General features: G+C 36.1%; 128 protein-coding genes, 2 riboswitches and 1 other annotated feature (2 of these 131 cut by a window edge). Of the genes, 33 read left to right on the forward strand and 95 right to left on the reverse strand.

Going from position 1 to position 115,343, the window contains the following annotated elements; all coding sequences use genetic code 11:
- Window positions 1–461, reverse strand: partial view of a glucose PTS transporter transcription antiterminator GlcT gene (gene glcT / locus M1D73_RS20870; RefSeq protein WP_000073860.1) — the 5' portion only. 388 nt of this gene lie to the left of the window's left edge; only the first 461 of its 849 coding nucleotides appear in the window; the start codon lies at window positions 459–461; the stop codon falls past the left edge of the window.
- A gap of 165 nt (window positions 462–626) precedes the next feature.
- Here glcT and M1D73_RS20875 point away from each other — a divergent pair, with 165 nt between their 5' ends.
- A complete protein-coding gene (locus tag M1D73_RS20875) occupies window positions 627–1,433 on the forward strand; it encodes a Cof-type HAD-IIB family hydrolase (RefSeq protein WP_000594243.1) in 807 nt (268 codons plus the stop codon).
- A gap of 73 nt (window positions 1,434–1,506) precedes the next feature.
- On the opposite strand, the gene M1D73_RS20880 is transcribed toward M1D73_RS20875, so the two are convergent.
- The 6 genes from M1D73_RS20880 to scpA form a co-directional block, all read right to left on the reverse strand.
- Complete coding sequence (locus tag M1D73_RS20880) at window positions 1,507–2,238, reverse strand: GntR family transcriptional regulator (protein WP_014894892.1); 732 nt, start codon at window positions 2,236–2,238, stop codon at window positions 1,507–1,509.
- A complete protein-coding gene (nagB, locus tag M1D73_RS20885) occupies window positions 2,168–2,956 on the reverse strand; it encodes a glucosamine-6-phosphate deaminase (RefSeq protein WP_001024210.1) in 789 nt (262 codons plus the stop codon). Before nagB ends, M1D73_RS20880 begins: the two co-directional genes overlap by 71 nt.
- Window positions 2,957–2,960: 4 nt before the next feature.
- Complete coding sequence (nagA, locus tag M1D73_RS20890; RefSeq protein WP_002179749.1) at window positions 2,961–4,103, reverse strand: N-acetylglucosamine-6-phosphate deacetylase; 1,143 nt, start codon at window positions 4,101–4,103, stop codon at window positions 2,961–2,963.
- 211 nt (window positions 4,104–4,314) lie between these two features.
- Window positions 4,315–5,217 (reverse strand): ComEC/Rec2 family competence protein, encoded by a 903-nt coding sequence (locus M1D73_RS20895; RefSeq protein ID WP_001214826.1) that lies wholly within the window; start codon window positions 5,215–5,217, stop codon window positions 4,315–4,317.
- A gap of 78 nt (window positions 5,218–5,295) precedes the next feature.
- Entirely contained in the window at window positions 5,296–5,868 is a 573-nt protein-coding gene (gene scpB, locus M1D73_RS20900) for a segregation/condensation protein ScpB (RefSeq protein ID WP_000375168.1), read from the reverse strand.
- A 158-nt stretch (window positions 5,869–6,026) separates the two neighbouring features.
- On the reverse strand, window positions 6,027–6,770 hold the full coding sequence (gene scpA / locus M1D73_RS20905; protein ID WP_001199753.1) for a segregation/condensation protein A: 744 nt from the start codon (window positions 6,768–6,770) through the stop codon (window positions 6,027–6,029).
- Between the two features lie 169 nt (window positions 6,771–6,939).
- Here scpA and M1D73_RS20910 point away from each other — a divergent pair, with 169 nt between their 5' ends.
- Window positions 6,940–7,035 carry a YjcZ family sporulation protein gene (locus tag M1D73_RS20910; protein ID WP_000510194.1) on the forward strand — a complete coding sequence of 32 codons (96 nt, stop codon included), beginning with the start codon at window positions 6,940–6,942 and terminating at the stop codon, window positions 7,033–7,035.
- A 99-nt stretch (window positions 7,036–7,134) separates the two neighbouring features.
- Complete coding sequence (locus tag M1D73_RS20915; RefSeq protein ID WP_000283597.1) at window positions 7,135–7,653, forward strand: DUF309 domain-containing protein; 519 nt, start codon at window positions 7,135–7,137, stop codon at window positions 7,651–7,653.
- A 20-nt stretch (window positions 7,654–7,673) separates the two neighbouring features.
- Here the strand turns inward: M1D73_RS20915 and ribT are convergent, their stop codons facing one another.
- Both ribT and M1D73_RS20925 read right to left on the reverse strand, forming a co-directional pair.
- Window positions 7,674–8,042 carry a GNAT family N-acetyltransferase RibT gene (gene ribT, locus M1D73_RS20920; RefSeq protein WP_000908401.1) on the reverse strand — a complete coding sequence of 123 codons (369 nt, stop codon included), beginning with the start codon at window positions 8,040–8,042 and terminating at the stop codon, window positions 7,674–7,676.
- A gap of 460 nt (window positions 8,043–8,502) precedes the next feature.
- Complete coding sequence (locus M1D73_RS20925; protein WP_000853782.1) at window positions 8,503–8,940, reverse strand: peptidylprolyl isomerase; 438 nt, start codon at window positions 8,938–8,940, stop codon at window positions 8,503–8,505.
- Window positions 8,941–9,127: 187 nt separating this feature from the next.
- Here M1D73_RS20925 and M1D73_RS20930 point away from each other — a divergent pair, with 187 nt between their 5' ends.
- Entirely contained in the window at window positions 9,128–9,994 is an 867-nt protein-coding gene (locus tag M1D73_RS20930; protein ID WP_000850515.1) for a DUF1002 domain-containing protein, read from the forward strand.
- Between the two features lie 31 nt (window positions 9,995–10,025).
- Here the strand turns inward: M1D73_RS20930 and M1D73_RS20935 are convergent, their stop codons facing one another.
- The 14 genes from M1D73_RS20935 to dacF form a co-directional block, all read right to left on the reverse strand.
- The gene (locus tag M1D73_RS20935; protein ID WP_002026273.1) at window positions 10,026–10,829 is read right to left on the reverse strand and encodes a Cof-type HAD-IIB family hydrolase; all 804 of its coding nucleotides are present in this window, start codon (window positions 10,827–10,829) and stop codon (window positions 10,026–10,028) included.
- Window positions 10,830–10,926: 97 nt separating this feature from the next.
- Entirely contained in the window at window positions 10,927–12,399 is a 1,473-nt protein-coding gene (gene spoVAF, locus M1D73_RS20940; protein ID WP_481157962.1) for a spore germination protein SpoVAF, read from the reverse strand.
- Window positions 12,386–12,955 (reverse strand): stage V sporulation protein SpoVABEA, encoded by a 570-nt coding sequence (spoVAEA, locus tag M1D73_RS20945; protein ID WP_001254415.1) that lies wholly within the window; start codon window positions 12,953–12,955, stop codon window positions 12,386–12,388. Before spoVAEA ends, spoVAF begins: the two co-directional genes overlap by 14 nt.
- 5 nt (window positions 12,956–12,960) lie before the next feature.
- Complete coding sequence (spoVAE, locus tag M1D73_RS20950; protein ID WP_000345916.1) at window positions 12,961–13,311, reverse strand: stage V sporulation protein AE; 351 nt, start codon at window positions 13,309–13,311, stop codon at window positions 12,961–12,963.
- 3 nt (window positions 13,312–13,314) lie between these two features.
- Window positions 13,315–14,331, reverse strand: a complete 1,017-nt coding sequence (gene spoVAD / locus M1D73_RS20955; protein WP_001241166.1) for a stage V sporulation protein AD — start codon at window positions 14,329–14,331, stop codon at window positions 13,315–13,317.
- 12 nt (window positions 14,332–14,343) lie between these two features.
- Entirely contained in the window at window positions 14,344–14,802 is a 459-nt protein-coding gene (gene spoVAC, locus M1D73_RS20960; RefSeq protein WP_000203810.1) for a stage V sporulation protein AC, read from the reverse strand.
- A 14-nt stretch (window positions 14,803–14,816) separates the two neighbouring features.
- Window positions 14,817–15,233, reverse strand: a complete 417-nt coding sequence (gene spoVAB / locus M1D73_RS20965; protein WP_000572936.1) for a stage V sporulation protein SpoVAB — start codon at window positions 15,231–15,233, stop codon at window positions 14,817–14,819.
- On the reverse strand, window positions 15,226–15,822 hold the full coding sequence (locus M1D73_RS20970; RefSeq protein WP_002026275.1) for a stage V sporulation protein AA: 597 nt from the start codon (window positions 15,820–15,822) through the stop codon (window positions 15,226–15,228). Before M1D73_RS20970 ends, spoVAB begins: the two co-directional genes overlap by 8 nt.
- 139 nt (window positions 15,823–15,961) lie before the next feature.
- The gene (locus M1D73_RS20975; protein ID WP_000016828.1) at window positions 15,962–16,060 is read right to left on the reverse strand and encodes a methionine/alanine import family NSS transporter small subunit; all 99 of its coding nucleotides are present in this window, start codon (window positions 16,058–16,060) and stop codon (window positions 15,962–15,964) included.
- Window positions 16,060–17,586 (reverse strand): sodium-dependent transporter, encoded by a 1,527-nt coding sequence (locus M1D73_RS20980; protein ID WP_000450081.1) that lies wholly within the window; start codon window positions 17,584–17,586, stop codon window positions 16,060–16,062. The genes M1D73_RS20975 and M1D73_RS20980 overlap by 1 nt, the downstream gene beginning before the upstream one ends.
- 135 nt (window positions 17,587–17,721) lie before the next feature.
- The gene (gene sigF, locus M1D73_RS20985) at window positions 17,722–18,480 is read right to left on the reverse strand and encodes an RNA polymerase sporulation sigma factor SigF (protein ID WP_000350729.1); all 759 of its coding nucleotides are present in this window, start codon (window positions 18,478–18,480) and stop codon (window positions 17,722–17,724) included.
- Between the two features lie 12 nt (window positions 18,481–18,492).
- A complete protein-coding gene (spoIIAB, locus tag M1D73_RS20990; protein ID WP_001243398.1) occupies window positions 18,493–18,933 on the reverse strand; it encodes an anti-sigma F factor in 441 nt (146 codons plus the stop codon).
- Window positions 18,934–19,284, reverse strand: a complete 351-nt coding sequence (spoIIAA, locus tag M1D73_RS20995; protein WP_000059135.1) for an anti-sigma F factor antagonist — start codon at window positions 19,282–19,284, stop codon at window positions 18,934–18,936.
- 169 nt (window positions 19,285–19,453) lie between these two features.
- Window positions 19,454–20,644: a serine-type D-Ala-D-Ala carboxypeptidase DacF gene (gene dacF / locus M1D73_RS21000; RefSeq protein ID WP_000831981.1), complete on the reverse strand. Its 1,191-nt coding sequence runs from the start codon at window positions 20,642–20,644 to the stop codon at window positions 19,454–19,456.
- 166 nt (window positions 20,645–20,810) lie between these two features.
- Here dacF and M1D73_RS21005 point away from each other — a divergent pair, with 166 nt between their 5' ends.
- The 4 genes from M1D73_RS21005 to M1D73_RS21020 are packed head-to-tail and all read left to right on the forward strand — an operon-like array spanning window position 20,811 to window position 24,208.
- Window positions 20,811–21,230 carry a GntR family transcriptional regulator gene (locus M1D73_RS21005; RefSeq protein WP_000548045.1) on the forward strand — a complete coding sequence of 140 codons (420 nt, stop codon included), beginning with the start codon at window positions 20,811–20,813 and terminating at the stop codon, window positions 21,228–21,230.
- Window positions 21,196–22,077: an ABC transporter ATP-binding protein gene (locus M1D73_RS21010; RefSeq protein WP_000922165.1), complete on the forward strand. Its 882-nt coding sequence runs from the start codon at window positions 21,196–21,198 to the stop codon at window positions 22,075–22,077. The genes M1D73_RS21005 and M1D73_RS21010 overlap by 35 nt, the downstream gene beginning before the upstream one ends.
- A complete protein-coding gene (locus M1D73_RS21015) occupies window positions 22,067–23,131 on the forward strand; it encodes an ABC transporter permease (RefSeq protein WP_000468523.1) in 1,065 nt (354 codons plus the stop codon). Before M1D73_RS21010 ends, M1D73_RS21015 begins: the two co-directional genes overlap by 11 nt.
- Before the next feature lie 12 nt (window positions 23,132–23,143).
- Window positions 23,144–24,208 (forward strand): ABC-2 transporter permease, encoded by a 1,065-nt coding sequence (locus M1D73_RS21020; RefSeq protein ID WP_000486538.1) that lies wholly within the window; start codon window positions 23,144–23,146, stop codon window positions 24,206–24,208.
- Between the two features lie 24 nt (window positions 24,209–24,232).
- Here the strand turns inward: M1D73_RS21020 and M1D73_RS21025 are convergent, their stop codons facing one another.
- The gene (locus M1D73_RS21025; RefSeq protein ID WP_000873774.1) at window positions 24,233–24,778 is read right to left on the reverse strand and encodes a hypothetical protein; all 546 of its coding nucleotides are present in this window, start codon (window positions 24,776–24,778) and stop codon (window positions 24,233–24,235) included.
- A 99-nt stretch (window positions 24,779–24,877) separates the two neighbouring features.
- Window positions 24,878–25,297, reverse strand: a complete 420-nt coding sequence (locus M1D73_RS21030; RefSeq protein WP_001003307.1) for a MarR family winged helix-turn-helix transcriptional regulator — start codon at window positions 25,295–25,297, stop codon at window positions 24,878–24,880.
- A 159-nt stretch (window positions 25,298–25,456) separates the two neighbouring features.
- Between M1D73_RS21030 and M1D73_RS21035 the strand changes: the two genes are divergently transcribed.
- On the forward strand, window positions 25,457–26,128 hold the full coding sequence (locus tag M1D73_RS21035; protein ID WP_001161449.1) for an SIMPL domain-containing protein: 672 nt from the start codon (window positions 25,457–25,459) through the stop codon (window positions 26,126–26,128).
- A 134-nt stretch (window positions 26,129–26,262) separates the two neighbouring features.
- Complete coding sequence (locus tag M1D73_RS21040) at window positions 26,263–27,552, forward strand: NCS2 family permease (protein ID WP_000676248.1); 1,290 nt, start codon at window positions 26,263–26,265, stop codon at window positions 27,550–27,552.
- Window positions 27,553–27,584: 32 nt separating this feature from the next.
- Here the strand turns inward: M1D73_RS21040 and corA are convergent, their stop codons facing one another.
- The 9 genes from corA to spoIIM form a co-directional block, all read right to left on the reverse strand.
- A complete protein-coding gene (gene corA, locus M1D73_RS21045) occupies window positions 27,585–28,547 on the reverse strand; it encodes a magnesium/cobalt transporter CorA (RefSeq protein WP_002026281.1) in 963 nt (320 codons plus the stop codon).
- Between the two features lie 60 nt (window positions 28,548–28,607).
- Window positions 28,608–29,912, reverse strand: coding sequence for a pyrimidine-nucleoside phosphorylase (locus M1D73_RS21050; RefSeq protein WP_001243069.1), 1,305 nt, complete (start codon window positions 29,910–29,912; stop codon window positions 28,608–28,610).
- A gap of 7 nt (window positions 29,913–29,919) precedes the next feature.
- Window positions 29,920–30,741, reverse strand: a complete 822-nt coding sequence (locus tag M1D73_RS21055) for a purine-nucleoside phosphorylase (protein WP_001078446.1) — start codon at window positions 30,739–30,741, stop codon at window positions 29,920–29,922.
- Between the two features lie 12 nt (window positions 30,742–30,753).
- Entirely contained in the window at window positions 30,754–31,938 is a 1,185-nt protein-coding gene (deoB, locus tag M1D73_RS21060) for a phosphopentomutase (RefSeq protein ID WP_001046079.1), read from the reverse strand.
- Between the two features lie 354 nt (window positions 31,939–32,292).
- Complete coding sequence (locus M1D73_RS21065) at window positions 32,293–33,033, reverse strand: FixH family protein (RefSeq protein ID WP_000733456.1); 741 nt, start codon at window positions 33,031–33,033, stop codon at window positions 32,293–32,295.
- Window positions 33,034–33,180: 147 nt separating this feature from the next.
- Complete coding sequence (gene xerD, locus M1D73_RS21070) at window positions 33,181–34,071, reverse strand: site-specific tyrosine recombinase XerD (RefSeq protein ID WP_000390088.1); 891 nt, start codon at window positions 34,069–34,071, stop codon at window positions 33,181–33,183.
- Window positions 34,072–34,077: 6 nt separating this feature from the next.
- The gene (locus tag M1D73_RS21075) at window positions 34,078–34,308 is read right to left on the reverse strand and encodes a YqzK family protein (RefSeq protein WP_001250432.1); all 231 of its coding nucleotides are present in this window, start codon (window positions 34,306–34,308) and stop codon (window positions 34,078–34,080) included.
- Between the two features lie 103 nt (window positions 34,309–34,411).
- Window positions 34,412–34,867, reverse strand: coding sequence for a ferric iron uptake transcriptional regulator (fur, locus tag M1D73_RS21080; protein WP_000392657.1), 456 nt, complete (start codon window positions 34,865–34,867; stop codon window positions 34,412–34,414).
- Window positions 34,868–34,974: 107 nt separating this feature from the next.
- Window positions 34,975–35,592, reverse strand: a complete 618-nt coding sequence (spoIIM, locus tag M1D73_RS21085) for a stage II sporulation protein M (protein WP_013142149.1) — start codon at window positions 35,590–35,592, stop codon at window positions 34,975–34,977.
- Window positions 35,593–35,747: 155 nt separating this feature from the next.
- Between spoIIM and M1D73_RS21090 the strand changes: the two genes are divergently transcribed.
- A complete protein-coding gene (locus M1D73_RS21090) occupies window positions 35,748–36,299 on the forward strand; it encodes a GNAT family N-acetyltransferase (protein ID WP_000803479.1) in 552 nt (183 codons plus the stop codon).
- Between the two features lie 24 nt (window positions 36,300–36,323).
- On the opposite strand, the gene M1D73_RS21095 is transcribed toward M1D73_RS21090, so the two are convergent.
- Complete coding sequence (locus M1D73_RS21095; protein WP_000067042.1) at window positions 36,324–36,863, reverse strand: NUDIX hydrolase; 540 nt, start codon at window positions 36,861–36,863, stop codon at window positions 36,324–36,326.
- Window positions 36,864–36,937: 74 nt separating this feature from the next.
- Here M1D73_RS21095 and mciZ point away from each other — a divergent pair, with 74 nt between their 5' ends.
- The gene (gene mciZ / locus M1D73_RS21100) at window positions 36,938–37,072 is read left to right on the forward strand and encodes a Z-ring formation inhibitor MciZ (protein ID WP_000870302.1); all 135 of its coding nucleotides are present in this window, start codon (window positions 36,938–36,940) and stop codon (window positions 37,070–37,072) included.
- 92 nt (window positions 37,073–37,164) lie between these two features.
- Window positions 37,165–38,079: an aldo/keto reductase gene (locus M1D73_RS21105; RefSeq protein WP_000747210.1), complete on the forward strand. Its 915-nt coding sequence runs from the start codon at window positions 37,165–37,167 to the stop codon at window positions 38,077–38,079.
- Window positions 38,080–38,137: 58 nt separating this feature from the next.
- Here the strand turns inward: M1D73_RS21105 and M1D73_RS21110 are convergent, their stop codons facing one another.
- The 3 genes from M1D73_RS21110 to M1D73_RS21120 all read right to left on the reverse strand — a co-directional run bounded on the left by M1D73_RS21110 (window position 38,138) and on the right by M1D73_RS21120 (window position 39,948).
- A complete protein-coding gene (locus M1D73_RS21110) occupies window positions 38,138–38,965 on the reverse strand; it encodes an aldo/keto reductase (protein ID WP_086401305.1) in 828 nt (275 codons plus the stop codon).
- 127 nt (window positions 38,966–39,092) lie between these two features.
- Complete coding sequence (locus tag M1D73_RS21115) at window positions 39,093–39,617, reverse strand: GrpB family protein (RefSeq protein ID WP_001227191.1); 525 nt, start codon at window positions 39,615–39,617, stop codon at window positions 39,093–39,095.
- A 67-nt stretch (window positions 39,618–39,684) separates the two neighbouring features.
- On the reverse strand, window positions 39,685–39,948 hold the full coding sequence (locus tag M1D73_RS21120) for a YqkE family protein (protein WP_000727561.1): 264 nt from the start codon (window positions 39,946–39,948) through the stop codon (window positions 39,685–39,687).
- A 200-nt stretch (window positions 39,949–40,148) separates the two neighbouring features.
- Between M1D73_RS21120 and M1D73_RS21125 the strand changes: the two genes are divergently transcribed.
- Window positions 40,149–41,738 carry a bifunctional metallophosphatase/5'-nucleotidase gene (locus M1D73_RS21125; RefSeq protein ID WP_000265551.1) on the forward strand — a complete coding sequence of 530 codons (1,590 nt, stop codon included), beginning with the start codon at window positions 40,149–40,151 and terminating at the stop codon, window positions 41,736–41,738.
- 124 nt (window positions 41,739–41,862) lie between these two features.
- On the opposite strand, the gene M1D73_RS21130 is transcribed toward M1D73_RS21125, so the two are convergent.
- Window positions 41,863–42,339, reverse strand: a complete 477-nt coding sequence (locus M1D73_RS21130; protein WP_000151931.1) for a ribbon-helix-helix domain-containing protein — start codon at window positions 42,337–42,339, stop codon at window positions 41,863–41,865.
- A 121-nt stretch (window positions 42,340–42,460) separates the two neighbouring features.
- Here M1D73_RS21130 and M1D73_RS21135 point away from each other — a divergent pair, with 121 nt between their 5' ends.
- Window positions 42,461–43,459 (forward strand): alpha/beta fold hydrolase, encoded by a 999-nt coding sequence (locus M1D73_RS21135; RefSeq protein ID WP_000898969.1) that lies wholly within the window; start codon window positions 42,461–42,463, stop codon window positions 43,457–43,459.
- Between the two features lie 131 nt (window positions 43,460–43,590).
- A complete protein-coding gene (locus tag M1D73_RS21140; protein ID WP_000994817.1) occupies window positions 43,591–44,910 on the forward strand; it encodes a Na+/H+ antiporter family protein in 1,320 nt (439 codons plus the stop codon).
- Between the two features lie 24 nt (window positions 44,911–44,934).
- Here M1D73_RS21140 and M1D73_RS21145 read toward each other — a convergent pair whose 3' ends face one another.
- Together M1D73_RS21145 and M1D73_RS21150 are read right to left on the reverse strand one after the other, a co-directional pair.
- Complete coding sequence (locus M1D73_RS21145) at window positions 44,935–45,798, reverse strand: LacI family DNA-binding transcriptional regulator (protein ID WP_000201363.1); 864 nt, start codon at window positions 45,796–45,798, stop codon at window positions 44,935–44,937.
- 99 nt (window positions 45,799–45,897) lie between these two features.
- The gene (locus tag M1D73_RS21150; protein ID WP_000902435.1) at window positions 45,898–46,380 is read right to left on the reverse strand and encodes a GNAT family N-acetyltransferase; all 483 of its coding nucleotides are present in this window, start codon (window positions 46,378–46,380) and stop codon (window positions 45,898–45,900) included.
- Between the two features lie 81 nt (window positions 46,381–46,461).
- Here M1D73_RS21150 and M1D73_RS21155 point away from each other — a divergent pair, with 81 nt between their 5' ends.
- Window positions 46,462–47,388 carry an alpha/beta hydrolase gene (locus M1D73_RS21155; RefSeq protein WP_000819234.1) on the forward strand — a complete coding sequence of 309 codons (927 nt, stop codon included), beginning with the start codon at window positions 46,462–46,464 and terminating at the stop codon, window positions 47,386–47,388.
- A 9-nt stretch (window positions 47,389–47,397) separates the two neighbouring features.
- On the opposite strand, the gene M1D73_RS21160 is transcribed toward M1D73_RS21155, so the two are convergent.
- Window positions 47,398–47,643 (reverse strand): DUF2552 family protein, encoded by a 246-nt coding sequence (locus M1D73_RS21160; protein WP_000360793.1) that lies wholly within the window; start codon window positions 47,641–47,643, stop codon window positions 47,398–47,400.
- 139 nt (window positions 47,644–47,782) lie between these two features.
- Between M1D73_RS21160 and M1D73_RS21165 the strand changes: the two genes are divergently transcribed.
- The 5 genes from M1D73_RS21165 (at window position 47,783) to ribH (ending at window position 52,053) form a co-directional block, all read left to right on the forward strand.
- Window positions 47,783–47,989, forward strand: a complete 207-nt coding sequence (locus M1D73_RS21165) for a CDGSH iron-sulfur domain-containing protein (RefSeq protein WP_001151582.1) — start codon at window positions 47,783–47,785, stop codon at window positions 47,987–47,989.
- Between the two features lie 190 nt (window positions 47,990–48,179).
- Window positions 48,180–48,323, forward strand: a riboswitch (FMN riboswitch).
- A gap of 305 nt (window positions 48,324–48,628) precedes the next feature.
- Entirely contained in the window at window positions 48,629–49,741 is a 1,113-nt protein-coding gene (gene ribD / locus M1D73_RS21170; protein WP_000131986.1) for a bifunctional diaminohydroxyphosphoribosylaminopyrimidine deaminase/5-amino-6-(5-phosphoribosylamino)uracil reductase RibD, read from the forward strand.
- A complete protein-coding gene (ribE, locus tag M1D73_RS21175; RefSeq protein WP_000493908.1) occupies window positions 49,723–50,367 on the forward strand; it encodes a riboflavin synthase subunit alpha in 645 nt (214 codons plus the stop codon). Before ribD ends, ribE begins: the two co-directional genes overlap by 19 nt.
- A gap of 12 nt (window positions 50,368–50,379) precedes the next feature.
- Complete coding sequence (gene ribBA, locus M1D73_RS21180; protein ID WP_000468976.1) at window positions 50,380–51,573, forward strand: bifunctional 3,4-dihydroxy-2-butanone 4-phosphate synthase/GTP cyclohydrolase II; 1,194 nt, start codon at window positions 50,380–50,382, stop codon at window positions 51,571–51,573.
- Between the two features lie 18 nt (window positions 51,574–51,591).
- Window positions 51,592–52,053 (forward strand): 6,7-dimethyl-8-ribityllumazine synthase, encoded by a 462-nt coding sequence (gene ribH / locus M1D73_RS21185; protein ID WP_000230895.1) that lies wholly within the window; start codon window positions 51,592–51,594, stop codon window positions 52,051–52,053.
- A gap of 22 nt (window positions 52,054–52,075) precedes the next feature.
- Here the strand turns inward: ribH and M1D73_RS21190 are convergent, their stop codons facing one another.
- From M1D73_RS21190 to M1D73_RS21225, 8 genes are all read right to left on the reverse strand, one after another.
- Window positions 52,076–52,396, reverse strand: coding sequence for a hypothetical protein (locus tag M1D73_RS21190; RefSeq protein ID WP_000280032.1), 321 nt, complete (start codon window positions 52,394–52,396; stop codon window positions 52,076–52,078).
- 182 nt (window positions 52,397–52,578) lie between these two features.
- Complete coding sequence (bioB, locus tag M1D73_RS21195) at window positions 52,579–53,577, reverse strand: biotin synthase (RefSeq protein ID WP_000815856.1); 999 nt, start codon at window positions 53,575–53,577, stop codon at window positions 52,579–52,581.
- Window position 53,578: 1 nt separating this feature from the next.
- Window positions 53,579–54,388, reverse strand: a complete 810-nt coding sequence (gene bioC, locus M1D73_RS21200) for a malonyl-ACP O-methyltransferase BioC (protein WP_000608911.1) — start codon at window positions 54,386–54,388, stop codon at window positions 53,579–53,581.
- Window positions 54,354–55,094 carry an alpha/beta fold hydrolase gene (locus tag M1D73_RS21205; RefSeq protein WP_001004172.1) on the reverse strand — a complete coding sequence of 247 codons (741 nt, stop codon included), beginning with the start codon at window positions 55,092–55,094 and terminating at the stop codon, window positions 54,354–54,356. Before M1D73_RS21205 ends, bioC begins: the two co-directional genes overlap by 35 nt.
- Entirely contained in the window at window positions 55,091–56,278 is a 1,188-nt protein-coding gene (gene bioF / locus M1D73_RS21210; RefSeq protein ID WP_121868065.1) for an 8-amino-7-oxononanoate synthase, read from the reverse strand. The genes M1D73_RS21205 and bioF overlap by 4 nt, the downstream gene beginning before the upstream one ends.
- Entirely contained in the window at window positions 56,244–56,972 is a 729-nt protein-coding gene (bioD, locus tag M1D73_RS21215) for a dethiobiotin synthase (RefSeq protein WP_086403903.1), read from the reverse strand. The genes bioF and bioD overlap by 35 nt, the downstream gene beginning before the upstream one ends.
- Window positions 56,972–58,405: an adenosylmethionine--8-amino-7-oxononanoate transaminase gene (gene bioA / locus M1D73_RS21220; protein WP_048655595.1), complete on the reverse strand. Its 1,434-nt coding sequence runs from the start codon at window positions 58,403–58,405 to the stop codon at window positions 56,972–56,974. Before bioA ends, bioD begins: the two co-directional genes overlap by 1 nt.
- 77 nt (window positions 58,406–58,482) lie before the next feature.
- On the reverse strand, window positions 58,483–58,839 hold the full coding sequence (locus tag M1D73_RS21225; protein ID WP_000726902.1) for a hypothetical protein: 357 nt from the start codon (window positions 58,837–58,839) through the stop codon (window positions 58,483–58,485).
- A 143-nt stretch (window positions 58,840–58,982) separates the two neighbouring features.
- Window positions 58,983–59,203: a binding site (T-box leader), on the forward strand.
- Window positions 59,204–59,481: 278 nt separating this feature from the next.
- On the opposite strand from M1D73_RS21225, the gene nhaC reads away from it, so the two are divergent.
- Window positions 59,482–60,855, forward strand: coding sequence for a Na+/H+ antiporter NhaC (gene nhaC, locus M1D73_RS21230; protein ID WP_071741163.1), 1,374 nt, complete (start codon window positions 59,482–59,484; stop codon window positions 60,853–60,855).
- A 48-nt stretch (window positions 60,856–60,903) separates the two neighbouring features.
- Here the strand turns inward: nhaC and cpdB are convergent, their stop codons facing one another.
- The gene (gene cpdB, locus M1D73_RS21235) at window positions 60,904–63,228 is read right to left on the reverse strand and encodes a bifunctional 2',3'-cyclic-nucleotide 2'-phosphodiesterase/3'-nucleotidase (protein WP_098583285.1); all 2,325 of its coding nucleotides are present in this window, start codon (window positions 63,226–63,228) and stop codon (window positions 60,904–60,906) included.
- A gap of 365 nt (window positions 63,229–63,593) precedes the next feature.
- On the opposite strand from cpdB, the gene M1D73_RS21240 reads away from it, so the two are divergent.
- Window positions 63,594–64,373, forward strand: a complete 780-nt coding sequence (locus M1D73_RS21240; protein ID WP_000755838.1) for a GDSL-type esterase/lipase family protein — start codon at window positions 63,594–63,596, stop codon at window positions 64,371–64,373.
- A 72-nt stretch (window positions 64,374–64,445) separates the two neighbouring features.
- Entirely contained in the window at window positions 64,446–64,892 is a 447-nt protein-coding gene (locus M1D73_RS21245; protein WP_000445819.1) for a MarR family winged helix-turn-helix transcriptional regulator, read from the forward strand.
- A gap of 24 nt (window positions 64,893–64,916) precedes the next feature.
- Here the strand turns inward: M1D73_RS21245 and M1D73_RS21250 are convergent, their stop codons facing one another.
- From M1D73_RS21250 to argC, 7 genes are all read right to left on the reverse strand, one after another.
- Window positions 64,917–65,123: a hypothetical protein gene (locus M1D73_RS21250; protein WP_481157963.1), complete on the reverse strand. Its 207-nt coding sequence runs from the start codon at window positions 65,121–65,123 to the stop codon at window positions 64,917–64,919.
- Between the two features lie 57 nt (window positions 65,124–65,180).
- Entirely contained in the window at window positions 65,181–65,741 is a 561-nt protein-coding gene (locus M1D73_RS21255; protein WP_002026296.1) for a DUF2062 domain-containing protein, read from the reverse strand.
- A 138-nt stretch (window positions 65,742–65,879) separates the two neighbouring features.
- Window positions 65,880–66,830 (reverse strand): ornithine carbamoyltransferase, encoded by a 951-nt coding sequence (gene argF / locus M1D73_RS21260; RefSeq protein ID WP_071741161.1) that lies wholly within the window; start codon window positions 66,828–66,830, stop codon window positions 65,880–65,882.
- Between the two features lie 12 nt (window positions 66,831–66,842).
- Entirely contained in the window at window positions 66,843–68,003 is a 1,161-nt protein-coding gene (locus tag M1D73_RS21265; protein WP_000200549.1) for an acetylornithine transaminase, read from the reverse strand.
- A complete protein-coding gene (argB, locus tag M1D73_RS21270; RefSeq protein ID WP_086401308.1) occupies window positions 68,000–68,767 on the reverse strand; it encodes an acetylglutamate kinase in 768 nt (255 codons plus the stop codon). Before argB ends, M1D73_RS21265 begins: the two co-directional genes overlap by 4 nt.
- Before the next feature lie 11 nt (window positions 68,768–68,778).
- Window positions 68,779–70,002 carry a bifunctional glutamate N-acetyltransferase/amino-acid acetyltransferase ArgJ gene (gene argJ / locus M1D73_RS21275; protein ID WP_121868066.1) on the reverse strand — a complete coding sequence of 408 codons (1,224 nt, stop codon included), beginning with the start codon at window positions 70,000–70,002 and terminating at the stop codon, window positions 68,779–68,781.
- Window positions 70,003–70,012: 10 nt separating this feature from the next.
- Window positions 70,013–71,050 carry an N-acetyl-gamma-glutamyl-phosphate reductase gene (argC, locus tag M1D73_RS21280; RefSeq protein WP_000861256.1) on the reverse strand — a complete coding sequence of 346 codons (1,038 nt, stop codon included), beginning with the start codon at window positions 71,048–71,050 and terminating at the stop codon, window positions 70,013–70,015.
- Between the two features lie 224 nt (window positions 71,051–71,274).
- Between argC and M1D73_RS21285 the strand changes: the two genes are divergently transcribed.
- On the forward strand, window positions 71,275–71,463 hold the full coding sequence (locus M1D73_RS21285) for a YqzH family protein (protein WP_001003222.1): 189 nt from the start codon (window positions 71,275–71,277) through the stop codon (window positions 71,461–71,463).
- Between the two features lie 29 nt (window positions 71,464–71,492).
- On the opposite strand, the gene M1D73_RS21290 is transcribed toward M1D73_RS21285, so the two are convergent.
- Both M1D73_RS21290 and M1D73_RS21295 read right to left on the reverse strand, forming a co-directional pair.
- Window positions 71,493–72,287 (reverse strand): SDR family NAD(P)-dependent oxidoreductase, encoded by a 795-nt coding sequence (locus M1D73_RS21290; RefSeq protein ID WP_000147797.1) that lies wholly within the window; start codon window positions 72,285–72,287, stop codon window positions 71,493–71,495.
- Between the two features lie 9 nt (window positions 72,288–72,296).
- A complete protein-coding gene (locus tag M1D73_RS21295) occupies window positions 72,297–73,250 on the reverse strand; it encodes an MBL fold metallo-hydrolase (protein WP_000125119.1) in 954 nt (317 codons plus the stop codon).
- A 165-nt stretch (window positions 73,251–73,415) separates the two neighbouring features.
- Between M1D73_RS21295 and proI the strand changes: the two genes are divergently transcribed.
- Window positions 73,416–74,255: a pyrroline-5-carboxylate reductase ProI gene (proI, locus tag M1D73_RS21300; RefSeq protein ID WP_121868067.1), complete on the forward strand. Its 840-nt coding sequence runs from the start codon at window positions 73,416–73,418 to the stop codon at window positions 74,253–74,255.
- Window positions 74,256–74,301: 46 nt separating this feature from the next.
- On the opposite strand, the gene sdaAA is transcribed toward proI, so the two are convergent.
- From sdaAA to rnz, 4 genes are all read right to left on the reverse strand, one after another.
- Window positions 74,302–75,180 carry an L-serine ammonia-lyase, iron-sulfur-dependent, subunit alpha gene (gene sdaAA / locus M1D73_RS21305; protein ID WP_000489461.1) on the reverse strand — a complete coding sequence of 293 codons (879 nt, stop codon included), beginning with the start codon at window positions 75,178–75,180 and terminating at the stop codon, window positions 74,302–74,304.
- Between the two features lie 18 nt (window positions 75,181–75,198).
- Complete coding sequence (sdaAB, locus tag M1D73_RS21310; protein ID WP_000877445.1) at window positions 75,199–75,858, reverse strand: L-serine ammonia-lyase, iron-sulfur-dependent subunit beta; 660 nt, start codon at window positions 75,856–75,858, stop codon at window positions 75,199–75,201.
- A gap of 165 nt (window positions 75,859–76,023) precedes the next feature.
- Window positions 76,024–76,236 (reverse strand): hypothetical protein, encoded by a 213-nt coding sequence (locus M1D73_RS21315; RefSeq protein ID WP_000233385.1) that lies wholly within the window; start codon window positions 76,234–76,236, stop codon window positions 76,024–76,026.
- Window positions 76,237–76,738: 502 nt separating this feature from the next.
- On the reverse strand, window positions 76,739–77,662 hold the full coding sequence (gene rnz, locus M1D73_RS21320; RefSeq protein ID WP_000397455.1) for a ribonuclease Z: 924 nt from the start codon (window positions 77,660–77,662) through the stop codon (window positions 76,739–76,741).
- Between the two features lie 189 nt (window positions 77,663–77,851).
- Between rnz and M1D73_RS21325 the strand changes: the two genes are divergently transcribed.
- Entirely contained in the window at window positions 77,852–78,103 is a 252-nt protein-coding gene (locus M1D73_RS21325; RefSeq protein ID WP_000665709.1) for a DUF3932 family protein, read from the forward strand.
- 34 nt (window positions 78,104–78,137) lie between these two features.
- Here the strand turns inward: M1D73_RS21325 and M1D73_RS21330 are convergent, their stop codons facing one another.
- On the reverse strand, window positions 78,138–78,677 hold the full coding sequence (locus M1D73_RS21330) for a hypothetical protein (protein ID WP_000529166.1): 540 nt from the start codon (window positions 78,675–78,677) through the stop codon (window positions 78,138–78,140).
- Window positions 78,678–78,845: 168 nt separating this feature from the next.
- Window positions 78,846–79,013, forward strand: a riboswitch (M-box (ykoK) riboswitch).
- A gap of 331 nt (window positions 79,014–79,344) precedes the next feature.
- Here M1D73_RS21330 and mgtA point away from each other — a divergent pair.
- Window positions 79,345–82,050 (forward strand): magnesium-translocating P-type ATPase, encoded by a 2,706-nt coding sequence (gene mgtA, locus M1D73_RS21335; RefSeq protein WP_025686743.1) that lies wholly within the window; start codon window positions 79,345–79,347, stop codon window positions 82,048–82,050.
- 72 nt (window positions 82,051–82,122) lie between these two features.
- Window positions 82,123–82,824: an MgtC/SapB family protein gene (locus tag M1D73_RS21340; protein WP_000262342.1), complete on the forward strand. Its 702-nt coding sequence runs from the start codon at window positions 82,123–82,125 to the stop codon at window positions 82,822–82,824.
- 40 nt (window positions 82,825–82,864) lie between these two features.
- Here M1D73_RS21340 and M1D73_RS21345 read toward each other — a convergent pair whose 3' ends face one another.
- From M1D73_RS21345 to M1D73_RS21355, 3 genes are all read right to left on the reverse strand, one after another.
- The gene (locus tag M1D73_RS21345; RefSeq protein ID WP_001208858.1) at window positions 82,865–84,103 is read right to left on the reverse strand and encodes a DNA polymerase IV; all 1,239 of its coding nucleotides are present in this window, start codon (window positions 84,101–84,103) and stop codon (window positions 82,865–82,867) included.
- Window positions 84,104–84,550: 447 nt separating this feature from the next.
- Entirely contained in the window at window positions 84,551–85,669 is a 1,119-nt protein-coding gene (locus M1D73_RS21350; RefSeq protein ID WP_000609803.1) for a tripeptidase T, read from the reverse strand.
- Window positions 85,670–85,796: 127 nt separating this feature from the next.
- Window positions 85,797–86,342, reverse strand: coding sequence for a GNAT family N-acetyltransferase (locus M1D73_RS21355; RefSeq protein ID WP_001987197.1), 546 nt, complete (start codon window positions 86,340–86,342; stop codon window positions 85,797–85,799).
- Window positions 86,343–86,531: 189 nt separating this feature from the next.
- Between M1D73_RS21355 and prli42 the strand changes: the two genes are divergently transcribed.
- A complete protein-coding gene (gene prli42, locus M1D73_RS21360) occupies window positions 86,532–86,624 on the forward strand; it encodes a stressosome-associated protein Prli42 (protein WP_000549040.1) in 93 nt (30 codons plus the stop codon).
- A gap of 72 nt (window positions 86,625–86,696) precedes the next feature.
- Here prli42 and M1D73_RS21365 read toward each other — a convergent pair whose 3' ends face one another.
- The 19 genes from M1D73_RS21365 to M1D73_RS21455 form a co-directional block, all read right to left on the reverse strand.
- The gene (locus M1D73_RS21365; protein WP_000281167.1) at window positions 86,697–86,936 is read right to left on the reverse strand and encodes a DUF3894 domain-containing protein; all 240 of its coding nucleotides are present in this window, start codon (window positions 86,934–86,936) and stop codon (window positions 86,697–86,699) included.
- 66 nt (window positions 86,937–87,002) lie between these two features.
- On the reverse strand, window positions 87,003–87,563 hold the full coding sequence (locus M1D73_RS21370) for a L,D-transpeptidase (protein WP_001146566.1): 561 nt from the start codon (window positions 87,561–87,563) through the stop codon (window positions 87,003–87,005).
- A gap of 16 nt (window positions 87,564–87,579) precedes the next feature.
- Window positions 87,580–88,548 carry an aromatic acid exporter family protein gene (locus M1D73_RS21375; protein ID WP_000472673.1) on the reverse strand — a complete coding sequence of 323 codons (969 nt, stop codon included), beginning with the start codon at window positions 88,546–88,548 and terminating at the stop codon, window positions 87,580–87,582.
- A 100-nt stretch (window positions 88,549–88,648) separates the two neighbouring features.
- Entirely contained in the window at window positions 88,649–89,371 is a 723-nt protein-coding gene (locus M1D73_RS21380) for an amino acid ABC transporter ATP-binding protein (protein ID WP_000590205.1), read from the reverse strand.
- On the reverse strand, window positions 89,364–90,023 hold the full coding sequence (locus M1D73_RS21385; protein ID WP_001046916.1) for an amino acid ABC transporter permease: 660 nt from the start codon (window positions 90,021–90,023) through the stop codon (window positions 89,364–89,366). The genes M1D73_RS21380 and M1D73_RS21385 overlap by 8 nt, the downstream gene beginning before the upstream one ends.
- Before the next feature lie 36 nt (window positions 90,024–90,059).
- Window positions 90,060–90,839: a transporter substrate-binding domain-containing protein gene (locus M1D73_RS21390; protein ID WP_000737672.1), complete on the reverse strand. Its 780-nt coding sequence runs from the start codon at window positions 90,837–90,839 to the stop codon at window positions 90,060–90,062.
- A 252-nt stretch (window positions 90,840–91,091) separates the two neighbouring features.
- Window positions 91,092–91,505 carry a BrxA/BrxB family bacilliredoxin gene (locus M1D73_RS21395; RefSeq protein WP_001979317.1) on the reverse strand — a complete coding sequence of 138 codons (414 nt, stop codon included), beginning with the start codon at window positions 91,503–91,505 and terminating at the stop codon, window positions 91,092–91,094.
- Between the two features lie 144 nt (window positions 91,506–91,649).
- Window positions 91,650–92,057, reverse strand: a complete 408-nt coding sequence (locus M1D73_RS21400; protein WP_000366601.1) for a YjdF family protein — start codon at window positions 92,055–92,057, stop codon at window positions 91,650–91,652.
- A 121-nt stretch (window positions 92,058–92,178) separates the two neighbouring features.
- Window positions 92,179–92,643, reverse strand: a complete 465-nt coding sequence (locus M1D73_RS21405) for an NUDIX hydrolase (RefSeq protein ID WP_000542536.1) — start codon at window positions 92,641–92,643, stop codon at window positions 92,179–92,181.
- Window positions 92,644–92,713: 70 nt separating this feature from the next.
- Complete coding sequence (locus M1D73_RS21410; protein ID WP_000550974.1) at window positions 92,714–93,418, reverse strand: DUF421 domain-containing protein; 705 nt, start codon at window positions 93,416–93,418, stop codon at window positions 92,714–92,716.
- A gap of 107 nt (window positions 93,419–93,525) precedes the next feature.
- A complete protein-coding gene (locus M1D73_RS21415; protein ID WP_000831181.1) occupies window positions 93,526–94,704 on the reverse strand; it encodes an FtsW/RodA/SpoVE family cell cycle protein in 1,179 nt (392 codons plus the stop codon).
- Between the two features lie 343 nt (window positions 94,705–95,047).
- Window positions 95,048–96,367: a dihydrolipoamide acetyltransferase family protein gene (locus tag M1D73_RS21420; RefSeq protein WP_000257660.1), complete on the reverse strand. Its 1,320-nt coding sequence runs from the start codon at window positions 96,365–96,367 to the stop codon at window positions 95,048–95,050.
- Between the two features lie 15 nt (window positions 96,368–96,382).
- Window positions 96,383–97,366, reverse strand: a complete 984-nt coding sequence (gene bfmBAB / locus M1D73_RS21425; protein ID WP_000290071.1) for a 3-methyl-2-oxobutanoate dehydrogenase subunit beta — start codon at window positions 97,364–97,366, stop codon at window positions 96,383–96,385.
- Window positions 97,367–97,379: 13 nt separating this feature from the next.
- Complete coding sequence (bfmBAA, locus tag M1D73_RS21430) at window positions 97,380–98,381, reverse strand: 3-methyl-2-oxobutanoate dehydrogenase subunit alpha (protein ID WP_000852551.1); 1,002 nt, start codon at window positions 98,379–98,381, stop codon at window positions 97,380–97,382.
- A gap of 27 nt (window positions 98,382–98,408) precedes the next feature.
- Window positions 98,409–99,830, reverse strand: coding sequence for a dihydrolipoyl dehydrogenase (gene lpdA, locus M1D73_RS21435; RefSeq protein ID WP_001051289.1), 1,422 nt, complete (start codon window positions 99,828–99,830; stop codon window positions 98,409–98,411).
- A gap of 4 nt (window positions 99,831–99,834) precedes the next feature.
- Window positions 99,835–100,938, reverse strand: a complete 1,104-nt coding sequence (buk, locus tag M1D73_RS21440; protein ID WP_121868069.1) for a butyrate kinase — start codon at window positions 100,936–100,938, stop codon at window positions 99,835–99,837.
- Window positions 100,939–101,025: 87 nt separating this feature from the next.
- Window positions 101,026–102,126: a leucine dehydrogenase gene (locus tag M1D73_RS21445; RefSeq protein WP_000171355.1), complete on the reverse strand. Its 1,101-nt coding sequence runs from the start codon at window positions 102,124–102,126 to the stop codon at window positions 101,026–101,028.
- 34 nt (window positions 102,127–102,160) lie between these two features.
- Complete coding sequence (yqiS, locus tag M1D73_RS21450) at window positions 102,161–103,060, reverse strand: phosphate butyryltransferase (RefSeq protein WP_000764677.1); 900 nt, start codon at window positions 103,058–103,060, stop codon at window positions 102,161–102,163.
- Between the two features lie 195 nt (window positions 103,061–103,255).
- Window positions 103,256–105,328: a sigma-54 interaction domain-containing protein gene (locus M1D73_RS21455; RefSeq protein ID WP_033666632.1), complete on the reverse strand. Its 2,073-nt coding sequence runs from the start codon at window positions 105,326–105,328 to the stop codon at window positions 103,256–103,258.
- A gap of 137 nt (window positions 105,329–105,465) precedes the next feature.
- Here M1D73_RS21455 and M1D73_RS21460 point away from each other — a divergent pair, with 137 nt between their 5' ends.
- Window positions 105,466–105,699 carry a DUF2627 domain-containing protein gene (locus M1D73_RS21460; protein WP_001190211.1) on the forward strand — a complete coding sequence of 78 codons (234 nt, stop codon included), beginning with the start codon at window positions 105,466–105,468 and terminating at the stop codon, window positions 105,697–105,699.
- Between the two features lie 49 nt (window positions 105,700–105,748).
- Here M1D73_RS21460 and M1D73_RS21465 read toward each other — a convergent pair whose 3' ends face one another.
- Entirely contained in the window at window positions 105,749–106,477 is a 729-nt protein-coding gene (locus tag M1D73_RS21465) for a glycerophosphodiester phosphodiesterase (protein ID WP_000172575.1), read from the reverse strand.
- A gap of 50 nt (window positions 106,478–106,527) precedes the next feature.
- Here M1D73_RS21465 and M1D73_RS21470 point away from each other — a divergent pair, with 50 nt between their 5' ends.
- Window positions 106,528–106,674: a YycC family protein gene (locus tag M1D73_RS21470; RefSeq protein WP_001247671.1), complete on the forward strand. Its 147-nt coding sequence runs from the start codon at window positions 106,528–106,530 to the stop codon at window positions 106,672–106,674.
- Between the two features lie 241 nt (window positions 106,675–106,915).
- Here the strand turns inward: M1D73_RS21470 and M1D73_RS21475 are convergent, their stop codons facing one another.
- From M1D73_RS21475 to dxs, 7 genes are all read right to left on the reverse strand, one after another.
- A complete protein-coding gene (locus M1D73_RS21475; protein ID WP_000428229.1) occupies window positions 106,916–107,479 on the reverse strand; it encodes a PRK06770 family protein in 564 nt (187 codons plus the stop codon).
- 252 nt (window positions 107,480–107,731) lie between these two features.
- Entirely contained in the window at window positions 107,732–108,526 is a 795-nt protein-coding gene (gene spo0A / locus M1D73_RS21480; RefSeq protein WP_011110369.1) for a sporulation transcription factor Spo0A, read from the reverse strand.
- 290 nt (window positions 108,527–108,816) lie between these two features.
- On the reverse strand, window positions 108,817–110,115 hold the full coding sequence (spoIVB, locus tag M1D73_RS21485; RefSeq protein WP_002000940.1) for a SpoIVB peptidase: 1,299 nt from the start codon (window positions 110,113–110,115) through the stop codon (window positions 108,817–108,819).
- Window positions 110,116–110,233: 118 nt separating this feature from the next.
- Window positions 110,234–111,973 carry a DNA repair protein RecN gene (gene recN / locus M1D73_RS21490; protein ID WP_000947768.1) on the reverse strand — a complete coding sequence of 580 codons (1,740 nt, stop codon included), beginning with the start codon at window positions 111,971–111,973 and terminating at the stop codon, window positions 110,234–110,236.
- Window positions 111,974–112,237: 264 nt separating this feature from the next.
- Window positions 112,238–112,687: an arginine repressor ArgR gene (gene argR, locus M1D73_RS21495; protein WP_001032580.1), complete on the reverse strand. Its 450-nt coding sequence runs from the start codon at window positions 112,685–112,687 to the stop codon at window positions 112,238–112,240.
- A gap of 142 nt (window positions 112,688–112,829) precedes the next feature.
- Complete coding sequence (locus M1D73_RS21500) at window positions 112,830–113,669, reverse strand: TlyA family rRNA (cytidine-2'-O)-methyltransferase (protein WP_000111875.1); 840 nt, start codon at window positions 113,667–113,669, stop codon at window positions 112,830–112,832.
- 3 nt (window positions 113,670–113,672) lie between these two features.
- Window positions 113,673–115,343 carry the 3' portion of a 1-deoxy-D-xylulose-5-phosphate synthase gene (gene dxs / locus M1D73_RS21505; protein ID WP_000366452.1) on the reverse strand. The gene runs 222 nt beyond the window's last position, so only the last 1,671 of its 1,893 coding nucleotides appear in the window; its start codon lies beyond the right edge, outside the window — the gene reads right to left on this strand; it ends in the stop codon at window positions 113,673–113,675.

Genomic DNA, 115,343 nt, shown 5'->3' on the forward strand with positions numbered 1-115,343 from the left:
TCTGGCAATGTAATTTGCAAACGAGAATTTAAAAGTTCTACAACACCTTCCGCAATTTCATATTCCTTTGGATAGAGCATTTTTGTTTCAACTAAAAAAGGGTTATCAATTGTAAGTCCTTGTTTTAACCTTTTAATCGCAAATGAAATATGATCTGTTAACGCAATATGAATATGTTCATTTAGTGGCGATTTCGCTTTCCCTTGAATGTACAGCATAATATCGTTCATCAATTCAATTAATTTTTCACTAATATGCGGCACTAATAATTTGTATTGTTCACGATCACGTTCATTTTTTAAGACAAACATCTTTTCGATTTGTTCTTGCTCCAATACATCTTTCGCTTTTTTCCCAAATCCAATTCCTTTACCAATCACTACTACTTCCTCGTGTTCCGGATGGCTAGCAATGATGACATTATTATTTAAAACTTTTTTAATTTCTAGATAATTACTCATATAACACCACCCTCGTACTTAAATAGCCTACTTTTATGTTACAGAATATTCTTCTTTGTCGTCAATGTAAAACATCTGCCATTTAATAAAAATTCATTTTTTAGACATGTTTATATATGATGCGTATAATGTAAGAGCAACTGTACATAGAAAGGAGATAACAGCATGATTAAAATGTTTGTAAGTGATATCGATGGTACAATGATGCAACACGGAGGTCTTATTGACGAACAAGATGTTGCGGCACTGCGCAGCCTTGCCGAGCAAAATGTTATTCTTTGCTTCGCTTCCGGAAGACTTGATAATGAAATTGCAGACTTAATGAAAGCTGTAAATACAAATTTTCATCGCATTAGTGTAAATGGTGTTTTTGTATATACACATGAAAATAAACAACTATTATCTGCAACTTTTGATTCCAGCATACTTCCCGATTTGTTAGCTATGACGAATGAAGATCCTTATTTCCGTTATGTAAGTGATGAGCATAATTATTACATTGAAGAGAAAACACCTTTCATTCAAGAACTTGAACAACAAGTAACTATGACTTCTGTTGAAGAACCAAACTTACTACAGAAGATTGATGATACAATTTTCCCAAATAAAATTTCTGTCGGTGGAACAAAGGAGAGCTTACAACTCCTTCAGAAAAAAATTGATGAAAAATTCCACGGGAAAGTTAGTACTTTCATCTCAGCAGAACAATGTTTAGATGTAATGCCACCGAATGTTAGTAAAGGCTCTGCCATTTCTGTTTTATTAAATGAGTTTCAAATAAAACCTGAGGAAATTGCTTGTATAGGGGATTCTTATAATGACATTCCTATGTTTTCTTTAACTCCTCACAGTTTTGCTATGTCGCAAGCAGATGATGCAGTAAAAAAACACGCTCACTATGTAGTAAATCACGTCAAAGATGCTGTTAACCACGTAATTGCTCATAATAAAAATACGACTCATTCCTTATAAGGATGAGTCGTATTTTTATTTCTTTACATGTTAACCATTTTCAATTCCACTGTACTTCACAAACTGAAATATACTATTTGTTACGTGCGATATTCGTAATAAATTTATAACGATCTCCACGATAAATACATTTCACGTACTCTAGCGGTATCTCACCTTCTGAATATGACCATTGACGCATTACAAGTACAGGCGCCTTTTTAGGAATATGCAGATGTTCAGCTTCATTTTCCGTCGCAACGGAAGCTTCAATTGACTGAGTAGCGCTAACAAGTTTAAAGCCCAGTTTTTTCTCTAAATGTTCATATAAAGATTGTTGCAATATCTCTTCGTTAATATCTTTTACAAGAGCTGGCGACAAATATGTCGTCTCAAAAGCAATCGGTTCATCATCAGCTAAGCGAATACGCCTCACTTCATAAACCGATTCCCCCTCCTGTATTCTCAACCGGTCTGCTATTTTAGCAGTAGCTGGAACTAGGCGGAAACTAAGTAATTGACTACTTGGGTTCATCCCACGAGAAATCATGTCTTCTGTGAATCCCGTCATTCCTTGCAATTTTTGTTCCACTTTCGGAAGTTGGACAAATGTTCCAATTCCACGCTTCCGATATAAATAGCCTTGTTCCACTAAATTATTAATCGCCTGTCTGATTGTCATTCGACTCACTTCGAACTTATCACAAAGTTCATTCTCAGATGGGATTTTATCTCCCGGCTTCCATTCGCCGTCCTCAATTAGCTGTTTCACCCACTCTTGAATCTGATAATAGATCGGAAATGGTGAATACTTGTCGATGTTCATCAGCAATCGCCTCACTGCATAAAGATAGAGCTTCTTGATCAGCGATTACGGTTACATTCGGATGACGTTGTAAAACTGTAGCCGGACACTCTTCACTATATTCACCTTGCAATAATTCTTTAACAGCTTCTGCCTTTTTAGAACCCATAGCAACAAGTAGAACTTGTTTCGCTTTCATAATGCTTCCAATTCCCATTGTAATCGCATGAGTTGGCACATCTTCTTCTTTTTCGAAGAATCGAAGGTTTGCTTGGCGTGTAGATTCTGTTAATTCAACAATGTTTGTTGGAGAATTAAACGGTGTTCCTGGCTCATTAAATCCGATGTGACCGTTTTCACCGATTCCAAGAATCTGTAGGTCAACTGGGTTAGCAGCTAGAATGCTCTCGTAACGTTTGCACTCTTCCTCTAAATCACTTGCCATCCCGTTTGGTACATAAGTTTGTTTAAATGGAAGATGATCAAACAACTGTTCTTGCATGAAATAGTGATAGCTGTTTTTATCTTCATGTGGTAAATTTACGTACTCATCTAAGTTTACAGTGGTTACACGGCTTGTATCAAGTTTATTTTTTCGCATTTCTGCATAAATACCTAATGGAGAGCTTCCTGTAGCCATTCCTAATGTTGGATTTTCTTTTGTTTTTACAACTTCTTCAATTAATTTATAACCTGCTTCTGCTAATTCTTCTGGAGTTTTTACAACAAGAATATTCATTTAATTACTTCCCTTCCTTCATATGAATTCCTAAACGAACCGTATCATATACATGTAAATCTTCATTCATCACAACAAAGTCTGCATCTTTTCCTACCGCTAATGCACCTTTATTATTTAATCCAAACTCTTCTGCTTGGTTAACTGATGTCATAAGTACTGCATCTTCGATTGAACAACCTGTAAATTCAATTACATTTCGGAAAGCTTGATCCATTTTTAGAATACTACCAGCTAACGTTCCATCTTCTAATCGAGCACTACCATCTTTTACATGTACTGGCTGTCCGCCAAGCTCATATAATCCATCTTCAAGACCTTTTGCACGCATTGCGTCAGTAATAACACTTACTTTTTTCGGTCCTTTTAACTTATATGCTAATTTCACCATGTCAGGGTGAATATGAATACCATCTGTAATTACTTCAACCATTACATCTGGATTTAATAACACATGACCCACAACTCCTGGTTCACGGTGATGTAATCCACGCATTTGATTGTATAAATGTGTCGCATGTGTAATCTTTCTATTTTTTAGTTGCGCATCAATTGCATCTGTATGTCCCATTGTGCCAACTACACCAGTTTCAGCAAGATATTGTTCAAACTCTAATGCTCCCTCTTCTTCTGGTGCATATGTTACTAATTTAATTAAGTTCCCACTTGCTTCTTGCCATTGTTTAAATTGCTCAATATTTGCAGGAACGATATGTTCAAGTGGCTGTGCACCTGCACGTTTCTTTGAAACATAAGGTCCTTCTAAATGAATATATTCGAAATGCGCTCCTTTTTCTTTTGCTTCTTTCGCAGCAGTTAACGCTGCTTCAATTGCCTCTGGAGCTTGTGTCATTGTTGTTGGGAAGTAAGTTGTAACCCCTTCTTTTAACATTTCTTTACCTAGAGTTACTAACCCATCGCTATTTGCATCCATCGCATCAATATCGTATCCACCATGAATATGAACATCGATCATACCTGGAATTATAATCTTCCCTGTAGCATCAAAAACAGTTTCATTTTCTTGTGGTACATATTGAGCCATCAAACCAATTTCTTTAATGGTTTCTGCGTAACGAATAAATCCGTTTTCCACTATTTCTTGACCTGTGTAAATTTTGGCATTGATGACAATTTGCGTTTTCATTTTCATCGATCCTTTCCCATGAATTACCTACTTGTTATTATTACCTTATTCGCCTAGTTCCATCTTAATATACGCACGAGTAGTTGTCTATACATTCTAATGAAATTTCCTTTTTATTCAACAGAAAAGGAAATTTCTTACGTCTCTTATAATTATAATATATATTATTCATTTTTCCAAAAAGGGACAGTATCGCCCCCTAATATAGAAATCACTTCAACAATGGCATTAATCCGCTAGATTCTAACATAATATGTTCACCATCTGTTTCCATTTCTACTGTACGTTTATTCGTTCTATATACCATTATACCGTGCCTTTTTAAGCGTTTCACTACACTTTGGTGAGGATGTCCATACGGATTATTACTCCCGTACGATAGAATAGCAAACTGCGGTTCCACTTTTTTTATAAACGTTTCACTTGTTGAAGTATATGAGCCATGATGCCCCACTTTTAACACATCTGCATGGACATCAAATTGTTTTAATATTTCATGTTCTGTCCGTACATCCGCGTCACCCATTAATAAAAAATCCGCTTTTCCATATCGCACCTTTAAAACAATTGAGGATTCATTATTTTCATCTTTTGATTTCCCGTTGTTTAATACTTGTATAGAAACATGTGGATCCAGCGGTATATATTGTCCTTCCTTTACTGAAACGAAAGGTATCCCTCTTTTTTTTATATTATTCCGATACGTATGATAAGTAAGAGAACTATATGTTTTTCCGCTATCTAGTATAAGCGATACCGGCATTTGCTCTACAATTGGAATTAACCCCCCTATATGATCCATATCGGGATGCGTACTGACAATTACATCTAAATGATTAATCCCTTTCTCAATTAATTTCTGAATAATAACCTCTCCTGCTTCATAAGGTCCTCCATCAATTAACATTGTTTGTCCATTTGGCATTATAATAAGTGTTGCGTCACCTTGCCCCACTTTTAAAAAGCTCACTTTCATTTTACTAAGATGTTGCCGATGCATATGTAAAGGAGACGTAGTATGAATGGACATCATATACCTTTTAGCTGATGCGCTATTTAAAGAAAAACATAATAAAACAGAAACTAATAATAAAATAATCCGCATACCTCTCATAACTCGTCTCCTTTTTTCATTTAGTATGGCACTGTAAATAATTGATATACAAAAAAAGCTTAGCAAAATGCTAAGCTTTTATTTCGATATCTCTTGTAAGGAACCGAAGAATAAATCTGCTTCATTCATTTGTTCATTCTCTTCAGAAAGCGGTGGTAAATCATCTAATGTTTTCAATCCAAATGTGTCTAAAAATTCTTTTGTTGTTCCGTATAAAATAGGACGCCCTGGTCCTTCTGCTCTTCCCATTTCTTTTATAAGTAAATGTGAAACCAACGTTTGTAACGCCTTATCAGTTTTAACTCCTCTAATCTCTTCCATTTCAGTCCTTGTGATTGGTTGGCGATATGCAACAATCGCTAACGTTTCGAGGGCAGCTTGTGAGAGTGAAGCAGCTGTTGGTGTATCTATTAATTTTTGATAATATGAAGCATGTTCTTTCTTTGTAGCAAAACGATATACTTTTGCATACTGTACAATTTGCAAACCACGGTTTGCACCTTCACATTCTTGTTGCATTTCTTCTAAAATATTAATTGCTTCATTCATTTCAATTTCAAGAACTTTCGCTATTTGTTCTGGATAAATCCCTTCATCACCAGAAACAAATAAAAGGCCTTCAATAATTGACTTTTGTTCTTTCCTATCCATTTCACGAGCTCCTTCCTTCTATTTTCTCATAAAAATACACATCAAAAAACCGAATCACAATTAATGCGTTCGGTTCAATATTTTTTCTCTTGTTCCAAACGATACATTAAAACATAGCATGAGATAAAATGTTGCTATCCCATTTTCACATACTGGCTCTATGCAGATTTATTAGAGCTTGATACGAAAATTTCATCAAAATTATGTTCTTGCTCAATTATGATTTGTTGGTTTTTCATAAGTTCCAGAACTGCTAAAAATGTTACAACCATTATTTCACGTTCATCATCAACAAACAAATCATAAAAACTTTGGCGACCACCCTTTATTTTTAACTGTTTTAAAATATCAGTCATTCGCTGTTCAATTGGTATTTCTTGACGAGTAATACGTGTTGTTACAGGTTTTTTTGCCTTTTTACGGCGCATTAATTTTTGAAATGCTGCTAGCATATCATATAACGTAACATCAAGAGGTAAGCTTGTCTCCTCTTCTTGTTGCAACGATGTAAAGTCAATTGGTGGACGTGTATATAGCTGTGCTCTTTCTTGTTCTCTTTCTTTTAACTCAGTAGCAACTTGCTTATATTTCTTATATTCAATTAACCTCTCCATCAATTCTTGACGAGGATCATCTATAAAATCATCACCGTTATCAAGTACATCTTCTTCATGTTTCGGCAACAACATCTTACTTTTAATTTGTAATAACGTTGCAGCCATTACTAAATACTCACTTGCAACATCTAATTGAAGTTCTTTCATCGTATGCACATAAGATAAATATTGCTCTGTAATATCTGCTACAGGAATATTATATATATCAATTTCATAACGATGTATTAAATGTAACAATAGATCTAACGGCCCTTCAAAAGCCTCTACTTTAAAATTATATTGCACAAAGCATCCCACCACATTTTTTCTATAACAACATAAGTATAGAGCATACTCATGTTCTATCCAACCTTTTTAAGAAATTTAATTAAAAATAGACCGATGCCTATGTCATCATGCCCACCACTTCATATGATAACAGTGTAGTAAGAACAATGTAGGAGGTCAAAAAACTATGGGTCACGTTGATTGTGGTTTTAGCGGTGGGTTCGCATTACTTGTTGTACTGTTTATTTTACTAATTATTGTAGGAGCAGCTTGCTTCTGCTAATATGAACAATAACGGCTAGGGGGAAACCTCCTAGTCGTTTATTGTTCATATTTCTATGATACACTTATATGTATAACCGTTAGATAGGAGCGAGAAAACATGTATCCTACCGAATACATACAATTTTTAATTCATTTCCATGGAGATTATGACTATTTTGAATGCCACGAAATACTAGAAGAGTATTGGAAGACAAAACCAAGAGGTAATCGTGATCATTACTTAGTTGGTCTCATTCAAATTGCAGTTTCTTTATACCACCAAAGACGTGCTAATTGGAATGGTTCTACAAAAATGATGAAAAGCGCAATTACAATTTTAGAAAAAAGCGGTGTGCCTTTACAACGTTTAGGAATTAATCAAGTACAACTTCTTTCCTTGCTCAATGAAAGATTGCAATCTATCCATAAAAAAGAACGTTTTGTACCTTTATTTTTACCCTTATCAGATTCATCGTTAGAGAAGCAGTGCATAGAGTTATGTCAAAAACAAAACCTCTCTTGGAAAGACTTGAATGCTATCCCAGGTGAATATATTATAAACAAGCACACTTTGCGTGATCGCACAGAGGTCATTACTGAACGAAACGAACAATTACAAAAAAGAAAGCAGAGATAATAAACTACTTATCTCTGCTTTCACGAATGTATATTTTGTTCTAGCCCTTTACATTTTTCGCAAAAACTTGCTGTTTGCTCATTTCCGCAAATTGTAAACTCAAGAAATTTACTCTTTAACTCTTGAACCATCTTCGTCCCAATCCCCACATGACGATGAGACGGGTTCACACTCAAATGCTGAATTTCTAATACTTGATTCTCTTTTTTTACAATCCCCATTATTCCAACAAAATCTTCATTTTCTTTCCACAAATACAATTGCCAATCATCTTTTGCTTCATATTCTTTCATTGTCAATTGTAATGTTTTCACATCTTTTTCAGTTGGCATAAACGAAAGAAGCCCCATTGCAATTTTTTCATAACTTTTTTTAAAACGAATTAACATAACCCTTATCCCTTCTTACAAAAGTTACAAACTAGTAATCCCCTCAATCACTCTTTTCATATCACATTCATTTTACAATATTTTCAACAGAGTGAGAAGAGTCTAAAACAACTTGATAATCATACAAAGCGAAAAGAAGAAAGTCAAATCTATGTTTCAGCACTATTCCTTTAATAAATAGAGTTAAAAAAAGAAAATTTTATATGGAATGGAAAGAAACATATCATTCAACAGCACTTCATTTATAGTTACTCTAAAGCAGCACAATTCTAGCAAAATTAATATAACAAAAAATATTTATTGAAACATATAATGTAATGTATTCTATGTAATTGGTTAAAGGTTTGTTCTCACAAACAATATATTTTAGCAACAATACTACTTGTATGATGAGCTGTAGAAGTAGTACTCAATCTCATTAAAAATAAAAAAGAGAGCAAAAGCTCTCTTTTTCCTTACCTTATTCTTCCCAAACTTTAACTTCTTTCATTACATCGCCTTGACGCATTTTTAATACTGTTTCAATACCGCTTGTTGCTTTACCGAATACAGTATGAACACCATCTAAATGCGGCTGTGGCTCATGAACGATAAAGAATTGGCTACCGCCTGTGTTACGGCCAGCGTGAGCCATAGAAAGTGATCCTACAAGGTGTCTATGAGGGTTTCCATCAGTTTCACATGGAATAGAGTAACCTGGGCCACCTGCACCTGTACCTGTTGGGTCTCCACCTTGGCTTACGAAGCCAGGAATAACACGGTGGAATGTAACACCGTCATAAAATCCTTGCTCTGCTAATTTTTTAAAGTTTTCTACTGTTTTCGGTGCTTCTTCTGGGAAAAATTCCAAGTCGATTTTTTCACCGTTTTCCATTAATATGTATCCTAAAGTTTTCATACGTATATGTCTCCTTTCAACTATCTCAGCACTATATTACCACATTCATGACTAGAAACAAAAAGAATCCGACAATCTAGATACTTCTTTTTTGAAATGTGGAAAAAGCTAGGTGACAAATAAGAAATATATACTATAATAACTTTGTTGCCCGAAAATTTTAGAAAGAGAAAGGGAGCGATTTTTCGTGAAAACGAAATTATTAGCTCTGCTATTAGCTGTAACGGTATTTATGATGCCAACAGCTTCATTTGCAGACATCATTGAGGGAGAATCAATTGTTACATTAGGAGAGAACTTATCCGAACAACAAAAACAAGATCTGTTAAAAGAAATGAAAGCACCAAAAGATGCTACAATTATCACTGTATCTAATGCGGAAGAACATAAATTTCTAGAAGGCATTGTTCCAAAAGCACAAATTGGTACGAGAGCAATTTCTTCTTCTATGATTACATACACAAAACCAGGATCTGGTCTTATTGTACGATCAAAGAACATTAACTGGGTAACAGATGCAATGTACACTAACGCTTTGATTACAGCAGGTGTAAAAGATGCAGAAATTCAAATTACTGCACCTTTTAAAGTTTCAGGAACTGCAGCTTTAACTGGATTAATGAAAGCATACGAAACTGCGTCCAATAAACAAATTCCTGAAGAAGTTAAAAAAGTAGCGAATGAAGAAATGGTACAAACAGCCCAGCTTGGTGATAAAATTGGTGAAGAAAAAGCAGTTCAACTTGTTGCAAAAATTAAAGAAGAAATTGCAAAAGAACAGCCAAAAACAACAGAAGATTTACGTTCATTAATTAAAAAAATTGCTGATCAACTCGGCATTACATTGACAGATGAACAGTTAGATAACTTAGTATCGTTATTTGATAAAATGAAAAATCTTAATATCGATTGGAATCAAGTTGGTAGTCAATTAAACAAAGCAAAAGAACACGTTTCTGCCTTCTTAGGTTCTGAAGAAGGACAAAGTTTTCTAGATAAAGTGAAAGATTTCTTCTCAAGTATCATTGATTTTGTTAAATCTTTATTCAAGTAAAAAAGAAGCCCGCCAGTGACGGGCTTCTTTTTTATACAAGTAACGGTAATTTCATAACAGCCTCTTCAACCGAACGCACTATATGATTTGCTTTCTCCTTTACATATGGATGGGCATGATGAAGAGTAAATGAATGCGGGGTTACTTCAAACATAGAAATATCATTGAAAGAATCTCCAATACAAGCAACTTCATTTGCTTCAATTTGCAAATGATCCATTAGTCGCTTTAGAGCACTCCCCTTACTCACGCCTCTTGGCATAATATCAACATAGCGTTTACCTGATATAAAAACTTCCGCTTCGCCTTGAAACGTATCTCGTAGCTCTTGATCTAACGTCACAATTTTCTCTTCTTCTCCAAAAACAAACAATTTTGCAGGGTGTACAGTCTTACCAAACTCTTCTTCTAACGCTTCAATTTCAGCGATATGCACGCCCATATACGCTTCAAAATTATGGTGATGTTCATTCTTCCTTTTTGTATATCGCTGCTCGTTTGCACAAACAATATCCGCTAGTCCTTTTTTATGTATATATCGATATATTTCCTGGGCAACCACATTTTCAAAACTCGATTCATGAAATAAATTTCCATCCGGAAGCAACATTGTCGCTCCATTTAAGCCAGTTGTGTAATATGGGAATGAAAACCTTTTTACAACTTCATCAATTCTGTGTGTAAAGCGGCCAGAGGCAAAACAAATATTTGTCCCTTTCTCAGCTAACCAACACAGCGCACGTTCATCTTCTTTTTGCATATGATTCACATCGTAAACGAGCGTGTCATCTAAATCACTTACAAATAATTTAATCATGTCCTCTTCCCCTTCCATACACAATATCTACTCTAAGTGTACACAAAAAATGTTTGATTTTTGTTAAAAAATAATAAATTTTTGCTAAAAAAAATAAACGGGTGTATAATCCCGTTTATTTTTGTCTTTTTACATTTTGAGGTCTTACAATACTTGGTCGTACTTTTAAACTAGACATCGTTGGACGGAGTAAAATTTTTGTTAATGCGCCCCAATCAAATGGTAAAAACGGCCATAAATAAGGTGTTTGTAAACTTTTTATAGACGTTAAAAATAAAATTAATATCGTCATACCAATTACAAATCCCATCTCATGGAAGAGGCCTGTTAAAATAATAACAAACAATTTCCCAACCTTATTCCCTAATCCTAATTCATAACTCGGTGTTGCATATGCACCAATCATCGAAACTGCTACATACAAAATTACTTCTGGCACAAACAAACCTACATCAATTGCAATTTGACCAATTAATATAGCGGAAATCAACCCTGCTGCAGACGATAACGGCGTTGGAGTATGAATGGCTGCCATCCTTAAAAACTCAAGTCCGACCTCTGCCATTAACACCTGTAATAAAATTGGTAAATGCGTCATCTTAGTCGGTCCAATAAAAGCAAGATTTGCTGGCAAAAGAGTTGGATCAAATACAAACACTAACCAAAATGGTAATAAAAATAACGAGAATATAACACCTAAAAAGCGCACCCAGCGTAAAAATGTACCGACAGCTGGATTTTGTCTAAACTCTTCCGCGTGCTGTAAATGATGAAAATATGTTGTCGGTGTAATCATAGCACTTGGCGATGTGTCAACAAGTACTAACACATGTCCTTCTAGTAGATGATTTGCTGCTACATCTGGCCTTTCTGTATATCGAATAAGTGGAAATGGGTTATAGCTTTGCTTTACAACAAATTCTTCTACTGTTTTATCCGCCATCGTAATTCCATCTACATCGATGTTATTTAATTCTTGTTTTATAATCTTTACTAAATCTGGATTTGCAACATCTTGAACGTATGTAATGCAAATATCCGTTTGTGATCTATCTCCTACTCGAACCATTTCATTTCGAAGACGTGGATCTCGAATTCTTCTACGGATTAATGCTGTATTTACAACGATATTTTCAACAAATCCATCCCTTGCACCGCGTACTACCTTTTCGGTATCTGGTTCTGTCGGCGTTCGCCCTGGATAACTACGAACATCGATTGCGAACGCTTCCGTTTCACCTTCCACAAATATCACGATGAGTCCTGATAATACTTGGAGCATTACCTCATCCATCGTTTTCACTTTAGTTACTTGTTGATGGATTAAGCGATTCTCTAAAAGCTTCACTGTATCTTCTTCTACATCCCTTATCTCATTTGTATCCACCGCTTCTTCTAAAATAGGGATAATATAATTTGTATCACAAAGTCCGTTTACAAATAACACACCAATTTCTTTATTCAAAATTTGAAATTTACGAATGCCAACATCGTATGTAACGCCTAGCCCAACTGTCTGCTTTAAATAATTTTCATTGTCACTTATGAAAGTTGATATAGGGATATCCACTTTTTTAGGCTTCGTCATAAAAACCACTCCTTTCCAAAATTAATTGAATTGCTTTCTTCGTAATAGGTGATCCCCTCTCCCATTCATCATTTCCACACATCTTACCAATGTCACCGACTCCAACGATGACAGGAACATTCAAGTCATCTAAACAATAAATTGTATCTCCGCTAATTCTGCCAATTTCGCCATCTGGAAGTCCAAATTTATCAACACCGTATTCGGTTAAATTCCCATTCCGATCTACACTTACATCTACACGTGCCCATTCCCAATGATGCGTATTAGACGCTACCGCTAAAATACCGAGCACATCAATTTGTTTATGGGTAGCCACATATTTTAAAGCCTTTTCACCAGATCCTTCTCCAATAAATCCACTGTCATCAAACATGACAAATACAGGGTCATATGGCGTTTGCATAATAAGCTCAACAACTTTTTTCCCTGTCAATTTGGTTGGATTACTTTGTGATGCTGAAATACACCTTCCCCCAAATTCCTTCGTTAAAAGCTCAATTGTCCGCTTTGCATATTCATCTCCATCTGTGACCAAAACAACCCTTCGTCTCATTTGATTTATCCTTTCGGTTTACATATAAGTGCTATAAAAAACGAAAACAATATCGCTGCGGAAATGCCCGCAGACGTTAAACTAAACATGCCAATACCAATTCCTAAATATCCATGTTTTTCTGCTGCATGCATTGCTCCGTGCAATAGTGAATGTCCAAAACTTGTAATAGGGACTGTTGCTCCAGCACCTGCAAACTTTATTAGTTTATCGTACAATCCAAATCCATCTAAAATTGCTCCGATGACTACAAAAGTTGCCATTAAATGAGCTGGTGTTAACTTTACGAAATCTAACAATAGTTGCCCAATTAAACAAATAACTCCACCTACAAGAAATGCATATATAAAATCCACAATTCACTCTCCTTTAACTCTCTCAAATACGACACCATGTGCAATTGTTGGAATCGTTTCCTTCTGTTGCATCATCATCGGGCTTAATAATGCACCAGTCGCAACGACAAAAATTCGTTGTAAATTCCCTTTTTGCATCTCGTGTAATAAATGACCATATGTGACAACTGCTGAACAAGCGCAACCACTACCACCTGCAAACACTTCTTCTTGACTTGATTCATAAATCATCAATCCACAATCATTGTATATATGCCCAAGATCATAACCTTCCTCAAGTAAAAGTTGTTTCGCAATCGGCGTCCCAACAGCTGATAAATCACCCGTAACAATCAAATCATAATCATCGGCACTTCTTCTTAAATCTTCAAAATGTTGTTGAATTGTATGAGCTGCTGCTGGAGCCATCGCTGCCCCCATATCCAAAGGATTTGTAATTCCTAAATCTTGCACTTTTCCAATTGTAGCCGACGTAATTTTAATTGCACTTTTTTCATTGCTAATTAATATAGATCCTGCACCAGTCACAGTTGAATTTGCTGTCCCTGGCTTTTGTCCACCGTACTCTGTTGGATAGCGAAATTGTCTTTCAGCCGTTGCATTATGACTACTTACTGTAGCTAAGACACGATTTGCAAATCCACCGTCTATAAAAGCTGAGCCAACTGCTAAAGTCTCCATAGACGTCGCACAAGCGCTAAACATTCCTAAAAAAGGAATGCCCCACTTACGCGCAACATAATTTGCTGTCACTGTTTGATTTAATAAATCTCCCGCTAAAAAGAAATCAATTTGCGATGTTTTTATATTCCCTTTTTGCACTGCTTGTTGAATTGAGTCTGACATTAATCTTCGTTCGGCAAGCTCCCAATTTTCTTCTCCACAATGCAAGTCACCATATGAAATATCAAATTTTTTCCCGAGAGGGCCCTCAGCTTCTTTCGGACCGACAGCAGTACCCGTTGCATTCACATATATATCATTTTGAAATACCCACGTTTGTTTTCCGGTCAACCTCATACTAGCCCTCCTTTAAGACATAAAAATTTTAAAGGTATACCTTATTAACCCAATGATATATGCACCAACAACCCCAAATACAATCACACTTCCTGCCAGTTTAAACATATTTGTAGCAATCCCTAGAACAACCCCTTCGCTCTTATGTTCTAAGGCAGCGCTCGCCATAGAATTTGCAAATCCTGTTACCGGTACCGCTGATCCTGCTCCAGCAAATTGACCGATTTTATCATATACACCACACCCTGTTAAAATCGCGGATAATAAAACAAGGGTTGCAACAGTTGGGTTTCCTGCCTCTTGTTCACTGAAGTGAAAATAATGTATATAAAATTTCATCAATACTTCTCCAACTGTGCAAATGAGTCCACCTACAAGAAATGCTTTGATACAATTTAGTAAATAGTTTGGCTTTGGATGATACTCCTTCACTTTATTTATGTAATCATCCTTCAATTTCTGACTTGTCATTTATATACTGCCTCCTACTTTACGAAATAAATCCAGTGAAACAACGATCCTATTACTTTTCCAAGTACAAGAGCAACGAGTAAAACAATAATCTTCCCCTCTACCCCTACTCGTTTCGCTAAAATAGGCAGAACATTTAACACCTCTGTTAATGCCGCAGCAAGCATTCCGATGAATGTGCCACAAAATATCCCTAATATAACGAGCCAATACTGCGACGTTTGAAATGTAATATTTTTCAAACTGCACCAAGCCCCTGTTAAAGTACCTGCAATGACTGCCCACTCAAAATATTGAATATGCTTTCCACTTCTCGTTAATTGGGCTAAACGGGGGATTATACCAAGTACAGCTAAAAATGCGACATATCCGCTACCTACCGCAATCCCTCCAGCTAAACCAATTAAAATAACAAATCCAGACTCAATCATCGGCAAGTTGTTTCATATTATCCTTGTTTTCATTAACGATTACATACTGATCAAGTGACTGTTGGTATTGAAACATCTCAACTTCTAACGGACTCGGCTCTTCATTAATTCGCTTTTGAAATACATGATTAAAAAATAAAACCATCCCTAAGCCAAGACCTAAAGAATAAGGGATTTGAAATAAAAGTGGTTGCGCATTAAATTCTCCAGTAATCATGTAATATAACCGTTGATGTACTTGTTGCATACTTACATCTTCATGGAAATAAATAATCGCAAGGGCCGCTCCAATGAACAGTAACAGCCATACAAGCCCGAAAAAAATTGGGTGTGTCTTCTTTTTTTCGTATATAATTTCAACAAGAGTTTGTCCAGAACCGAGTAAATTAATTTGTACATGAGATGCTTTCTGTTGAATAATCTCAATTACTTTCATAACATCAATTACAACATGCGTCTTATCATGCGCTGTTATTTTGTAAACTATCTCATTTTGTAACAACTCAACTACGGAAGAATCTCCGGCAAGTTGAGCAACATCGCCCAGCTTTACTTCATAAGTAGGAGAAACTTTTAAACGATTGCGCATTTTAATATAAATCGTTTGTTCCAACTTTCATTCACCCCTTCACTCTTCCTCGTAGTTGTAGTATGGTTATTGAATTTTTTTCTAATACAATTTTTTCATAAAAAAACATCTGCACCATTTCGGTACAGATGTTTTTTACTTATGCCTTTTTCTTAAATAAGTTTACAATACTTAATGCAAGCCCTCCCCAAATGACTACTATTCCAATAACCATCATCATAATCGCTGATCCACTCATTATGAAACACCTCGATCTTTCCATTCTTTTTCAAGCTTGGCAGAATCCGAATGAATTTGTGCATCCCATTTTTTCAGGCCAATGATTATTGCAACTATGAGGAATGCTGCTGCTATCGACCAACCATACGTTACAACAAACTCAGTCGGATAATCTCCGTAGTTCTTTTTAATATTTTGGATTGTACCATCAATTAGCATATACCCTAACATAAGCGGAGTAATAACGAGTAAACTCACTCTCCAAAACGTTCCTAATTTAATATCAGATACGAAGTTTGCATGATTTTGATAAACTGGTAAACGGCGTAAAATGAGCCCTATCGTAACTACTTCCGCAAGTGCAATTGTAATTAATCCGAAATTATTAGCGAAATAGTCGACAACATCTAAGAACATAAGTCCACCACGTGTTGCAAAAACAAGAGAAACTAACACGAGAAGGGTTCCCATAATTCCAATAGTTTTTTCCCGACTTAAACTGAATTTTTCAGATACAGCGGCAAAGCATACTTCCGCGAGTGAAATAAGTGATGTAATTCCAGCAACCGTTAACGATAAGAAAAATAAAACACCAAACAACGGTGACATCGGCAATTCATTAATAATTTGGGGAAATACTACGAATGCAAGCCCAACGCCAGCACTTGCTACTTTATCAACCGGTACTCCCATATTATTTGCCATAAATCCAAGAGCTGCAAAGACCCCAATACCTGCTAATAATTCAAATCCTGAGTTTGCAAATCCAGTAATAAAGGCATTATTTGTTGTATCCGAGTTTTTCGGTAAATAACTAGAATACGTAATCATAATTCCAAATGCTAAAGATAAACTAAAGAATATTTGACCGTAAGCAGCAAGCCATACTTTCCCATCAAAAATAAGACTCCAATCTGGTTTAAAGAATGCATCTAGTCCTTGCATAGCACCTTCCATCGTCACTGCACGAACAACGATAATAAGGAACATAACAACTAATAAAGGAATAAATATACGGTTAACAACTTCGATTCCTTTTTTAACTCCTTTAAATGCAACGCCAAGCACAATAATCCAAACGAGAGCTAACGGAATTAATACTTCTGGTACAAGTCCTCCAAATTGTCCTGGCTTATCTGCAACATGTAAGTACTCTTTAAATAAAAATGATTGCGTGTCTTTTCCCCATGCTCCAGTAATTGCAAAGTATGTATACGATATAGACCAAGCAATAATCACTGCATAATATGTTGAAACAATAAATGTTACGCACATTTGCCACCATCCAATAAATTCTGCACGCGGGCTAATACGGAAAAATGTAAGTGGTGCTGAGCCACGATGACGATGACCAAGGGCAAACTCAAACGCTAACAATGAAATACCAGTCGTTAATAATGCAAATAAATACGGTAAAAAGAATGCTCCTCCTCCATTTTCATACGCTGTATAAGGAAAACGCCATATGTTTCCTAATCCAACGGCAGATCCGACCGCTGCGAAAATAAATCCAGCTCTCGTTCCCCATTGTTGCCTCGTTTCCATGTTTCCTTCCCCCTTTATGACAAGTTCATACTTGGATTATATTTTAAATTGACTAAATTATCAATAAATTCTGTTAATTTTTGCGAAAATTAACATCTCTCTCCTATTAACGGCATAAAAAAATCGAATAGACAATTATTCGTCTATTCGATCTTTCATCTGTTTTAATATTTTCTTTTCAAGTCTTGAAACTTGTACTTGCGAAATGCCTATGCGCTCGGCTACTTCTGACTGTGTTTGATCTTTATAGTAACGTAAGTATACAATTAAGCGCTCTCGTTCATCTAGTTCTCTAATCGCTTCTTTTAAAGCGATTTTATCGAACCATTTCGTTTCAGATTGATCTGCAATTTGATCTAAAATAGTGATTGGATCTCCATCGTTTTCATATACAGTTTCATGTATAGATGAAGGGGCCCGGCTCGCTTCTTGTGCTAGAACAACTTCCTCTGGCGTTAGTTCTAGTGCCTCTGCCACTTCATTAATCGTTGGAGCCCTTCCGAATTCTTTCGAAAGCTCATCTCTCATCTTTCGAATTTTGTTTCCTGTTTCTTTTAAAGACCTACTAACTTTCACTGATCCATCATCGCGTAAGAAACGTTGTATTTCACCAATAATCATTGGAACTGCATATGTTGAAAATTTCACGTCGAAAGATAAATCAAATTTATCTACCGATTTCAAGAGCCCAATACATCCAATTTGAAATAGGTCGTCTGGTTCGTATCCTCGATTAAGAAACCGCTGTACAACCGACCAAACGAGGCGCATATTACTTTGAACGATTGTATCTCTCGCTTGTTGATCTCCATCTTGACTTTTTTGAATTAACGCTTTTAGCTCGTGGTCCTTTAACTGAGGTTTCTTCTTCTCATTTTTGACCTCTATGTCCATAGGCTATTCTCCTTAATTGCATAGAGCGTTACTATTTGATAAGTATTTTGTCAAATGGATTGTTGTCCCGAAAGATTCGTTTGAAATAACTTCTACTTCATCCATAAAATTTTCCATGATAGTAAATCCCATTCCGGAACGCTCTAATTCAGGTTTAGTTGTAAAAAGGGGTTGTCTCGCTTCATCTAAGTTAAAGATTCCAATCCCTTCATCTCGAATCGTGAGTTTCACCATTGCTTCTTCCAAAATTACAGAAATATAAACAATACCTTCTGCATTTCCTTCGTATCCATGAATAATTGCATTTGTAACCGCTTCTGACACAACTGTTTTAATCTCCGTTAATTCTTCCATCGTTGGATCTAGTTGTGCAATGAAAGCCGCCACTGTAACGCGAGCGAATGATTCATTTTGACTTAATGCTGAAAATTGAAGGTTCATTTCATTTCTCATCTATGCCACCCCCAACGTCGCGAGCGCGTGCGCTTCACTTTCTTCTAAGCGAACGATTTTGAATAAGCCCGACATTTCAAATAAACGCTTAACAGGCGGTGAAATTGCACAAACAACCATTTCTCCACCTAATCCCTTTACGTGTTTATATCGGCCTAATATAACACCTAGACCAGAACTATCCATAAACGATAAGTTCTCTAGGCTCAAAACAATATGATGAACACCATGTGTCTCAATCATATCTGTTACTTTCGTTCGCAACTCTTCAGCCGTATGATGATCTAATTCACCCTCTAGTCTCACACATAGGACGTCACGTTTTACTTCTAATTGCATGGAAAGACTCACACGATTTCCTCCTTATGCTCAAACTTTACTTATTCACATACATAAAGATTTTCGTGATACAAAATAAGAATCCTTCCTGCTGACAAAAGAAGAACTATTTCGTCATAAAGTGAAACCTTTCAGCATTATTCACTTACATACGAATAGAAAAGCGGCAAAATATTTGCCGCTATTTTGATGTTGAAAACATCCCAAAACTTCTTTTAAATAACTCCCACCAGCTCGCTGCAGCAACATCTTCTTTTGCTACAATTGTTTGTTTTAATAAAACATCTTTATCTTTTTTAATAACAAGGGTGCCAAGCGCGTCACCTTTTTTAATCGGTGCTTTTACTTTCTTTTCAGCAATTACTTCTTGTTTTACCTTGTCCATATTCTCGCCCTTCTTCATAAGAAGAGAAACATTATCTGACGCAACTAAATCTACTTTTTCTTTTTTCCCTTTTCCTACTTGAACTGTCTTAATTTTTTCGCCGCGCGTATACAATTTCTTTGTCATATATTGTCCAAATGCATAGTCAAGAAGCTTTGTCACTTGGTTGTTCCGTTCTTTTGATGTTGGTGCTCCCATGACAACTGAAATGACACGCATACCATTTTTTTCAGCCGATGCTGTTAAACAATATTTCGCTTCTGTCGTAAAACCTGTTTTTACTCCATCTACGCCAGGATAAAAACGTACTAGTTTATTCGTATTAACGAGCCAAAACTTTTTATCCGTATCTTCACGTAAATAATCTTCGTACTTACCTGTGTATTTACGAATAAGTGGATACTTCATCAATTCTCTCGCCATTATAGCCATATCATTTGCTGTCGAATAATGGTCTTTGGCCGGAAGACCTGTTGGGTTTTGAAAATGTGTATTTTTCAGCCCTAAATCTTTCGCCTTTTTGTTCATCATATTTACAAATCCTTCTTCTGAACCTGCGATGTGCTCGGCTACCGCAACAGATGCGTCATTTCCAGATGCAATTGCAATACCCTTTAACATCTCATTTACAGTCATCTCTTCCCCAGGTTCTAAAAAGATTTGCGATCCACCCATTGAAGCTGCATGTTCACTCGCTCTAACTTTATCGGTCAGTTTTAATTTTCCTTTTTCAACTTCTTCCATAATTAAAAGCATTGTCATAATCTTTGTCATACTAGCAGGTGGTAATTTTTCATTTGGGTTTTTATCAAATAAAACTTTACCTGTATCTTGCTCAATTACGATTGCTGACGACGCTTGTTCCGCTAACTTCGGCGTTGTTTCTTCTGTTTTCTCTGGCTTCGTTTTCTCAGATTGCGCGAAACTCACTGAAGTTCCAGAAAGCAATAACATGAAACAAACAAGTATTCCAAAAACTCGCTTCATGACTAACCCTCCATTCTATATCAGACCTATTTTTTCCAATTTATCTTTTTTTAATACCAATTTTTTCTATTATTTTCAGTTGACAAATACATTCGTCCCCTATATTGTATTAAGTGTATTACATATAGTAGTACACTTAATACATATGAGGAAGGAGACATTGCTCTTGCATATTCAACTTGACCCAAGAAGCAACACTCCGATATGGGAACAAATTGTTCAAAATATAAAAGAACTCGTATTGAAAAGCATGTTGGCTCCAAGTGATAAACTTCCTTCTGTACGCGAACTCGCTTCTTTACTCGTTATAAATCCAAATACAGTGAGTAAAGCGTATCAAGAGTTAGAGCGACAAGGAATTATTGAAACGTTACGAGGAAAAGGAACATTTGTATCCCAATCGATTACCCCAACATTAGACGAAAGGAAAATCGCTATGGTTGAAAAGCAATTTCATCAATTACTATTAGAAGCCTCTTATCTTGGTGTTACGAAAGATAAAATTCATGATTGGATAGATTCATACTATAAAGAGATTGGAGGAAATACGGATGCTGAAAGTGACAAGCTTGAAGAAAACAATTGATACTCAAACAATTTTAGACGATGTTTCTTTCACATTACAAAAAGGTAGTATCATCGGGTTACTTGGAAGAAACGGCGCGGGAAAAACAACTTTATTACGAACGATGGTCGGCATTTTAGACCCAGACGAGGGAACTGTTACATATGAGGATATCGACATTCATAAGAATCCTGAAACGAAACAAAAAATCGTATATGTTCCGGATTCTACTAACATACTGAACGGTTATACAGTAAAAGAAATCGTGAAGTTTTATAAAGCAGTTTATACAGCTTTTGATGAACCATATTTCTATGAACTACTAGAACATTTCAACTTACCAAATAAACGAATTCGTAGTTATTCAAAAGGAATGAAAGCACTGCTTGCCATCATTTTAGCTGTTGCTGCAAAAGCAGAATATATTATTTTAGATGAACCAACAAACGGACTTGATCCTATCGTTAAAAGACAGATTTTACAGTTTCTCGTTGGAGAAGTTGCAGAAAAAGAAATTACCATTTTCATCTCTACCCATCATTTAGATGAAGTGGAACAAATTGCAGATACAATCATTATGTTAAAAGGACATACTGTAGCATCTATTACGTCACTAGACGATGCAAAATCACAATTTGCAAAAATACAAGTAGCTTACGAGCGTTCATTACCTCAAAAACTAGAAAACTTAAGCAATATTAAAATATTAAATCAAACAGGAAAAGTATATACAATCTTAATTGAAGGAAATGTGACTACAACACTCGAGAAGTTTTATAAAGAACAACCACTGCTCATTGAAGAATTAACAATGTCACTTGAAGATGTCTTCGTTACGACACTGGAGGAGGATGGATATGTTTCATAAAGCGTTATGGATGTGGAATTGGAAGCGTGGGAAATATGCTGCGTTACTATTCTTCTTTAGTTCGCTTTATCTTCTATCTCTCGGATACTATAGAAGTGCTCAGATGGAACTCGATAAATATTACGAATTACAAGAAAAAGGGGAACAGTATTATTATTTTTATACCTTTTCTGCACGAGATGGTAATAGTTTTTGGTTAACTGTTCTTATCATTGCTTTAGCCTGCTTATTGATAGGATGGGAACGTAGCAACCAATCTAATACACTACTTATGACGATGCCATTTAAAAGAAAACATGTTTTCTTATCTAAATGGGCTTTCGGTTCCTTCTGTATTGTGAGCTCGTTACTTATAAATTGGATTATTATGTATGTTATTTATAGAACAACTATCCATTTTGATTATCAATCATTTAGTCCACTTCACCGATACTTTCTTTATGCGATAGTTTCTTATGTTGCAGTCTATACAGCTGCTCTATGTATCGGTACTTTTACTGGAAGTATTGTTTCACAGGTCATTTTTTGCATTCCATGGCTACTAATGGGCCTTACATTTATTCCACTAGTGTACACTTTTACACTAAACCATTTAGAGGCTACCGATACTAAAAATAATAAATTAGATCAACAACTATATGAAATCAATCAAAAAACAAATATAGTTGTACCAATATATCGCTTTTCTATTGATTATAACTATCAGCCAGATTCTCGGAAGAGGGACAACGATCCAACTACTTTAAGAAATCCAGCATCTCACGTATATTATTCAGCCAAATCAATGTTAGTCCCTATTTTCTATACAATATTTTATTTACTACTTGGGACATATTTATATGTGCGTTCACCAAATGAAAATAGTCAAAGGATATTTATTTTCCAAAAACATTTAAAAATATGTATATGGGGGACAACGATTTACTTTTCATTACTAGGTGGCTATAAAATCAATCAATTTTATTTCTTACCTAACTACTATATCAGTTTGTTTCTCGCTGGAATCATTACTTATGTTGTATTATCACGCCTAACAAATTATAAAGTTTTTTAAAGGAGAGATCCTATGTTTCAAAAAGCACTATGGCTAAGAACGTATCAACAAAGTAAATATGTTGTATGGTTATTTTGGCTCGTCAGCTTCTATAGTTTGTCATATAAATACTATATGACTTCTATTCAACAGCAACACTTTCTAAATGACAATAAAAAATGGAACTATGTATATCATTATCACTTTGATTTAACACTTTTAGATCCTATCATGCTGTTAGGTAGCATACTGACCATTCTAGCTTGTACGTTAATTGGATGGGAAAGACAAAATAACGCTAGCGACTTGTTATGGTCTATGCCCTTTAAACGTTCACACCTTTATATAACAAAGTGGTTGTTTGGAATCTGTAATATCGCCGCTGTTGTCATTTTAAACTGGGGGCTATTTGCTATTATGAAAAGGTTGACTTTTCATAATAAATATCAAGTATTTTCACCGTTTCATAGTTACTTTATATATATGTTAATTGTATTAATCGCTATTTATACACTTGCCTTATGTATAGGAACAATCGCTGGAAATGTGATATCGCAAGGATTTCTTACTGCAGCTATATTAATCTTCCCAGCGTTACTTCCATCTCTAATATCAGGAGTCATTGCTGTTCACTCGAGTGCCGACTTTCATGAGAACAATGGCATTATACATGATGTTATGGAAAACATACGTATTTCTAGTCCAGCAGAAGATTTTACTATTAACTTTAATTATGATCCACAAAGCGCTTATACTGATCAAAATGGAGTACGTCATAACGAACCAAACTTTACAAAGATTCCGCCGGCAAAAACATTGATTGCACCTATTGCACATATACTTATTTTATTACCACTCGGTATTTATTTATATGCCCGTTCAATCAATGAGCGAAATGGTAACTATCTATTATATCCAAAGTTACAAAAGTTAGTAATGGCATGCGCTATTTTCTTTGGTGGGATCGTTGGAGGTTTAATACTAAGTCGCGCGCACTCATTGTCCAGCTTTTACATCGGATTTTTAATAACTAGTTTCATTACGTATTTCTTCCTACCTAAAATATTAAAATGGAAAGTCTCTTGGAATTTCAAATAAAATAACCTCCTCTCGATGAGGAGGTTATTTCACATTCTCTCTCCTATCCCCATACACCATCTCTTCTTTCATTCCAAATCCATCACCATTTTGCACAATTTGCTCTGTCGGGGCAACTACACTTTCGGCAATTTTCCATTCCCCACGCTCTTTTACGAATACTTGTAGAAAATAGTTCATGCCATCTAATTGATATGCATTTTCTTTTTTCACATTATAGTGAATCGCAATGTAGTACACTTGAATGTTTTCTTTCCCTATTTTTGATACGTATTGCGATAGTCTCGGTATATAAAGTGCTGCTTTCTGAAAAGATAGTTGCTTCGCTTTAACAAGCGATGAACTTGTTACATTACGTAATGTGTCCCGATTACGAATATTATCGCTATGGTGAAATAATACTGCGTTTTGCATAGAACGAACCCATAATTTCGAATATAAGACTGTATTATCATTTTCAATGTACTTCACTTCTTTTCGCACTACTTGGATAGGCGTATCTGCGTACGTGAATGTTTGAAAACAGAAAAAACCACCAAATAAAATGGTAAGTGCAGCAATATATTTCATAATCTTTCCTCCGATCTTTTAATTAAAGTATCGGAGTTTCAAAATATTTTTATTCAAAAGAAAAAGGATAGGAATGCTTTCGCTTCCTATCCTCATTTATTATAATACGCGGCCAAATAGTTCTAAGACCATTTCTATTTCTTGGTCGCTCCAACCTTTAAATCTCTCTTTATAATATTCTTTACGCACAGCTTCAAGTTTTTCAGTTACTTCTCTTCCGTGCTCTGTAATTTCTAAGTACACGATTCGACGATCTGAATTAGAACGTTTTCTTTCTACTAATCCTTTTCGTACGAGACGATCTGTAACAGCTGTAATATGACTGGAGGTTACGTTTACTTCACTCGCAATTTGCGAAGCCATCTGTGGACTGTTTAAAAATAACGCACGTAATACAGAAAATTCATTATATGGCATATGTTCTGCAAAACGTGTATTAATATCATTTTGTAATAAACGTATCATTTTTCGAAATGATGCAGATAAATCTAAAATCAGCGTTTCTCTTTTTTCGTTCAATAGCCTCGTCCCTTTTTTATCATATTTACACATATTATAATCTATAAATACCTATGTTGTATATGCTTTCTTTCCTCAACATTCTCATTTATGTAACTTTTTTCATATAAATTTCTTTTTTGTTCACACATATACATATAAAAAGGATGGTGATGGAAAATGCAGGGTGGAATGAATCCTTATTTACACAACGTACGCACTGCTAATACTGGTAAAGAAGCTACTATTACTGTACAAGGAGAAGGTGTTGTAAAAGCAAAACCGAATGTTGTTATATTAACACTCGGCATTCGAACAGATGATAAAAATGTAAAACAGGCTCAAGAAGAAAATGCAGTGCAATCCAAACAATTGTTGGATGCACTTAAACAGCTTGGTATTGCCGATAAAGATATAGAGACGATTTCTTATACAATTACTCCTCAATACGAATATGTAAATGATAAAGCCTTGCTGCAAGGATACCGCGTGGAGCATTTGTATGAAATTACCGTTTTAAATGTACAAAAAGCTGGGGAAGTATATGATATAGCCGTTTCAAATGGTGCAAATGTAGCAAAAGGTTTACGTTTCCGAGTATCTCATCCAAATAAATATTATGAGCAAGCTCTCATTCAAGCTCTGCACCAAGCAGTAGAAAAAGCTCGTGCTATTGCGAGTACATATAATTTAAATATTAATCCTGTTCCCCTCTCATTCGTTGAAGAATCTGCCCAATTACCAAGGGAGGTTACGTCTTATGCTACTTTACATGCGCAAGCAGCTCCACCCATTCAATCGGGAGAGTTAGAAATTATTTCAACAATACGGGCAATTTTTACGTATTTATAAATAATTTCATTTATAAGTAAACGTTATCATTTTCCTTGTTGTAAAAACATGATGTTCTGATATAATAAAGGACGGTGAGCTCTTACGAAAGAGATATCACGGGTGGGAGAGGGATATGAAAAAGAAGGTTTAACATGAAAGGAATACTTGAAAGAACATTTAAATTAGGTTTACACGAAACATCACCAAAACAAGAAGTTTTAGCTGGAGTTACGTCATTTTTCACGATCGTATATATTATGATTGTAAATGCATCAATTTTATCCGATGCTGGCATTCCTCTTGAAGCTGGAATTTTAGCAACTGTTTTCAGTTCATTTGTCGGATGTCTACTCATGGCATTTTGGGCAAATGCACCTGCTATTCTTGTCCCTGGTATGGGTGTAAATGCATTCTTCACGTACACAGCTGTGCATACGCTTGGACTAACTTGGCAAGAAGCATTGGCTGCTGTCTTTATCTCTGGTATTATTTTTGCAATTGCCGCTTTTACACCAATCGCTCGCGTGCTATCAGTATCAATTCCAAAGTCATTAAAGGAAGCAATTACTGTCGGCATCGGATTATTTTTAGCGTTTATCGGATTGCAAAAAGGTGGCTTAGTCGTTTCGAACCCAAATACTGCTGTTGCAATGGGTAAATTAAGTAACCCTGTCGTTCTTGCGACCGTGCTTACTCTTATCGTTGCACTTGTACTATTTATTCGTAACGTACGTGGAAACTTTTTATGGACGATTGCAATAGGAACTGGTATTGCATGGCTATTTGGCCTTGTTGATACAAGTCAAATCGGAAATAGTTCATTCTCATTCGCTAATTACGGGGATGTGTTTGGAGCTATGTCATTTGGCAAACTTTCTTCCTTACCGTTTTGGATTGCAACATTCTCCTTAAGCATGGTGCTTATTTTTGAGAACATGGGACTTCTGCACGGTTTATTAGAAGATGACCGTAAATTCCCACGTGCTTACCAAGCCAATGCAATTTCAGCAATGACATGTGGTCTATTTGGCACAAGCCCTACCGTATCAACAGTAGAGAGTGCCGCAGGTATTACTGCAGGCGGAAAGACAGGTCTGACGTCTATCGTTACGGGGTTGTTATTCTTTGCATCATTGTTTGCACTTCCGTTTGTCAAACTAATTCCTGATAGTGCCATTGCACCAATCTTAATTATTATTGGCGGCCTGATGATTACAAGCATTCAGCAAATTCCTCTGAACGATTTTTCAGAAGGATTTCCAGCGTTCTTAATTATCGTCATGATCCCGCTCACATATAGTATCGCTGATGGCATTGCGTTCGGATTTATTGCTTACCCTATCTTAAAAGTTGCTCTTGGAAAGCGTAAAGAAGTCGCACCATCTATGTATATCATTACATGCTTATTCTTAGCTATGTTTGTATTACATGCTATTGGTTGAAAAAAAACACCGAGGAAATCCTCGGTGTTTTTTTACTTAAACCATCCTTTTTTATAAAACCAGGCCATCATTCCGCCGCCAATTAATGCCATTAGAAGAAGACAAATAAAATAACTATATTGTCCACCAAGCTCTGGCATATGCGTAAAGTTCATTCCATATACTCCCGCAATAAATGTTAATGGCATGAAAATAGTCGAGAATACAGTTAATGTTTTCATAATGTTATTCATATGATGTGAGTTTAATGAAAAATAACTATCCCGAATATCCGCCGTTAACTCTCGACTTGCCTCAATCATTTCCGTAAGTTTAAGTAAATGATCATGTATATCTTTAAAATAAATCTCATGATCACTTATACCGTAAAAACGAGTGGAATTCAAAATACGATACAATAAATCACGCATTGGAATAATTGTACGTCTTAACTTAGATAAATCTGCCCTAATATCAAATACTTCTTCTAGTACGGCTCCTGCTGTCTCACCTGTTAAATTATCATCAATCGCATTTAAATGATCTTCAATGTAATATACAGGTGCGAAATAATCATCTACAATTTGATCAGTGATCGTATGTGCTACATGTAAAGGTCCTTTCTTAATCCGCCTCTTCTCACCAAGTGTTTTCCATACTCTTTCAATTGCATTATTATGAGAAAAATGGAAAGAAACAATATAGCGATCACTAACAAACAAATCAATTTCATGTGGTTCTAGCCCATCTTCTCCAAACGCGTGAAGAACTAAAAAGTTATATCCATCATAAAAATCAACTTTTGGCCTCTGTACGTATTCTAGACAGTCTTCAATTGCAAGGGGATGGAACTTAAAATGGTCTTGCAGAATATATGTATACTCTTCTTTCGTTGGCTTATATAAATCTAGCCAATACCATACAATATGGTCTTTCTTTGTTTCTTCTAGAGAAACATCATATAATACTTCATCTGTTTTTGTTACTGCACAAATTCTAATCATAATTTCACCCATTATTATTATAAACAAAAAATAGTAAAAAAAGCCAAGGAGAAATCTCCTCAGCTTTTTTTATTACTTCGTTACGATACCGTGTACTAAAGTTGGTGCATCTACGTGTTCTTTAGAGATCTTCATGTTCTCATAAATTTTCGCTTTTACATCTTCAACATTTTCGCGGTTTGCGTAAATTGTAACGAGAGATTCACCTTGCTTCACGCTATCGCCTACTTTTTTGCGCAGCATTAGACCAACTGCTAAATCAATTTCAGACTCTTTCGTTGCACGTCCTGCTCCTAAAAGCATTGCTGCTGTTCCGATTTCGTCTGCAACGATTTCTGATACATATCCGTCTTCTTTCGCTTCCACTTCAATTTTAAATTGTGCTTGTGGCAATTTAGAAGGGTCATCAACAACAGATGCGTCACCGCCTTGCGCTGATAAGAACGTTTTAAATGATTCTAGCGCTTTTCCGTTGTTCATTACTTCAATTAGCTTTTCACGTGCATCTTCTAAAGATGAAGCTTGTCCAGCAAGGTACACCATTTGACTTCCAAGTGTTAAACATAGCTCTTCTAAATCTTTCGGCCCTTTACCTTGTAATGTATCAATTGCTTCTTGAACTTCTAATGCGTTACCGATAGCTTCACCGAGTGGTTGACTCATATCAGAAATAACTGCCATCGTATTACGACCAACGTTATTACCGATACGTACCATTGCTTCTGCTAAACGTTTTGCATCTTCATCCGTTTTCATAAATGCACCTGCTCCAGTTTTTACATCAAGAACAATTGCATCTGCACCAGCAGCAATTTTTTTACTCATAATCGAACTTGCAATAAGCGGAATTGAGTTTACTGTTGCTGTTACATCACGAAGTGCATATAGCTTTTTATCAGCAGGTGTTAAGTTACCACTTTGGCCGATAACAGCGATTTTGTTTTCATTTACAAGACGCATGAATTCATCGTTTTCAATTTCCACATGGAATCCTGGAACTGCTTCTAATTTATCAATTGTACCACCAGTATGTCCTAAACCGCGTCCAGACATTTTCGCTACTGGTACATCTAAAGCAGCTACTAATGGACCTAATACAAGTGTCGTTGTATCACCAACACCACCTGTTGAATGCTTATCTACTTTTACACCTTCAATAGCCGATAAGTCGATTGTATCACCGCTATTTACCATTGCCATCGTTAAATCAGCACGCTCTTGATCGTTCATATCTTGGAAGAAAATTGCCATTGCAAGTGAACTTACTTGATAATCAGGAATATCACCATTCGTATATCCTTCAACAATAAAGTTAATTTCTTCTGTCGTTAATGCATGTCCGTCACGTTTTTTTGCAATTAGGTCCACCATTCTCATTGTGAAGTCACCCCTTCATTTGTTTTACGATTGCTTTTACTAATGCTAAGAAGTTAGCTTTAACACGTTCTGTCGTTTCAATTACTTCATCGTGGTGAAGTGGTTGATCTAAAATACCAGCTGCCATATTGGAAATACAAGAAATACCTAATACTTTCATACCAGCGTGACGCGCTACAATTACTTCAGGTACTGTTGACATACCAACTGCATCTCCGCCAAGTGTACGAAGCATACGAATTTCAGCAGGTGTTTCATATACAGGACCTGTCATTCCTACGTATACACCTTCTTGTACTTTAATATTTAAGTCTGCTGCAACTTGTTTCGCCATTTCGCGAAGTTCTACTGTATATGATGTAGACATATCAGGGAAACGTACGCCCATTTCAGAATCATTCGGTCCGATTAATGGATTCGTACCCATGAAGTTAATGTGGTCTGAAATTAACATAAGATCGCCTGGCTCAAATGATGTATTTACACCACCAGCTGCGTTTGTTACAACTACTGTTTCTACACCTAGTTCTTTCATAACACGAACTGGGAATGTTACTTTTTGCATGTCGTATCCTTCATAGAAGTGGAAACGTCCTTGCATTGCTACTACTGTTACACCTTGAAGTGTACCAAATACTAGTTGACCTGCATGGCCTTCTACAGTTGATACTGGGAATTCAGGGATTTCACTGTAAGGTACTGTTACTGCATTCTCAATTTCGTCTGCTAATACACCTAGTCCTGATCCAAGGATTAGTCCTACTTGTGGTGTCTCTTGAAATTTCTCTTTTAAGTATGAAGCTGATTTTGTAATAAGTTCACGATTCATTTGTTTATCCCCCTATTTCTTTAGCTCGTTTAAGAAGCTTGTTCCGTATTCTGGCATTTTCACACCGAAGTTTTCTGCTACTGTTGCACCAATATCAGCAAATGTTTGACGAAGTGGTAACTCTTGTCCGCCTTCTTTCATGCTTGGGCTATATGCTAATAATGGTACATATTCACGTGTATGGTCAGTACCAGGGTGAATTGGATCATTACCGTGGTCTGCTGTAATTAATAATAGATCATCTTCTTTTAGTTTTGCGAATACTTCTGGAAGACGTGCATCATATTCTTGCAGAGCTTCTCCGTATCCTTGTGGATCACGGCGGTGGCCGAATAATGCATCAAAGTCAACTAAGTTTAAGAAGCTAAGACCTGTAAAGTCCATATTTAATGTATCTACAAGCTTATCCATTCCATCCATGTTAGACTTCGTACGAAGTGATTCAGTTACCCCTTCACCATCATAAATATCAGAGATTTTACCAATAGCAATTACATCGTAGTCACTATCTTTTAATTCGTTCATTACTGTACGGCCGAATGGTTTTAATGCATAGTCATGACGATTTGGTGTACGTGTAAAGTTTCCAGGTTCACCAACGAATGGACGAGCAATAACACGACCTACCATGTATTTCTCATCTAATGTTAATTCACGTGCAATTTTACAGATTTTATATAACTCATCAAGTGGCACTACTTCTTCGTGTGCTGCAATTTGCAATACGCTATCAGCAGAAGTATAAACGATTAAAGAGCCTGTTTCCATTTGCTCTTGACCAAGTTCATCAAGAATCTCAGTTCCAGAAGCTGGCTTATTACCGATAATTTTACGGCCTGTTTTTTCTTCTAATTCATCAAGTAATTCTTTTGGGAATCCTTCTGGGAACACTTGGAATGGTGTATCAATGTAAAGGCCCATGATTTCCCAGTGACCTGTCATTGTATCTTTACCAGTAGATTTCTCTTGCATTTTTGTGTAATATCCAAGTGGTTTCTCTACTTTAGAGATACCTTTCATTTCTCGAATGTTACCAAGACCTAATTTCACCATGTTAGGCATTTGTAACCCATTCATATGTTCAGCAATGTGACCAATTGTGTCAGATCCTAGATCACCAAATTGCTCAGCATCTGGTGCTTCACCGATTCCCACAGAGTCCATTACGACTAGGAATATACGTTTATATTTATTCATAACTGCGACCTCCTATAAGTTCAGTTCTACTTCTTGTAGTATGTTCAAAACGCTATAAAGTGAAACTGTTATCCAAAAGAATTCTCATTGTCAAACAGTACTTCTTTAAATCATTTTCTAACCTATTTCGTTTACTTGAAACGATTCAAAAACATTTCTAGTTTTTTCTAAGTCAGATGTCAGACATCTGATACTGATATCATAACATGTTTACGCTTTCTTTTTAATACATTTTCGTAGAATTTCTCATTTTCTTCACACTTCTATTGTAATCCATTCTGCAACGAAGTGCTAATTTTTTTATGATTTATTTCTTCATATTAAAAATAAAAAGTAGCTCTAAAGAGCTACTTTTTATTTTACTTCTATTGTTTCTTCTTTATGTTCATGCAATTCGCCTTTTCTTACATGTACTTTCACTTTGTAAGCACCGTTCTCTTTGAAAGTATGTTTCGTTTCATACTCTCCTTTATTCCCTTCTTTCGCTGGAATAAATTCGTGTTTTTCAACACCATCTTTCCAAATCTCTAGTTGTACTTCAGCACCAGTTAATGCTTCTTCTTTTTGCTTTAAATGAACTTTCATTGTAGATTCAGCATTTGCCTTTATGTCTCCAGCCATAAGATGGATCATTGTGTCACTTTTATGATCTCCATGTCCTGCACTGTGATCACTATTTTCTTTTTTCGCATCTTCTACTTTCGCATTTCCTACAGCAACTTTCACTTCTGGCATAACGTGCATTTCACGTGCATTTGTGTGAGCAATAATATGGTATACTCCATCCGTTTCGAATGTTTTCTCTACTGCATAAACACCTTTTCCTTTATGCTTACCATCTAACATCTCGTGCTTTTCGTCGCCATCTTTCCAAATTTCAAACTTTACATCATCGGCATCCGTTACTTTTTCTTTCCCTTGTGTAACAAGTGCTTGTACTTCTGTTTTTTCACCTGGTTTAATTTCTTTCGGATTTGTTTGGACTGCTACTTTTACAGCTTCAAGTTTCTGTTCTTTTTTCGGTTCTTCTTTGTTTGTATTACAGCCAGCCAACGCTAGCATCGCGATAAATAAAGTTATAATCAGTTTTTTCATCATCATTTCCTCCTTTATACTTTATTTAGTATAGAGGAAATACATTGTAATATTCTAGTCTTCTGCTGAAAACAATATACGAAATGTTTGTGAAGTTTCTGTGAAACGGTCTTCCCCTCTTAATCTATGAAAAAAAGAGCATAGTAACTATGCTCTCGGATGAAACTGTTTATATACATCTTTTAATCTAGTTTTTGAAACGTGCGTATAGATTTGCGTAGTTGAAATATCTGCATGTCCAAGCATTTCTTGTACAGCACGTAAATCTGCTCCATTTTCTAATAAGTGCGTAGCAAACGAGTGACGCAACGTATGAGGTGTAAGTTCTTTTTCAATATTTGCCTCTTTCGCTAATCGTTTTAATATTTTCCAAAATCCTTGTCTTGATAATCGATTACCATGATGGTTTAAAAAGAGTGCATCTACTACTTTTTTCCCCATTAATTCTCTTCTTCCTTTTTCAATATACTTTTGAATCGCTTCCGTTGCTAAACTTCCTAGTGGAATAATTCTTTCTTTATTCCCTTTCCCTATGCAACGAACAAATCCCATCGTTAAATGTACATCTTCTAAATTGAGTGCAATCAATTCTGAAACACGAAGTCCTGTCGCATACAGTAACTCTAGCATCGCCTTATCACGAATACCAAAAGCACTTGTCATTTTTGGTGTTTGAAGTAACGCCTCTACTTCATCAACTGATAATACCTTTGGTAATTTCCGTTCCCCTTGTGGCGTTTCAATATGTACGGATGGATCGTGTTCTACCGCTCGTTCACGAAGTAAAAATTGGTGGAACGAACGAATTGATGCGATATGACGCGCCAATGTTTTCGAAGATTTTCCGTTCTCTTTTAAATACTGCAAAAAGTTAACAATGTGTAAACGGGTCACTTCATGAAAAGTTTTCGTCTGTTCCACATTTTGCAAATACTTTACGTAGCTTTTTAAATCCCGTTCATAAGATACTACTGTATTCTTTGCTAATCCTTTTTCGACAACCATATAATGAATAAAATCTTTTAATTGATCTTCCACTCTACACTACTCCCCATTTTCATAGAAAAACATCATTCTATTTACGAAAGCATCCTTTGCCGGTTCTTCATTCCCTGATACTTTTTCTACAGTCTCTTCTTTAGGTTTTTCATAACGATGATAGCTTTCATATTCTTCATTTATCCATAGTATAGCGAAATAAAACAAAATCGTACAACTTGTAAATAATAAAAATACTTTTATTCCATCAAAAGTTAATTTTAAAGCTCGGCGCATTGTAAATTCCTCCAAAATATAAGTTATTACAACATATGCCAAGCTTTCACCAATTTATACCTTATTCAAATAAAAAACCTCTTCCTAGATAAATAGGAAAAGGTTATTTTTCATCCGTTTCATTTTCTTGACAATTTTTACAAATCCCATGGAATGTTAAACGATGATCTTTCACCTTAAAGCTCCAGTCTCGTTCTACTTTCCTTTCCACTTCACCAAGTAAATCTTCTTGTATTTCTTGTACAGCACCACATTGTGTACAAATCAAATGATGGTGGAAACGCTGCGCACCTTCTTGGCGTAAGTCATAGCGTGAAACACCGTCTCCGAAGTTAATCTTATCGACAACTTTTAACTCAGATAATAGTTCTAAAGTTCGATAGACGGTTGCTAATCCGATCTCTGGCGACTTTTCTTTTACAAGGAGGTAAACATCTTCTGCGCTTAAATGATCTTCTTCATTTTCTAGCAGCACACGAACTGTTGCTTCACGTTGCGGTGTTAATTTGTAGCTCGCTGCATGTAATTGCTTCTTAATTCGTTCAATTCTTTCTTCCATTCGGTACTACTCCCTCCTCGCCACTCTTACACCATTATATCAGAAGAAGGGCTTCTGTCAAAAGAAAAAACAATAAAAACAAATTGATAATTATTCTCAAAAAGTATTTATTTTTTATTAATAGCCTCAACGACTTCTTTCATTAAAACTGGTGATGCGTAAGCCTCCACACTAGAAGCAAGTGCTAACACCACTCCAATTACGAGAAAGAAGCATGTATAACGGATTAATAATGGTAATAGTGGCTCGGTTATTTTTCTAATAAATTGATGCCTAATCATCCGTAAAGAAAAACTTGCAGCAATGGTTGTCATAACGAGAAAGACTGGAATGATAATTAAATTTTGTGGCAAAACAGATACAAATGCTAATAATAGTCCATTCCATCCATGCTGACTTACTAAAAAACCAACTGTAAATCCAACGACAACTCCTTTTACAAATAATAAAATAAAAATAAGTGGTAATCCAATAATTGAAATTCCTAAAATCCAAATAAATCCGATGTATTTTAATTGCGAAAAGTAACTTTCTCGAAACATTTCGCCCGCAATGGCAAATTCTCCTTTAGAGACTTGTCCAAAAAAACGTTGTAAATAAAATGATAAATCTTGTTTTTGATTGATTTGTAAACTATTCACGAGAATGGCTCCGAATATTACTCCCATCAATAATAAAACAGCGTTAAATATATATAATGAAGAGTTTTCCTGTATGTGAGACATTACACGGTCTTGCCAATTTTTTCGCCACATTTTTCTTCCCTCCGTTCACACTCTTATTAAAAATGTATGAAAGAAAGAAAAAAGTATGACGAATTAACATTGAAATTCCGCTCTACTTTGCTAAACTAAAAAGTAGAGAATAGGAGGGATTTCTCTTGAAACCATTATTATTAGATTTTCCAACATTATTTCAAACTGAACGCTTGCAAGTTCGTAAACCATTTCCAGGTGATGGTGCAGAAGTATATGAAGCAATCCAAGCTTCTCTAGAAGACTTAGTACCGTGGATACCAATTAACGCTGAAACAGAAGAGAGTGCTGAAGAAATTGTTCGCGAAGCTCACGGACAGTTTTTACTTCGTGAAACACTTGATTTTCACTTATACGATAAAGTATCTGGTACATTCATCGGAGCAATTACACTAAAGCCTGAAAACTGGGATATTCCAAAGTTTTCACTTCACTTCTGGCTACATAGTGCCTATACAAAACAAGGCTATATGACCGAAGCTGTTAAAGGTGCAATTCAGTTCGCCTTTGATAAACTAGGCGCTAGAAGAATTGAAATTCGTACTGATGCAACAAATATAAATGCATGTAGCTTAGCAGAACGTCTAGAATTCATTCTAGAAGGGACAATGGAAAATGACTTCCTAGCACCAGATGGTAGCTTACGTGATGCACGTGTATATGCAAAAATCAATTAAAAAACACTCGCCTTTGGCGAGTGTTTATTTTTGTAGTTGTAAATATTGTACTGCAAACATCGTCTTCGCATCATGAATACGAAGATCTTTCATAAGAGTAATCGCTTCTTCTAACGATACTTCCATTAATTCCACAAACTCATCTTCATCTAACTCAGCTTTATTTTCTTTTCTTGTCAAACCTGTCGCTTTATATACATATAAAATTTCATCTGCGAATCCTGGAGATGTATAGAAAGAAGTAATGAGCTCCATATTTTCACATACATATCCTGTTTCCTCTTCTAATTCACGAACTGCTGTTACCTCAGGTTTTTCACCAGGTTCTAACTTGCCAGCCGGAATTTCTATAATCGCCTTTTCAAGTGCTTTACGATACTGCTCAACAAGCACAATTTTCCCCTCATCAGTAATAGCAATAATAGCAACTGCACCAGGGTGATTTACAATTTCACGTTTACTCATTGCTCCATTTGGTAATACTACATCATCAACACGAACTTTTATAACTCTACCATCAAAAATTGGCTCAGTTTTTACTGTTCTCTCTGCAAGATTACTCATACTACTTCATCTCCCTGTTCTATTTCCTATTCTTTCCTCATACATTTTACCACATTGAAAGGAGCGTGATAGAAATGAAAGTTTATATTTTACCAAATCGCGTCACTTTAGTCGGAAAAGCATGGCAAATTCGCCATAAGCTAAAGCAATATAGCAAAGAGTATACAACTGTACAAGAGTGGATTACAGCAAATAAAGTGAAACATTAATCATGCTTTTACGGGCAGTTAATGCGAAGCGAAAAGTAAACGTTTGTCAACCTCTTTTCCCTCTCGTACAATAAAGGTAAGGAGGTTGCCCTATGAAAAAACGTCAATTAGGAAACTCAGATTTGTTTGTTACAGAAATGGGCCTTGGCTGTATGTCTCTCGGTACATCTGAAACAGAAGCTATGCATATTATCGATGAAGCGATCGATTTAGGAATTAATTTTTTTGATACAGCAGATTTATATGATTACGGATTAAATGAAGAATTTGTTGGAAAAGCCTTGAAGGGAAGAAGAGACCAAATTGTACTTACAACGAAGGTTGGAAATCGTTGGACAGAAGAAAAAAATGGCTGGTCTTGGGATCCTTCTAAAGCTTACATAAAGACTGAAGTAAAGGAAAGTTTACGTAGACTTCAAACTGATTATATTGACCTTTACCAACTTCATGGCGGAACAATTGAAGATCCAATAGATGAAACAATTGAAGCTTTTGAAGAATTGAAAAAGGAAGGTATTATTCGCCATTACGGTATTTCTTCTATACGCCCAAATGTCGTTCGTGAATATGCAAAACGCTCAAACATCGTTAGTGTACTAATGGAATATAACCTTTTAAATCGTCGTCCAGAAGAATGGTTCCCCCTTCTAAATGAACACCAAATTAGCGTCATTGCCCGCGGGCCACTTGCAAAAGGAATTTTAACTGACAATAATGCAAGAAAGATAGAAAGAGTAAAGGAAAAGGATTATCTCTCTTATTCTTACGATGAATTACATGCAACTCTAGCAAGTGTAAAAGAAATGATTGGAGAACGCTCTTTAACAGGAACAGCTATTCAATATTGCTTACATAATAAGACTGTTGCAGCTGTTATACCTGGTGCAAGCTCTCTTCAACAATTACAGGAAAATATACGAGCTAGTCAACAGTTACCTTTAACGAAAGAAGAATATATACAACTTCAAAAGATTGTTAAATATGACACATATGCTTTGCATCGTTAAAAATATCGAATTACCGATAAAACAGAAGACTGTCTCCAGTATTAGGAGACAGTCTTTTTTATAACGTATCATATTTATCAGGATTCGTTCCTACATGTAAATCACGATTCAACGTGTTAATTTGACGTATCTCTTCTTCAGTTAGTGTAAAATCAGAAATAGTAAAGTTTTCTTTAATACGAGATGGTGTAACAGATTTAGGAATTGTAACAATCCCGCTTTGAATATCCCACCTTAATATAACTTGTGCAGGTGTTTTTTCATATTTGTTAGCAATAGCCTGAATGATTGGATGCTGGAATACTTCTCCGCCCCTCATTAACGGACTCCATGCTTCCATTTGAATTTGCTCATCTTGACAATAATTTCGCAACTCAAATTGCGTCAACATCGGATGAAGTTCCACTTGGTTTACCATCGGCTTCACTTTGCAATTTGGTAATAATAGTTCTAAATGATGTTTATGAAAATTAGAAACACCAATCGCACGCACTTTACCTTCTTCATACAATTTCTCTAAAGCTCGGTACGTATCAACATACTTCCCTCTTACCGGCCAATGTATTAAATATAAATCTACATAGTCCATTTGTAATTTTTTCAAACTCTTTTCAAACGCCTCGAGTGTCTCCTCATATCCTTGATCGTCGTTCCATACTTTTGTTGTAATAAATATATCTTCTCTTGGAATTCCTGATTCACGTATCGCCTCTCCGACACCGCTTTCATTTTCATATACAGTTGCTGTATCAATCGAACGGTATCCAACTTCTAACGCTGTTTTTACTGCTTGCTTTACTTCGTCTCCTTCTTTCGCTTTATATACGCCTAGACCAATCATCGGCATTTTCACGCCATTATGAAGTGTAGTTGTTGGAATATGCACAGTCGTCTCCCTTTCATTGTTACATTTTTTATAAGCCACAATTTTATTTCAACAAGATTCATCCCAAAAGTCAAAACATACGTACAGTTTACATAACACTTTTATATAGCTAAAAAATAGCGTGAACTCATTCATTCACGTTATTTTTTCTCCATTCTTTCGCTTTTTCATCCACATTGCGCACAAACTCATTTTTTCCTTCCGTATATAACTCGCCATCATATGTATACTTTTCGGCTAATTCTTTCTTTAAGGTTGCATATGCCTCTGCTTCTTCACAATGAGCCATCATATAATCACGAAATGCTAAATGCCTTACTATCTCTGGATTTCCTTTTTCAAACACGTGTAAATGATACGAGCGTTTTTCTTCAGTTCCATGAATAAAATATCGGCGTCTTGAAATACCATTTTCCCCTTTTACGATGTAACCAAGCTCTATAAACCGTTCATTCCACCCATCTACTCTTTCGATATTTTCTACTTCCATGATCATATCAATAATAGGTTTAGCTGCCAGTCCGGGAACTGACGTACTTCCAATATGATAAATTTTTACCGTTTCTGGCATCGCTGATTTTAATCTTTTAGCCTCCATTTGAAATTTTTCACTCCAATGGTTTTCATGTGGAACAACGACAATTTTTCTCATTCTAACTCCCCTTTTCTTACAAGCTCGTCAAAAAATGATCAGTGGTATTTCACTGATCATTTTTTTATTATTTAAAGTCTTTCCAAGTAAGGTTACTTTCACTTAGCAGTTCTTCAAATGATTTATTCTTTTCACGTTCTTTTTGTTCTTGGCGCTTTCTTTCCAGTTCAGCTGCCTCTTTTTCCTCTTCCCTCACTTGCAACTCTTTCTTCTTACTCTTTAATTGTTGCATGAGTGAATCATTTAATTGATCGCCTAATGTAAGTGTTTCTTTCTTTGGTTGATTCACTTGTGATTGTCTTTGCATTTGTCTTTGTTTCTTTTTCTTCATGCTACTCACCTTTTACTTTTTTCTCCATTATAGTAGATACACAATGAAATCGACAATAAAAAAGGGTCTTTACTCTATTATTCACTTTTTGTAAATATGTTAATTTTTCGAAAAGACTAAATTTTTATGTAGCTATAATCCTATGAATCTATTAAAATTATGTCGTATGATGTCAGATTATAAAAAAGGAGAATTATATTATGTGGAAAAAAATTATTCCTGCCGTTGCTGTTTTAAGCACCATTACTTTTTCAAGCGTATTTGCCGCTCCCCCATCTCAGAATCCAGCTGAACAAAACCGCTACATAGACGTACAAATGCTTGGTATTAATGATCTCCATGGACAACTAGATACTGTTAAAAAAATCAATAATAAAGAAGCTGGTGGCGCTGATTACTTAGCTACTTATTTAAAAGAACATAAAAAACAAAACCCTAATACACTTCTCGTACATGCTGGTGATATCGTCGGAGCTAGTCCACCAGTTTCAGCATTATTACAAGATGAACCGACGATTGAATTTTTAAATGACTTAAAATTTGATGTCGGTACAATCGGGAACCATGAATTTGATGAAGGCATTGATGAAATGAAACGCCTCATTTACGGTGGATATCATGAAAAAACAGGAAATTTCAAAGGGGCTAACTTCCCCTATGTAGCTGCTAATTTCTATAACAAATCAACTGGCCGCTTATTTTTACCACCATTTACTGTAAAAATGGTAGATGGTGTTCCTGTAGGATTCATTGGGGTTGTTACAACTGATACACCAAATGTCGTTATGCCTACGATGCTTAACAATGTACAAATTACTGATGAAGTAGAAGCAATTAATAAATCAACACAACAATTAAAACGCCTCGGCGTTAAATCTATCGTCGTTCTTGCTCATGTCGGTGGAACAACCGATGAGTCTGGGGTAACAAATGGCGATCTTACTCGAATTGCAAATGAAACAGACCCAGAAGTTGATGTTATTTTCGGTGGACATAGTCATACGTATGTAAATGGTACAGTAAACAATAAACTAATTGTCCAAGCAAATTCATACGGAATGGCTTTCTCAGACGTCGATGTAACAATTGATCGTAAAACAAAGGATATTGTAAAGAAAAAAGCTGAAGTTGTTACAACGTATCATGAAGGTGTAGAACCTGATAAACAAGTAAAGAAAAAACTAGATCAATATAAAGAAAAAATCGCACCACTTGTAAATGAAGTGGTCGGAAAATCTACAGCACCTATCGACCGTAAACAAAATGATGCTGGTGAGTCCACTCTTGGAAATTTAGTTGCCGATGCTCAGCGTCAAACGATGCAAACTCAAATCTCCCTCATGAATCCTGGTGGCATTCGTAATGACTTAGATGCTGGTGATATTACGTGGGGTGAGTTATACGGCATTCAACCTTTTGGAAATCAATTGATTAAAGTAGATTTAACAGGTCAAGACATTCGCGATATTTTAAATCAGCAATGGCAAAAAGGAACAACAAGAATGCTTCAAATTTCAGGTATTCAATATACGTGGGATGCAAATAAACCAAACGGTGAAAAAGTTACAAATATACGTTTAACAAACGGAGAAGAATTATCTCCATCTACAACGTATAGCGTAGTTGCAAATGCCTTCTTAGCTTCTGGCGGTGATGGATTCGTATCATTTAAAAATGGTAAAAATGCAGAAACTGGGCCAAACGACTTTGAAGCGTTAGTCAATTACGTAAAACAATTAAAAGAACCAATTCAGCCAGTTATTGATGGAAGAATTCAAAAAGTAAATTAAGTGTTTCTCTAATAATAAATTTCATTTTTCACGTATAAAGGATTTGTACTGATTCTCTATTTTATACGTAATATACATCATAAAAAGGATACTCGTTCTTCTAATGAACATAGTATCCTTTTCTTTAGTTATCAAAATGTGATGTTTTGTCAACTTCATATTGCTGTAAAAATTGTTGCAACGCCTCTTCTACAAGTTTAGATTTTTGAATTCCTTTCGATTCTGATATAAGGTCCAATCTTGCTAATATTTCTGTATTAATAGAAAAGGTTCGTCTCTTTTTCTCTGTACTTTTACTCACAATTGGTGCAATTACTTCTTCTCTTTTTCTTAATAACTCATAAATGCTTTGTAATTGCTCATAAATTAATAATTGATAATCTGTTTTCTCATATTGAAGGGCGGTCGCTTCTTGGAGTTGTAAGTGACGTGGTTCTTCTCCATCTCCTACAAAAATACGTTTCTTCTGCTCTCCATCATATTCGTATCCAATCAATCTTAATTTCTTCGATAATGTATACGGGCTTATTTCAAGACGTTTTGCTATAATAGCGATGGATTCACGTCTATTTAAACCATCTATAATTTCTCCAATCGTCACAATTTCCCTCCTCCCGTGTTGAAATGACACTAGTATGGTATGTTACAATGATTTTCTAACAGTATATGCAAAATGAATAGCCTGTGCGATTCATACGATTTCACAAAAGGAGGTTTTCAATATGCTTTTTCGTAGCTACACCCCTCAGTTCTATAACGAAAACAAACAACTCATTCCTAATAGTATCGCTACGATAGAAAGCGTTATGATTAATAATCGAAAACAAACTCTCCTTATGCGTGGACAAAACGTAGAGCAACCTATTTTATTATGCTGTCACGGCGGACCTGGGATGGCACAAATCGGATTTATTCGCCATTTTCAAAAAGAATTAGAGAAGCAATTTATTGTTATTAATTGGGATCAGCGCGGAGCTGGTAAATCCTTTTCAATGAAAGATTTCGGAGCAAATTTCACAATCGAACAATTCGTTTCCGATGCAAAAGAAGTGATTCAATATGTACTTAAAAAGTTCAACAAACAAAAACTATTTCTCGCTGGTCATTCTTGGGGAAGTATTATTGGGCTTAACATAGCACATCAATATCCAAAGTATATCGAGGCTTACATCGGTATTGGGCAAATTGTACATATGAAACAAAATGAAGAATTGCTATATCAACATTTAATTCATTCTGCAAAAAAACATGATCATAAAAAAGCATTAGCTTCCCTTTTAAAATTAGGCAAACCACCATTTTTAGATACGAGACGTCTCATTATTCAAAGAAAGTGGCTTGGCACATTTGGAGGCGCAATCCAAAACGGATCTTCCTTTTCTTTCATACGAAAAGGTTTCTTTTCTCCCGAATATACGCTATTAGATTGGTTCAAGTTTCTCGCAGGAAATTTAAAATCTGGAATTTTATGGGAAGAAATGCTGACAATCGATTTCTTTTCTTCTATCTCAAGTTTATCTATTCCAGTTTATTTTTGTTCTGGTCGCTATGATTATCAAACTCCTTATGCACTCGTTCAGGAATATTGCGATATTATTGAAGCGCCTATAAAAAAGATGATTTGGTTCCCAAATTCAGCACATTCTCCTGATTTAGAAGAACCAGAATTATTCGCTAATTCTTTACAATCAATTAAACAAGAGCTAGCTTTTCAGCATTAGTAACAAAAGGCTCTTTTACATTTCATAGAAAACATTTTATAATAATATGTCGCAAGTATGTATAAACATAGCAAAATGTTTCATATTTACTTGTCTTAACAGAATAAAAATTTAGGGAGATTACATTTATTATGAACGCTGTACTCGTCGCAGTAGCAATTATGCTATTGCTTAGTTTGTTACGTGTCCAGGTCATTGTCGCCATCATTGTTGGAGCTTTAACAGGCGGACTTATCGGCGGACTCGGTATTTCAGAAACGATTAACACTTTTACAACTGGTCTTGGAAACAGTGCTCCAATCGCTTTAAGTTATGCAATGCTTGGTGGTTTCGCTATTTCCCTTTCCAAAACAGGACTTCCAGATGCTATGATTCAAACTGCATTAAAATGGATTGGCAATGAACAAGACACGAAAAAACAAGTTTATTCTAAAATACTTATTTTATTCATTATTTTAACGATGGCTTGTTTCTCACAAAATGTGATTCCTGTTCACATTGCTTTCATCCCCATCTTAATTCCAGCACTTTTAAAAGTATTAAATGAGCTGAGAGTGGATCGCAGACTTGTCACATGTATTATTACATTTGGATTGATTACTCCTTATATGTGGATCCCTGCAGGGTTCGGAAAAATTTATCATGACGTATTGCAAACCAACGCTGCGCAAAGCGGCCTTACATTTGATGTCACACTTATTCCAAAAGCAATGACTATTCCAGCAATCGGTATGATTATTGGATTATGTGTAGCGGTATTCATTACGTACCGAAAACCTCGTACGTATGAAACAGAACAAATTCATACTACCGAAAATGAAATCGTTCCCTATACAAAACGTAGCATTACTTTCGGGTTATTATCTATCATTGCTACATTAACTGTTCAATTAACAACAGAATCAATGATTTTCGGTGCTTTAGCAGGTATTATCGTCTTATCAGTTAGTGGCAGTCTACCACTTAAAGAAGCAGATGCGATATTAACAAGCGGAATGCGTATGATGTCCTTTATTGGCTTTGTTATGATTGCTGCCGCTGGATTCGGCGCTGTTCTTCGAAAAACAGGACATGTTGAATCTCTAGTGCAAACGAGTGCACATATAATCGGAAATAACAAACCACTCGCTGCATTTCTTATGCTCGTTATTGGACTTCTCGTTACGATGGGAATTGGTTCATCCTTTTCAACCATCCCTATCTTAACAACCATTTTTGTACCTCTTTGCATTCAGCTTGGATTTAGTCCAATGGCCACAATTGCAATTATCGGTACAGCCGGAGCACTAGGTGACGCAGGATCTCCAGCATCGGATAGTACCCTTGGACCAACATCCGGTTTAAATGCTGATGGTCAGCACCATCATATATGGGATACATGTGTACCCACTTTTCTACATTACAATATACCGTTACTTATATTTGGCTTTATTGCCGCAATTACATTATAAAAAGGTGCGTATAAAACGCACCTTTTACTTTTTTATTTTTCCTTTTAATTGTTGAAAAGCTACTTTTCCGTTATCTTTGACATAGCTTTCAATTGTCGGTAGTGATGAACCTATCCATTCACACTCTATACTCCCATTCGGTCCAACAATTTTTAATTTATCTGGTATATGTATATTTAGAAATCTCGCTGACCGAATTAACTCAATAGCAATCTGATCACTTGAGGCTACAATTCCATCTATATACGGATTGTTTTGCAATAATGTAATAAATTGTTTATTTGTATACCCTTGTACACATTCTTCTCGATAAGAGATTCCTTCATCCCAAACAGCGTCTAAAAACCCTGCTATATGATCTTCCATTTCTTCACTTTCTTCTCCCTCACCGAAATATGCAAGAAAGTGACACCCTTTCTCTTTTAATAAAGAAACAGCTCTCTGTCCACTTTCATAATAATTTCCATGTGATTGTTGCTCATCGATCACAACAAATGGAAATGGAATTTCTCCTACACTTTTAAAAACTGCTCTCGTCAAAATAACACCTGCAATGTTATTTTGCTTCAGCATATGTATGTATCTATCTTTATTCTCTATATTACAAATAATGATTTGATAGCCTTCTTTATATGCTATTTCCTCAATACAATGTAGCAAAGTGATGTTTGATTGGTTACATAAATTATCTACAAGTAATGCAATTATCGTTGAACTCTCTTTAAATAGTGGCTTCGCTGCACTGTTTGGCCTATAACGTAATTCTTCAATTGCTTCCTTTACTTGTTTTACTGTGTCCTCATGAACGTATCCTTTTTCATTAATAACTCGTGAAACGGTTGCGACTGAAACACCTGCCAATTTTGCAACATCACGTATAGTTGCCACATCGTCACCCCTTAATATGGTAATAGATTACAATTTTACGGTAACCTAAATTACACTATCCGTCAAGATTAATAACTCACATTTCTGAAAATTGTTACATCATTTCACTAAACGATACTCCAACTGAATTTCATGTAAAATTGGGATATTATCATATCCCATACGTGGAATTTCTTTCTTTATTTTTCGTGCCTCCTCTACCGCATTCACATATAAATTAGTCATTACAAAATTACGTTTTTGGTAAAATCGTAACGCATTCATATTATCATTTGTTGTAATAAGCCAAACCTGTCTGCACCGTTCTTCTTCTGCAACTTGTAATACACAATCCACAAGTTTCGTCCCTATTCCTTTTCTTTCTTCAAAGCTATCTAGCGATACAATTTCGCATATATTTCCGGTCACTTCATACGTTATAATTCCGATTATTCTGTCATCTGAGAGCGCAACAAATCCTGGCAACTCTTCTAACTGATGTCCCTTACCACGTGAAACCATCAATGAACTTCCCCAGTTCTCACACATGAACATTCGGATTGTTTCTTTCATCGCTGGCGTAATTTTTTGTATATGCAGCATTTCCTATTTCTCCCCTTTTATATCATTGTGATACAATATAAGTGTATCACATGTAACGGTATTTGGAGGATGAGGTAAAGTATGAAACGTTTTTTTGCAGCATTGTTTACTATACTAGGTGCAATAACTGCCCTTGGGATTTTCTTTACAAATAAAGTGATGTACTTAAAGAAAAAAACAGAGGAAGAAGTACTCGAAAGAGAAACGAAAAAACATTTTCGTATAGAGGATTTTGATGCTCTTCATAAAGAAGAAATTCATATTCCTTCACAATTCGGATACGACCTTCACGGATATTACATTCCTGCCGGTCATTCCACCAATAAGTTTATGGTTTTTTGCCACGGTGTAACTGTAAATAAAATAAACTCTGTAAAATATGCAAACTTATTCTTAAAAAGGGGATATAACGTCCTCATTTACGATCATCGTCGTCATGGTAAAACTGGCGGAAAAACAACAAGCTATGGATACTATGAAAAACATGATTTAAAATCCGTAGTTGACTGGCTAAAAAACCGTTTTGGCACCAATATTACACTTGGTATTCATGGTGAATCTATGGGAGCTGCAACACTTCTTCAATACGCAGGACTTGTAGAAGATGGTGCTGATTTCTATATTGCAGATTGTCCTTTCTCTGATTTTCACGGACAATTACAGCACCGTTTAAAGGTTGAATTCCATTTACCAAAATGGCCTTTATTACCTTTAGCAAACGCATTTTTGAAAGTTCGTGACGGTTATACAATTCGTGAAGTTTCACCAATCGACTGTATAAAAAACATTAACAATCCCGTTCTCTTTATTCATAGTAAAGATGACGACTATATTTTAGCTGATATGACAAAAGCGTTATATGAAGCGAAAGAAAATAATAAGCAGCTTTATATTGCAGAACACGGTGCACACGCTTGCTCTTATAACGAAAATAAAGAAGAGTACGAAGCAGCCGTCGATCAATTTTTAAACACATATGTGAAAGAAACAAAAAACAGGCTTGCATAAGCCTGTTTTTTATTGCGCTAAAACGTCTGTAACTTGTTCCATATTTTCAGAAATCCATTGCATTGCATCATCTAACGTTGGGAATTCTGTCGTTTGAAATGTTACTTCATCTTGAAGTAACCAAACATCCTTTGCCTCTTGCCCTACACCTGCAATGGACCAATGTAACAAACTATATGGATGATTATCATTCAAAAATGATGCCCACGTGCGCTCATTTGCAATGTTTCGTAATGTATGTAATTGTTTATCCATCTCTCGTCACCTTACTCTAGTCAGTTATGAAAACTATTATAACACTCTCTTCTTTCTCAAACAAAGTGCTCTTTTTATATTGTCAAGCACTTCCCTTGATTATATGATGAAATTAAGCGTTTGGGAAGGAGGGATAACGTTGGCAAAAGTACAAATTAAAGTAAATGATAATGGCTCTTTTCGCGTTACAGGGGACGTGGAATTAGTCGACTCACAAGGGAATGTATTCCCAGCAAAACCGGCATTTTCTTTATGCCGGTGTGGTTTATCAAAAAATATGCCTTATTGCGACGCTTCGCATAAAGGTAAATTCGAGTCTGTTGTTAGAGCACCAGAGGCAGAATAATTTTACATGTGACATGCACATTTTTTTGTGCATGTTTTTTCTTTTTAGCAACTCCGTTATATCCCTTCTCCTTACAACATTTCTAATACTTTTATTTCCATTCCAGCCTGCATATATTTTCACACAATTCTTCACATTCGAATATTTTTTACTAGCCTTTTATTTTTTTTGTGCTATAATTTGAGCAAACAGCATCCTTCGGGGTCGGGTGAAATTCCCAACCGGCGGTGATGAAGTGAAAACTTCTAAGTCCGTGACCCGTTTTCAACTCGAAAACGGTGGATCTAGTGAAACTCTAGGGCCGACAGTATAGTCTGGATGGGAGAAGGATATGTTTCTAGTTTTTTATATAGTGAATACACTTTTATTTCAGTATGCATATTTTTAAAGATTCATTTTGATTCTTTATATATGTTTAATTTTCTATACTTATTTTTTATACTGAAATAAAAAGAGACAACTAGCGTTTAAAAATTCGATATTTTGCTAGGTTTTTTCCTTATGCAGAAATATCAATTATCGTTAGGTTTCTTTCCTATGCTTTCGTATTCAAACTATATTTCTAGAAATCACGTCTCCCAAACCCCAAGGATATTAAATCCTTGGGGTTTTTTGATTTTTTTAGGAGAGGTGAAGAAAATGACAGATCAAGAATATATGAGGATTGCCCTGCAGTTAGCAGAAGGGACATCAGGACAAACAAGTCCAAATCCTATGGTTGGTGCTGTTGTTGTAAAAGATGGAAACATCGTTGGTATGGGGGCTCATTTACGAGCTGGTGAAGAACACGCAGAAGTTCATGCCCTTCAAATGGCTGGTCAGAACGCCAAAGACGCTACCGTTTATGTAACACTGGAACCGTGTAGCCACTTTGGAAAAACACCACCTTGTTGTGAATTGCTCATCGAAAAAGGAGTTAAGCGTGTTGTAATTGCTACTCTCGATTGTAATCCGCTCGTTTCTGGTAACGGAAAAAGAAGATTAGAGGAAGCTAGAATTGAAGTAACGACCGGTGTTCTTGAAGCAGAAGCAGTTTTATTAAATCGCTACTTTTTTCACTACATGAAAACGAAGCGCCCTTTTGTAACAATCAAAACAGCGATGAGCTTAGATGGAAAAACAGCAACTGTAACTGGTGAAAGTAAGTGGATTACAGGTGAAGAAGCACGTGCTGATGTTCACCAATATCGCCATACACATGATGCAATTCTTGTTGGAGTGAATACAGTTATAGCTGATAATCCTCATTTAACAACAAGAATTCCAAATGGTGGGAAACATCCTATTCGCGTTGTTTTAGATACCCATTTACGAACGCCACCATCTTCTCATGTTATAACAGATGGTTTAGCACCGACATGGATTATTGTCGGTAAGGATGTAAAGGAAGAGAAGATATCTTCTTATGAATCTAAAAATATAGCTATATTCCAAATGGAAACGAAACATATAGAAATCGAGGACCTTCTTTCCTTTCTTGGAGAGAAACAAATTCTTTCTCTATTCGTTGAAGGTGGCCAATCGATTCATGCAAGTTTCTTAAAAACAAACAATTTTAATGAAATTGTAACCTATATAAGTCCGAAATTAATTGGTGGGAAAGATGCTCCTACTTTATTTGGAGGAAATGGTTTTTCAAAATTACAAAATGCGCTTTCCTTGAAAATTCAAGAGATGAAACAAATTGGTGATGATATAAAAATCGTTGCGAATGCCCGAAACGAGGTGACGAAATGTTTACAGGAATTGTAGAAGAATTAGGAACGATAGCAAACATGCAACAAAGCGGAGAAGCGATGAAATTAACGATTCATGCAAAGAAAATTTTATCAGATGTTCACTTAGGTGATAGTATCGCGGTTAACGGTATTTGCTTAACTGTAACAAGCTTTACAACTACTTCATTTACAGTTGATGCAATGCCTGAAACGATGCAGTCGACATCACTTCGCATGCTTAAACCGCACTCTAAAGTAAATTTAGAGCGAGCAATGGCTGCAAACGGACGATTCGGTGGACATTTCGTTTCAGGACATATTGATGGAATCGGAACGATTTTAAATAAAAAACAACATTACAATGCTGTCTATTACAAAATAGCAATTTCTGATGAACTACTGCGCTATTGTTTGCAGAAAGGGTCCATTGCTGTTGATGGAACGAGTTTAACGATATTTGATATAGACGAATCTTCCATAACGATTTCACTCATCCCGCACACAGTAAGCGAATCTGTCATTGGAGCAAAAAATGCCGGAGATATCGTAAACATTGAGTGTGACATGATTGGTAAATATATTGAACGCTTTATTACTAAACCTACAAAACGAGTAGGTTCAATGACCGAAAGCTTTTTACAAGAAAACGGATTTCTATAAGGGGGAAGCACAATGTTTCATCGTATTGAAGAAGCTCTAGAAGATTTAAAAAAAGGTAAAGTCGTTATCGTATGTGATGATGAAAACCGAGAAAATGAAGGCGATTTTATTGCTTTAGCAGAGTACATTACACCAGAAACAATTAATTTTATGATTACACATGGCCGTGGTCTCGTTTGTGTACCGATTACGGAAGGGTACGCAGAACGTCTACAATTAGAACCAATGGTATCTCATAATACAGATTCACATCATACTGCGTTTACAGTGAGCATTGACCATGTCTCTACAACAACAGGGATTAGCGCTCACGAACGTGCAACTACGATACAAGAATTGTTAAACCCCGCATCAAAAGGTGCTGATTTCAATCGACCTGGACATATCTTTCCATTAATTGCGAAAGAAGGCGGTGTCCTGCGTCGTGCAGGTCATACAGAAGCTGCTGTTGATTTAGCAAAGCTATGCGGTGCCGAACCAGCTGGAGTTATTTGCGAGATTATAAATGAGGACGGCACGATGGCACGTGTACCTGATTTAATAGAATGCGCAAAACAATTTGATATAAAAATGATTACAATAGAAGATTTAATTGCTTACCGCCGCCATCATGAAACACTTGTGACGAGAGAAGTGGAAATTACATTACCTACAGATTTCGGTACTTTCCACGCAATTGGCTATTCTAACTCATTAGATACGAAAGAACATATCGCACTTGTAAAAGGTGATATTTCAACAGGTGAACCGGTACTTGTACGTGTTCATTCTGAATGCTTAACAGGAGATGTATTCGGTTCACATCGCTGCGATTGCGGACCACAACTCCATGCAGCACTTGCTCAAATTGAGCGTGAAGGAAAAGGTGTTCTTCTTTATATGAGGCAAGAAGGAAGAGGCATTGGGCTTCTTAATAAGCTTCGTGCTTATAAATTACAAGAAGAAGGATTCGATACTGTAGAAGCAAATGAAAAACTCGGCTTCCCTGCTGATCTTCGTGATTACGGTATCGGTGCTCAAATATTAAAAGATTTAGGTTTACAGAGTTTACGATTATTAACGAATAACCCAAGAAAAATTGCTGGCTTACAAGGTTACGATTTAGAAGTAGTCGAGCGTGTACCGTTGCAAATGCCAGCAAAAGAAGAGAATAAATCGTATTTACAAACGAAAGTAAACAAATTAGGACACTTACTAAACTTATAATTAAAGGAGAGATTTATTATGGTATTCGAAGGTCATTTAGTTGGTACAGGATTAAAAGTTGGAGTTGTTGTTGGACGTTTTAACGAATTTATTACAAGTAAGTTACTTGGCGGCGCTTTAGACGGATTAAAGCGTCACGGTGTAGAGGAAAATGATATTGATGTTGCTTGGGTTCCTGGTGCATTTGAAATTCCTTTAATCGCTAAAAAGATGGCTAGTAGCGGAAAGTATGATGCTGTTATTACATTAGGTACTGTAATCCGAGGTGCTACAACTCACTACGATTACGTTTGTAATGAAGTAGCAAAAGGTGTTGCGTCTTTATCACTACAAATGGACATCCCAGTTATTTTCGGCGTATTAACGACAGAAACAATTGAACAAGCGATTGAACGCGCAGGTACGAAAGCTGGTAATAAAGGATATGAATCAGCTGTTGCTGCAATTGAAATGGCTCACTTATCAAAACAATGGGCATAAAAAAAGAGGCTGCGGCCTCTTTTTATTTTTTCACCTTTTTTTGTACATCTTTTATTAATTCATTCATCGTTTTTCCTTCTGTTTTTATATGAAGAGCTTGTGCCGTTCTCCATACATTCTCTCTTTTTTTCGCTTCTTCTATAATAGTAATTTCTTTTCTAACTTCCTTTAAATCTTTTCCTTCCGTTTTCAATCCAAAATGTTCAGCTTTCGTTCGAAAGTGTTGTTCGATTCTTTGTTGCATTTCTTTTTGTTCAGGATTTTCAGCAGCCTTAACTGGATCAGAACTTATTGCTTTTATTAAAATTAAACAAGTCATAATCGCTAATATGTATTTGTACATGTAAAATCCTCCAACCCAATATAAATTACATATTTACTATGTACAACTAGGGCTTGGAAAATTCGTCCACAAAAATTCTTTTTTTCGCTTAAAAACCAATAATATCAAGCGTTCACAACTATTTATTACATTTTATTTACAAAAAAAGCAAACCCTTTTACAAGTTTGCTTTTTCATCTATCTTATAATGCACATTCTTCAATCTCAAATCCTAAATCTGCAATCATACCCCAGTCCGCAGTCGGCTCTTGTCCAGCTGTCGTTAAGTAGTCCCCGACAAAAATAGAATTTGCTGCAAATAAACCGATTGGCTGTACAGAACGTAAATTGATTTCACGTCCTCCTGAAATACGAATTTCTTTTGTTGGGTTTACAAAACGCATCATTGCCAGTACTTTTAAACATTCTACTGGAGTTAACTCTTTTTGTCCTTCAAGAGGTGTCCCCTTTACAGCAACAAGGAAATTACAAGGGATAGAATCTGCATCTATACGTTGTAATTCAAATGCAATTTCAGCACGCTCTTCAATTGTTTCTCCCATGCCAAAAATCGCTCCCGAGCATGGGGAAATGCCCGCTTGTTTTGCTTTTTGAACTGTATCAACACGATCATCATACGTATGAGTTGAACAAATACTATCGTAATTATTTGCATGTGTATTTAAGTTGTGGTTATAACGATGCACGCCTGCTTCCGCTAAACGTCCTGCTTGATCTTCATTTAAGAAACCTAAACAACAACAAATCTTCAAGTCTGTCGTTTCACGAATTTCCTTAACTGCTCCAATTACGTGATTTACCTCTTTATCCGTCGGACGACGACCAGACGCTACAATACAATATGTACCTGCTTTACGGCGTATTGCTTCATGTGCCCCTTCTACAATCTTCTCCTGCGTTAACCATGCATATTTATCAATCGGTGCTTCTGAAATAATAGACTGTGAGCAATATCCACAATCTTCAGGACATAATCCAGATTTCGTATTAATAATCATATTCAATTTTACTTTCTTACCAAAGTGATGATGGCGAATAATGTAAGCCGCATTCATAATTTCTAAAACTTCTGTATCATCAGCTTCTAATATCGCTATTGCATCTTCTTTCGTAATCATCTTCTCTTCCACTACGTCGTATGCAAGTTTTTTCCAATCCCTTTTTGTTTGTACTTGTTTCATTTCATCTCTTCCCCTCTTTTGTTATATGTATAAATAAAGCATGATACGTTGCCATTATCCCTTCATTTCCCGTGAAGTCTCTTTCGTATATGCGTAGCATCGCACGAAAGAGTGAGGGACTTTGACAATATGATCCTTCATTGCTATTAGTTGCTCCTACTTTTCGAATAGAATGCAGAAACTCCTTAACTTCTGTAAAACTCTCTATGTAACATGTTTCAGAAACATGCACATCCCCTGTTTCTATCTTACATATATGAAGCAACTGATCTTTTGAATAAAAACGTTGACCAATCGATGTTTCATTTTTTATATTTCTTTCTTCTTTCGCACGTTGGAACGAAGCATGCAATTCTTGAAACGTTTCATGTCCAAACGTTGAAAAGAGTAATATCCCATCTATAGACAAATGTTGAAATAAATTTCTTAACACTTGTTGTAAATTATTTAACCATTGAAATGTAGCATTTGAAATAATGACATCATATGATTCTTCTAATCGTAATCGCTCAATATCTTCACAGTGAAACGTTACATTTTTTACATTTTGTCTAGTTTGCGCAATCGCAATCATACTTTCAGCAAAATCAACTGCTGTAATATGTGCTTTCGGAAATAACTTTGATAATTGCTCTGTTACATACCCCGTCCCGCATCCCAGTTCTAAAATACGTATTGATGCCGTTTCACTATATCGTTCCTTTAAGATTGAAAGTAATGAATGTGCCATCTTTTTTTGTACATTTGCATATCGATCGTAAGATACGGCTGCCCCATTAAACCGTTTTTGTAGTAACGTTTTGTTGATCATGTCGTATCCCCTCTACAAATTGAATTATCTCATTTGCGCAATATTCAAAATTCGTCACACATAATGCATGCCCTGCTTCACTTACTACTTTCAGCTCGCTGCTGCTATTTTCCGTCATACTACGTGCCGCAGACAATGGGCATATTACATCCTGTTCTCCGTGAATAAGTAGTATAGGTACTTTAATTTCTTTTAGTTCTTCTCTCATATCTGTTTCTATTAAATAATCCAAACCTAGTTGTAAAGACTGAATAGAATCACCTTTAAAACGGTCTACAATGTCTTCAAAGTTTTTATTCTCTTTTAGCTCATCTTTCGTAAACATATTTTCATAAAACCGCTTGAGCGTATCTTCTTTCCTTCTCGCCAAATTCCTTTTCAGCCGTTCTACATGCAAAGCATTCCATCCGTTACTGTAATCGCTCGTATTTGTAAATTTAGCAGTACCACCAATTAATACAATGCCTTTTGCCTGAATCTTTTTATAAGCTTCAACTGCTGCTAACGCTCCTAGTGACCATCCAACCAATATTACGTTGTCATTATGCGCTACATCTATAATTCGTTCCGCAAATTCACTTCGTTCTTTCACATTACGCCAATCTATGCATTGAACAGAATATCCTTTAAAATACGGAAGTACTAAATCCCAAATATTCTCTTCCATTCCCCATCCGGGGATAAAAATAATCTTTAGCTCATTCATACGACAAGCTCCTCTTCTTTCGCAATGTGGATAATTCGGTCAATAGCCCATTTTAAATCAGCTATTGTATGTTGCGATGTAACTGCAAAGCGAATTCGAGAACTATGAACCGGCACAGTTGGCGGACGAATTGCAATAGCCGCAATCCCTGCCTCTTGCAACCTTTTACTAAACCGTAAAGCATGTTCATTTGAACCGACTACAATCGGTACAATATGAGTTGAACTATTCCCAATATCAAAACCAGCATCCCTTAATTTAGTTCTGAAGTATTCTCCGTTTGCTATAAGGTTCTCTCTTCTTTCGTTATCTTCTTTTACAATTTCAATTGCTTTTTGCACCGCTCCTAACGTACTTGGTGGTAAAGCTGTAGTAAAAATAAAGCTTCTCATCATATTTTGTAAATACTCTATATAAATTTCATCACCTGTCAAATACGCACCATAACACCCTAAAGCCTTGCTAAACGTCCCCATATGTATATCAATTTTTTGAGCAAGATTTTTTTCTATATGAGATAACCCAGCTCCGCCGATTCCATATATTCCACTCGCATGTGCTTCATCAACTATAATGATTGCCCCGTATTTCTCTTTCAGCTGTACTAAATCTCTCAAATACGCAGTATCACCATCCATACTAAAAACGGTATCTGTTACGATTAATTTCCTTTTTTCAGGCGAAGCCATTTTCAACAACTTCTCTAAATGATCCAAATCATTATGACGATACCTTTTATGCTCTGCCCCGCTTAATATGATTCCATCAACAATACTTGCGTGATTTAACTTATCACTAAAAACAATATCGTGCCGAGAGGCTAAAGAAGATATGGCACCTATATTTGCCGTATACCCACTATTTACAATTAAAGCTCTTTCAGTACCTTTCCAGTCACATATGCTTCTCTCAACCTCTTCATATAATGGATGATTTCCTACAACGAGACGAGAGGCAGTCGCTCCAGTTCCATATCTTTTTGTACAGGCAATAGCAGCTTCTTTTAACCTTTCATCTCCAGCTAACCCTAAATAATTATTTGACGCTAAATTTAACATCCTTTTTTTATCTCGAATAAGCCAAGTCTCTTCTGCCTTCTCTGTTACATGCAACTCACGATACTGCCCTTGCTCATGTAATTGTTGTAATTTAGATTGAAGGTGCGCCCGCCATGTTTGATTCATTTTGGATAAACTCCTCTAATTTTGAAATCATAATATGTTCTTTTGCAGATTCTAATACTTCTTCTTTCGTAAACTCACCTGCAAAGAATGGCAATAATCCTAAAACTGGTACCCCGCTCAGCTCTTCAATCATCTCTTTATTTTCTTGCACTCTTTCCATTTCACATTCTTTGCAACCTGATAAAATGACACCCGCTACGGTTAAACCATGCGCCTTTGCGTAAGCAATCGTTAACACTGTATGATTTACTGTTCCTAATGTAGGACGAGCTACTACAATAAGAGGCAACTGTAATTCTTTTGCAAAATCAATTACTAAAGCATCTTCTGTATATGGGACAGCAAGCCCACCTGCTCCTTCTACAAATAAGCTATCAAACTCTTTTAATAGTTCATTATAGTAATCAGTAATTTCTTTTAACTTTACTACTCTTCCAGCTCTTTTCATGGCAAGTCTCGGAGCAAGTGGTTCTTCAATAGAATAAGGGCAAATTTCATTTTCTTGTGTCGGTACACCTGATAGTACTTTTAACCTTGCCGCATCTCCCTCAGGGTTTGATGCAACATGCCCACTTTGTAACGGTTTATATACCCCTACGTTATATCCTAATTCTCTAAATACACCTGCTATAGCACCTGCAACTACTGTTTTTCCAACTTCAGTATCAGTTGCTGTTATGAAAAAACCACTCATTATTCTCCCTCCGTAACATCTGAGATTGCCTTATATAAAATGCGTAACATATCATCAATCTCTTCAAAAGTAGAAGCAAGTGGTGGCATAAATACAATCGTGTTACCTAGCGGTCGTAAAATCATACCCAGCTCTCTTGAGCGTTTACATACTTGAACACCGACTCTTTCTGTCCAGTCAAACGCTTCTTTCGTTTCCTTATTCTTCACAAGCTCAATACCAACCATTAATCCGCACTGACGAATATCACCTACATGTTTATACGCAAAGAGCTTTTCTAATTGCGCTGTCACATAATCCGTTTTACGTGCCACTTCTTCTATTAAATTTGTTTTTTCATATAGTTCTAGATTCGCGATTGCTACGGCACACCCTAACGGATTACCTGTGTAGCTATGTCCATGGAAAAATGTTTTTTGTTCTTCATATTCTCCTAAGAAGGCATTATATATTTCATCTGTCGTTACCGTAACTGCAATTGGTAAATATCCACCTGTTAAACCTTTCCCAGCAGTTAAAATGTCTGGCGTCACATTTTCATGTTCACACGCAAACATTTTCCCTGTACGCCCAAATCCAGTCGCTACCTCATCTGTAATAAATAATACATTGTACTTTGTACATAAATCGCGCAGTCCTTTTAAATATCCTTTTGGCATTGTAATCATTCCGCCAGCACCTTGCATTAATGGCTCTACAATGATGGCAGCTACTTCTTCATGCTTTTCTTTCAACAATTCTTCCATTTCTTCTAAATGGATTTTTACAATTTCCTCCTTATTATTTCCGTAAGGAGAACGATATGTATATGGATACGGCATTTTAATCGCATCAAATAAGAGCGAACTATACACTTGGTGAAACAAGTCTATTGCTCCTACTGAAACAGCTCCAATTGTATCACCGTGATATGCTTCTTTTAATGTAACGAATCTTTGTTTCTTTGGTTTCCCTTTATGCTGCCAATATTGGAAAGCCATCTTAATTGCAATTTCAACAGCGGTAGAACCTGAATCAGAATAGAATACCTTCTTCAATCCATCTGGTACAACCTCAATAATTTTTTCTGCTAATAAAATAGATGGAACGTTAGCAAGTCCTAACATAGTAGAATGAGCAATTTTATTTAATTGCTCACGAATTGCTTCATCTAATTCCGGTACTTGATGTCCGTGAACATTTAACCATATAGATGAAACACCATCCCAATATTCATTACCATTTACATCGTATAGTTTTCTTCCCTCTCCACGTTCAATAATGACAGGATCTTCTTCTAAATAATCTTTCATTTGTGTAAATGGGTGCCATACGTAAGCTTTATTTTTCTCTGCTAATTCTTCATATGTATAAGATGATTTTTCAATCGTTCTACTATTTATTGTCACAATTGTCACCCCTAATGTTAACTTGTTTATAAATATAGTTAACATTAAATCCGAATGACTGTCAATTATTTTAAAATCAAATAGTTCTTAAAAAAGAACAACTTATCATACGATAAGTTGTTCTACTTTCCATGCTGTATCTTTCCAATTTCTAAAATAATTTCTTCATCTTTTTTCCCCTCTGTATCAATTCCAAGTTGCTTAGCGTGCTCAATTAATAAATCATGACGCTTCTCAAATCTAGCGGTATTTACTTCTTTCGTAACCTCTTCTTTTGTTTTCCCCTCAGTAGAAACTCCTAGTTTTTCTGCTGCTTTTTCCATTGATTTCTTCTCTTCTATTTCTTTTACTTTCTTCACTTCTGACTGTTGTATTTGCTTTTGTTTCAACTGCTCTGATTCAGCCGCAAAAGCTGTGTAAATTCCAGCACTTCCTCCAATAACTAATAAAGTGGTAAAAAGAATTATTTTTTTCTTCACTCTTTCCTCCCCCTTTCAAATTCATTATAACGTACATTTTTACAGCGTTAAAAACAATTATCCTTTATTTCCCTAAAAAAACATTTAATATTTTTATTGACATGTAAGATGAAAATATGATAAAAATTTAACTAACATCATATGAATCGGCGTTGATAGGATTTAGTAGTATTTCGATTTCTGATTTCAGAGAGCTGGTGGTCGGTGCGAACCAGTACAGAGCGAATTATGAATTACCCCCTGGAGCTTCTTTTACGAAACGTGAGGAGTAGTGAAAGACGGTTATAGACCGTTATGTCTAAAGAGTGGTGAAACGACACTGTTTCACAATTTAGGGTGGTACCGCGAATTTTTCGTCCCTGCATATATTGCAGGGGCGTTTTTTATTTTATAAGCGCATATCATATGACCCTTTATTTTGTGACGCATTCATTTCACAAGCTAGGGTGGTACCGCGATTTCTTCGTCCCTGCATAATTATATGCAGGGACGTTTTTTTATCCAATCATTTCCGTATCATATAGAAGGACTAACAATTACCGGTAATTTGTCACAAAATTCTAAATTTTAGAAGGAAATATACAATATTGGCGAATTTTATATAAAAAAGAGCTATTTTACATTACTTAGGAGGGGAAAACAATGGTTTCAAAAATTGAGTCTGTTCTTTTAACAATTTTTATCTTTTTCTGTATTGGTTTTAGTGTTATTCAATTAGAAGTTTCACCACACATTCCAATTTTATTTGGTATCGTTCTTTTATTAGCATTTGGATTCCTGAAGAGAATCTCTTGGTCTACTATGGAGAAAGGGATGATTAGTAGTATTTCAGCTGGTATTCCATCTATATTTATTTTCTTACTTGTAGGCGTATTAATTAGCGTTTGGATCGCAGCTGGAACTATTCCCACTTTAATGGTATACGGCTTCCAACTTGTATCTCCAAAAATTTTCGTTCCAACTGTTTTTGTTGTTTGTGCAATTGTTGGAACGAGTATCGGTAGTGCTTTTACAACTGCTGCAACTGTAGGACTTGCCTTTATGGGAATGGGTACTGCCCTTGGATACGATCCAGCTCTTATTGCTGGTGCAATTATTTCTGGTGCATTCTTCGGAGATAAAATGTCTCCTTTATCTGATACAACAAACTTAGCGCCTGCTGTAACAGGTGTAGATTTATTTGAACATATTCGTAACATGCTTTGGACAACAGTGCCAGCTTTCATTATTGCTTTTATCGCATTTTTCATTTTAGGAAACGGATCTGGTGGAAACGTTGATTTCTCAGCATTTATTAACACACTAGAAAAAAATGCAACGATTTCTATCGTTACACTGATTCCTATTTTATTACTGTTCCTATTCGCATTTAAAAAGGTACCCGCAGTTCCAACATTACTTGCAGGAATTGTGGTAGGGATTATTATTCTCTTTATTTTTAAACCTAGCACTTCTTTAGCTGATTTAATAAAAATTATGCAAGACGGTTACGTTTCTAAAACTGGTATCAAAGACATTGACAGCTTATTATCTCGCGGTGGCCTGCAAAGTATGATGATGTCAATTGCTCTTATTTTCCTAGCTCTTTGTATGGGAGGATTATTACAAGGAATGGGTATTATAGCGCAGCTGATGAATATTATCTCTAGCTTCGTAAAAACTAGTACACGCTTAATTATTTCTACTGCTTCAACTGCAATTGGTGTAAACTTCTTACTTGGTGAGCAGTACTTATCCATCGTTTTAACAGGACAAGCATTTGCTAATAAATACGATGAAGTCGGTTTAGAACGTCGTAATTTATCACGAGTATTAGAAGATGCTGGTACAGTAATTAATCCACTCGTACCATGGGGTGTAAGTGGCGTATTCTTAACAAACGTTCTTAGCGTTCCAACATTCGATTACCTGCCATACGCAATCTTCTGTTTAGCATGTCCAGTCGTAACCATTATTGTCGGTTTTACTGGATTCGGTCTTTCATGGAAAAAAGAAAAAGCAGTACCAGTTTCATAATATAACAAAAAGGATTACCAAATCGGTAATCCTTTTTATATTTCTTGACTATCTATTCGCTTTCTTTCTTCTAAATAACAGAAGTAATCCCGCTCCAACAAACGCAAGACCAGCTCCAATTGTAGAAGCAATACTTGCACCTGTTTTCGGTAAATCACGTTCATCTTTTTCAGCTTCTTTATTTTCACTTACAGTTGTTGTTTCTTTTGTATTTTGATCATCTGTTGTAGTTTGTCCAGATCCAGTATTGTTTCCATCTTGCTTTGGTTCATTACCATTATTACCTTCTTCTGTTGGCGGTGTTGTTGGGTTTTCTCCATCACCTTTTGGTGGTGTCGTCGGATTTTCTCCACCACCTGTTGGCGGTGTTGTTGGGTTTCCTTCACCAGTTTCTTTATCATCATTTTTCTTCGTTATATCAATTGCATATTTCGCAAATTCATTTTCAGATGGTCCAACATATGAAATCTTTCCATCTTTCTTTATATACTTTTGTGCATTTGGTGAAGAATCAAATGTTGTATTTAATTTATCTGCAACAATCGGTTTAAATGTCCAATTTTGATCAGCTGCTGGATCAATATCTTTTATTTTTTGCATATACTTCACAATGATTTGACGTGTTTCATCTTGTGATTGGTATACAACTTCCCCTTTACTTACACCTGGGAACGTTTGGCTACTTCCACGATAGTTATTTGTAGCGACGATGAACTCTTGCTTGTCAGCTACTGGCTTACCTTCATATGTCATATTTACAATACGATTCGTATTTGCATTTACAACTTTTCCATCTTTATCGTATTTCGCCGGTTGTGTTACATCAATTTCGTATTTTAAGCCATCTAAAATATCAAAGTTATATGTAGGATACCCTATATTTACTAACGGCTGTTCTTCTGTTTTCTTTGGATCAATTTGATTAAACTGACCTGCAGACATTTCAAGCCATTCTTTCACTTGTGCCCCATTTACTTTTACAGCATATAACGTATTTGGATATACATATAAATCTGCAACGTTTTTAATCGCTAACGTTCCAGCTGGAATATCCGTATAATATGTAGCACCGTTTCGGCCACCTGCTTTAAATGGTGCGCCTGCAGATAAAACCGGAATATCTTTAATCTTTTCGTACTCTGGTTTTTTAAGTTCTTGTTCTACATACCATTTTTGCGCATTTGTCACAATTTGTACGGAAGGATCATCTTGTACTAATGAAAAATAACTATTAATTGGTGCTTTCGTTTTACCTACAGGTGTATTTACATAGTCGATTGTCGCTTGATGCTCATCTTTAATTTCATTAACTAATTTTTCATCAGATTCTACTAATGGGGTACCTTTACTATTAGCAATCGGGCGAAGTTGTGGCTTAGATTGATCTTTTTGTACTTCCCATTTTCCGTTTACCTTTTTCAATTGCATATCAATAATACCTAAGTTACTTCCAAAGACACCAGGCATTACAACTGGAACACCATTAAATACATCCTTCACTTCAGTATGTGAATGTCCCATTAATACTGCATCTACGCCAGGAACTTCTGTCGCTAAATAAAACGATGAATTTTCCATTCCTTCGTTGTATCCACTCTTATCAACACCTGAATGCGCTAGTGCAACTATAATATCCGCACCTTGCGCCTTCATTTCCGGAACTAATTTTTTCGCTGTTTGCACAATATCTTTTGCCTTTACTTTTCCTTCTAAATTCGCTTTATCCCAATTCATAATTTGTGGTGGAACAAATCCCATTACACCAATCTTCACTATTTGTTTTTGGCCTGCTTCATCCACTACTTCTTTCTCTAAAATATGATATGGTTTATCAAAGTAATGCTCGTCATTCTCATCATTACCATCATGGTCATCTATATAGACATTCGAGTTAATAACCGGGAAATCCGTTTTTTCAATCACTTTATTTAAATAATCTAAACCGTAGTTAAATTCATGATTCCCAAGAGAGATGACGTCATACTTCATTAAATTCATTACACGATATAATGGATGTGTATAACTAGGATCCACAGGATTCTTCGGATCTTTTATTTTATTTGCTACATAATCTCCAAGCGGTGTCCCTTGTAATGCATCTCCATCATCAAATAGGACAGAGTTTTTCGCTTCTTCACGCGCTTTATTAACGAGTGTTGCCGTTTGTACGAGACCTACTTTATTATCTGTTTTCGTTTGATAATAATCGTAATTCATTAAGTTAACGTGAATATCTGATGTTTCTAGAATTCGTAAGTTAACTGTACTCTCCCCAGCGTTCTCATCTGCATGAGCTGTTGTTGGCATTACTTGCGGTGCTATAACACCAATCGCAAGAGTTGCTCCAGCTAGCATTTTTTTTGACTTTTTCACAAAAAATCCCCCTTATACAATTACCAGAAATAATGAAATGAATCCCTATCTGTCTCTAACCACATACCTTTTTTCTTCTATTAGAGACACAATTTTCATTTCACCCTGCGCTAACGAGTAGTCCCCTTAAACGCTCGATTGATGAAGACTAACAATTAATAGGAAATAAAGCTCCCACTAATTAAAATTTCACCTTATCTGACATTATCATATATAAAGTTCTTTCCTATCGTCAATATTTTTTGACAAACTTCAACAAATTTTCTGTAAAGTTATTATAAACTTTTCATAAACATATAATATGCCCTTACATTGCTAATACTGCTGAATATGATACAATTACCAATTACAAGGAGGATGAATTTATGAAAAAAGTCATCTTAACAATTGTTTGTCTCCTCCTTCTGATCATTTCTTATTCTTATTTTGAAAAGAACGACGAGACAAAACAAAATGAACCCGAAGAAAAAACAGAAAAAACATCTACTCCAAGTTGGATTGATAAGCAAACAAACGATTCCTTTTATCATCTCGTACTAGGTGATTCGCTCGCCAAAGGATATGGATCAACACAAGGTGGATTTGCTGAATTAGCCTCTAAACAAATAGAAGCACAAATTCATAAACCAATTACTGTAGAAAACCTTGGGATAAACGGTCTTACAACAGATCGTCTCGCTAAAAAAGTTCAATCAGAAGATGTAAAGCAAAAAATTAGAGCAGCAAATATCATTACCATTAATATTGGAGGAAATAATTTATTTCGCTTAAATCGTGATGTCGGTGTTATAGACGGTATTAAAATGTTAAATAAAGAAAAAGCTCATTTTGAAGCGGATGTAAAAAATATTGTAAAGACAGTCCGAGATCAAAATCCGGATGCTTTACTCATTCTTTCTGAACTCTATAACCCATTACAACTCGATGACTCCATCGCAAGTTATGCAGATATGTTTTTAGACGGCTGGAATGAATCCGTTTATTCCATTGCAAAAGTGAATCAACCATCTATCGTTTTGCCAATTCGTAAATTAATATCGAATGATAAAAAAGAATTGCTCTTTGACCAAGTACACCCAAATGATAAAGGCTATACGATTATTGCCGATTCATTTACAAAAAAAGTGTTGGCCTACAAATATTAAAATTCCCATGAAACAATTCTATTTTTATAACATGTCTTTTTTGTTACAATGAGAGTGGAAGGGGGCCTTTATATGGAATCACGCGAGTGGGAACGTATTGTTGATCATCTTCTTTCGCTAGTGCCTCTTTTTTATCGCAAATTTATGCTTCCTGGAGAATTTTCTTCTCAAAGACATATGCCGCCATCACATACACAAGTATTACTGCTTTTGCATGAAAACGGCACATTAGCAGTTTCCGAAATCGGCAAGCGGCTAGCGATTTCACGGCCTAACATGACACCTCTATTAAACAAACTTATTCAAGAAGAACTAATAGAGCGTCATTATAGCGAAAAAGATCGACGGGTCATTTTAATTTCCCTAACAGCTGAAGGGAAATTATTAGTAAATCAGTATCAGCAATTCATTTTAGACAAACTAAAAGAAAATTTCCAAACATTATCTGAGGAAGAGCGCGAAAAGCTCATTCATTCTCTTCAAACCATTCAAAATTTAATTTTGAAAACAAACGTATAAAGCTGCTTCTAAATAGAAGCAGCTTTATGATTCGTAATAATTACCATAGTACACATTGGAATATGGCCATGTTGTTAAATATGGTTTTTTTTCCTGTGTAGGCTGTTGTTGTGGTATTTGTGATAATTGCTGTAATTGTTGTTGCCAATATAATTCGTATTGTCTACTCGTATCATAAACCGGATAATAATTTACATATGGATATACTTGAGGTACGTAATAATAATACATTATCCTCTCCTCCTTTTTCTTAAACATATTCAAAGGAGAAAATGGATGTGACATTGTTTATAATTGTACAAGTGGTTCTCTCACTCGTTTCTTCCTTTTCTTCAAGCGTAACTTACGGTTCTTTTCGTATAAATAATGCACAACGAAATACGAAATGAGACCAAACACAACTCCTAAAATCGTCATTCCAATTAATACATACACTTCACTTTGTAATAAGCTCTTTAATATCGTAAAAATGTGACTTGAAAACAAGTCCGATATCTTAAATGGTTCATGATGAATTTTCTGTACATGAAATGGATAAATCATTTTTCCTAGCGCATACGCAAGCGGAAATAAAAATACTGGGAGAAACGATATTTTCCCAATAATATTGCCAATAACTGCCGCAGGAAAAGATCCCTTTGCTAACCTGACGATTGGATAAAATATTACATATACGAGCGATGCCGTATAAATGACTAACATTTCTAAGCCGAATCCTATAGCAAACCCTAACGATACTTTCTTTGCGCCTTCTGGCGATCGAAGCAACTTATAATATTGAAACTTTAATATTCTCCACATCCGCTGAAAAAACGAATATGTTTTCTTAGTTGTTTTCACCCTCATCATCTCTTTAACTATATTTTTATATGTAGTATGTCCTTACACACTCTGAAAAACAAATTTAGTTTTCTCTTTTATTATAAATGATATCGAAATGGTTAACTAAATATACATATGACATTTTAATATAAAAAAACCTCCCTTTTAGGAAGGCTCTTCTACATTTTTAAATAAACTCACTAATAACGCTTTTTGAGCATGCAATCGATTACCAGCTTGCTCAAAGACGATAGAATGTGGTCCATCTATAATTTCTCCTGTTACTTCTTCTTCACGATGGGCAGGTAAACAGTGTAAGAAACGATATGTTTGCTTCGCATGCTTAGCAAGTTCGTTATTGATTTGGTATGGATGAAATAAAGTATATTTCTCTTCTTCGCCCTCTTGCCCCATGCTCATCCAAACGTCAGTATAAATGAAATCAGCTTCATTCACCGCTAATTCAGGATCATGCAAAACTTCAATTTCAACTCCTGTTTCCTTGGCAATCGCTAACGCTTTTTTTACAATCTCTTCATTCGGTTCATATCCTACAGGCGTTGCAACAGTCATATGCATTCCGACTTTTGCACTCGCTAGCAACAATGAATGACATACATTATTTCCGTCACCTACGTAAGCCAATTTTATTCCTTTAAATGTATTTGTTTCTTCATATATCGTCATGAGGTCTGCCAATGCTTGACAAGGATGATGATCATCCGTTAAACCGTTAATAACAGGAATACTTGATTCTTTTGCAAGCTCTTCTACATCCGCGTGCGAGAATGTACGTATCATAATCCCGTCAATATACTGCGATAATACTTTCGCAGTATCTGAAACAGTTTCTCCTCTTCCCATTTGCATCTCTTTTCCACTTAAAAACATACCATGTCCCCCGAGTTGTACCATTCCCGCTTCAAAAGATACACGAGTACGAGTTGAATGCTTATCAAAAATAAGCCCTAATATTTTGCCTTGTAATAAAGGCTCTTGCTTATTCTTTTTTAAATATATAGCGAACTCAATTAAAGAAATAATTTCTTCTTTCGTTAATTCTTCTAGTGTTAAAAGATCTTTCGTATTTAATTTCGGTACTTGTACAGTTGACATGAAACTTCCCCCTTATATGATTGATACGTTTTTTGTACAAACTACTTTTTTTATTATATATACTGCCTGTTCTAACTCTTCATTCGTGACAATGAGTGGCGGTAATAGTCTTATAACATTAGGGCCTGCTTGTAATACGAGAAGCCCTTCGTTTTCTAGTTGTTCTATAAAACTTGCAACTTCATGCTTACACTCAATCCCAATCATAAGCCCCTTACCACGTATATTTTGAATACATTCGACATGCTGTAATTCCTCTTGCAACTTCTCTAATACGTACTCGCCCTTTTCTTGTACTTCTTTTAAAAACGATGGTTTTTTACTCACTTGCAATACTTCTTTCGCTGCAGCCATCGCGATGTAATTCCCGCCAAAAGTTGAACCGTGTGATCCTGCAGTAAACGACGTTCCGAGCTCTTTCCGGCCAATCATCGCTCCGACAGGAACCCCATTCCCAAGTGCCTTTGCAACGGTAACGATATCAGGCTCTATTCGCACTTGTTCATAAGCGAATAGTGTTCCAGTTCTTCCTATCCCCGTTTGTACTTCGTCTATAATAAATAAGGAACCGAACTTATTACATAATGTTTCAATCTCTTTCAAAAAAGATAGATCGGCAGGTATTACTCCTCCCTCTCCTTGAACAACTTCTACCATTACCGCCGCAACTTCTTCATTCATTACTTCCTCTAATGCTTTAATATCATTAAAAGGGATATGTAAAAAAGATGGAAGTAATGGACCAAATCCTTCTTTTACCTTATCTTGGCCTGTTGCACTCATCGTTCCAAATGTTCTACCGTGAAAAGACTGCTGGCATGTTACGACGAGAGATTTTCCAGTATGCTTACGTGCTAACTTTAAAGCCGCTTCATTTGCCTCTGCCCCACTATTACAGAAAAACACATAATCTAATGCTCTATTTTCTGTTAATAATGACGCAACTTCTTCTTGTAAGCTGTTTGTAAACAGGTTAGATATATGCCATATATCATCAAGTTGATCTTGTACACCTTTGAGAACAGTAGGGTGACAATGTCCTAAATTACATACGCCAATTCCTGATGTGAAATCTAAATATTCCTTACCGTTATTATCAATAACTTTCGTTCCAGTTCCCTTTACAAACTCAATAGTTCTTCTGCCATACGTTTGAAAAAGATGACTCGTCATGCAATACTCACGCCTTTCATTACCGTCGTTCCAATACACTCTCCCGTAACCTCAGTAAAATCTTTTGTACCATTCACAATACTTATCTTTTGCACTCCCATTTTTAATGATGCTAGTGCCGCCTGTACTTTCGGAATCATCCCACCTGTAATAACACCTGTTTCTATAAAAGTAGCAATTTCAGATTCATCCGTTTCCTTTACCAAATTCCCTTCATGTAATATTCCATCTACATCCGTAATAAAAATCAGCTCTTTTGCCCCTAACGCAGCCGCAATCCCAGCTGCAGCATTGTCCGCATTTATGTTATAAATTTCATTACCATTTACCCCGATTGGAGCAATAACAGGAATATACCCCATATTTATTAATCCTTTTAATAAGGCTGTTTCTACATAACTTACTTCTCCCACATATCCTATCTCCTCGCTGACAGGTTGAACTTGAAGTAAATTGCCGTCACACCCTGAACAACCTACAGCAAGTAAATTATGCTTTTGTAAATTCATTACGAATTTTTTATTCGTACTTCCGCATAGCACCATTTGAACAACATCCATAACTTCTTTTGGTGTTATCCGTAATCCATCTCTTTTTTCTACGTTGATGTTACAATCTTTTAATTTGGCATCAATTTCTGGTCCACCACCATGAACAATCACTACTTTATACTTCTGTTGCAATTTCTTTATACATTCAAAAAACACATCATTTAATTGATTCAACATACTACCGCCGCATTTCACTACAATATAATCGCTCATCTTCTCTCTCCTTATGTACGATAACAAGCATTTATTTTCACATATTCATAGCTTAAGTCACAGCCCCAAGCTGATCCTGTCTCTTCACCTAAGTGTAAGTACACATTAATGACTATTTCATCTTCTTGTAATCTCTCTTTCATTTCTTCTTCAGAAAATATTTGAGGCTCACTATTTTTTAATACCGATATAGATTGAAGAGTAATGTCAATTGTGTTCGGATTAATAACTACTTCACTTTGTCCAATACTGCTAATAATTCGCCCCCAGTTTGGGTCTTCACCATGTATTGCTGTTTTCACAAGACTCGAACCGACTATTTGCTTTGCAATTTTTTTTGCCTCTTCATTCGTTTGAGCTCCTAGCACATTTACTTCTATTAACTTCGTAGCGCCTTCACCATCTTGCGCAATTTTTTTTGCTAAATCTTCACATACCTTCTGTAAAGCACATACGAAAGTTTCCCAATCTGTATGTTCCATATTTATCGGGCTTGTTTCTGATAATCCACTTGCCATAACGATGACCATATCATTCGTAGAAGTATCTCCATCTACCGTAATTTGATTAAATGTATGATTCGTAATTTGGGATAATGCTGTTTGCAATACGTCATGCTCTATATGAGCATCTGTCGTAATAAAACTAAGCATCGTTGCCATATTCGGATGAATCATCCCTGAACCCTTTGCAACACCCGCAATCGCCACTTTCTTCCCATCAATAATCATTTCATAGCAAGTTTCTTTCGTGATAAGATCCGTCGTTAAAATTGCTTCAGAAAAAGAATACGCTCCACTTTCTTCCTTCGTCGGTATAAGAGTTGCAATCCCCTTTCGGATTATATCCATCGGCAGTGGAACACCAATTACACCTGTTGAAGCTACTGCAACGTAATTTTCTTTCACTCCAAAATGTTCCGCCCCTAACGCGCGCATCTCGTATGCGTCTTGTAATCCTTGCATTCCAGTACAAGCATTTGCATTTCCACTATTAACGATAATTGCTTGTAACTTCCCTTCTGCCGTTATACTATCCTTTGTTACTTGCAAAGGGGCTGCTTGTATTTGATTCGTTGTATACACAGCGGCACATGATGCTGGTACGTCACAAACGATTGCCCCTAAATCCTTTTTCTCCTTTTTCAGACCATTTACAGTACCAATTGCCGAAAAGCCTTTAGGCGTTACAATTGAACCATTTTCTAATTTTGTAATAGACGCTACTTTAATCATCATGTCCCCCTTATAGATAAAGCGGCATATGTTGTAAACCTGTTGTCTCTTCTAGTCCCGCTATTATGTTTGCATTTTGAATCGCTTGCCCAGCCGCGCCTTTCATCATATTGTCTATAACAGAAACGACCGTAACTCTTTCAGTTCTTTCATCGTAAGCTATGCCAATATCACAATAATTTGAGCCTCTCACTTCTTTTGGACTTGGAAATTTCCCTTGCGTACAAATTCGGATGAAAGGCGATTGTTCATACGTTTCTTCATACAATTTTTGAAGTTGCTTTATTTCCATCTTTTGTTTTACTTTTGCATAAAGTGTAATCATAATTCCTCGTGATATCGGTATTAAATGTGTGCTAAATGTAATTGGCTGTGATCCATTATTCCATTCTGTAAGCATTTGCTCAATCTCTGGAACGTGCTGATGCTCATTCACTTTATAAATGTGCAAGTTATCATATAGCTCAGGAAAGTGAGTCATTGTTGTTGGTGTTTTACCTGCTCCTGATACCCCTGATTTCGCATCAATAATAATCGAATCTTCTTCAATCATGCCGCTACGTACTAACGGCGCTATCGCTAGCAATGTGGCTGTAGCAAAACATCCTGGGTTTGCAATTAAATTTGCCTTTTGAATCCCAGTCCTTTTCCATTCACTTAACCCATACACTGCTTTTCTAAGAATTTCTTCTTTCGCTGCTGGCCTTTTATACCACAGTTCATATGACGAAGGATCTATCATACGAAAGTCTCCAGATAGGTCAATTACTTTTAAACCTTCTGCTAATAACTTGGGAGTTAACTCCGCCGATACTCCTGCTGGTGTTGCTAGAAATACGATTTCTGCTTCTTTCCCTATTGTCTTCACATCAATTTCTTGTAACGTATGAACGAGAACATTTCGAAGATGCGGATATACATTTGTTATACACTCACCAACTTGCGAAAAAGAATGAAGAGATGCTATCGAAAAATATGGATGTTGTTCTAATAAACGAATTAATTCAATGCCCCCATATCCAGTGGCTCCAATAATTGCGACTTTCATAAGTTCCTCCTCAAATCGATTCTTTAAATTAAGTATGATTATAATATTGTATATTTATAGAGTCAATTAAATATTTATAAATTTTTAAATCTAAAAAAACTTAATTTTATTAGAAAAATAATATACTCAACCGAATTTTTATACAAAAATAGTGCATAGTAGTTTTTTTATTTCACTTCAAGTACAATAAAACAATACATACGTACATACAGGCGGGAAAAAATATGAACGAAAAATTAATTGAGAAAATGATTATAAAAAGTTTTCAGCAATATCAATGCAGTCCAATATCAAAAGAAGATCAGGAAATGCTAGTGAAACATATTCAAACGGTGACTCATTCAAATATTGAAATTGATTTATACGAGGAGATTGAGGATATTGTTTATGATTATGTGACTGGAAAACAATAAAAAATAGGAGATTTCCATGTGGAAATCTCCTATTTTTTACTTAATGATTTACCTGCTACACGTTCAAATAAACCTGGGAATAAAGCATAAAGTTTTGGACCAATTCCCATCCACTTCGGTAAGTTTACTTCACGTTTTTTCGTGTGCATCGACTTTACAATTTGTTCTGCTACGTATGTTGGTTTTAACATGTAACGTCCCATATTCTTTACATATGTACCAGATTGATCCGCTATTTCAAAAAAGTTTGTATCTATCGGACCTGGATTAATTGCTGTAACATAAATATCTGTATTCGCTAATTCCATGCGTAAACTATTCGTAAATCCTAATACAGCATGTTTCGTTGCTGCATACGCACTTGATTTCGGAGTTGCAATTTTTCCGGCAAGTGAAGCAATATTAATAATATGTCCTTCGTTCTTGTTTACCATATAAGGTAGTACCGCTTTCGTACATGCTACTAATCCAAATACATTTACTTGGAACATATCTTTTACTTCACCCATTGACGCATCTTCAAACGTTTTAAAAATACCAAATCCCGCATTGTTTACTAATATATCAATACGTCCCACTTCTTGTAATACCTTTGAAAAAACAGACTGTACTTCCATCTCTTCACTTACATCTAATACATAATAATAGCAAGGCGTATTATAAGTTTCTTTAATTTTGTCTACTAACACTTGTAGTTTCTCTTCTGTTCGAGCCATTAATACTGGAGTCGCTCCCTGTGCTGCAACTTGCATTGCAACTTGCTCACCAATCCCACTAGAAGCACCTGTAATGACGATTACTTTATTTTGTAAACGTCCTGTCATTGCTGTCACCTACTTTGCATAATAAATCAATTGTTGCGATGACTCATCAATCATCACTTGTTGATTATATGCTAAATAGTCCAATTGTCCAACCGTTTCTGAAATAGTAAGTGGTAATTGTTCTTTATATAATACCGGAAATAGTTTTACACATACTTCAAATGCTGTCATTGGTTTTTCCTTTAATAACTCAAGCACTTTAAAAGCACGTGTTTCTTGCTTTTGTAATCTCGTTTCAATAAGTTGTTTCACATTTAGAACATCTTCCCCATGCCCTGATAAAATGCGTGAAATATTCATTTCGCTTAAACGCTGTAATGTTTGATTATATTGTAGTAATGGGCGTGCCCGCTCTGTTTGCCCTTCATATGGCGGTTCTAGTATTGGATTCGAAGAAATATGACTAATGAGAGCATCTCCACCAATTAATATTCCATCAGATTCTCTATATAAAGAAATATGAGTAGAAGCATGACCTGGTGTTTCAAGCACTGTAAATCCAGGCAAAGAATCAATACGATCTCCTTCTCTCACAGTATGCGTTAACGATCTATTACAAGAATATTTAAGTGTCCTCGTCGTCAATAACGACTCGTCTTTCAAAAATGCTGCTGGCACACCAAACTGTAAGGCCGTCTCTCTAAAAAATTCATGATACCGCTTTAAAAATTCTGGATTTTGTGTAATCCAAGGCTCATTCCAAGGATGTCCAATAATATTCGTCTTCTCAGAAAATATATTTAAAAGTCCACAATGATCTGCATGATGATGCGTAATGACTACTGTTTCAATATCTTCTATCGTATGTCCTAATGCACCTAATTGACTTTCTAACGCATTCCTTGCCTCTTCTGTATTCGTCCCTGTATCAATTAATGTTAATGTCTCCCCCTCAACTAAAAACACATTCACAGTTTCCACTGCAAATGGTACAGGAATCTCCATTCGGTGAATCGCCGTCATGCTTAGCCCCCCTGTCTCTTTCCGGTTCAAAAATGAATACTTCTTCAGTTTACAACTTCTATATATATTTGTCATTATTTTCAGATAAAAAGAGGTGTTTCCTATAAAAAAACGAATGTATGTACATTTATAAGAATTTCTAACCAAAATTAAAGGAGGAACATCATGTCTATTCAAAACATTTCCTTTCTCGGTGCAGGCTCTATTGCCGAAGCTATTATTGGTGGCTTGTTACATGCAAATGTCGTTAAAGGTGAACAAATTACTGTAAGTAATCGTTCTAACGAGACAAGATTACAAGAGCTACATAAAAAATACGGTGTCAAAGGTACTCATAATAAAAAAGAATTACTTACTGATGCAAATATTCTTTTTCTAGCAATGAAACCAAAGGATGTTGCAGAGGCGCTTACCCCTTTTAAAGAATACATAAATAATAACGTGCTTATTATTTCATTACTAGCAGGTGTTTCTACTGACTCAATTAGAAAACTACTTCAAAAAGACGTTCCAATTATTCGTGCAATGCCAAATACATCCGCAGCCATTTTAAAATCAGCTACCGCTATCTCCCCTTCAAAACATGCAACAGCGGAGCATATTCGCACTGCAACATCTTTATTTGAAACGATTGGTCTCGTCTCTGTTGTAGGGGAAGAAGATATGCATGCTGTCACTGCATTATCCGGAAGTGGACCTGCTTATATTTATTACGTAGTGGAAGCTATGGAAGAAGCTGCAAAAAAAATCGGTTTAAAAGAAGATGTTGCAAAATCACTTATTCTTCAAACGATGATTGGTGCTGCTGAAATGCTAAAAGCAAGTGACAAACACCCTTCTATTTTGAGAAAGGAAATTACTTCTCCTGGTGGAACTACCGAAGCAGGTATTGAAGTATTACAAGAACATAAATTTCAACAAGCACTTATTTCTTGTATTACACAGGCAACGAAACGATCACATAATCTTGGAAAAACATTAGAACAACTAACAAAAGAAAAATAGAAAAAGGAGCTCAAGTTTATTTGAGCTCCTTTTTCTATAATTACACTTAGTTATTGTTCTTCCCAAAAATCTCTTCTTGCAGGCGACGACCAGTCGGCGTTGCTGCAAGTCCACCTTCTGCTGTTTCACGAAGTGCTACTGGCATCGTTTGTCCGATTCTAAACATTGCCTCAATTACTTCATCACATGGAATTGTACTCGTTACACCAGCTAATGCTAAATCTGCTGAAATCATCGCATTCGCAGCTCCTGCTGCATTACGTTTTACACAAGGTACTTCTACAAGTCCTGCAACAGGATCACACACTAAACCAAGCATGTTCTTTAATGAAATTGCCATCGCTGTAGCTGCTTGATCTTGTGTTCCACCAGCCATCTCAACTGCGGCTGCAGCCGCCATTCCACTTGCTGAACCAACTTCAGCTTGGCATCCTCCCGCTGCACCAGAAATACAAGCGTTATTCGCAACAACCATACCGAAAGCTCCTGCTGTAAATAAGAATTCAATCATTTCTTCACGTGTAGGCTGCAATTTTTCTCTTAGTGCAAATAGTACACCTGGCACTGTTCCAGCAGAACCTGCTGTTGGTGTTGCACAAATAATTCCCATCGCTGCGTTTACTTCATTTGTTGCAACAGCTTTGCTTACTGCATCCAAAATCGTATCTCCAGATAAGCCTTTTCCGCTCTTCATATACGCTTGAACTTTTACAGCATCTCCACCAGTTAAACCAGTTGGTGATTTCACGCCGCGAATACCACGTTCTACTGCTTGCTCCATCACGACTAAGTTCTTTTCCATACCAGCAATTACTTCTTCACGTGAAATACTTCTTGTTTCCATTTCACATTGAATCATAATTTCTGCGATTTTTACATTTTGTTCTTTAGCTTGCGCCACTAGTTCCGCTGCGTTCCGAAACATGGTGTGTCCCCCCTGCAATTATTCCATAATAGTTACTTGACAAATATTTTGTTGCGCTTTTATTTCTTCAATTACTTCATCTGCTAATAATTCATCTGTTTCAATGACCATAAGCGCTCTTCTTCCTTTTTCTTTACGAGAAACACTCATTGTACTAATGTTAATCTCATGTTTCGCAAGGATTGAAGCTACCGCTGCAATAGCACCGAAGCGATCGTTATTTACAATAAGTAGTGCTGGGCTCGTGCCTGATAATTGAAGATCGAATCCGTTTAATTCTACAACTTCAATTTTACCGCCACCAATTGAGCAAGCAACAACTTCAATTTCATCTTCACCTTTATACAAACGAATTCTCGCTGTATTTGGATGAGGTGCATTGGCATCTTCTTCAATGAATTCCACTTCAATTTCGCGCTCTTTTGCTATTTCTAGCGCCTCTGGAATACGTAAGTCATCTGTTTCAAATCCTAATATTCCACCGATTAGTGCTACATCCGTACCATGCCCTCGATACGTCTTTGCAAATGATCCATATAACGAAATGCTTACTCTTTCTGGTTCATGACGAAACAGCTGGCGAGCAACTTGCCCCATTCTTGCCGCGCCTGCTGTATGTGAACTTGATGGTCCAATCATAACTGGACCGATAATATCAAATACTGAGCGATACTTCATCATAACTCCCCCTAAACCTCTATGAAAAAATTTATTCTACTATTCTATTAAGTTGCTACATCTGTCGCTTTTCCAGTTGTACCACGAATTTGTTCTGCTGTACGAATTGGATAGTTTTTGAATAAAAGTAATCCAATATAACCTGAAATAATACCAGTTATCATACTACATAAGAATCTTAGCATTATTTTCATTTAAAAATGATACAAGATGATCCAGAATAAAGTCTGGTAGCAATCCAAAGTTTAACACAGAAGCCATTGCAAGCATAGCATAAACAAGTGATATAACCATTGCTAATGCAACTAAATTTGCACCCGCTATTCCGCCTAGACTACCTGCTGATGTTCTGAACTCTTTTAAAGAGTGGTGTACCAATTAAATCTCCACCACCTTATTAATAAAAAGCTTCTACTAAGGAACTCGCAATAGCTACACTTGCTAATCATATCGTTTAGCTAAAAAGTGAAAAAGACTTATGACAAATAATAGTAATATCTTTCCTATTATAATTCTCGTGTTACTCTCTCATGATTTAGTCAACTTCACTTGTTACGATAATGACTAAAATACATGCGACTTATCATAAATTATAATCTGCCCTCATTATAGCTTGTTTTTTATAAAACGCTTACTTTTGTTGAATTTTAAAAGTTCTGAATAAAATTCCATTTCTGCTATTTGTATCACTTGTATGTCATCTGACTTATATAACAGTTTTTCTAAATAATCATTATTTCGTATTTTTATCGTATATATTCAAACCATTCTAATTTTCTGTACCATCCAAGTATAAGTATAAAATAATAACAGTTTTATTTTTAAATTTTTTTAGACATAAAAAAATGGTAACCCGCCGTTACCATTTTTTACAAAATTATTATTTTTCTACTGGGAATGATTTCAAATCTGTCGCTATTTCTGTATTAGAAAACAACTCTCTAGCCTCTTTCAATAATTCCTTATATGTATCTCCTTGATAACGAGAACTAATGTGAGTTAATATTAGTCGCTTCGCATTTGCCTGAAGTGCAATGCTCGCAGCTTGCTTAGATGTAGAATGAAAATAATCATACGCTTGTTGCTCATCTTCTGCTGCGAAAGTCGCTTCATGGACAAGTACATCTGCATCTTGCGCAAGCTCCCTACTCGCTTCGCAATATCGCGTATCACCTAAGATAGTAATAATTCTTCCTTTTTGAGGTGGGCCGATAAACTCATTTCCATTTAATATCGTGCCATCCTCTAATTCAACTACTTCACCATCTTTTAAACGTTTAAAGATTGGACCTGGTTTCACACCCATCTCAAGCAACTTATCAACTAAAAGAGCACCTTGTATATCTTTCTCTACAATACGATATCCAAAGCATTCTATACCGTGTGACAATCTTTTCGTTTCTACATAAAATTCATTATCTTCAAATACGGTACCTTCTTCTGTTATCTCCACAACTTCAAGTGGATATTTCACATGTGTCGTACTTACCGATAATGCCACTTCAATAAATTGTTTAATTCCTTTCGGTCCATACACCGTTAAAGGCGTAGTTCCTCCTTGAAATGAACGGCTACCTAATAAACCAGGCAATCCAAAAATATGATCGCCATGTAAATGCGTAATAAATATTTTTTCAATGCGGCGCGGACGTACAGATGTATGTAATATTTGATGTTGCGTGGCCTCGCCACAATCAAATAACCAAGTTTGTCCTCGTTCTTCTAACAATTGTAAAGCAATTGCTGAAACGTTCCTTCCTTTTGAAGGAACACCTGCACCAGTTCCTAAAAATACAAATTCCACTTTCTTTCCTCCAGCTCTAAATATACTCTATCTCTCATCTTACGGAATGTTATTTCAAATGGCAAATTGAATTTACATAACCAAACATCTAGACAACTATATAACACGAACGTTATACTCAAAAAATTTAGCTATCGTTCGTGTTTTGTGTTAAAATGATTATACTACATTTTAAGGGAGCGTTTTATTATGAAAGAAGTATTTCGTTTACAAACTGATTTTTCATCTTCATTTGATCGCTGGGTAAGTTCTTTCGTGTCTGATCACCCAGCACAATTAGAATGGACAACTTTAAAGGAATTAATCCATGAATATACAACATCACATACAAATGATACGTTACCAGCATATATTTCTTCAGCTTTAACATATTACGCCCAACGCGTTTCAACTACAAACAGTTCAGAGATTGTTATTTTTGAAAACCCTACAATCTCGTAATCTATAATAAAAAAGCACTGGTTACAGTGCTTTTTTATTTATACTTATTTAGCAAATGATTATATTCCGTCCAAAAGTCGGTATACATACTTCGCTCAAACTCATTTGAAATTATCTTTTCACTTGATTTATTAAATAATTCTTTTGCTTGTAGTGCAAAAGAAACAATTTGTTTTCTATATTCATTTTCATTTACTTCTATATGAAGCCCTTCATAGTATATAGCCTTTTGATCAGTAGAAATAACTTTGACAAAATCCTTTAAAACCACATTTTCACCTATATGGTTTATAGTCCAATGAATTGAAATTGGGCATCCTAACATGAGCATAGTGCCACATCCGTGCAAAATAAGCCCCTCTTCATTTTCAATATCACAAATATATTCTTTATCTAAAGTTCGTAACAGAGCTAAAGCTGATTCACTTATTCCCCATTCCTCATCCATACCTGTTTGTGTAATAATCGTTCCATCCACATTTAAATAAATTTCCCCGTGAGAACATAAATCTTCCTGCTCATTAAACAACCACTTTTGATTCTCAATATTTATAATAAAATTTTGTGGTCCCATTACAAATTCCCCTTTTATAAAAATATTTATTTTTCATATTATTTATAATCAATATCATACATTTCATCCCACATATCTATTATAAATCCGTTTAATATTTTAAAAACACAGATAAAAAAGATATTGACACTACAATTTTACAGTGCTAACATTCAACATGTAATTGAATATGGTCTCTGTTAGGTGAGGCTCCTGTATAGAGAAACGCTGCTGCCCAAAAATGTCGAGAGACGCCAATGGGTCAACAGGAAAGGTCGGAATGAAGGCCTTTTTTAATGTAGCTGGTTTCAGTACCTATGCTATACAGTGCTAAAACTCAACGAGGGAGAGGTGCATGTATTTTGTCATACACAAAAACTGTTTTTATTTATGTCTACTAACAGTCTTTGTTGTGGACTCTTTTAGCTGCGAATTCAGACCTTTACTCGTTTTGAGTAAAGGTCTTTTTACGTCTATATGCACCTTACTATGAAACAAACATAGCATATTCAGAAACTACTAAATTGTACGGAGGTGAGGAACAGTTGGCAATTGATGATTCGGCCCAGATACCCATACGTTTTACATTCATATTTCATCATGTAGGTAGGAAAGAAACTGTTCCTCACCATTTCAAATAGTTAGGTAACAGATTGTTTCCTCCTTCATGACAGAGGAGGAACTACCGATGTTTAATTTACAAAGACAAGAAACAAAGCATGCTTATGAGCAAGATAGCATGAAAACAAATAACGAATTATTAGTGGAGGTTGCAACACAAGATGTAAGCTCTGCGTTAAAACTTTTAGAAACAACACAAGATGGATTATCTAAACAAGAAGCGTCTCGTAGACTTTCTTTATATGGTCCGAACGAAATAGCTCATAATAAAATGGCGCCGTGGTACATTCAATTTCTGTTGGCATTTAAAAATCCATTTATTTTCGTTTTATTAGCTCTTGGAGCACTCTCCTTTTTCACGGATGATATGCAAGGAACAATTGTCGTATCTGCAATGGTACTACTTAGTGCAACAATTCGGTTTTCCCAAGAATTTCGTTCTCAAAAAGCTGCCGATAAGTTAAAAGCTATGGTTCGAACAACTGCAAGCGTATTTAGAATAAATGGATTTGTACATGAAACAAAAAATGTAACGAATTTAAATCGAAATTACACAACAGAAATTCCAATTGAGGAACTTGTACCTGGCGATATCATTTCCCTTTCAGCCGGTGATATCATTCCAGCTGATGTGCGTATTGTATCCGCTAAAGATTTATTTGTTAATCAATCTTCTTTAACAGGGGAAGCACTTCCTGTAGAAAAATACGAACACTGCTACCATACAGAAAATAAGCATATCTTACCGACAAACATGAAAAAAAATTACAATCCACTCGATATGGAAAACCTTTGTTTCATGGGAACAAATATTGTAAGTGGTAGCGCAAAAGCTGTTGTCATCTCAACAAGTACCGATACGTATTTCGGCTCTTTAGCCAATAAGGTAATTGGAAAGCGTGTAGAAACAAGCTTTGATAAAGGTGTAAACAAAGTAAGCTGGCTCTTAATTACATTCATGCTTATTATGGCACCTATTGTCCTTCTCATTAATGGATTCACAAAAGGTGATTGGCAAGAAGCTTTCTTCTTCGCTATTGCCGTCGCTGTTGGCCTTACACCTGAAATGTTACCAATGATTGTAACTGCTAATTTAGCTAAAGGTGCCGTTAAAATGTCTAAACAAAAAGTAATTGTAAAACAGCTAAATTCTATTCAAAACTTAGGTGCTATGAACATTCTTTGTACAGATAAAACCGGAACTTTAACAGAAGATAAAGTTGTCCTTGTTCGTCACTTAGATCCCAAGGGAAATGAATGCAATCGCGTCTTGCAATTTGCCTATTTAAATAGTTTCTATCAAACTGGATTGAAAAATTTAATAGATAAAGCTGTTATTAAGCATACAGAGGAAAACAATACATTTAATCCATCAGCTTTTCAAAAGCTAGATGAAATTCCATTCGATTTCGCCCGCCGGCGTATGTCAGTCATCGTAAAGGATATTTCAGGTGAACATACAATGGTTTGTAAAGGTGCCGTAGAAGAAATTTTATCAATTTGTAACTACACTGAAGTGGATGAAAAAATCGTTCCACTCACCGAGGAAATACGTTCAAATGTCAAAAAAATAAGTGAGACACTAAATAGTGAAGGTATGCGGGTTATTGCTGTGGCTTATAAAAAAGATAGAAGAATAAATGATACAGAGTACGCAGTAAAAGACGAAACTGATATGATTCTCGCTGGATATATCGGCTTTTTAGATCCACCGAAACCATCTGCAGCAGCTGCAATTCAAGCATTACAAAAACATGGTGTACAAGTGAAAATTTTAACTGGCGATAACGAAATTGTTACAAGAAAGGTTTGTAAAGAAGTTGGATTAGATATCTGCGAACCAATCCTCGGTTACGAGATTGATTCTTTACCAGATAAAGCATTAGCAAAACTTGCCGAAGAAACGACTGTATTTGCGAAGCTTAATCCCATGCAAAAATCTCGTATTATACACGCATTACAAGGAAATGGATACACTGTAGGTTACATGGGAGACGGCATTAACGATGCTGTAGCATTACGTGAAGCTGATGTCGGAATATCTGTTGATACTGCTACTGATATTGCGAAAGAAGCTTCCGATATTATTCTACTCGAAAAAAGTTTAACTATATTAGAAGCAGGGATTTTAGAAGGACGTACTACATTCGGAAATATTTTAAAATATATTAAGATGACAGCTAGCTCTAACTTCGGTAATGTGTTTAGCGTGTTAGTAGCAAGTGCTTTCATTCCTTTTTTACCGATGCTTGCCATTCATCTTTTAATTCAAAACTTACTTTATGATATTTCACAACTTTCTATTCCATGGGACAAAATGGATAAAGAGTTTCTAGAAAAACCACGAAAATGGGATACTGCAAACTTACGAAACTTCATTATTTGTATCGGCCCAATTAGTTCTATATTTGATATTATCACATACGTAGTCATGTGGAATGTATTTGGTGCAAATACACCGAGCGAGCAATCATTATTCCAGTCCGGTTGGTTTGTCGTTGGGTTGTTAACACAAACTTTAATTGTTCACATGATAAGAACACAAAAGATTCCATTTATTCAAAGCACTGCATCAACACCAGTCGTTTTATTAACCGCTCTTATTATGGCAATCGGGATTTATATTCCATTCTCACCACTTGGTGCAGCCGTTGGTTTACAAGCATTGCCACTTAACTATTTCCCTTGGTTAGTAGGAATACTATTAGGCTACGCTTTTTTAACACAATTCCTGAAAAAGCTTTATATTAAAAAGTTTCATAGCTGGTTGTAAAAATAAGAATGAGTGGGTATCCCCCGCTCATTCTAAAAAACATAACACATATTATATATGGAGGTGACCATGATGGTATGGTACGACATTGTATTCAGGTTAGTTATAGCAATTATTGTAGGAGCTTGCATTGGAATGGAAAGACAATGGAGACACCGAATGGCTGGGTTACGGACAAATGCTCTCGTATCACTTGGTGCCTGTATATTTGTTTTATTATCCGTCATGCTTGATCATGATGCTAGCCCATCCCGCATTGCTGCTCAAGTCGTTAGTGGTATTGGATTTTTAGGGGGTGGCGTTATTATCCGCGATGGTTTTAGTATTAGAGGGCTAAATACAGCAGCTACTTTATGGTGTGCAGCTGCTGTCGGTACTCTTACAGGCGCCGGTTTCCTCGTTGCAGCTATATTAGGTGCAGCCGGCGTGTTACTAGCAAATATACTTCTTCGCCCAATTGCTCTTTTTATGAATAAAAAATCAAAAGAAGAATCACCAGAACAAACGAACTACTTACTTTCCCTTACTTGTTCAGAAGAAAATGAAGCACATATTCGTTTTTTACTTATGCATATGGTAAGTACAGAAGGAATCGGTTTAAAAGAGTTGTATAGTGAAGACGTAGATTCTAATCAAAAGGTGTGTATACAGGCTACATTACATTGCAAGACAAATGCGGCTATCTTAATTGAAAAAATAGTAAGTAGAATGCTATTAGAATCTGGCGTTACTGGAGCTGGATGGAAGACTTCTTTAAATTTAGAAGCGAGTTAACTAGGAAAGGTGTCATGATTTTACTACTTCATGACACCTTCTACATAAACTTATTTTCTAACTTTTGTTGAAACGACTTCTCTTGCTTACGTAGTAGTTGACTACCTCGTTGTAAAATCGGTGTTCCATACTTATCGTTAATTTGATCAATGACAGCAAGTAGTGGTTCTTTTTTCGCATCCTCTTCAAATGAAAATAAATCTAATTGTTTCACCGATTCTGTCTTCCACTCTATTTCAGTAGCTGTAACACCTAGTAAACGAACGGAATCACCATCCCAATGTTGCTTCCATAAACGGGATGCTGCTTGAAAAATATCGCGTTCTTCCCAAATTGCATTTTTCAATTGCTTACTCCGTGTTACTGTTCGCCTATCATGGTATTTAATCATAATTTGAATATTATAGCTGACAAGGGTTCGCTTTTGTAATCTTTTACTCACTGATTTTGATAACCGTTCTAACATATCAAGTAATTCTTTCTCTTCATCCATATCCTTTGAAAAAGTCATCGAGTTACCGACACTTTTATGTTGGCCCATTTGACTCGGATCCACTTCCCTATCATCCGTACCTTTTGCACGCTTTTGTAAATCAATACCGTGCTTGCCAATTTTAGCGCGAATGATATGCTCGTCTCCCTTCGCTAACTGTTCAATTGTATGTATATGAATTTCATTTAATTTTTCAGCTGTTTTTTCTCCAATCCCATGCATTGCTTCAACTGAAAGTGGCCAAATCATTTCTGGAATATCACGTTTTCGAAGTACGGTAATACCGAGAGGTTTTTTCATATCAGAAGCTGTTTTTGCTAGGAAAAGATTTGGAGCGATTCCGATACTACACGGAAGCTGCAACTCTGTTAATAGTGCTTGTTGAATCATCTTTGCTATTTCAAGAGGCGAACCAAGTGCGTAGCAATCTGTAATATCTAAATATCCTTCATCTATTGAGACTGGTTGTATCTTTTCTGTAAAACGAGAAAGGACTTGAAACATTTGAAATGAAGCTTCGCGATATAATGTGAAATTAGGACGCCTTACAACTAATTGCGGGCATAACCTTTTCGCTTCCCAAAGGGGCATCGTCGTACGTATTCCGTATTCTCTCGCCTCATAACTACATGTTATAATAATTCCTTTTCTCTCTTTTTCATTTCCAGCAACCGCTAATGGCTTTCCTTGTAATGATGGATCATGAGCAATTTCAACAGATGCGAAAAAGCAATTCATATCTACATGTAAAATAACACGACCATTTTTCGGATACATTTCTCGCATAGTACTCACTCCCTAATCAGAACGTTCGTTCTTTTATTATATCAAATTTTGCACAATAGTTATAATAATTACTTGTTCTTTTTTATAATCGATATAAATCGAAACTTTAATCAACTCTCACTAATCGGACTTTTACGGGCAGCAGGGCCCCCACCTAACTTCTTTACTTTCGCTGAATTTTGAGGTAGGGGTCTTACTGTCCGGCAAATAGCGGGATAAACTCAACTATACATTCCTTGTAGTTATATTAATCATTGCAATTAATTATTTACTACTTCCGATTTTCAATATGAATACGTTAAGGTTATTCCCTCGTCTAGTACATGTAGCAACAACGTATATACTTCCATAGTTTTTCTTATATTCGCTTATACGTCTTGTCAAAGCAATCGAATCAAAATAAAAAGCGTGTAAATCATAATTGATTTACACGCTTTTTCTATTCCATTACTTCGCTACTTCTTCAATAATTGCAACAACTAATTCTGCTGTTTTTGCTAATTCTTCAACAGGAATCTTCTCGTTTGTTGTATGAATTTCTTCATAACCAACCGCTAAGTTAACTGTTGGGATACCATGTCCTGCAATTACGTTTGCATCACTTCCGCCACCACTTTGGTGAAGAGAAGGTGTACGACCAATTTTTTCAGCTGCACGTTTTGCAACTTCTACAACGTGATCGCCATCAGCAAATTTAAATCCTGGGTACATAACGTTTACTTCAACGTCTGCATGACCGCCCATTTCTTTTGCAGTTGTTTCAAATGCTTCTTTCATTTTCGCAACTTGTGCTTCCATTTTCTCATTAATTAAAGAACGAGCTTCTGCAAAGATTTGTACATGATCGCAAACGATATTCGTTTGTGTACCACCTTCAAAACGTCCAATATTTGCAGTCGTTTCAGAGTCAATGCGACCAAGTGGCATCTTCGCAATTGCTTTCGCTGCGATAGTAATTGCAGATACACCTTTCTCCGGCGCTACACCAGCGTGAGCTGTTTTCCCGCGAATAATTGCGTTCACTTTCGCTTGTGTTGGAGCTGCAACAACGATTTCACCAACTTTTCCATCGCTATCTAATGCGTAGCCATATTTCGCTGTAATACGCTCACGGTCTAATGCTTTTGCACCAACAAGACCTGATTCTTCTCCGACTGTAATAATAAATTCTATTTTACCATGAGGGATATTTTTCTCTTTTAAAACACGGATTGCTTCGAACATTGATGCTAATCCAGCTTTATCATCCGCACCTAAAATTGTTGTACCATCTGATACGATATATCCATCTTTAATAGAAGGCTTAATTCCATTACCAGGAACTACTGTATCCATATGAGAAGTAAAGTAAATTGTATCAACACCATCTTTTGTTGCTGGTAAAGTACAAATTAAGTTACCTGCACCATGACCAGTTACAGCCATTGTGTCATCTTCAAATACTTCTACACCTAAATCTGTAAATTTCTTCGTTAATACTTTGCAGATTTCTGCTTCAAATTTCGTTTCAGAATCTACTTGTACTAATTCCATAAATTCATTTACTAAACGTTCTTGATTAATCATAAGACTGCGCCTCCTGCACTACCATTATGTATGTAACACTATTAATTATAACAGAATTTCGCAAAAGTTTCGAAATACAAGACAAAAAGCAGATGGTTTACATGTCTAGATAACCATCTGCTTTCTATTACTCATTTAACAATACCCAGCGCATATGATCTTCCCACACGCCATTTACCATTAACATCTTCCTAGACACGCCTTCATATTGAAAACCTATCTTCGTTACTACTTGTATAGATGCTAAATTACGCGGCATAATCGGAGCTTCTATACGATGTAACTGAAATTCCCCAAAAGCAACTTGAATTGCTTTTCTAAGCGCTTCTGTCGTATACCCTTTGTTTAACTCTGCTTTATCTAATTTATAACTGAGTACACAAGATTGATAAATGCCACGAACGATTAAATTAAATGAAATACACCCAATTATTTTCGTATCATCACCCTTTTTAAAAATCCATAGTCTGATGATTTTCCCTTCTTCGAACTCTTTTCTATCCTTTTGCAACTTTTTCTTTTGATAATCTAGCGTAAAAAAATCATCCGGTCTATACTCTTCCCAAGCTTTTAAAAATTCACGATTTCTGTCGTAATATTGAAGAACTGTTTCAGCATACGACTCATCAATTTCCCTTAAGTATAAACGATCTGTTTCGTATATTTTCATCATCGTATCTCCATTCTTCAGCTTGCCCAACTAAAAATTAACAATATACCCTTTTACTATATTCTCTATACACACTCAAATTTCCTGTTATATTTTGCAATCCCCTCCCGAATTTTGTCCTCACTCTCCCCTTGTCCATAATTTCATTTCTCGTTACAATGAAATTGTACTGATTTGCAAGGAGGTATAACGATGCATAAAAAAGCTCAAAAAGTTATGGTTTATGTGATGCTGATTTCTATGCTTGTAACAACATTACTTGCTGGCGCGAGTATGTTTTGGTAAAAAGGGCGATGTGTTCGTCCTTTTTTTACTTTTTACACATGACAAAATAAACCATCTCGACATCGAGATGGTTTATTTTATATAAAACACAATCGCTACAATACTAAAGGAAAATGACATTACAAGTGCTATTACAAAACTTGTATATTGTTTCTGCTGAAATGCTCCAATAACAAAAGTTAGATTAAGTAATGCCATACATACAATCGCTACAAGATAAGAACATATATTAAAAGTTGCCAATATGAATGTAATAACAAATAGAAATCCCATAAAAAACTGCATATACGAAAGTTTTGGATTCAAGTACATATGAGCAACCCCTTTATCTAATTTTATCTTTCTATATTCTCATTAACGCACGGTTATGTACACATGTCAAGACAACTTATTATAATAGAAAAAGCCAACCTTTTCGTTGGCTTTTTCATATGCAACGGCTCCTTTTTCTTTTGCCAATTGCTGAAATGATTTTTTCGATTTCACAATCCATACTTTCGTTCCAATTGGAATGCGATCAAACAAATATTCCACATCGTTTTTCTTCATTCTTATACACCCTTGTGAAATATACTTTCCAATTGAACTCGGTTGGTTTGTTCCATGTATTCCATATTTACTTCCATCAGTTCCTCTTGCATTAAATCCAATCCACCTTGACCCAAGTGGATTTTTTGGCGACCCACCTGGAATATCCTTCGCAATATAATACGGATCCTTCGCTTTCATTACAACATCAAAAGTTCCTTCTGGAGTTAATTCATTCGTTTTCCCTGTCGCTACTGGAAAAACCTTTTGAATCTTTCCATCGTCAATGTAAGCTAATTTATTCGTTGCTTTATTTACAATAATAAAAGGATCTCCGGCACGTGGATTATCCCCAAGAGGCCAAATCGGCGATAAAGAAAGACATAATATGATAGAGAGAAGATACGGCATAGATAATTCCTACCTTCTATATAAGTTCTTTTATATTATCCTTTCCCTTAAAGCGACTTTTAATGAGTAAATATTGTTCCATTTCATACACAAGTTGAACAAGTTTCGCACGTATCTCAAATTCTTCGCGTGTAGCTGGTAATGGCATGTCTCTAAATAATCCCCTCATTTCTTGAAGCTGCCTTAAGGAAATAACGCCAGTACTCTCAGGGCTAATAGCATTACCAATGTTTTCAACAACATCTGCAATCATATCAGCTTGTTCATATGTCCATGATAAAGAAGCTGCTAGTGGTATCATTCGCTCTAAAATTTCGAATTGTTGCATACGCATATTAAAATAACGATAGTAATAATCATCTTCTCGCATAAATGCATTCTCAAGTTTTTTAAACGATAAATCTCTTGCTTCATTTAACATATTCTCGGTTTCAATGAGTTCTGCCCCACTCCAACTACTTTCTCGATTTCGTAAATACACAACCATTTCAAACAAAATCGTTTTAAAATTGCTCTCTATTTTATCCTGATACTCTTTTAGCTTATTTTCACTACTCGGCATATACATATTTACTAATAACGCCACGCTAATCCCTATCGTTAATATAGCAATTTCATTTCCAACTATAAGCCATGTAATTTGCTTCAATGAATATAGATGCATAACAATAACTGAACTCGTGACAATGCCTTCTTGAATTTTAAGCATTACTGCAGTCGGAATAAATGTAAGTAACAATATGCTAATTGCAAGTGGTGTATAGCCGATCGTTTCAAAAATACAAAACGCGAATACCATTGATAATACACAAGCTAGAAAACGATGTAACGACACTTGAAGCGATTTGCGCTTCGTATTTTGTACACATAAAATAACTAAAATACCTGCTGAACTATAAAATTCCAACCCTAATAACTGAGCAATAAAAACTGCCGCGCCTGTCCCTATTGCTGTTTTTACTGTACGGTATCCAATTTTAAACATATCATTACTCCTATATGTATAAACGTATTTACAGCTAGTATAAAAAAAGGATGACACAATGTCATCCTTTTCTACTTATTATTCACATAACCTTTTCATATTACAATATTTTTTGTAAAAATTGTTGCGCACGTTCACTTTTCGGTGCTGCAAAAAATTCTGCTGGCGCACTATCTTCTACAAGCTTTCCTCCGTCTAAGAAAAGAACACGATCTGCCACTTCTTTTGCAAAGCCCATTTCATGTGTAACGATAGCCATCGTCATTCCTGTCGTAACTAACGATTTCATAACTTCTAACACTTCTTTCACCATCTCTGGATCTAGCGCCGATGTCGGTTCATCAAATAACATAACTTCGGGTTCCATTGCTAACGCTCTTGCAATTGCTACACGTTGCTTTTGTCCTCCCGAAAGACGATTTGGATACGTATCTTTTTTATCTACTAGTCCAACCTTTTCTAAAAGTTTCTCAGCTTTCTTTTCAGCTTCTTGCTTCGTTACCCCTTTTACATTGGTAGGAGCATACGTAATATTTTCTAATACAGTCATATGAGGAAATAAGTGAAAATGTTGAAATACCATACCGACATTTTCACGAACATGCATAACATTCGTTTTCGGATTCGTTACTTCTTCCGTTCCAATCCAAATGTGACCATCCGTTGGTGCTTCTAACATATTCATACAACGTAAAAATGTTGATTTTCCTGATCCAGAAGGTCCTATAATTGCAACTACTTCCCCTTTTTCAATCGTTGTTGTAATTCCTTTTAATACTTCGTTTTTACCAAATGATTTATGAAGGTTTTCAATTTTAATCACTTTTCTTCATTCTCCCTTCAATTGCCTTCCCGACTAATGTAAGAATAATGACTAACATATAATAAATCAGTCCAACAAAAAGTAATGGTTCAAGATATTTAAATGTCTCACCGCCTACGATGTAAGCACGACGCATTAAATCAGTCGCGCCTATTACTGTTACTACAGCCGATTCTTTCGTAAGTGTCGCAAATTCGTTCACAAGCGCTGGTAATATATTTTTTAATGCTTGAGGGAAAATAATATTTCTCATCATTTTTCCGTATGGTACCCCTAAAGCCATTGCTGCTTCTGTTTGTCCTTTATCCACCGCTTGAATACCAGCACGAATTACTTCTGACATGTATGCACCTGAATTCAAGCTAAATGCAAGTACAGCAGCTAAGAATGCTGGTATTTCATAACCAATTATTTGCGGGACACCGAAATAAATAATCATTAATTGCAATACAAGGGGTGTACCACGAAAAATTGATGTATAAAAATCTGCTGCTATATTTAATGCTCGTATTCTAGCAATTTTACAAAGTGCTAATAGCGTTCCTAAAATAAATCCTGCTAAAGCTGATACTGCTACAATTTTCAAAGTAACTTCTAAACCTTTTAGTATATATGGTATCGAAGGCGTAATCGCCGAAAAATCTAAGTTCATTCTTTTCATTCCCCTCACAGAAAAGTGAAAGGCAGCTTATTTTCCGCTGCCAAACCATTTCTTCACTAATTTATCCATTTCTCCATTTTCTTGCATTTTTTTAATTACTTTATTAAATTCAGCTGTTTTATCACTGTTTTTCGGAAGGGCAATTGCTGCTCCAACTTCTTCTGGCGCTTCTTTAATTTCAACTCCTTGTAAATCTTTCATTTTCTCTAAATAATTTTTAGCAACTGTGTCTTCTATAATTGCAGCGTCAAAACGACCAGCTTTAATTTCTTGTACGATTTCTGGTATACGGTCACGTCCCTCAACCTGGAAATCTACTTGTTTTTTAAATTCTGCTGCTTTCTCTTCTTGAATAGACCCTGTTTGTACTCCTACTTTTTTCCCTTTTAAATCCTCTACAGATTTAATGTTAGAATCCTTTTTAGAAACGATCATATTTTTCGCAACAAAATAAATATCTGTAAAATCAACATTATTTTTACGCTCTGCAGTTGGCGTCATGCCTGCCATTACGAAATCAACTTTTCCTGAACTAAGAGATGCTAATAAACCACCAAAATCCATATCTTTCACTTTCACTTCATACCCAAGTTCTTTTCCGATATATTTAGCAACATCAACATCAAAGCCGATAATTTCATCGCTCTTTGACGCATCTACATATTCATAAGGTTTATAATCTGCTGAAGTTCCCATTACGAGTACCTTTTTATTTCCTTTTGTTTCTTTCGATTCCCCATTACTACAAGCGCTGAATATACTTACAATTAAAATAAGTGCAAACGATATTGATACTAATTTCTTCATCTTTCTTCCCCCTAATGATGTATATTTAAAAGTTTAATAGAATATTTATTCGATGTTTGTATTGTATCAGCACTTTTATTTTTATGCAATATATAAAATAAAAATAAATAACAAAACAATATAAATGCTATTTTTTATGTATAAAACGATGCATAAAATAACACAACTATGCATATTCCATAAATTTTAATAATAAATAAAAAAGGCGGCACATCCACTTGATTGTGGACGTGCCGCCTTTTCTCTTATTTTTTATAGTTCTTCACAATTCTCTTCAAAATATGATTGTAGTTTCGCAATAACTTGCATCGGTTCATGACCTTCAATTTCATGACGCTCTACCATCGTTACAATTTTTCCATCTTTTAATAAAGCAAATGATGGAGAAGAAGGTGGGTACCCTTCGAAATATTCACGCGCTCTTGCTGTCGCTTCTTTATCTTGACCTGCAAACACCGTTACAAGGTGGTTAGGACGTTTATCATAATGTACGGAATGCGCAGCAGCAGGACGAGCAATACCACCTGCACAACCACATACAGAGTTTACCATTACAAGTGTTGTTCCATTTCTTTTAAACGCTTCTTCTACCGCTTCTGGCGTCGTCAATTCTGTATATCCAGCAGAGACAATCTCTTCACGCGCTTGGCGGACAACATCATTCATAAAAAAGTTAAAATTAATCACTCTTTTCCCTCCTCTAAAACTACCTATTTGTATCTTACCAGTTAATGTTTATGAAATACAAGTAAGTTTACTTGTATTTAAGTATAGAAAAGGTGTTAGAGCTCTTGCTCTAACACCTTTTCTTTAATGACCACGATGTTTTTGCTTTGTTTTTTGTACTTTCATTAAACGTCTTCTTTCTTTTTCAGCTTCTCGCTTCTCTTTAGACTGCACTTTCTTTTCTTGTTTATGCAATTCATAAGATAAACTAATCGCCTCTTGCGCCTTAGTAAAACGTTTAATATTTATTTCTTTTGCTGCTTGTCGTATGATACGCTTTATGTTTTTAGGACGCTGTTTTTCTTTAACTTCTACACCACATTTTGCAAAGTGCTGAAAATGCTCTAAAAGTGAACCATTCACAAACATAAGCACTTCTTCATCTGACGGTTCCGCCCCAAAAATATACCTCGCCCCATACAATTTCCCTTGTTCTTTACATGTAATGATTCCAACAAAAAATTGGCCATCGTGATATACTGTCAAATCCATTGACAGCCCCTCCTTTAAAAGATTAGAAATACAGGACATCCCGGAGGGGAAGGTTACTGACATGAAATCATGCGTCTGGACTACCAACCAGAACTGTGTTTTTGTATTTCTTTCACTATGATTATATCTTTTTTTCCATAATCTTCATATATTCAGCAATCATTTTTTTATGCGATCCTACAATATAGTCAGGTAGTTCTGTTACTGAAAAGAATTTAAGCTGAACTGCTTCTTCTTTATTCATAACAAAATCCCCTTCGTATTCATCTGTATAATAGGCGGTTGTTACAGATTGAAATTCATCACCGTTTGCTAATTTTGTAAAGTAGTTCGCTCCAGAAAATACATTGATTAGTCGCAAGTTCTTCACTTTTATTCCTGTCTCTTCATATACTTCACGATAAGCTGTTTCTTCTGGTGATTCACTAAGCTCCATTAGCCCGCCAGGTAGCCCCCATTTTCCGTACGGCTCTGTCCGCTGCTGCAATAAAACATATCCATTTTCATTTATAATGAGTACAACAGCACCAACTAAAATTAAAGGGCGATGACCAACTATTTTTCGTAATTCTTCTACATATCCCACCGTATCGCCTCCTTTTTCGTTGTCCACACTATTGTATCATATGTTCGAAACGACAAAATGCGTATATTTTTCATTTTTTTAACAAAATATTTATTTTATGTGATTCATCTACTGTAGCTAACATAATAGATTCCACTTCTGTACTCTCCTCTAGAAATTCTCTCGCCCAAGCTTCTGTTTTTCCTAATAATGCAAGAACATCTTTCTGTATCCTCCCATCCTTTACTAATACAAAAGAAACTGGAGATTTTTTTCCCGCCACTTTAAGATCAAGCCGCGAAACTGCTTCATATTCTGGATACCGAAATATAGAAACGACACCGTTTGCTTCCCATAATGCTAATTTAATCGTTTGAATATCGCTCACATTTCGCATACGAAGTTCCGAAAACAAATATTCCACGGTAATTCTCGCCTTTTTCAAATTGCTAAAATCAATGGAACCATTATGTATAAGAATGATAGGTGCTGGCTCTAAAAAACGTCTCCATCTATCCCATTTCAGCATTAAAACTGAGCTTATAATATGAAGTACAACGAGTATGAACGTTGTAATCATCGAGCCCAGTAACCCTACTTTTTCATCAGACAATGCGTTAGAAATATTCCCACCAAGCAATAACACTAATACAACATCTAAAAAACGAAGTTGTGCGATAGACCTTTGTCCCATCGCTTTCGCAACTAATATTAAAAATATGTATGCTATAATAGCCCGAATAACCCATTCACTACTAGAAAGATGCCGTGCTCCTTCAAAAATATGCATATGCATCACTTTGCACTCCTTACCCGTCTCAAACTGCTAACCTGTTTTAGTTTGCAACGTTTATGAGCATATATGTAAAAAAGCTGGTTCGTTTAAAAACGAACCAGCTTTTTTTACTTAACTGAAAACATATATTTTTTATACGTTTTCCGTACCGATAGTATGAGCCCCATCATAATCATATTCGAGAATAAGGAACTTCCCCCATACGATAAGAAAGGTAATGCAATACCTTTTACAGGCATTAATCCAACGATCATACCGATGTTTTGGAATATTTGAACTGTTAATATACCGATCGATCCAGCGCATAATAATGTACCAAATAAATTATCAGCGGAATAACCAATAATAATTGTTCGATATAGTAGTAATAGGAACAAGAAGACAACTAAGGCTGCTACGATAAATCCACCTTCTTCGGCAATTGTAGCGAAAATAAAGTCAGTATGCTTCTCTGGGATATAGACGCTTCCTCCCCCAAACCCTTTACCTTCCATTCCTCCACTACCTACAGCTAAAATCGATTGTTGCGTTTGATAACCTTGATCTGCATTTTCAAATGGATTTAACCAACCTACAATACGCGACTGTTGGTGAGGTTTTAGTAAAGTAACTAAATTATTATAGAAAAAATCTTGATACTTAAAGAAAATAAATATTAAAGCAGATAATATGGTCAACGGAATAACTGTACATAATGCTATCAATTTCTTTTGAATACCTGACATAAATAAAATACATGCAATAGCAGCAGCATATAAGAACACCATACCTGTATCAGGTTGACTATATACAACCGCCATAGGTGGAAGTGACACTAGCATAATTTTACCTACTAGCTTTAAATCTGTTTGGAATGTCCTTGCCATATACTGTGCATTATGTTTTACTGCTATACTCGCTACTACAAGTAGCAATGCAATTTTGAAAAACTCAGACGGCTGAATTTGTCCAAATACTGGGAAAACAAACCATCTTTTTGCACCTAATTTTTCAGGTGTAAAACCTGATGGTGGTAATACTTTCAAAAGAATAAGTGAAGCAAACCCAGCAATATAAAGCGGCCAAGATAATTTTTGTAACTGATCTAAATCAATGCTTGCAACAAGAAGTAACAATACAACCCCAATTATGTAGTTAACACCTTGTTTCATAGCAAAGTTTGCAGCTCCATACTGTCCCGTTTGCTGACTGCTATATATAGCAGCTATACTCGTCACACATAGTGCACACAAAATTAAAATTAATTTTACATCTAAACTTTTTAGAAACTCGGTACTTCTTTTCATGACATCCTCCTGAAACATTGTTACGGCAAAAATAAAAAACCAGGAGTCAACATTCTTCATGTTTTGACGACTGATTACACATTATCTATAAAACACTTATATAGAATAACTCTCTTTTTCATACAATACAATATATTATACTACAGTTTCATCAGTAAGATTTGCCAAAAAAATTATTCTTTTCTTATTTTATATCCATATACCATATATCAGCAATGTATTTTCGTAAATTCCTAATACATAATCGTTTATTGTAAGATTACTGGGAAAGATATTTATACATAATAGTAGGATGTAGATGAAGAAATAAGATAATAAAAAGCTCGCATAAGCGAGCTTTTTATTAATATACAGATGTATTATTTTCTGACATGTTTTCTAAAATTTCTTTAACACGGCCTAAGAACTTACCACAAATTAAACCATCAAGTACTCGGTGATCAAGTGATAAACATAAGTTAACCATGTCACGAGCACCGAACATACCATTATCCATAATTACTGGGCGCTTTACAATTGATTCAACTTGTAAAATAGCCGCTTGTGGGTAATTAATAATACCCATAGATTGAACAGAACCGAATGATCCTGTGTTATTAATTGTAAATGTTCCACCTTGCATTTCGTCTGCTTTTAACGATTTCGTACGTACTTTTCCTGCAAGTTCTGTAATTTCACGAGCGATACCTTTAATTGTTTTCTCGTCCGCTTGCTTAATTACTGGTACAAATAGTTCTTCCTCTGTTGCAACAGCGATAGAAAGGTTAATATCTTTCTTCTGAACAATTTTATCGCCAGCCCACATTGAATTAATTTGAGGATACTCTTTTAACGCTTGTGCTACTGCTTTTACGAAGAAAGCAAAGAACGTTAAGTTAAAGCCTTCACGCTTCTTAAAGTCACCTTTAATTGAGTTACGGTATGACACAAGGTTTGTCACATCTACTTCAATCATCATCCAAGCATGTGGTGCTTCATGTTTACTACGTAACATGTTTGCTGCGATTGCTTTACGCACACCTGTTACTGGAATTTCGATATCTCCAGGCATTGTAGGTACAGAAACTGGTTTCGCAGCTTCTACTTTTTGCGCTACTGGTGCTGCTTTTGGTGCTTCTGGGCGAGCTTCTACTACTGCCGCTACAGCTTCCTCTTTCTTCGCTGCACCTGCTTGCGGAATATTTCCAGATTCCACTAGCTTTAAAATATCTTTACGAGTGATACGGCCGTTTGCTCCCGTACCTTCTACTAGATCTAAATCAACGTTATGCTCACCCGCAAGTTTTAACACAGCTGGTGAAAAACGTGGTTTTCCATCAGTTGGTTGTTTTACTTTCGGTGCTTTTTCAGACGTAGCTACTTCTGCCTTTGGTTCTTCTTTCGTTTTTTCTTCAACAGCTGTTGCTGCTACTTCATCTGCGCCTTCTACTTGAATCACACAAACTACTTCACCTACAGCTAACGTATCACCTTCACCAGCGATTAACTCTTTTACAATCCCCGTGAAAGAAGATGGTACTTCAGCATTTACTTTATCAGTCATTACTTCTGCAAGCGGATCATACTTGTTTACGTGATCGCCAACATTAACGAGCCATTTACTAATTGTGCCCTCTGTAACGCTCTCCCCGAGCTGAGGCATTGTAATATTTTCTACAGCCATGTATAGTCCCCCCGATTAAAATTCCGCAAGTTCACGCATTGCTTTTTCAACTTTATCTGGATTTACCATAAAGAATTTTTCCATTGTTGGTGCATATGGCATTGCTGGAACGTCTGGACCTGCAAGACGTGCGATTGGCGCATCTAAATCAAATAGACAGTTTTCAGCAATAATTGCTGCCACTTCACTCATAATGCTTCCTTCTTTATTGTCTTCTGTTACAAGAAGAACTTTACCTGTTTTAGAAGCTGCTTCAATGATTGCTTCTTTATCTAATGGATATACAGTACGTAAATCAAGAATGTGTGCAGAGATGCCATCTTGTGCTAACTTTTCAGCCGCTTGAAGAGCAAAATGAACACATAATCCGTACGTGATAACTGTAATATCATCACCTTCACGTTTTACATCTGCTTTTCCGATTGGTAATACGTAGTCATCCTCCGGCACTTCACCTTTAATTAAACGATATGCACGTTTATGTTCGAAGAATAATACTGGATCTTCATCACGAATGGCTGCTTTTAATAAGCCTTTTGCATCATATGGTGTAGAAGGGATAACGATTTTTAAACCTGGTTGGTTTGCAAACATCGCTTCTACAGATTGTGAATGATACAATGCACCGTGAACACCCCCGCCAAATGGTGCACGAATTGTAACTGGACAAGTCCAATCATTATTAGAACGATAACGAATTTTTGCTGCCTCAGAAACAATTTGGTTTACTGCTGGCATGATGAAATCAGCAAACTGCATTTCAGCGATTGGACGCATACCATACATTGCCGCACCAATTGCTACCCCAGCAATTGCAGATTCTGCAAGCGGTGCATCAAGCGCACGATCTTCACCAAATTGATCATACAAACCGTGTGTCGCTTTAAACACGCCACCTTTTTTACCAACATCTTCTCCTAAAACGAATACTTTCTCATCGCGTTCCATTTCTTCGCGCATTGCTAATGTAATAGCATCAATATAAGACATTACAGCCATGAAACGTTCCCCCCTATTCTGCGTATACGTGCTTCAATGCATCTTCAGGTGCTGCATACGGAGCATTTTCTGCATATTCTGTTGCTTCATTTACGATATGCATAATTTCGTCTAACATTTGTTTTTCCGATTCCTCAGTTAATACACCAGCTTCTTTTAAATAAGCCGCGAATGTTATAATTGAATCTTTTTTCTTTGCTTCTTCTACTTCTTCTTTATCACGATAAACACGATCATCATCGTCACTAGAATGTGCTGTTAAACGATATGATACTGTTTCAATTAAAGTTGGGCCTTCACCACGACGACCGCGATCTGCTGCTTCTTTTACAGCTTTATATACTGCAAGCGGATCGTTTCCGTCTATTGTATATCCAGGCATACCGTAACCAATCGCACGATCTGATACGTTTTTACATGCTAATTGTTTTTCAACTGGAATAGAGATTGCATATTTGTTATTTTCACACATAAAAATAACAGGTAGTTTGTGTACACCAGCAAAGTTTGCCCCTTCATGGAAGTCACCTTGGTTTGAAGAACCTTCTCCAAATGTAACGAACGTTACTAAATCTTTCTTCTCCATTTTTCCAGCTAATGCAATACCAACTGCATGTGGTACTTGCGTTGTTACTGGAGATGAACCTGTAACAATACGATTTTTCTTTTGACCGAAGTGACCAGGCATTTGACGACCACCAGAGTTTGGATCTCCAGCTTTCGCGAAAGCAGACAACATAAGCTCTTTAGCTGTCATACCAAATGCTAGTACAACACCCATATCACGGTAGTATGGTAATGCATAATCTTTCTCTCTATCAAGAGCGAACGCCGCTCCAACTTGTGCAGCCTCTTGTCCTTGACAAGAAATTACGAATGGAATTTTACCAGCACGGTTTAATAACCACATACGTTCGTCGATTTTACGTGCAAGTAACATCGTACGGAACATTTCTAATACTTGCTCATCACTTAAGCCAAGCTCTTCATGGCGCTTTTCTTTTACTTCTGCCATTTTTCATAACCTCCTAAATCCACATTTTTATGCGTGTAACGCTCTTCCATCTACAGCAAGTGCTGCTTCACCAATCGCCTCAGATAATGATGGATGCGGATGAATTGTATGTGCTACTTCCCAAGGTGTTGCATCAAGTACTCTTGCAAGACCCGCTTCAGAAATCATATCTGTTACATGCGGTCCAATCATATGAACACCAAGAATGTCATTTGTCTCTTCATCAACTACAAGTTTTACGAAACCATCTGATTCTCCGTATACAAGTGCTTTTCCGATTGCGCGGAATGAGAACTTACCTACTTTTAACTTATAGCCTTTTTCTTTCGCTTCTTGTTCTGTTAAACCGACAGAAGCAACTTCCGGACTGCTATATACGCATTTTGATACCATAGAGTAATCGATTGGTGTAACTTCTTTCCCTGCAATATGTTCTACTGCAGCAATTCCTTCGTGAGAAGCAACGTGAGCGAGTTGCAGGCCACCGATTACATCTCCAATTGCGTAAATATGCGATTCTTTCGTTTGATAAAACTCATTTGTTTGAATGTATCCTTTTTCCACAACGATATCTGTATTCTCTAAGCCAATATTTTGCGTATTCGCTTGTCTTCCTACAGATACAAGCATTTTTTCTGCTTTAAATTCTTTATTTTCACCGTTGTGTTCAGCTTGGATTGTTACTCCATTATCTTTTACCAATGTTTCTGGTAATACTTTTGCACCAGTTACCACTTTAATACCTTTTTTCTTGAATAGACGTTGCATTTCTTTTGAAACGTCTTGATCTTCTAGTGGTAATATCGTTTTCGCATACTCTAATACTGTAACTTCTACACCGAAGTCAGCAAGCATAGATGCCCACTCAATACCGATTACACCGCCACCAACGATAATAATCGAACTAGGAAGCGTTTCCATTTTTAGAGCATGATCTGAAGACATTACGTACTCTCCGTCTAATTCTAAACCTGGTAATGAATTTGGACGAGAACCTGTTGCAATAAGTACATTTTTTGGAATTAACATTTCATTCTCTTCTCCACTTGCAAGTTCAACTGAAATTGTCCCTGGCATCGGAGAGAAAATAGATGGGCCAAGAATACGGCCAATACCTTCAAACACATCAATTTTACCTTGTTTCATTAAATGTTGAACGCCTTTATGAAGCTGCGTTACTATCTTCTCTTTACGCTCTTGTACTTTCGCAAAGTTTAGTTCTACATTGCTTGCAATAACTCCGAACTCTTCGCTTTTTTTAGCAGTTGCATATACTTCCGCACTACGTAAAAGAGCTTTACTAGGAATACATCCTTTGTGTAAACAAGTACCACCAAGATTTTCTTTTTCGACTAGTGCAGTTTTTAACCCTAGTTGTGATGCACGAATTGCAGCAACATATCCACCAGTACCGCCGCCAACGATGACTAAATCATATTCTTTTGCCATTATCTCAACCCCTAGCTACCGTTTCTTTTTCACGTACAACGTATTCTTTTGGAGCTTCTTCTTCACGTAATACACGAAGTGCTCCTTCTGCTAACGCTTCTAACTCATCTTCGCCTGGATGTACGATAACATCTGCAATCCAGTCCACTCGCTCTTTTATTTCATCGACAAGAATTTTACTGTATGCCAGTCCACCAGTTAATACGATTGCATCGATTTTCCCGTGAAGTACAGCGCTAGCTCCGCCAATCTCTTTTGCAACTTGATATGCCATTGCTTTATAAATAAGAGTTGCTTCAGGATCACCTTTTTCAACCATTTGCTCTACTTTAATCGCATCATTTGTACCGATTAAACTTACAAGTCCACCTTGTCCGACAAGTTTTTTAATCATTTCATCACGGTAATACTCACCAGAGAAACACATTTCTACTAGTTGCCCTACTGGTACTGTACCAGCGCGCTCTGGACTAAATGGTCCTTCTCCGTTTAAACCGTTATTCACATCGATTACTCTTCCTTTTTTATGAGCACCAACTGTAATACCGCCACCCATATGTGTAACTAATAAATTTAAATCCTCGTATTTGTGATTTAACTGTTCAGCTACTTTACGAGCAACTGCTTTTTGATTTAATGCATGGAAGATACTTTTGCGTTCCATACCAGCAATGCCACTTATACGAGCAACCGGCTCCATCTCATCTACAACGACAGGATCTACAATGAATGCAGGAATGTTTAATCCAGAAGCAATTTCATATGCTAAAATGCCTCCAAGGTTTGAAGCGTGATGACCGCTAAAGCCATTTTTCAAATCTTCTAACATCGCATCGTTTACTGCATACGTACCGCCTTCGATTGGACGAAGTAATCCACCACGCCCACAAACAGCGTTTAATTTTGAAATGTTAATACCATGAGAATGTAGAACTTCTAAAATCGTTTCTTTTCGAAACTCATATTGGTCGATAATTCTCTTATATTTTCCAATCTGTTCTACGTCATGACGAATCGTTTCTTCTAGAACGGGTCTTTCATTATCAAAAACACCAATTTTTGTGGATGTACTACCTGGGTTAATAACAAGAATTCGATTTACAGACAATGTTGCTACCTCCACTAATAAATTCAAAAGGAAGTGGAAACCTCATAAGAGGTAACCACACCTTTTGTAAAAGTTATATATGAATGATTAGCGACGGCTAATAATATCGTGACCGTTGCGTAAGTAAGTGCTACGAGAATTCTTCAAGCTTGCAATGCGCTCTTCAGCTAGACGATCTGCCGCTACATAAGTTGCTATGCCATCGCGTTTTGAAATTTCGATTACTTTTGCAATCGTGTCATAAATAGACTCAACACGTTTTAGTGCACGTTCTCTATTGTATCCATATAATTCGTCTGCTACGTTAATTACGCCACCTGCATTAATTACATAATCTGGTGCGTATACAATACCCATTTCATGAATGATGTCACCATGACGATCTTCTTTTAATTGGTTATTTGCAGAACCTGCGATTACTTTTGCTTTAAGTTGTGGAATAGTTTCATCATTAACTGTTGCGCCTAGTGCACATGGTGCGTAAATATCGCATTCAACACCGTAAATTTCATTTGGTTCAACTGCTGATGCACCGAATTCTTCTACAGCACGTTGTACAGCTTCTTTATTAATATCTGTAACGATTAATTTTGCTCCTTCAGCGTGTAAATGTTTGCATAGGTGATATGCTACGTTACCAACGCCTTGAACAGCAATTACTTTTCCTTCTAAATTGTCAGTACCGAAAGCTTCTTTTGCAGCTGCTTTCATACCACGGTAAACACCGTATGCAGTTACCGGAGATGGGTTACCAGAAGAACCGAATGATGGTGAGATACCTGTTACAAAGTCAGTTTCTTCATGGATAATATCCATATCATCTACTGTTGTACCAACATCTTCAGCTGTAATGTAACGTCCGTTTAGTCCTTGGATATAACGTCCTAGTGCACGGAACATTGCTTCGCTCTTATCTTTACGAGGATCACCGATAATTACTGTTTTCGCACCACCTAAGTTTAAACCAGCTGCTGCGTTTTTGTATGTCATCCCTTTTGCAAGACGCAATGCATCTTCAATCGCCGCTTCTTCAGAATCATATGTCCACATTCTTGTTCCACCAAGAGCCGGTCCAAGTGTTGTATCATGAATTGCAATAATTGCTTTTAAACCAGATTCTTTATCTTGACAAAATACTACTTGCTCATAATCATATTTTTCTAAGTATTCGAAGATTTCTAATGTCATTGTCGTTTCCCCCTAATGTTTTACCCTTTTTGGTTTATTTTGAAGCAGTCGCAACTGCCAATGCTAATGAATATACTTTTGTTTCTGCTGAATCAGCACGAGATGTTAAAACAATCGGTGCTTTTGCGCCAGCAATCATTGCTCCTACTTTTGCATCCGCAAAGTATACGAGTGATTTATATAGCACATTTCCAGCTTCAATCGTTGGGACGAGTAAAATATCTGCCTTACCTGCTACATCACTTACTATGCCTTTATGCTCTGCTGCAATTTGTGATACTGCATTATCTAAAGCAAGTGGTCCATCAACGATACAATCTTTAATTTGTCCGCGGCGATTCATTTGTGTTAACATCGCTGCATCAATTGTCGCCTGCATCGCTGGATTCACAACTTCTACTGCTGCAATTGGTGCCACTTTTGGCAAGTCGATTCCTATTGCCCGGGCAACTTCTACAGTATTTTGTATAATAGCAGCTTTTTGTGTTACATCAGGTGCGATGTTCATCGCTGCATCTGTAACGAAAATAAGACGATCGTAATTTGGAACTTCAAATGCTGCTACATGTGAAAGTACGCTACCTTTACGTAGGCCCCACTCTTTGTTTAACACAGCCTTCAAAATATTCGCTGTTGGGATGTTCCCCTTCATAAGCACGTCTGCTTCACCATTTCTCACAGCTTTAACAGAAAGTTCTGCAGCCTCTGCACTAGACATTGCTGCAATCACTTCAACATGTTCTGAAGTTTGTAAACCATGTTCTTGTAGCATCCCCATTATTTTTTCTTGATTTCCATATAGACGAAATTGAGCTAACTGTAATTTAATTGCTTTCGCTACAGCTTCAATTACTTCATGATCTTCAGCTACTGCTACAGCTACAGTTTTTTTAGGCTGCCCTGCTGCTTGATCAATTAAGTATTCTAACTTCATATTTTGTAATCAACCCTTTCCGTCGTCCCTCGTCTATTTATAAAGCAAATACCGTGCCAACTTTTAAAAGTGGTCTTACCAATAATGAAAACGCATTCAAAATGCAGTAAAATCAATACTTTGGAAAATAACAAAAGATTCTGTCTTATTTTGTCGCTTTTTGTATACCATGCAATAAATTGCACGATACGCAATTTATTGCATGCTATTTTTTGCATGGTCATACTTTTCTAGCTTGTAATATAAATTTCGAACGGAAATTCCTAACGCTTTTGCAGTTTGCGTTTTATTCCCATCAAATCTCTCCAAATATTCATGAATAATATTCCCTTCAAACTCTGTCACTAAATGTTCAAGTGGCTTTTCTTCTAATTCAGGTAATAAATGAGATTGCTTTGACTCCACCTGCTCTTCGTTATGTAATGGCGGTAAATGGTGTACATCAATATAGGTCTCGTTATAATTCATAAAGATAATAGCTCTTCCCAGAATATTTTCAAGTTCCCTCACATTCCCTGGCCATTCGTATGATTGTAAATATAAAATGGCTGAATCAGTGAGCCCTTCTACATTACGACCGTAATCTTGATTAATTTTTTGAATCAATCTGTCCGCAATTGTCGGTATATCTCCTTTACGTTGACGAAGAGATGGAATTTGAATTGGGATTTTATTTAATCGATAATATAAATCCTCCCTAAACTTCCCTTCTAGAATAGCCTTTTCTAAATTCACATGCGTCGCTGCAATTACTCGAACATTAATAGGTATCGCTTTCGTTCCACCAACTTTTACAATTTCTTTTTCCTGCAGTACACGAAGGAGTTTCGCTTGTGTATTTGCAGATAACTCCCCTATTTCATCTAAAAAAATACTACCGTTATTTGCTTCCTCAAAGAACCCACGTTTCCCGCCTCTTTTCGCTCCAGAAAACGCCCCTTCCTCATAACCAAATAATTCACTTTCTAACAACGTCTCCGAAATGGCCGCACAGTTTACACGGACGAACTTATTGTATTTTCGATTACTTCCATTATGGATTGCATGTGCAAACAATTCTTTACCAGTCCCAGATTCACCGCGTAACAGCACTGTTGCTGGTGTATTTGCTCCTAGCTTCGCCTGTTCGATAGCTGCCGTTGTTTCATCTGAATTCCCGACAATATCATCAAATGAATATTTCGCTTCTAATGTGCGAATAATTTGCCTTGCTCTATTCAATTCATTTGTTAACTTTTGAATTTCCGACACGTCACGGATAACGCCGACGCTTCCTTTCAATATTCCATCCACAATGACTGGTGCCACGTTTACAATTACATCGCGCTTTTTTTGCCCAATCTTCATATGTATTCCGCGCACCGCACGACGCGTTCGAAGTACTTTCATATGCATACTTTCGCCTTCTACAATATCAGTTGTAGCAGGCTTCCCAATAATATCTTCTTCTGTTAAACCCGTTAATTTCGTATATGCCGGGTTAATGACTAAACCTCTTCCTTTTTCATCCACAACCGAAATTGCTTCTTCAGATGAGTTAATAATTGCCTCTAATAGTGTTTGAATCTCCTTTAAATCTGTAACTTCTTCCGCTAAATCTACAACTTCTGTTATATCTTTAAAAATTGCAAATGCCCCTTGTACCTCTCCGCCCTCTTTTAATATCGGTATACGCGTTGTAATAATTTTCTTTCCATTCTCTAATGTTAGTTCATAATTTACTTCTATTTGTTTCGTACGTATAATGCGAAGTAATTTACTAGTTGGAATGACTTCTAAAATATATTTTCCTATCGCCTCTTCTTTTTTATATCCGATAATACGCTCTGCACTTTTATTAAAAAGACGAACTTGTCCCTCTCGATCAATTACGATCATGCCGTCATGTGTAGAATTTAAAATTAATTCTCCTTGTTGCGTTTGTTCCTCTAATCGCCCAATCAGCCCTTCCTTCTCATGCGCTAATCCTGTAACAATTTTTGCGATATCACCTGGTATAAGAAGAGTGTCTTTTTTCTTTTTTTCCAATAAAACCTTATGCACATCATCTTCACCTGTCATATCAAATATTACATCGATATGCATAGAAAGAAATGGAGTTACACTTTCTCCAATTGCAATCCCGTATTCCTTAGCAATTTGTAGTCCTTTTGCCAACGGATTTATATCAATAATCCCTATAATTTGAAATATATTCGAACTTTGTAACAGATTCAGCAGTGCGCTCCCGCCTTCACCTGCACCAACAATTAATACTTTTTGTTTCATATATCCCACTTCCTCTCGAAGTAACTCTGCAAATTTTTTCACACCTTTATCTTACTCGTTCAGCACCCTCTTGACAAACCCCCTTTCCTTATAACATCATTAAAATATACGAAATAATCTGAAAAGGAGCGTTATGTATGCAGCGTTACGTTGCTCTACTATTAGCACTCATCCCTATTTCATTAGCTGTGTTTGGTATAAAGTTAATGAGAGATACTGTATTCGGGATTCTATTTCCACCAATCTCTATACTGTGGTTACAATTTTTAATCGGCGCTCTCTGCTTCGGGCTCGGGTTTTATATCTTCGGTGGCTTCGTCTTGCACCGAGACCGTAAACGAAATAAAGTACAAGCTCGCTTTAGAAGATAGGAATGCCCCACTATTTATAAATAAAAAAATGAGACCGTTACACGCGGTCTCATTTTTTTATTGGCATTAACGTTCTGGCCGTTTCAGGGTAATCAGTAATAATCGCCGATATATTCATATCAAAATATTTACGCATAAGCGTTTCTTCATTAATTGTATAAGGGCGAACCTCTACACCACTTTCCATCGTTAGTTCGGCAATAGCATCTTGAAGGTAACGATAATTCGGATGTACTGCTGTAGCCCCCATTTTTTTCGCGTATGCCCACGGACTATGCAAACCTTCGCGATATAAAATTGCTGTTTGAATATCAGGAGCCATCATATGGCACCGTTTCATACTGTAGTGATTAAACGAAGAAAATATAACACGATCCTCTAGACTAAATTTCCGTACAAGCGTTATAACTTCTTCCTCTAAACCTCTGTATGGAATTTTATTATTTTTAAGTTCAATATTAAGTAGCAAACTCGTTTGTGCAAGCCATTCTAATACCTCTTCTAAAAGTGGTATTTTACAAAAACCTACTTTATCACCAAATTTATAACTTGCATCTAACTTGCATAAGTCCTCATATACATAATTCCGAACCGCACCTTTTCCATTTGTTGTCCGGTCCACCGTTTCATCATGAATGACGACAACTTTTCCGTCTTTCGTTAATTGAACATCAAGTTCAATTCCATCCGCTCTAAAAGACTCAGCCGCTTCAAATGAAATCATTGTATTTTCTGGGTACGTTCCAGCCGCACCACGATGTGCAAATATAAGAGTCATCCTCACTCCCCCAATCTTATGCTATACTATACGAAAAAGGAGGTACTTCTATGAGACCATTACAAATCTCTCCAGATACTGCAGTCCGCTTATCAAAAGCACTAGGTGTTCCACTTGAACAACTCATGCATATGCCGCAGCACATTTTAATTCAAAAGCTAGTTGAATTAGAAAAACAAAATAAAGACGAAGAATAATACAGTCCTGTTTTGCAGGACTTTTTATTATTTTCTATTATATCACGGATGCCTTTCCTACTAAAATCCTTTAACAGATGTACTACGATGTGATTTAGCCGTTCCTTCATCATTTAATAATGAATCACATCTTTTCTTTTTTGTTACACGTCATAAAGAAAGCAGACCATTTATTTATAAGTCCCATTACGTCCTTAAAACACGATAATAAAAAAACTAGAGAAGTCCTTTATATTATTTTTTATTGAACGTGCGGAGCATCCCCTGATTCGTATAGTTCTTTCGCTTTTTCCTCCCCGAATGTAGTTAAAATATAATGTTGCTCTTCTAACGCATCCATTGCTCTAGTTACTTTACAAACGCTATCTTCTTGAGCATCCGAGAAATAATTGTGATCTTCTACAATTTTACTAAAATCTTTTTTCGCCCATCTATCAGCAATTGCTAAAAGTTCATTTTTCTTCGTAAAGCTACTCTTATTTATAATTTCTTTTAATTTTTTAGCATTACTTTGAATCATTGGGATAGAGCCCGATTTTCGTTCTGCCACCACTTTTTGATGAGTCATGCGATGCATCGCTGTAATGACTTCGCTTTCAGTAGAATTTTCAGTAACATACACATCAACAAAGACCCCATCCACCTCTCTACCTACTATTGTTTGGTCTTCTTTTTTATCTATTTGAGCGCTCACTTCTTTATCTACTGGATTATCTGCAAGTTCTAACATTCCAAATGTAACTGCAATAGCAAGAACTCCCATAGCTGCTACTATTCCTAGCCAAGTTGAAATTTTATTTTCCATTCCCCTTCTCCCTATCTATATCTATTTTATTGCCTTATAAAAAACTCACTTACATGTAATATTACTAAAAATAGGTTTTATTTCCCATGATATCAAATAATCTCTTTTTCTCAACAAAATAAAAAGACCAACGAATTATAACATTCATTGGTCTTTCATTAAAAAGTTTATTGGCTTTAAAATTAACATCGAGCATAGCGTTCCAGCATACATCGGTTTTACTAAAACGAAAACCCATTGCTACTTCTACTCTCAGCTAGCTTTATGTTCAAGTCTCAGCTTATCCGCAACCATTGCGATAAACTCAGAGTTCGTAGGTTTTGCTTTTGACATGGATACTGTATAACCGAATAAGGACGAAATAGAATCAATATTCCCACGGCTCCAAGCTACTTCAATCGCGTGACGAATTGCGCGCTCCACACGGCTTGCTGTTGTATTATATTTCTTTGCGATATCTGGATACAATACTTTCGTAATCGATCCTAATAATTCGATATCGTTGTATACCATGGAGATTGCTTCTCGTAAATACATATATCCTTTAATATGAGCGGGTACACCAATTTCATGAATGATACTCGTAATACTCGCATCTAAGTTTTTCGGTTTTCCATCTACTGTTGTTGCTGATCGGAATGATGGTAGTGGACGTTTAATCATAGCGTTTGCTTTACCACTCACTTGACGAATATGACTCGTTAAATTCTCCATATCAAATGGTTTTAATATGAAATATGAGGCACCTAAGTCAACTGCTTTTTTCGTCACATCTTCTTGGCCAAATGCTGTCAACATAATTACGCTAGGCTGTTTTAACCTTTCAATATGTCGCATTTTCTCCAATACAGCTAAACCATCTAAGTGTGGCATAATAATGTCTAAAACGAGTACATCAGGTTGCTTATCTGTTAATAAGTTTAAACACTCTTGACCATTATAAGCAGTACCGATTACTTCCATATCATCTTGAGCGGCTACATAGCTCTCTAACATTGATACTAGTTCTTTATTATCATCCACAAGACATACTTTAATTTTCTCCACAGCTTTTCCTCCCTTACCGAATCGATTCTCCGACATGTGTATCCTTCTAGGCTACATGAATTGTTCGACAATTGTGTGAAAATTCCCTTTTAAAGTTTCTTACTTTCCGATAAAATCACAAAAAAATATGTTTATCGTTCATTTATTCCCTTTCGCAACACATTCCATCATAGAAATACAACGAAACGTTCAACCCTTTCCTTTTATTTTACAACAAAAAACACCTCTTGCGGAGCTTTTACAAAATTTCAACGAATTTTTCAACAGAAAAAGCGAGCTAATAATATATATTAGCTCGCTTTTTTCTCTTGATCATAAATATTAATTCCAGCTTGATGTAACATCCATTCAATATGAACACCATATCCTGATGTTGGATCATTTACAAATACATGTGTAACAGCACCAATTACTTTTCCATTTTGTACAATTGGACTTCCGCTCATTCCTTGTACGATACCGCCCGTTTTCGCTAATAGACGTTTATCTGTTACTTTTATTACCATACCCTTTGTGGCTGGGAATTTTTGCTGCACTGTACTAACGACTTCAATATCAAACGCTTCTACTTTATCTTGATCAATAACTGTTAATATTTTTGCCGGTCCTTCTTTTACTTGATGAGATAATGCGATAGGCATTGCTTTATCCATTATACCGTTTTTCATATTCGTATTTAATTTTCCAAAAATACCATATGGACTATTAATTGTAATATTGCCAATCACTTCACGGTCTGGTGAGAATCTTGCTAATTTCTCCCCTGGATTCCCATGACTACCTCTTTCAATTGATGTAACTGTCGAGCGCATAATTTGTCCATCTTCGACTTGAATCGGCTTTTTCGTATCATTATCAGAAATAACATGACCAAGTGCCCCATATTTCATAGAATCTGGATGAACAAATGTCATCGTTCCAATTCCAGCTGCCGAATCACGGATATACAAGCCAATTCGATAAGACGATTCACCGTTGTCTTTTTGTGGAGTTAGCTTCGTACGAATATATTTTCCATCTCTTAACAATACAAGATTAAGCGGTTCACCTGTTTCTCCACTATTATGAATAAACGGTGCTACATCACTCATTCTTTCAATTGTTTTACCATTAATTTCAGTAATCATATCTCCAATTTGTACACCTGCTGTTTCACCAGGAGATATTTTACCTTTTTCAGTTTGAATTAAATGATGGCCTACAACAAGTACACCTTTTGTATTTAATTTCACACCAATTGATTGTCCACCTGGAATCACTTTAAAATCTTTTAACACTTTCACATTTACTTTTTTTACTGGAAAACCAGCAAGCTGAAATACCATATCAGCTTCACCATTTTGATGAGAATTTACCATAAGTCCTTGTTTTTGTTCATTCGAACTCACTGTAAATACATGACGATTTGTGGATGAAGCTTTGAAAACTGGTAATGATGATATTTCTGATTGTTGTCCTTCAAAAACAACAAGTTGTTTCGGTGATGAAATAAACGTTCGAAGCGGTTTAAAACATCCAATAAAAACTAAAGAAACAAGGAGACAAAGACCTATTATTTTTCGAAATTTTTCTAATTTCAACTTGTTCACTCTCCTCGCTCCTACCCCACATTCAGCCTCTTGGCTTCACTTTTTAATCTCTCCTTGCAGTGCTTTATTTATAACCGGAAGAATTAAGAAATCGTCATTTGAGAAAAAAAGCTATCCATTACTGGATAGCCTCTGCTGTCTGTTTAAAATGATGCGCTTGCGTAAGTAATTCTTTCGCATGCTCTGTCGTTAAATCTGTGATTTCCACACCAGAAATCATTCGAGCTATTTCTGTTACTTTATCCTCCATAGTTAAAACAGTAACCGATGTAATTGTCCGATCATTCGCTACTTGTTTTCGAATAAATAAATGTGAATCTGCCATTGAAGCTACTTGAGGTAAGTGCGTAATACAAAGTACTTGCGAGTTTACTGATACTCGATAAATTTTTTCCGCAATAGCCTGTGCGACCCGGCCACTTACACCCGTATCCACTTCATCAAAAATAACAGATGCAACCCCTTGATGCTTAGAAAAAATGCTTTTTAAAGCTAAAATGATACGAGATAACTCTCCGCCAGATGCAACCTTTGAAAGTGGTTTTAGCGGCTCTCCTGGGTTCGTTGAAATATAAAATTCCACATGATCGTAACCATCCGCCGTAAGTCTTACCGGCGCACCTTCCACAAGGGGCTCTTCTACATTTCCTTCTCTCTTCATAATTCTCACTTCAAATTTCGTTTTTTCCATATATAATTCTTTTAATTCCTGATGAATTGCATTTGTAAGGTGTTCTGCAAGCTCATGACGCATATTACTTAACAACGTTGCTTCTTTCAGAATAACACTTTCTAATTCCTTCAACTGTTTCTTCGTCGTTTCAATATGAACGTCTTTATTTTCAATCGTAAAAATTTCCTGTTCAATTTTATCAGCATACGCTAAAATCTCTTCTACAGTATTTCCATATTTTCTCTTTAGCATACGAATTTCATTCAAACGTGTTTCGATTTCATCTAAACGATTTGGATCATATTCCATCATATCGAGCTTTTCTCTCAGTTGATAGGCAACCTCTTCTAATAAGTAATAGCTATTTGCAATTGAATCATGATTCTCCTGATACACTTCATCTAAATGTGTAATACTTTCCATTTGCCCCATTGCACTTCTTACATTATCTAACCCTTGTCCGTCGGCACTTAACGAACGATATGCATCACCTAACGCTTTATAAATCTTTTCAAAATTAGAAATTTGCAATCGTTCCTCAGTTAATTCATTTTCTTCATCCATCTTTAAATCCGCCTTGCGAATTTCTTCATGCTGAAATTGAATTAAATCTAAGCGATGTGCCATTTGTTGCTCATTTTCACTTAACGATTTCAATTGTTTTTTTAATTTTTCATAGTCAGCGTATACGTTTTGATATATGTCTAATTGTTTAACGATTCGATCCCCATCAAAGTGATCAAGCATAAACAGATGTCGTTCTTCATTCATTAAATCTTGCGTTTCGTGCTGTCCATGAATATCAACAAGTGTTTTCCCAATTTCTTTTAATATGCTAAGTGTAACAAGCTTCCCATTTACACGACATACACTCTTCCCGTTCGCAGCAATATCACGCTTTAAAATAATCATGCCATCTTCTATTTCTATATCTAACTCTTCTGCCTTTTCAATACATGGATGCTTCTCATCTTCAACATAAAATAGCCCTTCAATCTCAGCCTTCTCTGTTCCATATCGAACAAATTCTGCTGACCCACGGCCACCTACAAGTAAACTAATTGCATCAATAATAATCGATTTTCCGGCCCCTGTTTCACCGCTTAAAACCGTTAAACCTTTTTGAAAAGAAATATTTAATGCTTCAATAATAGCAAAGTTTCTAATCGATAATTCCGATAACAATGCCCCATTCACCTCGTTATAAAATAATCCCTTACTAAAGGATTTTCTCAGTTCTTCATTCAAATAATCATGCTATATATTTGTATGTATATACTCTTCTAACCCGCTTCATTGTACCAAACATTTGTTTTACGGGTCAATCCATCTATTTTCTAACTTTATGCAAACAAAATATTATATTACAATTGAAAATTCATATTTTTAACCAATAAAAATATCTTGTTCACTTTCCACTTTACGATGGAAAGCAAACAAGATTTTTTGTTACAACATATTTAAGAAACGATCAGAGACAACACCTGTATCGTCAGGTGTACGGCAAATAATTAAGCAAGTATCATCACCACAGATGGTTCCGATGATCTCATCCCACTCTAAATGATCAATAAGTGCTCCAAGTGAATGAGCGTTACCAGGCAATGTTTTTAGCACAAGCATATGTCCTGCCGTGTCTAATTTTACAAATGAATCCACTAGATTTCGTTTTAATTTTTGTAACGGGTTAAATCGTTGATCTGCTGGCAAGCTATATTTATAGCGCCCATCATGTAATGGCACCTTCACTAAGTGCAGTTCTTTAATATCGCGCGATACTGTTGCTTGCGTTACATTAAATCCCTCATTACGTAAAATATCAACTAATTCATCTTGTGTTTCAATTTCTTTGTTTGCAATAATTTCCCTGATTTTAATATGGCGCTGACCTTTATTCATACATTTGCACCTCACACTATCTCTTACCATAGTTTAAACATTGGTATACTTCACTTATTTATGTTAACTTATAATTCGTTTCTTGTACACAATTGTTTTTACAATCATTATACAATTACAGCAAAAAGAGGAACAACATATGTTATTCCCCTTTCCCTTTTTGTTTTAGAACTTCATGCGCTTCTGTAACAACTTGCTCTATAGAAATCGGAGAATGATTTTCGCCATTCTCACGTTCACCATGCCATTTCAGATGAATTAAAAATTCAATATTACCATCCCCACCCGTAATTGGTGAGAATGTTAAACCTTCCACATCATAGCCTTCTTTTAAAGCAAACTCGACAATCATTTCTACAACAGCTTCATGTACTTTTCTATCACGAACGATACCTTTTTTCCCAACTTGCTCTCTTCCAGCTTCAAACTGCGGTTTAATTAACGCTGCTACATCTCCGTTAGGCATAAGCATTGTTTTTAAAACTGGCAGTATAAGCTTTAATGATATAAATGAAACATCAATACTTGCAAATTGAGGTAAACCACGTTCTAAGTCTGCTGGTGTCACGTAACGGAAGTTTGTTCGTTCCATTACAACAACACGCTCATCTTGACGTAATTTCCACGCTAGTTGATTGTATCCTACATCTAATGCATAAGATAATTTCGCTCCATTTTGAAGCGCGCAATCTGTAAAGCCACCAGTTGATGAACCAATATCTATCATAACTTTATCTTGTAAATCAAGATGAAATGTCTCTAATGCCTTTTCAAGTTTATAACCACCACGACTTACATACGGCATAACTTGTCCCTTCACCGTAATCTCAGTATCTTGCGAGATTTTCTCTCCTGGCTTATCAAGTCTCATCTCATTTGCATATACGAGTCCGGCCATAATGGCGCGCTTTGCTTTCTCACGCGTTTCTATAAGTCCTCGCTCTACTAATAGTACATCTACTCTTTCTTTTTTTACGCTCATTTGTTACGCCCTTTTTTGTTTTGATGGAATCATTGTATGAATACGGTCTACAACAGCATCTGTCGTTAAACCAATTTCTTCTAATAATTTTGTTACACTTCCGTGCTCTATGAAGCGATCTGGAATACCCATTCGTTCAACTAATGCACTATGGTAACCATTTTCAGATGCAAATTCAACTACTCCTGTTCCAAAACCACCGATTAAACAAGCTTCTTCAATCGTTAAAATCGGTATATTCTTTCCTAGAAGATCATGTAAATATGCTTCATCCATTGGTTTAATAAAGCGAGCATTCACTACTTTCACTGAAACCCCAGCTTTTTCAAGACGCTCAGCTGCTTCCATTGCCATTGGTATTGTCGTACCAAACGTTAAAATAGCTGCTTGTGTACCCTCTTTTAACGTCTCCCACGTACCGATTGGAATCGCCTTTAATTCTTCATCCATATGAACGCCAAGTCCATTACCGCGCGCATAACGCAATGCGATTGGTCCATCTTCATATTGCATCGCCGTATAAACTAAATGTTGACCTTCATTTTCATCTTTCGGCATCATAAGCACCATATTCGGCAAGTGACGTAAGAATGAGATATCAAATACGCCTTGATGCGTTTCACCATCTGCTCCTACTAATCCCGAACGATCTATTCCGATGAAAACATTTAAATTTTGGCGGCATATATCATGAACAACTTGGTCATATGCTCTTTGTAAAAATGTTGAATAAATCGCTAAGAATGGCTTCATTCCTTGCGTTGCCATACCCGCTGCCATTGTTGTAGCATGCTGTTCTGCAATACCTACATCAATCATACGATCTGGGAATTCTTTTTGGAATTTCTCAAGTTTTGATCCAACAGGCATTGCAGGTGTAATTGCTACGATACGCTCATCTGCTCTCGCTAGCTTAAGTACTGTTTCACTAACGACAGCACTCCATGCTGGTGCAACTTCTTTCGGCTTAACGAAGTCACCTGATTCAATTTTATAAGGTCCTGTTCCATGCCAAGTTCCAATAACGTCACTCTCAGCCGGTTTATAACCTTTTCCTTTTTTCGTAATAACGTGAACAAGTACTGGGCCTTTTGTTTTCTTTGCATATTGCAACGTTTCGAATAACTTTTCATAATCATGCCCATCGACTGGACCTAAATATGTAAAGCCTAACTCTTCGAAAAAGACACCAGATACTAGTAAATATTTAAGACTATCTTTTATTTTCTCTGCTGTCGCAGCCACTTTCCCGCCAACTGCTGGAATTTTCTTTAATATATACTCTAATTCATCTTTTACCCAGTGATATTTTCCTGCGGTACGTAAACGACCGAGCACATTATGAAGCGCACCAACGTTTGGTGCAATTGACATTTCATTATCATTCAAAATAACAATCATGTCTGTTTTTTCATGTCCAATATGGTTCAATGCCTCTAAAGCCATTCCGCCTGTTAAAGCACCATCTCCAATAATTGGTATAACATATTCTTTCGTTTTCTTTAAATCACGTGCCAGAGCCATTCCCATTGCAGCCGATAACGAAGTCGAGCTATGACCAGTTTCCCATACATCGTGCTCACTCTCACAACGTTTCGGGAAACCACATAGACCTTGATATTGCCTTAATGTGCCAAACTCTTTCGCGCGTCCAGTTAAAATTTTATGTACATA

This window comes from Bacillus sp. PK3-067, assembly GCF_056738645.1.

Bases quoted from the DNA above. Each gene is read 5' to 3' on its own strand.
- M1D73_RS20875 (WP_000594243.1), top strand. From the start codon at position 627: ATGATTAAAATGTTTGTAAGTGATATCGATGGTACAATGATGCAACAC.
- M1D73_RS20880 (WP_014894892.1), bottom strand. From the start codon at position 2,238: ATGAACATCGACAAGTATTCACCATTTCCGATCTATTATCAGATTCAA.
- nagB (WP_001024210.1), bottom strand. From the start codon at position 2,956: ATGAATATTCTTGTTGTAAAAACTCCAGAAGAATTAGCAGAAGCAGGT.
- nagA (WP_002179749.1), bottom strand. From the start codon at position 4,103: ATGAAAACGCAAATTGTCATCAATGCCAAAATTTACACAGGTCAAGAA.
- M1D73_RS20895 (WP_001214826.1), bottom strand. From the start codon at position 5,217: ATGAGAGGTATGCGGATTATTTTATTATTAGTTTCTGTTTTATTATGT.
- scpB (WP_000375168.1), bottom strand. From the start codon at position 5,868: ATGGATAGGAAAGAACAAAAGTCAATTATTGAAGGCCTTTTATTTGTT.
- M1D73_RS20910 (WP_000510194.1), top strand. From the start codon at position 6,940: ATGGGTCACGTTGATTGTGGTTTTAGCGGTGGGTTCGCATTACTTGTT.
- M1D73_RS20915 (WP_000283597.1), top strand. From the start codon at position 7,135: ATGTATCCTACCGAATACATACAATTTTTAATTCATTTCCATGGAGAT.
- ribT (WP_000908401.1), bottom strand. From the start codon at position 8,042: ATGTTAATTCGTTTTAAAAAAAGTTATGAAAAAATTGCAATGGGGCTT.
- M1D73_RS20925 (WP_000853782.1), bottom strand. From the start codon at position 8,940: ATGAAAACTTTAGGATACATATTAATGGAAAACGGTGAAAAAATCGAC.
- M1D73_RS20935 (WP_002026273.1), bottom strand. From the start codon at position 10,829: ATGGAAGGGGAAGAGGACATGATTAAATTATTTGTAAGTGATTTAGAT.
- spoVAF (WP_481157962.1), bottom strand. From the start codon at position 12,399: ATGACGAAGCCTAAAAAAGTGGATATCCCTATATCAACTTTCATAAGT.
- spoVAEA (WP_001254415.1), bottom strand. From the start codon at position 12,955: ATGAGACGAAGGGTTGTTTTGGTCACAGATGGAGATGAATATGCAAAG.
- spoVAD (WP_001241166.1), bottom strand. From the start codon at position 14,331: ATGAGGTTGACCGGAAAACAAACGTGGGTATTTCAAAATGATATATAT.
- spoVAC (WP_000203810.1), bottom strand. From the start codon at position 14,802: ATGACAAGTCAGAAATTGAAGGATGATTACATAAATAAAGTGAAGGAG.
- spoVAB (WP_000572936.1), bottom strand. From the start codon at position 15,233: ATGATTGAGTCTGGATTTGTTATTTTAATTGGTTTAGCTGGAGGGATT.
- M1D73_RS20970 (WP_002026275.1), bottom strand. From the start codon at position 15,822: ATGCGCAATCGTTTAAAAGTTTCTCCTACTTATGAAGTAAAGCTGGGC.
- M1D73_RS20975 (WP_000016828.1), bottom strand. From the start codon at position 16,060: ATGAGTGGATCAGCGATTATGATGATGGTTATTGGAATAGTAGTCATT.
- M1D73_RS20980 (WP_000450081.1), bottom strand. From the start codon at position 17,586: ATGGAAACGAGGCAACAATGGGGAACGAGAGCTGGATTTATTTTCGCA.
- sigF (WP_000350729.1), bottom strand. From the start codon at position 18,480: ATGGACATAGAGGTCAAAAATGAGAAGAAGAAACCTCAGTTAAAGGAC.
- spoIIAB (WP_001243398.1), bottom strand. From the start codon at position 18,933: ATGAGAAATGAAATGAACCTTCAATTTTCAGCATTAAGTCAAAATGAA.
- dacF (WP_000831981.1), bottom strand. From the start codon at position 20,644: ATGAAGCGAGTTTTTGGAATACTTGTTTGTTTCATGTTATTGCTTTCT.
- M1D73_RS21010 (WP_000922165.1), top strand. From the start codon at position 21,196: ATGCTGAAAGTGACAAGCTTGAAGAAAACAATTGATACTCAAACAATT.
- M1D73_RS21015 (WP_000468523.1), top strand. From the start codon at position 22,067: ATGTTTCATAAAGCGTTATGGATGTGGAATTGGAAGCGTGGGAAATAT.
- M1D73_RS21020 (WP_000486538.1), top strand. From the start codon at position 23,144: ATGTTTCAAAAAGCACTATGGCTAAGAACGTATCAACAAAGTAAATAT.
- M1D73_RS21025 (WP_000873774.1), bottom strand. From the start codon at position 24,778: ATGAAATATATTGCTGCACTTACCATTTTATTTGGTGGTTTTTTCTGT.
- M1D73_RS21035 (WP_001161449.1), top strand. From the start codon at position 25,457: ATGCAGGGTGGAATGAATCCTTATTTACACAACGTACGCACTGCTAAT.
- M1D73_RS21040 (WP_000676248.1), top strand. From the start codon at position 26,263: ATGAAAGGAATACTTGAAAGAACATTTAAATTAGGTTTACACGAAACA.
- corA (WP_002026281.1), bottom strand. From the start codon at position 28,547: ATGGGTGAAATTATGATTAGAATTTGTGCAGTAACAAAAACAGATGAA.
- M1D73_RS21050 (WP_001243069.1), bottom strand. From the start codon at position 29,912: ATGAGAATGGTGGACCTAATTGCAAAAAAACGTGACGGACATGCATTA.
- M1D73_RS21055 (WP_001078446.1), bottom strand. From the start codon at position 30,741: ATGAATCGTGAACTTATTACAAAATCAGCTTCATACTTAAAAGAGAAA.
- deoB (WP_001046079.1), bottom strand. From the start codon at position 31,938: ATGAATAAATATAAACGTATATTCCTAGTCGTAATGGACTCTGTGGGA.
- M1D73_RS21065 (WP_000733456.1), bottom strand. From the start codon at position 33,033: ATGAAAAAACTGATTATAACTTTATTTATCGCGATGCTAGCGTTGGCT.
- M1D73_RS21075 (WP_001250432.1), bottom strand. From the start codon at position 34,308: ATGCGCCGAGCTTTAAAATTAACTTTTGATGGAATAAAAGTATTTTTA.
- fur (WP_000392657.1), bottom strand. From the start codon at position 34,867: ATGGAAGAAAGAATTGAACGAATTAAGAAGCAATTACATGCAGCGAGC.
- spoIIM (WP_013142149.1), bottom strand. From the start codon at position 35,592: ATGTCTCACATACAGGAAAACTCTTCATTATATATATTTAACGCTGTT.
- M1D73_RS21095 (WP_000067042.1), bottom strand. From the start codon at position 36,863: ATGAGTAATCTTGCAGAGAGAACAGTAAAAACTGAGCCAATTTTTGAT.
- mciZ (WP_000870302.1), top strand. From the start codon at position 36,938: ATGAAAGTTTATATTTTACCAAATCGCGTCACTTTAGTCGGAAAAGCA.
- M1D73_RS21105 (WP_000747210.1), top strand. From the start codon at position 37,165: ATGAAAAAACGTCAATTAGGAAACTCAGATTTGTTTGTTACAGAAATG.
- M1D73_RS21115 (WP_001227191.1), bottom strand. From the start codon at position 39,617: ATGAGAAAAATTGTCGTTGTTCCACATGAAAACCATTGGAGTGAAAAA.
- M1D73_RS21120 (WP_000727561.1), bottom strand. From the start codon at position 39,948: ATGAAGAAAAAGAAACAAAGACAAATGCAAAGACAATCACAAGTGAAT.
- M1D73_RS21125 (WP_000265551.1), top strand. From the start codon at position 40,149: ATGTGGAAAAAAATTATTCCTGCCGTTGCTGTTTTAAGCACCATTACT.
- M1D73_RS21135 (WP_000898969.1), top strand. From the start codon at position 42,461: ATGCTTTTTCGTAGCTACACCCCTCAGTTCTATAACGAAAACAAACAA.
- M1D73_RS21140 (WP_000994817.1), top strand. From the start codon at position 43,591: ATGAACGCTGTACTCGTCGCAGTAGCAATTATGCTATTGCTTAGTTTG.
- M1D73_RS21150 (WP_000902435.1), bottom strand. From the start codon at position 46,380: ATGCTGCATATACAAAAAATTACGCCAGCGATGAAAGAAACAATCCGA.
- M1D73_RS21155 (WP_000819234.1), top strand. From the start codon at position 46,462: ATGAAACGTTTTTTTGCAGCATTGTTTACTATACTAGGTGCAATAACT.
- M1D73_RS21160 (WP_000360793.1), bottom strand. From the start codon at position 47,643: ATGGATAAACAATTACATACATTACGAAACATTGCAAATGAGCGCACG.
- ribD (WP_000131986.1), top strand. From the start codon at position 48,629: ATGACAGATCAAGAATATATGAGGATTGCCCTGCAGTTAGCAGAAGGG.
- ribE (WP_000493908.1), top strand. From the start codon at position 49,723: ATGTTTACAGGAATTGTAGAAGAATTAGGAACGATAGCAAACATGCAA.
- ribBA (WP_000468976.1), top strand. From the start codon at position 50,380: ATGTTTCATCGTATTGAAGAAGCTCTAGAAGATTTAAAAAAAGGTAAA.
- ribH (WP_000230895.1), top strand. From the start codon at position 51,592: ATGGTATTCGAAGGTCATTTAGTTGGTACAGGATTAAAAGTTGGAGTT.
- M1D73_RS21190 (WP_000280032.1), bottom strand. From the start codon at position 52,396: ATGTACAAATACATATTAGCGATTATGACTTGTTTAATTTTAATAAAA.
- bioB (WP_000815856.1), bottom strand. From the start codon at position 53,577: ATGAAACAAGTACAAACAAAAAGGGATTGGAAAAAACTTGCATACGAC.
- bioC (WP_000608911.1), bottom strand. From the start codon at position 54,388: ATGATCAACAAAACGTTACTACAAAAACGGTTTAATGGGGCAGCCGTA.
- M1D73_RS21205 (WP_001004172.1), bottom strand. From the start codon at position 55,094: ATGAATGAGCTAAAGATTATTTTTATCCCCGGATGGGGAATGGAAGAG.
- bioF (WP_121868065.1), bottom strand. From the start codon at position 56,278: ATGAATCAAACATGGCGGGCGCACCTTCAATCTAAATTACAACAATTA.
- bioD (WP_086403903.1), bottom strand. From the start codon at position 56,972: ATGAGTGGTTTTTTCATAACAGCAACTGATACTGAAGTTGGAAAAACA.
- bioA (WP_048655595.1), bottom strand. From the start codon at position 58,405: ATGTTAACTATATTTATAAACAAGTTAACATTAGGGGTGACAATTGTG.
- nhaC (WP_071741163.1), top strand. From the start codon at position 59,482: ATGGTTTCAAAAATTGAGTCTGTTCTTTTAACAATTTTTATCTTTTTC.
- M1D73_RS21240 (WP_000755838.1), top strand. From the start codon at position 63,594: ATGAAAAAAGTCATCTTAACAATTGTTTGTCTCCTCCTTCTGATCATT.
- M1D73_RS21245 (WP_000445819.1), top strand. From the start codon at position 64,446: ATGGAATCACGCGAGTGGGAACGTATTGTTGATCATCTTCTTTCGCTA.
- M1D73_RS21250 (WP_481157963.1), bottom strand. From the start codon at position 65,123: ATGTATTATTATTACGTACCTCAAGTATATCCATATGTAAATTATTAT.
- M1D73_RS21255 (WP_002026296.1), bottom strand. From the start codon at position 65,741: ATGATGAGGGTGAAAACAACTAAGAAAACATATTCGTTTTTTCAGCGG.
- argF (WP_071741161.1), bottom strand. From the start codon at position 66,830: ATGTCAACTGTACAAGTACCGAAATTAAATACGAAAGATCTTTTAACA.
- M1D73_RS21265 (WP_000200549.1), bottom strand. From the start codon at position 68,003: ATGACGAGTCATCTTTTTCAAACGTATGGCAGAAGAACTATTGAGTTT.
- argB (WP_086401308.1), bottom strand. From the start codon at position 68,767: ATGAGCGATTATATTGTAGTGAAATGCGGCGGTAGTATGTTGAATCAA.
- argJ (WP_121868066.1), bottom strand. From the start codon at position 70,002: ATGATTAAAGTAGCGTCTATTACAAAATTAGAAAATGGTTCAATTGTA.
- argC (WP_000861256.1), bottom strand. From the start codon at position 71,050: ATGAAAGTCGCAATTATTGGAGCCACTGGATATGGGGGCATTGAATTA.
- M1D73_RS21285 (WP_001003222.1), top strand. From the start codon at position 71,275: ATGAACGAAAAATTAATTGAGAAAATGATTATAAAAAGTTTTCAGCAA.
- M1D73_RS21290 (WP_000147797.1), bottom strand. From the start codon at position 72,287: ATGACAGGACGTTTACAAAATAAAGTAATCGTCATTACAGGTGCTTCT.
- M1D73_RS21295 (WP_000125119.1), bottom strand. From the start codon at position 73,250: ATGACGGCGATTCACCGAATGGAGATTCCTGTACCATTTGCAGTGGAA.
- proI (WP_121868067.1), top strand. From the start codon at position 73,416: ATGTCTATTCAAAACATTTCCTTTCTCGGTGCAGGCTCTATTGCCGAA.
- sdaAA (WP_000489461.1), bottom strand. From the start codon at position 75,180: ATGTTTCGGAACGCAGCGGAACTAGTGGCGCAAGCTAAAGAACAAAAT.
- sdaAB (WP_000877445.1), bottom strand. From the start codon at position 75,858: ATGAAGTATCGCTCAGTATTTGATATTATCGGTCCAGTTATGATTGGA.
- M1D73_RS21325 (WP_000665709.1), top strand. From the start codon at position 77,852: ATGAAAGAAGTATTTCGTTTACAAACTGATTTTTCATCTTCATTTGAT.
- M1D73_RS21330 (WP_000529166.1), bottom strand. From the start codon at position 78,677: ATGGGACCACAAAATTTTATTATAAATATTGAGAATCAAAAGTGGTTG.
- mgtA (WP_025686743.1), top strand. From the start codon at position 79,345: ATGTTTAATTTACAAAGACAAGAAACAAAGCATGCTTATGAGCAAGAT.
- M1D73_RS21340 (WP_000262342.1), top strand. From the start codon at position 82,123: ATGGTATGGTACGACATTGTATTCAGGTTAGTTATAGCAATTATTGTA.
- M1D73_RS21345 (WP_001208858.1), bottom strand. From the start codon at position 84,103: ATGCGAGAAATGTATCCGAAAAATGGTCGTGTTATTTTACATGTAGAT.
- M1D73_RS21350 (WP_000609803.1), bottom strand. From the start codon at position 85,669: ATGATTAATCAAGAACGTTTAGTAAATGAATTTATGGAATTAGTACAA.
- M1D73_RS21355 (WP_001987197.1), bottom strand. From the start codon at position 86,342: ATGATGAAAATATACGAAACAGATCGTTTATACTTAAGGGAAATTGAT.
- prli42 (WP_000549040.1), top strand. From the start codon at position 86,532: ATGCATAAAAAAGCTCAAAAAGTTATGGTTTATGTGATGCTGATTTCT.
- M1D73_RS21365 (WP_000281167.1), bottom strand. From the start codon at position 86,936: ATGTACTTGAATCCAAAACTTTCGTATATGCAGTTTTTTATGGGATTT.
- M1D73_RS21370 (WP_001146566.1), bottom strand. From the start codon at position 87,563: ATGCCGTATCTTCTCTCTATCATATTATGTCTTTCTTTATCGCCGATT.
- M1D73_RS21375 (WP_000472673.1), bottom strand. From the start codon at position 88,548: ATGTTTAAAATTGGATACCGTACAGTAAAAACAGCAATAGGGACAGGC.
- M1D73_RS21385 (WP_001046916.1), bottom strand. From the start codon at position 90,023: ATGAACTTAGATTTTTCGGCGATTACGCCTTCGATACCATATATACTA.
- M1D73_RS21390 (WP_000737672.1), bottom strand. From the start codon at position 90,839: ATGAAGAAATTAGTATCAATATCGTTTGCACTTATTTTAATTGTAAGT.
- M1D73_RS21395 (WP_001979317.1), bottom strand. From the start codon at position 91,505: ATGAATGATGTTGTCCGCCAAGCGCGTGAAGAGATTGTCTCTGCTGGA.
- M1D73_RS21400 (WP_000366601.1), bottom strand. From the start codon at position 92,057: ATGGATTTGACAGTATATCACGATGGCCAATTTTTTGTTGGAATCATT.
- M1D73_RS21410 (WP_000550974.1), bottom strand. From the start codon at position 93,418: ATGCATATGCATATTTTTGAAGGAGCACGGCATCTTTCTAGTAGTGAA.
- M1D73_RS21415 (WP_000831181.1), bottom strand. From the start codon at position 94,704: ATGAAAAGAAGTACCGAGTTTCTAAAAAGTTTAGATGTAAAATTAATT.
- M1D73_RS21420 (WP_000257660.1), bottom strand. From the start codon at position 96,367: ATGGCTGTAGAAAATATTACAATGCCTCAGCTCGGGGAGAGCGTTACA.
- bfmBAB (WP_000290071.1), bottom strand. From the start codon at position 97,366: ATGGCTGTAATGTCTTATATTGATGCTATTACATTAGCAATGCGCGAA.
- bfmBAA (WP_000852551.1), bottom strand. From the start codon at position 98,381: ATGGCAGAAGTAAAAGAAAAGCGCCATGAAGAGCTTGGCTTAAGTGAT.
- lpdA (WP_001051289.1), bottom strand. From the start codon at position 99,830: ATGGCAAAAGAATATGATTTAGTCATCGTTGGCGGCGGTACTGGTGGA.
- M1D73_RS21445 (WP_000171355.1), bottom strand. From the start codon at position 102,126: ATGACATTAGAAATCTTCGAATACTTAGAAAAATATGATTATGAGCAA.
- yqiS (WP_000764677.1), bottom strand. From the start codon at position 103,060: ATGAAGTTAGAATACTTAATTGATCAAGCAGCAGGGCAGCCTAAAAAA.
- M1D73_RS21455 (WP_033666632.1), bottom strand. From the start codon at position 105,328: ATGAAACAAAAAGTATTAATTGTTGGTGCAGGTGAAGGCGGGAGCGCA.
- M1D73_RS21460 (WP_001190211.1), top strand. From the start codon at position 105,466: ATGCAGCGTTACGTTGCTCTACTATTAGCACTCATCCCTATTTCATTA.
- M1D73_RS21465 (WP_000172575.1), bottom strand. From the start codon at position 106,477: ATGACTCTTATATTTGCACATCGTGGTGCGGCTGGAACGTACCCAGAA.
- M1D73_RS21470 (WP_001247671.1), top strand. From the start codon at position 106,528: ATGAGACCATTACAAATCTCTCCAGATACTGCAGTCCGCTTATCAAAA.
- M1D73_RS21475 (WP_000428229.1), bottom strand. From the start codon at position 107,479: ATGGAAAATAAAATTTCAACTTGGCTAGGAATAGTAGCAGCTATGGGA.
- argR (WP_001032580.1), bottom strand. From the start codon at position 112,687: ATGAATAAAGGTCAGCGCCATATTAAAATCAGGGAAATTATTGCAAAC.
- M1D73_RS21500 (WP_000111875.1), bottom strand. From the start codon at position 113,669: ATGAGCGTAAAAAAAGAAAGAGTAGATGTACTATTAGTAGAGCGAGGA.